89 protein-coding genes and 1 rRNA gene are annotated in these 91,623 nt (G+C 73.2%); 24 read left to right on the forward strand and 66 right to left on the reverse strand.

Annotated elements, in window-relative coordinates:
* From V2J52_RS15415 to V2J52_RS15485, 15 genes are all read right to left on the reverse strand, one after another.
* Positions 1-65 (reverse strand): 16S ribosomal RNA (locus tag V2J52_RS15415); the annotation flags it as partial.
* Positions 66-819: 754 nt separating this feature from the next.
* Positions 820-2,088, reverse strand: a complete 1,269-nt coding sequence (gene tyrS, locus V2J52_RS15420) for a tyrosine--tRNA ligase (protein ID WP_331228620.1) — start codon at positions 2,086-2,088, stop codon at positions 820-822.
* 154 nt (positions 2,089-2,242) lie between these two features.
* Entirely contained in the window at positions 2,243-2,848 is a 606-nt protein-coding gene (locus V2J52_RS15425; protein WP_331228621.1) for a DNA-3-methyladenine glycosylase, read from the reverse strand.
* Between the two features lie 249 nt (positions 2,849-3,097).
* Positions 3,098-4,558, reverse strand: a complete 1,461-nt coding sequence (gene argH / locus V2J52_RS15430; RefSeq protein WP_331228622.1) for an argininosuccinate lyase — start codon at positions 4,556-4,558, stop codon at positions 3,098-3,100.
* Positions 4,551-5,858: an argininosuccinate synthase gene (locus V2J52_RS15435; RefSeq protein WP_331228623.1), complete on the reverse strand. Its 1,308-nt coding sequence runs from the start codon at positions 5,856-5,858 to the stop codon at positions 4,551-4,553. Before V2J52_RS15435 ends, argH begins: the two co-directional genes overlap by 8 nt.
* Positions 5,855-6,442 (reverse strand): arginine repressor, encoded by a 588-nt coding sequence (locus tag V2J52_RS15440; RefSeq protein WP_331228624.1) that lies wholly within the window; start codon positions 6,440-6,442, stop codon positions 5,855-5,857. The genes V2J52_RS15435 and V2J52_RS15440 overlap by 4 nt, the downstream gene beginning before the upstream one ends.
* Positions 6,439-7,383, reverse strand: coding sequence for an ornithine carbamoyltransferase (gene argF / locus V2J52_RS15445; RefSeq protein WP_331228625.1), 945 nt, complete (start codon positions 7,381-7,383; stop codon positions 6,439-6,441). Before argF ends, V2J52_RS15440 begins: the two co-directional genes overlap by 4 nt.
* Positions 7,380-8,642: an acetylornithine transaminase gene (locus tag V2J52_RS15450; RefSeq protein WP_434056437.1), complete on the reverse strand. Its 1,263-nt coding sequence runs from the start codon at positions 8,640-8,642 to the stop codon at positions 7,380-7,382. The genes argF and V2J52_RS15450 overlap by 4 nt, the downstream gene beginning before the upstream one ends.
* Positions 8,639-9,613: an acetylglutamate kinase gene (argB, locus tag V2J52_RS15455; protein ID WP_331228626.1), complete on the reverse strand. Its 975-nt coding sequence runs from the start codon at positions 9,611-9,613 to the stop codon at positions 8,639-8,641. The genes V2J52_RS15450 and argB overlap by 4 nt, the downstream gene beginning before the upstream one ends.
* The gene (gene argJ / locus V2J52_RS15460; protein WP_331228627.1) at positions 9,610-10,821 is read right to left on the reverse strand and encodes a bifunctional glutamate N-acetyltransferase/amino-acid acetyltransferase ArgJ; all 1,212 of its coding nucleotides are present in this window, start codon (positions 10,819-10,821) and stop codon (positions 9,610-9,612) included. The genes argB and argJ overlap by 4 nt, the downstream gene beginning before the upstream one ends.
* Positions 10,818-11,891: an N-acetyl-gamma-glutamyl-phosphate reductase gene (gene argC / locus V2J52_RS15465; RefSeq protein WP_491062194.1), complete on the reverse strand. Its 1,074-nt coding sequence runs from the start codon at positions 11,889-11,891 to the stop codon at positions 10,818-10,820. The genes argJ and argC overlap by 4 nt, the downstream gene beginning before the upstream one ends.
* A gap of 78 nt (positions 11,892-11,969) precedes the next feature.
* Positions 11,970-12,461, reverse strand: coding sequence for a flavodoxin domain-containing protein (locus V2J52_RS15470; RefSeq protein WP_331228628.1), 492 nt, complete (start codon positions 12,459-12,461; stop codon positions 11,970-11,972).
* A 76-nt stretch (positions 12,462-12,537) separates the two neighbouring features.
* The gene (locus V2J52_RS15475) at positions 12,538-13,182 is read right to left on the reverse strand and encodes a response regulator transcription factor (protein WP_331228629.1); all 645 of its coding nucleotides are present in this window, start codon (positions 13,180-13,182) and stop codon (positions 12,538-12,540) included.
* 9 nt (positions 13,183-13,191) lie between these two features.
* The gene (locus V2J52_RS15480; RefSeq protein ID WP_331228630.1) at positions 13,192-14,472 is read right to left on the reverse strand and encodes a sensor histidine kinase; all 1,281 of its coding nucleotides are present in this window, start codon (positions 14,470-14,472) and stop codon (positions 13,192-13,194) included.
* Position 14,473: 1 nt separating this feature from the next.
* Positions 14,474-16,141, reverse strand: a complete 1,668-nt coding sequence (locus V2J52_RS15485; RefSeq protein ID WP_434056438.1) for an acyltransferase family protein — start codon at positions 16,139-16,141, stop codon at positions 14,474-14,476.
* Between V2J52_RS15485 and V2J52_RS15490 the strand changes: the two genes are divergently transcribed.
* From V2J52_RS15490 to V2J52_RS15500, 3 genes are all read left to right on the forward strand, one after another.
* Positions 16,068-16,583 carry a hypothetical protein gene (locus V2J52_RS15490; RefSeq protein ID WP_331228632.1) on the forward strand — a complete coding sequence of 172 codons (516 nt, stop codon included), beginning with the start codon at positions 16,068-16,070 and terminating at the stop codon, positions 16,581-16,583. The two genes, V2J52_RS15485 and V2J52_RS15490, sit on opposite strands and share 74 nt — an antisense overlap.
* Positions 16,584-16,720: 137 nt before the next feature.
* On the forward strand, positions 16,721-17,755 hold the full coding sequence (locus tag V2J52_RS15495; protein WP_331228633.1) for a DNA polymerase III subunit beta family protein: 1,035 nt from the start codon (positions 16,721-16,723) through the stop codon (positions 17,753-17,755).
* Positions 17,752-19,083: an MFS transporter gene (locus V2J52_RS15500; protein ID WP_331228634.1), complete on the forward strand. Its 1,332-nt coding sequence runs from the start codon at positions 17,752-17,754 to the stop codon at positions 19,081-19,083. Before V2J52_RS15495 ends, V2J52_RS15500 begins: the two co-directional genes overlap by 4 nt.
* Before the next feature lie 105 nt (positions 19,084-19,188).
* Here the strand turns inward: V2J52_RS15500 and V2J52_RS15505 are convergent, their stop codons facing one another.
* Genes V2J52_RS15505 through pheS form a run of 3 tightly spaced genes read right to left on the reverse strand, consistent with a single transcriptional unit; the run spans position 19,189 to position 23,756 of the window.
* Complete coding sequence (locus V2J52_RS15505; RefSeq protein ID WP_331228635.1) at positions 19,189-20,103, reverse strand: SDR family oxidoreductase; 915 nt, start codon at positions 20,101-20,103, stop codon at positions 19,189-19,191.
* Positions 20,096-22,678, reverse strand: a complete 2,583-nt coding sequence (gene pheT / locus V2J52_RS15510; RefSeq protein ID WP_331228636.1) for a phenylalanine--tRNA ligase subunit beta — start codon at positions 22,676-22,678, stop codon at positions 20,096-20,098. The genes V2J52_RS15505 and pheT overlap by 8 nt, the downstream gene beginning before the upstream one ends.
* A 1-nt stretch (position 22,679) precedes the next feature.
* On the reverse strand, positions 22,680-23,756 hold the full coding sequence (gene pheS, locus V2J52_RS15515) for a phenylalanine--tRNA ligase subunit alpha (RefSeq protein WP_331228637.1): 1,077 nt from the start codon (positions 23,754-23,756) through the stop codon (positions 22,680-22,682).
* 369 nt (positions 23,757-24,125) lie between these two features.
* On the opposite strand from pheS, the gene V2J52_RS15520 reads away from it, so the two are divergent.
* The gene (locus tag V2J52_RS15520) at positions 24,126-24,716 is read left to right on the forward strand and encodes an HdeD family acid-resistance protein (RefSeq protein WP_331228638.1); all 591 of its coding nucleotides are present in this window, start codon (positions 24,126-24,128) and stop codon (positions 24,714-24,716) included.
* 21 nt (positions 24,717-24,737) lie between these two features.
* On the opposite strand, the gene V2J52_RS15525 is transcribed toward V2J52_RS15520, so the two are convergent.
* Positions 24,738-25,547 carry a 2'-5' RNA ligase family protein gene (locus V2J52_RS15525; RefSeq protein WP_331228639.1) on the reverse strand — a complete coding sequence of 270 codons (810 nt, stop codon included), beginning with the start codon at positions 25,545-25,547 and terminating at the stop codon, positions 24,738-24,740.
* A gap of 63 nt (positions 25,548-25,610) precedes the next feature.
* Between V2J52_RS15525 and V2J52_RS15530 the strand changes: the two genes are divergently transcribed.
* On the forward strand, positions 25,611-26,042 hold the full coding sequence (locus tag V2J52_RS15530; RefSeq protein ID WP_331228640.1) for a CBS domain-containing protein: 432 nt from the start codon (positions 25,611-25,613) through the stop codon (positions 26,040-26,042).
* 357 nt (positions 26,043-26,399) lie between these two features.
* Here V2J52_RS15530 and V2J52_RS15535 read toward each other — a convergent pair whose 3' ends face one another.
* From V2J52_RS15535 to infC, 4 genes are all read right to left on the reverse strand, one after another.
* Positions 26,400-27,191, reverse strand: a complete 792-nt coding sequence (locus V2J52_RS15535) for a TrmH family RNA methyltransferase (protein ID WP_434056439.1) — start codon at positions 27,189-27,191, stop codon at positions 26,400-26,402.
* Positions 27,192-27,267: 76 nt separating this feature from the next.
* Complete coding sequence (gene rplT / locus V2J52_RS15540; protein WP_331228642.1) at positions 27,268-27,648, reverse strand: 50S ribosomal protein L20; 381 nt, start codon at positions 27,646-27,648, stop codon at positions 27,268-27,270.
* A gap of 24 nt (positions 27,649-27,672) precedes the next feature.
* Positions 27,673-27,867: a 50S ribosomal protein L35 gene (gene rpmI, locus V2J52_RS15545; protein WP_331228643.1), complete on the reverse strand. Its 195-nt coding sequence runs from the start codon at positions 27,865-27,867 to the stop codon at positions 27,673-27,675.
* Positions 27,868-27,951: 84 nt separating this feature from the next.
* Positions 27,952-28,635, reverse strand: coding sequence for a translation initiation factor IF-3 (gene infC / locus V2J52_RS15550; RefSeq protein WP_491062195.1), 684 nt, complete (start codon positions 28,633-28,635; stop codon positions 27,952-27,954).
* A gap of 326 nt (positions 28,636-28,961) precedes the next feature.
* On the opposite strand from infC, the gene V2J52_RS15555 reads away from it, so the two are divergent.
* On the forward strand, positions 28,962-29,621 hold the full coding sequence (locus tag V2J52_RS15555; RefSeq protein ID WP_331228645.1) for a hypothetical protein: 660 nt from the start codon (positions 28,962-28,964) through the stop codon (positions 29,619-29,621).
* Positions 29,618-30,379, forward strand: coding sequence for a trypsin-like peptidase domain-containing protein (locus tag V2J52_RS15560; RefSeq protein WP_331228646.1), 762 nt, complete (start codon positions 29,618-29,620; stop codon positions 30,377-30,379). The genes V2J52_RS15555 and V2J52_RS15560 overlap by 4 nt, the downstream gene beginning before the upstream one ends.
* Before the next feature lie 22 nt (positions 30,380-30,401).
* On the opposite strand, the gene V2J52_RS15565 is transcribed toward V2J52_RS15560, so the two are convergent.
* The 6 genes from V2J52_RS15565 to V2J52_RS15590 all read right to left on the reverse strand — a co-directional run bounded on the left by V2J52_RS15565 (position 30,402) and on the right by V2J52_RS15590 (position 35,330).
* Positions 30,402-31,262 carry an SseB family protein gene (locus tag V2J52_RS15565; protein WP_331228647.1) on the reverse strand — a complete coding sequence of 287 codons (861 nt, stop codon included), beginning with the start codon at positions 31,260-31,262 and terminating at the stop codon, positions 30,402-30,404.
* Complete coding sequence (priA, locus tag V2J52_RS15570) at positions 31,259-31,987, reverse strand: bifunctional 1-(5-phosphoribosyl)-5-((5-phosphoribosylamino)methylideneamino)imidazole-4-carboxamide isomerase/phosphoribosylanthranilate isomerase PriA (RefSeq protein WP_331228648.1); 729 nt, start codon at positions 31,985-31,987, stop codon at positions 31,259-31,261. The genes V2J52_RS15565 and priA overlap by 4 nt, the downstream gene beginning before the upstream one ends.
* Before the next feature lie 41 nt (positions 31,988-32,028).
* A complete protein-coding gene (gene hisH / locus V2J52_RS15575) occupies positions 32,029-32,676 on the reverse strand; it encodes an imidazole glycerol phosphate synthase subunit HisH (RefSeq protein ID WP_331228649.1) in 648 nt (215 codons plus the stop codon).
* 187 nt (positions 32,677-32,863) lie between these two features.
* The gene (locus V2J52_RS15580; RefSeq protein ID WP_331228650.1) at positions 32,864-33,526 is read right to left on the reverse strand and encodes a hypothetical protein; all 663 of its coding nucleotides are present in this window, start codon (positions 33,524-33,526) and stop codon (positions 32,864-32,866) included.
* Positions 33,527-33,558: 32 nt separating this feature from the next.
* Positions 33,559-34,191, reverse strand: a complete 633-nt coding sequence (gene hisB / locus V2J52_RS15585) for an imidazoleglycerol-phosphate dehydratase HisB (protein WP_331228651.1) — start codon at positions 34,189-34,191, stop codon at positions 33,559-33,561.
* A complete protein-coding gene (locus V2J52_RS15590) occupies positions 34,188-35,330 on the reverse strand; it encodes a histidinol-phosphate transaminase (RefSeq protein ID WP_331228652.1) in 1,143 nt (380 codons plus the stop codon). Before V2J52_RS15590 ends, hisB begins: the two co-directional genes overlap by 4 nt.
* A 116-nt stretch (positions 35,331-35,446) precedes the next feature.
* On the opposite strand from V2J52_RS15590, the gene V2J52_RS15595 reads away from it, so the two are divergent.
* Complete coding sequence (locus V2J52_RS15595) at positions 35,447-36,973, forward strand: HNH endonuclease (protein ID WP_331228653.1); 1,527 nt, start codon at positions 35,447-35,449, stop codon at positions 36,971-36,973.
* Positions 36,974-36,992: 19 nt separating this feature from the next.
* Here the strand turns inward: V2J52_RS15595 and V2J52_RS15600 are convergent, their stop codons facing one another.
* The 14 genes from V2J52_RS15600 to V2J52_RS15665 all read right to left on the reverse strand — a co-directional run bounded on the left by V2J52_RS15600 (position 36,993) and on the right by V2J52_RS15665 (position 48,262).
* Entirely contained in the window at positions 36,993-38,360 is a 1,368-nt protein-coding gene (locus V2J52_RS15600; RefSeq protein ID WP_331228654.1) for a type III PLP-dependent enzyme domain-containing protein, read from the reverse strand.
* On the reverse strand, positions 38,357-39,103 hold the full coding sequence (locus tag V2J52_RS15605) for a 2,3,4,5-tetrahydropyridine-2,6-dicarboxylate N-succinyltransferase (RefSeq protein ID WP_331228655.1): 747 nt from the start codon (positions 39,101-39,103) through the stop codon (positions 38,357-38,359). Before V2J52_RS15605 ends, V2J52_RS15600 begins: the two co-directional genes overlap by 4 nt.
* Positions 39,100-39,234 (reverse strand): hypothetical protein, encoded by a 135-nt coding sequence (locus V2J52_RS15610; protein WP_331228656.1) that lies wholly within the window; start codon positions 39,232-39,234, stop codon positions 39,100-39,102. Before V2J52_RS15610 ends, V2J52_RS15605 begins: the two co-directional genes overlap by 4 nt.
* A 46-nt stretch (positions 39,235-39,280) precedes the next feature.
* Positions 39,281-41,161: a DNA helicase RecQ gene (gene recQ / locus V2J52_RS15615; RefSeq protein WP_331228706.1), complete on the reverse strand. Its 1,881-nt coding sequence runs from the start codon at positions 41,159-41,161 to the stop codon at positions 39,281-39,283.
* Between the two features lie 167 nt (positions 41,162-41,328).
* Entirely contained in the window at positions 41,329-41,880 is a 552-nt protein-coding gene (locus tag V2J52_RS15620; protein WP_331228657.1) for a hypothetical protein, read from the reverse strand.
* Between the two features lie 226 nt (positions 41,881-42,106).
* Positions 42,107-42,751: a DUF6318 family protein gene (locus tag V2J52_RS15625; RefSeq protein WP_331228658.1), complete on the reverse strand. Its 645-nt coding sequence runs from the start codon at positions 42,749-42,751 to the stop codon at positions 42,107-42,109.
* Positions 42,748-43,224 (reverse strand): hypothetical protein, encoded by a 477-nt coding sequence (locus tag V2J52_RS15630; RefSeq protein WP_331228659.1) that lies wholly within the window; start codon positions 43,222-43,224, stop codon positions 42,748-42,750. The genes V2J52_RS15625 and V2J52_RS15630 overlap by 4 nt, the downstream gene beginning before the upstream one ends.
* A complete protein-coding gene (locus V2J52_RS15635) occupies positions 43,221-43,691 on the reverse strand; it encodes a pilus assembly protein (protein WP_331228660.1) in 471 nt (156 codons plus the stop codon). Before V2J52_RS15635 ends, V2J52_RS15630 begins: the two co-directional genes overlap by 4 nt.
* The gene (locus V2J52_RS15640; protein ID WP_331228661.1) at positions 43,688-44,029 is read right to left on the reverse strand and encodes a TadE/TadG family type IV pilus assembly protein; all 342 of its coding nucleotides are present in this window, start codon (positions 44,027-44,029) and stop codon (positions 43,688-43,690) included. The genes V2J52_RS15635 and V2J52_RS15640 overlap by 4 nt, the downstream gene beginning before the upstream one ends.
* A 38-nt stretch (positions 44,030-44,067) precedes the next feature.
* Positions 44,068-44,265 carry a hypothetical protein gene (locus V2J52_RS15645; RefSeq protein ID WP_331228662.1) on the reverse strand — a complete coding sequence of 66 codons (198 nt, stop codon included), beginning with the start codon at positions 44,263-44,265 and terminating at the stop codon, positions 44,068-44,070.
* Positions 44,266-44,295: 30 nt separating this feature from the next.
* Positions 44,296-45,228 carry a type II secretion system F family protein gene (locus V2J52_RS15650; protein WP_331228663.1) on the reverse strand — a complete coding sequence of 311 codons (933 nt, stop codon included), beginning with the start codon at positions 45,226-45,228 and terminating at the stop codon, positions 44,296-44,298.
* Entirely contained in the window at positions 45,225-46,076 is an 852-nt protein-coding gene (locus V2J52_RS15655; protein ID WP_331228664.1) for a type II secretion system F family protein, read from the reverse strand. Before V2J52_RS15655 ends, V2J52_RS15650 begins: the two co-directional genes overlap by 4 nt.
* An 11-nt stretch (positions 46,077-46,087) precedes the next feature.
* Complete coding sequence (locus V2J52_RS15660; protein ID WP_331228665.1) at positions 46,088-47,335, reverse strand: TadA family conjugal transfer-associated ATPase; 1,248 nt, start codon at positions 47,333-47,335, stop codon at positions 46,088-46,090.
* A 219-nt stretch (positions 47,336-47,554) separates the two neighbouring features.
* Positions 47,555-48,262: a TetR/AcrR family transcriptional regulator gene (locus V2J52_RS15665; RefSeq protein ID WP_331228666.1), complete on the reverse strand. Its 708-nt coding sequence runs from the start codon at positions 48,260-48,262 to the stop codon at positions 47,555-47,557.
* 94 nt (positions 48,263-48,356) lie between these two features.
* Between V2J52_RS15665 and V2J52_RS15670 the strand changes: the two genes are divergently transcribed.
* From V2J52_RS15670 to V2J52_RS15680, 3 genes are all read left to right on the forward strand, one after another.
* Positions 48,357-49,352, forward strand: coding sequence for an ABC transporter ATP-binding protein (locus V2J52_RS15670; RefSeq protein ID WP_331228667.1), 996 nt, complete (start codon positions 48,357-48,359; stop codon positions 49,350-49,352).
* Positions 49,345-50,127: an ABC transporter permease gene (locus tag V2J52_RS15675; RefSeq protein ID WP_331228668.1), complete on the forward strand. Its 783-nt coding sequence runs from the start codon at positions 49,345-49,347 to the stop codon at positions 50,125-50,127. The genes V2J52_RS15670 and V2J52_RS15675 overlap by 8 nt, the downstream gene beginning before the upstream one ends.
* Before the next feature lie 215 nt (positions 50,128-50,342).
* Entirely contained in the window at positions 50,343-51,824 is a 1,482-nt protein-coding gene (locus V2J52_RS15680) for an MDR family MFS transporter (RefSeq protein WP_331228669.1), read from the forward strand.
* Here the strand turns inward: V2J52_RS15680 and V2J52_RS15685 are convergent.
* From V2J52_RS15685 to V2J52_RS15715, 7 genes are all read right to left on the reverse strand, one after another.
* A complete protein-coding gene (locus V2J52_RS15685; protein WP_331228670.1) occupies positions 51,808-53,043 on the reverse strand; it encodes a saccharopine dehydrogenase family protein in 1,236 nt (411 codons plus the stop codon). The genes V2J52_RS15680 and V2J52_RS15685 overlap by 17 nt on opposite strands.
* Positions 53,044-53,118: 75 nt before the next feature.
* A complete protein-coding gene (locus V2J52_RS15690; protein WP_331228671.1) occupies positions 53,119-53,328 on the reverse strand; it encodes a hypothetical protein in 210 nt (69 codons plus the stop codon).
* Between the two features lie 88 nt (positions 53,329-53,416).
* Positions 53,417-55,012: a glycoside hydrolase family 43 protein gene (locus V2J52_RS15695; RefSeq protein WP_331228672.1), complete on the reverse strand. Its 1,596-nt coding sequence runs from the start codon at positions 55,010-55,012 to the stop codon at positions 53,417-53,419.
* Entirely contained in the window at positions 55,009-57,426 is a 2,418-nt protein-coding gene (locus V2J52_RS15700) for a beta-xylosidase/alpha-l-arabinosidase (protein ID WP_331228707.1), read from the reverse strand. The genes V2J52_RS15695 and V2J52_RS15700 overlap by 4 nt, the downstream gene beginning before the upstream one ends.
* Before the next feature lie 93 nt (positions 57,427-57,519).
* Complete coding sequence (locus tag V2J52_RS15705) at positions 57,520-58,392, reverse strand: carbohydrate ABC transporter permease (RefSeq protein ID WP_331228673.1); 873 nt, start codon at positions 58,390-58,392, stop codon at positions 57,520-57,522.
* The gene (locus V2J52_RS15710; RefSeq protein ID WP_331228674.1) at positions 58,392-59,423 is read right to left on the reverse strand and encodes a carbohydrate ABC transporter permease; all 1,032 of its coding nucleotides are present in this window, start codon (positions 59,421-59,423) and stop codon (positions 58,392-58,394) included. The genes V2J52_RS15705 and V2J52_RS15710 overlap by 1 nt, the downstream gene beginning before the upstream one ends.
* An 8-nt stretch (positions 59,424-59,431) precedes the next feature.
* The gene (locus V2J52_RS15715) at positions 59,432-60,730 is read right to left on the reverse strand and encodes an extracellular solute-binding protein (RefSeq protein WP_331228675.1); all 1,299 of its coding nucleotides are present in this window, start codon (positions 60,728-60,730) and stop codon (positions 59,432-59,434) included.
* 205 nt (positions 60,731-60,935) lie between these two features.
* On the opposite strand from V2J52_RS15715, the gene V2J52_RS15720 reads away from it, so the two are divergent.
* On the forward strand, positions 60,936-61,967 hold the full coding sequence (locus tag V2J52_RS15720) for a LacI family DNA-binding transcriptional regulator (RefSeq protein WP_331228676.1): 1,032 nt from the start codon (positions 60,936-60,938) through the stop codon (positions 61,965-61,967).
* On the opposite strand, the gene V2J52_RS15725 is transcribed toward V2J52_RS15720, so the two are convergent.
* Positions 61,940-62,908 carry a zinc-binding dehydrogenase gene (locus V2J52_RS15725; protein ID WP_331228677.1) on the reverse strand — a complete coding sequence of 323 codons (969 nt, stop codon included), beginning with the start codon at positions 62,906-62,908 and terminating at the stop codon, positions 61,940-61,942. The genes V2J52_RS15720 and V2J52_RS15725 overlap by 28 nt on opposite strands.
* 134 nt (positions 62,909-63,042) lie before the next feature.
* Here V2J52_RS15725 and V2J52_RS17095 point away from each other — a divergent pair, with 134 nt between their 5' ends.
* Positions 63,043-63,117: a 50S ribosomal protein bL37 gene (locus tag V2J52_RS17095; protein ID WP_434056440.1), complete on the forward strand. Its 75-nt coding sequence runs from the start codon at positions 63,043-63,045 to the stop codon at positions 63,115-63,117.
* Between the two features lie 105 nt (positions 63,118-63,222).
* Here V2J52_RS17095 and rsrA read toward each other — a convergent pair whose 3' ends face one another.
* Both rsrA and V2J52_RS15735 read right to left on the reverse strand, forming a co-directional pair.
* Positions 63,223-63,504 carry a mycothiol system anti-sigma-R factor gene (gene rsrA, locus V2J52_RS15730; protein ID WP_331228678.1) on the reverse strand — a complete coding sequence of 94 codons (282 nt, stop codon included), beginning with the start codon at positions 63,502-63,504 and terminating at the stop codon, positions 63,223-63,225.
* The gene (locus V2J52_RS15735) at positions 63,501-64,286 is read right to left on the reverse strand and encodes a sigma-70 family RNA polymerase sigma factor (protein WP_331228679.1); all 786 of its coding nucleotides are present in this window, start codon (positions 64,284-64,286) and stop codon (positions 63,501-63,503) included. The genes rsrA and V2J52_RS15735 overlap by 4 nt, the downstream gene beginning before the upstream one ends.
* A gap of 93 nt (positions 64,287-64,379) precedes the next feature.
* Between V2J52_RS15735 and V2J52_RS15740 the strand changes: the two genes are divergently transcribed.
* From V2J52_RS15740 to hisN, 4 genes are all read left to right on the forward strand, one after another.
* A complete protein-coding gene (locus V2J52_RS15740; protein WP_331228680.1) occupies positions 64,380-64,898 on the forward strand; it encodes a DoxX family membrane protein in 519 nt (172 codons plus the stop codon).
* A 96-nt stretch (positions 64,899-64,994) separates the two neighbouring features.
* On the forward strand, positions 64,995-66,347 hold the full coding sequence (gene aroA, locus V2J52_RS15745) for a 3-phosphoshikimate 1-carboxyvinyltransferase (protein ID WP_331228681.1): 1,353 nt from the start codon (positions 64,995-64,997) through the stop codon (positions 66,345-66,347).
* 15 nt (positions 66,348-66,362) lie between these two features.
* Positions 66,363-67,403, forward strand: a complete 1,041-nt coding sequence (rsgA, locus tag V2J52_RS15750) for a ribosome small subunit-dependent GTPase A (RefSeq protein WP_331228682.1) — start codon at positions 66,363-66,365, stop codon at positions 67,401-67,403.
* Between the two features lie 210 nt (positions 67,404-67,613).
* Positions 67,614-68,417 carry a histidinol-phosphatase gene (gene hisN / locus V2J52_RS15755; protein ID WP_331228683.1) on the forward strand — a complete coding sequence of 268 codons (804 nt, stop codon included), beginning with the start codon at positions 67,614-67,616 and terminating at the stop codon, positions 68,415-68,417.
* Positions 68,418-68,435: 18 nt separating this feature from the next.
* Here hisN and V2J52_RS15760 read toward each other — a convergent pair whose 3' ends face one another.
* Positions 68,436-69,005: a mycothiol transferase gene (locus tag V2J52_RS15760; RefSeq protein WP_331228684.1), complete on the reverse strand. Its 570-nt coding sequence runs from the start codon at positions 69,003-69,005 to the stop codon at positions 68,436-68,438.
* Positions 69,006-69,052: 47 nt separating this feature from the next.
* Between V2J52_RS15760 and V2J52_RS15765 the strand changes: the two genes are divergently transcribed.
* The gene (locus tag V2J52_RS15765) at positions 69,053-69,769 is read left to right on the forward strand and encodes an alpha/beta fold hydrolase (RefSeq protein WP_331228685.1); all 717 of its coding nucleotides are present in this window, start codon (positions 69,053-69,055) and stop codon (positions 69,767-69,769) included.
* Between the two features lie 10 nt (positions 69,770-69,779).
* Here V2J52_RS15765 and V2J52_RS15770 read toward each other — a convergent pair whose 3' ends face one another.
* Positions 69,780-71,804: a zinc ribbon domain-containing protein gene (locus V2J52_RS15770; protein ID WP_331228686.1), complete on the reverse strand. Its 2,025-nt coding sequence runs from the start codon at positions 71,802-71,804 to the stop codon at positions 69,780-69,782.
* Between the two features lie 167 nt (positions 71,805-71,971).
* Here V2J52_RS15770 and V2J52_RS15775 point away from each other — a divergent pair, with 167 nt between their 5' ends.
* Both V2J52_RS15775 and V2J52_RS15780 read left to right on the forward strand, forming a co-directional pair.
* The gene (locus tag V2J52_RS15775) at positions 71,972-73,204 is read left to right on the forward strand and encodes an exonuclease SbcCD subunit D (protein ID WP_331228687.1); all 1,233 of its coding nucleotides are present in this window, start codon (positions 71,972-71,974) and stop codon (positions 73,202-73,204) included.
* Positions 73,204-76,203 carry an SMC family ATPase gene (locus tag V2J52_RS15780; protein WP_331228688.1) on the forward strand — a complete coding sequence of 1,000 codons (3,000 nt, stop codon included), beginning with the start codon at positions 73,204-73,206 and terminating at the stop codon, positions 76,201-76,203. The genes V2J52_RS15775 and V2J52_RS15780 overlap by 1 nt, the downstream gene beginning before the upstream one ends.
* 43 nt (positions 76,204-76,246) lie before the next feature.
* On the opposite strand, the gene V2J52_RS15785 is transcribed toward V2J52_RS15780, so the two are convergent.
* From V2J52_RS15785 to V2J52_RS15805, 5 genes are all read right to left on the reverse strand, one after another.
* The gene (locus V2J52_RS15785) at positions 76,247-76,702 is read right to left on the reverse strand and encodes a thioredoxin domain-containing protein (protein ID WP_331228689.1); all 456 of its coding nucleotides are present in this window, start codon (positions 76,700-76,702) and stop codon (positions 76,247-76,249) included.
* A gap of 66 nt (positions 76,703-76,768) precedes the next feature.
* The gene (locus V2J52_RS15790) at positions 76,769-77,971 is read right to left on the reverse strand and encodes an NAD(P)/FAD-dependent oxidoreductase (protein WP_331228690.1); all 1,203 of its coding nucleotides are present in this window, start codon (positions 77,969-77,971) and stop codon (positions 76,769-76,771) included.
* A 23-nt stretch (positions 77,972-77,994) separates the two neighbouring features.
* On the reverse strand, positions 77,995-78,504 hold the full coding sequence (locus tag V2J52_RS15795) for a DUF6912 family protein (RefSeq protein ID WP_331228691.1): 510 nt from the start codon (positions 78,502-78,504) through the stop codon (positions 77,995-77,997).
* Positions 78,505-78,547: 43 nt separating this feature from the next.
* The gene (locus tag V2J52_RS15800) at positions 78,548-79,870 is read right to left on the reverse strand and encodes a CpaE/TadZ family protein (protein WP_331228692.1); all 1,323 of its coding nucleotides are present in this window, start codon (positions 79,868-79,870) and stop codon (positions 78,548-78,550) included.
* Complete coding sequence (locus V2J52_RS15805) at positions 79,867-80,511, reverse strand: hypothetical protein (RefSeq protein ID WP_331228693.1); 645 nt, start codon at positions 80,509-80,511, stop codon at positions 79,867-79,869. The genes V2J52_RS15800 and V2J52_RS15805 overlap by 4 nt, the downstream gene beginning before the upstream one ends.
* 134 nt (positions 80,512-80,645) lie before the next feature.
* On the opposite strand from V2J52_RS15805, the gene V2J52_RS15810 reads away from it, so the two are divergent.
* Positions 80,646-80,852 (forward strand): helix-turn-helix domain-containing protein, encoded by a 207-nt coding sequence (locus V2J52_RS15810; RefSeq protein WP_331228694.1) that lies wholly within the window; start codon positions 80,646-80,648, stop codon positions 80,850-80,852.
* Between the two features lie 281 nt (positions 80,853-81,133).
* Here the strand turns inward: V2J52_RS15810 and V2J52_RS15815 are convergent, their stop codons facing one another.
* Positions 81,134-81,697, reverse strand: coding sequence for a hypothetical protein (locus tag V2J52_RS15815; RefSeq protein WP_331228695.1), 564 nt, complete (start codon positions 81,695-81,697; stop codon positions 81,134-81,136).
* A gap of 153 nt (positions 81,698-81,850) precedes the next feature.
* Between V2J52_RS15815 and V2J52_RS15820 the strand changes: the two genes are divergently transcribed.
* Both V2J52_RS15820 and V2J52_RS15825 read left to right on the forward strand, forming a co-directional pair.
* Positions 81,851-82,588: a LysM peptidoglycan-binding domain-containing protein gene (locus tag V2J52_RS15820; protein ID WP_331228696.1), complete on the forward strand. Its 738-nt coding sequence runs from the start codon at positions 81,851-81,853 to the stop codon at positions 82,586-82,588.
* Positions 82,585-83,028 carry an Rv3235 family protein gene (locus tag V2J52_RS15825; protein WP_331228697.1) on the forward strand — a complete coding sequence of 148 codons (444 nt, stop codon included), beginning with the start codon at positions 82,585-82,587 and terminating at the stop codon, positions 83,026-83,028. The genes V2J52_RS15820 and V2J52_RS15825 overlap by 4 nt, the downstream gene beginning before the upstream one ends.
* 126 nt (positions 83,029-83,154) lie before the next feature.
* Here V2J52_RS15825 and V2J52_RS15830 read toward each other — a convergent pair whose 3' ends face one another.
* Both V2J52_RS15830 and V2J52_RS15835 read right to left on the reverse strand, forming a co-directional pair.
* On the reverse strand, positions 83,155-83,769 hold the full coding sequence (locus V2J52_RS15830) for an FMN reductase (protein WP_331228698.1): 615 nt from the start codon (positions 83,767-83,769) through the stop codon (positions 83,155-83,157).
* 45 nt (positions 83,770-83,814) lie between these two features.
* On the reverse strand, positions 83,815-85,005 hold the full coding sequence (locus V2J52_RS15835) for an LLM class flavin-dependent oxidoreductase (RefSeq protein WP_331228699.1): 1,191 nt from the start codon (positions 85,003-85,005) through the stop codon (positions 83,815-83,817).
* A gap of 173 nt (positions 85,006-85,178) precedes the next feature.
* On the opposite strand from V2J52_RS15835, the gene V2J52_RS15840 reads away from it, so the two are divergent.
* Positions 85,179-86,078, forward strand: coding sequence for a phosphatase PAP2 family protein (locus V2J52_RS15840; RefSeq protein WP_331228700.1), 900 nt, complete (start codon positions 85,179-85,181; stop codon positions 86,076-86,078).
* 42 nt (positions 86,079-86,120) lie between these two features.
* Here V2J52_RS15840 and secA read toward each other — a convergent pair whose 3' ends face one another.
* The 3 genes from secA to hpf all read right to left on the reverse strand — a co-directional run bounded on the left by secA (position 86,121) and on the right by hpf (position 91,230).
* Positions 86,121-89,207, reverse strand: a complete 3,087-nt coding sequence (gene secA / locus V2J52_RS15845) for a preprotein translocase subunit SecA (protein ID WP_331228701.1) — start codon at positions 89,205-89,207, stop codon at positions 86,121-86,123.
* Between the two features lie 89 nt (positions 89,208-89,296).
* The gene (locus V2J52_RS15850; protein ID WP_331228702.1) at positions 89,297-90,544 is read right to left on the reverse strand and encodes a winged helix-turn-helix domain-containing protein; all 1,248 of its coding nucleotides are present in this window, start codon (positions 90,542-90,544) and stop codon (positions 89,297-89,299) included.
* A gap of 35 nt (positions 90,545-90,579) precedes the next feature.
* On the reverse strand, positions 90,580-91,230 hold the full coding sequence (gene hpf, locus V2J52_RS15855; protein WP_331228703.1) for a ribosome hibernation-promoting factor, HPF/YfiA family: 651 nt from the start codon (positions 91,228-91,230) through the stop codon (positions 90,580-90,582).
* Between the last annotated feature and the right edge of the window lie 393 nt (positions 91,231-91,623).

Genomic DNA, 91,623 nt, shown 5'->3' on the forward strand with positions numbered 1-91,623 from the left:
TCGACTTGCATGTGTTAAGCACGCCGCCAGCGTTCGTCCTGAGCCAGGATCAAACTCTCCGTAGAAAAACTTAGCCACCCACACCCCGAAAGGCACAGGTAACAACCATACGAAGACAACCCACAACCCCGAAGAGCCATGAGCCAATCCAGGCAACACCCACCCATAACAGGCAGATGATAACCAAAACAAAACAATAGATCCTAAACACCACCAAACCACCCACCAAGACTGGCAGGAAGCTCAATGACACCCAGAATCATATGGCATCAAAAAACTTGGCACACTGTTGAGTTCTCAAGAAACAGACACACACCGTCCGAACCGACCTATCAAGACCAGATCCGGACCGGGGCAACCTCTTAACCTTACCTGAGCGATCCGCCTTGTGCAACTCCGGGGAGCTGCACCTGGCTGGCTGCTCAGGCCCCCGCCACGAGCGCATGACGCTGTCATGCTCTCTGCTTTGGGGTGTCGCTCCTGGTGCCGGCCTTCGTGCTGTCCTAGCCACGTTGTCCGCGTCCTCCTGGGCAACGAGGTGAAACATTACGGGGGTCCGGCGGCTTCGTCAAACCGCCCCGGGCCCTCCCCTCAACTGCCTAGATTGACCTTCTGACCTGCAGCTTTAGAGGCTCTGACCGGCACGAGGCGCGGTCTGCGGCACGATTCGGGCCTTGAGACGTCGTTCACACGGCGCGGCGCGCGGCCGGCTGCCCGTGCTGGGTTACGCGCGTATGAGGAGCGAGAACGCCGGCTGTGCCCCGGCCCGGGAGGGGCACGTGGAGCACAGCCGGCGTCAGTCCGCGGCGGCGGGTCGGTTCAGGAGGGGTCGACCTCGGCGACGGCGAGCACCCGCTTGCCGCGCCGCAGGAGCACCCACTGCCCGGCGAGCACGTCGTCGGCGGCGACGACGTATTCCTCGTCGGTGACCTTGATGTTGTTGAGGTACGCCCCGCCCTCGCCGATCGTCCGCCGGGCCGCGCCCCTGCCGGCTGACAGCCCGCTGTCGACCAGCAGGTCAACGATGGTCGTCGTCCCCACCTGCAGCGGTGCCCGCGGCAGCTCGGCGACGGCGTGGCGCAGGGTGTCGGCGTCGAGGTCACCCAGCTCGCCGCGCCCGAAGAGTGCGCGAGAGGCCCGCTCGACACGGTCGGTCGCTTCGGCGCCGTGCACCAGGGTGGTGACGTCCTGGGCGAGGGTGCGCTGCGCCTCCCGTGCGAACGGCCGCTCGGCGACAGCCTGCTCGAGCTCGGCGATCTCCTCGCGGGTACGGAAGGTGAACACCTTGAGGTACCGCACCGCATCGGCGTCGTCGGTGTTGAGCCAGAACTGGTAGAACGCGTACGGGCTCATCATGTCCGGCGCCAGCCAGACCGCGCCGCCCTCGGTCTTGCCGAACTTGGTGCCGTCGGCCTTGGTGATGAGCGGCGTGGTGAGCGCGTGCACCGTGCGCCCCTCGGACTTGCGCACGAGCTCGACGCCGGAGAGCAGGTTGCCCCACTGGTCGTTGCCGCCGGTCTGCAGCGAGCAGTCGTAGCGGCGGGCGAGCTCGAGGAAGTCCATGCCCTGGAGGATCTGGTAGCTGAACTCGGTGAACGAGATGCCCTCGTCGCTGTTCAGCCGGCGAGCCACGGTGTCCTTGGCGAGCATGGTGCCGAGCCGGTAGTGCTTGCCGACCTCACGCAGGAAGTCGAGCGTCGACAGCTCCGCCGTCCACTCGAGGTTGTTCACCATCCGAGCCGGGTTCTCGCCCTCGAAGTCGAGGAAGCGCGAGATCTGGTCGTGCAACCGGTCGGTCCAGCCGACGACGACCTCGCGGTCGTTGAGGGTCCGCTCCCCGGACATCCGGGGATCACCGATAAGCCCGGTCGCACCGCCGACGAGTGCGATCGCTCGGTGGCCGGCGAGCTGCAGATGACGCAGCAGCACCAGCTGGACGAGGTGGCCGTGGTGCAGGCTCGGCGCCGTCGGGTCGAAGCCGCAGTAGTACGTGACCGGCCCGGCGGCGAGTGCGTCGCGGATCGCGTCGCGGTCGGTGGACTGGGCGATGAGCCCTCGCCACTCCAGCTCGTCCAGGATGTCGTTCACGTCAGTTGCCTTCCCTCGCTCGTCCGTGATCGGTGCTGCAGTGCAGCGGGGTCAGTCTGCCCTGATCGACCGCCCGGCGGCATATCCGTCCGTGCCAGTCCCGCCCGACGGCGATTGGCTGGCCGCACGCAGCGGCGGCGGCGCCGACCACGACTTAGCGCTTGCGACGCTGGGCGGGGCGGAACTGGGAGACGGTGGGCTCGTCGGGCAGCCAGAAGCGCCACGGGAACACCTGGCCGTCACCACCGGCGCCGGCGACGCCCACCCGGGGACCGGTTCGGACCTGCGTTGCCGCCACCGGCGGCGGGGTCAGCGACACCCGCCCGTCGGGGGCGAGGACGAGGTCGTTGTCTTTACCGTCGAGGCCGAGCGCCTGGGCCATCCGCGCCGGACCGCGGGCGAGGTCGACGTCGCGCTTGGCGGCCACGCGGCGCGACCGCGCCAGCTCGATCCCCTCGATGACCTCGCCGCCGCGCAGCAGCACCGCGCTCGCCCGGCCCTCGGGGCCGCACACGACGTTGCAGCACCAGTGCATGCCGTAGGTGAAGTAGACGTACAACCGTCCCGCGGCGTGGAACATCGCCTCGGTCCGCGGGGTACGGCCGCGGAAAGCGTGGGAGCCGGGGTCACGGCCGCCCTCGTAGGCCTCGACCTCGGTGAGTCGCACGCTCACCGCCCCTTCGGGGCCGCGGACCGTCAGCCGGCCGCCGAGCAGCAACGGGGCGACCTCGAGGGCATCGCGGGAGTAGTCGACGCTCATCTCGCGGCCGCACCGTCCGCGCGAACGATCGCGCTCCCGCGGACAATCCCGCTCTCGGCGACAACCCTGCTCTCGGCGACAACCCTGCTCTCGCAGACAATCCCGCTCTCACGCACTATCCCGCGACCGCGGACAATCCTGCTCTCGGCGACAATCCTGCTCTCGCGGACAATCCTGCTCTCGGGGAGGATCCTGCTCTCGCGGAGGAGTGGCGAGGTTTGCGGGGGCGGGGTGGCGTGGGAGGGCATGTCAGGCGCTGGCCCCGGCAGTCCAGGCGCGCAGGCCGGCGGCAGCCGACGCGGCGGCCTCGAGCTGCTCGGCGACCCGGACCGGTGCGGTGCCGCCGCGGCCGTCGCGGGAAGCGATCGAGCCCTCGACGGTCAGCACGGTGCGCACCGCGGGTGTCAGGTGCGGCGAGATGCCGGCGAGCTCGTCGTCGGTGAGGTCCCACAGCTCCTTGCCGGCGGCCTCGCAGACCTGCACGCAGGAGCCGGCGATCTCGTGGGCATCGCGGAACGCCACGCCTTCACGCACCAGCCACTCAGCGATGTCGGTCGCCAGCGAGAAGCCCTGCGGCGCCAGCTCGGCCATCCGCTCGGTGTCGAAGCCGAGCGTGGCGACCATCCCGGACACCGCCGGCAGCAGCACCGCGAGGGTGTCGACGCCGTCGAACACCGGCTCCTTGTCCTCCTGCAGGTCGCGGTTGTACGCCAGCGGCAGGCCCTTGAGGGTGGCGAGCAGCCCGGTGAGGTTGCCGATGAGCCGGCCGGACTTGCCGCGCGCCAGCTCGGCGACGTCGGGGTTCTTCTTCTGCGGCATGATCGACGACCCGGTGGAGAACGAGTCATGGAGCCGGACGAAGCCGAACTCCTTCGTCGCCCAGATGATGACCTCCTCGCTCAGCCGCGACAGGTCCACCCCCACCATGGCGACGACGAACGCGAACTCGGCGACGACGTCGCGCGCGGCGGTGCCGTCGATGGAGTTCTCCACCGAGTCGGTGAACCCGAGGTCCGCCGCGACGGCACGCGGGTCGAGGCCGAGCGAGGACCCGGCCAGCGCGCCGGAACCGTAGGGCGAAACTCCGGCCCGCCGGTCCCAGTCGCGCCACCGCTCGACGTCGCGCAGCAGCGGCCACGCGTGGGCGAGCAGGTGGTGGGCGAGCAGCACCGGCTGCGCGTGCTGCAGGTGGGTGCGGCCCGGCATCACGGCGTCGCCGTGCTCGCGGGCCTGGCCGACGAGCGAGTCGACGACGTCGAGGACCCCGCCGGCAAGCTCGCGCGCCTGCTCGCGCAGGTAGGCGCGCACCAGCGTGGCGATCTGGTCGTTGCGGGAACGCCCGGCGCGCAGCTTCCCTCCCAAGGAAGCCCCGGCACGCTCGATGAGGCCGCGCTCCAGCGCGGTGTGGACGTCCTCGTCATCGGGCTGCGGGGCGAACGCGCCGGAGACGACGTCGGCCTCGAGCCGGTCGAGGGCGTCGATCATGCCGCTGAGCTCGGCGTCGTCGAGCAGCCCCGCCGCCGCCAACGCCCGGGCGTGCGCCCGGGAGCCGGCGATGTCGTGGCGGGCCAGCCGCCAGTCGAAGTGGGTCGAGCGGGACAGCTCGGCGAGCGCGTCGGCGGGGCCGCCGGCGAACCGGCCGCCCCACAGGCTCAGCCGCGATCCGCCGCCGGCGGCCCCATCGGCCCGCCCGCCGTCGTGCTCACTCATTCCCGGCGCCCTCGAGCTCCCCGGCGCCGAGGTCCTCGCCGTTGCCGAAGGCGACGTCGCGGGCTGCCGACAGCTTGGCGGTCATCCCGAAGATCTCGATGAAGCCCTTGGCGTTGGACTGGTCGAAGGTGTCGCCCGCGTCGTAGGTGGCGAGGTTGAAGTCGTACAGGCTGGTGTCGCTGCGGCGGCCGGTGACGACGGCGCGCCCGCCGTGCATGTGCAGCCGGATGTCGCCGGACACGTAGCGCTGGGTGTCGTTGATGAACACGTCGAGCGAGTTCTTCAGCGGGGAGAACCACTGGCCGTCGTAGACCAGCTCGCCCCAGCGCTGCTCGACGGTCTTCTTGAACCGCGCCTGCTCGCGCTCGATGGTGACGTTCTCCAGCTCCTGGTGGGCGGTGATGAGCGCGATCGCGCCCGGCGCCTCGTACACCTCGCGGGACTTGATGCCCACGAGGCGGTCCTCGACGATGTCGATGCGGCCCACGCCCTGCGCGCCGGCGCGGCGGTTGAGCTCCTGGATCGCCTGCAGCGGGGTGACGGCGACGCCGTCGAGCGCCACCGGGATGCCCTGCTCGAAGGTGATGACGACCTCGTCCGGCACCGGCGGGAAGGCCGGGTCGTCGGTGTAGCTGTAGACGTCCTTCGTCGGCGCGTTCCAGATGTCCTCGAGGAAGCCGGTCTCGACGGCGCGGCCCCAGACGTTCTGGTCGACGGAGAACGGGTTGTTCTTGGTGGTCTCGATCGGCAGGTTGTGCTTCTCGGCGTACTCGATGGCGACGTCGCGGGTGAGCGCGAGGTCGCGGACCGGCGCGAGGCACTTGAGGTCCGGCGCCAGGGACGTGATGCCGACCTCGAAGCGGACCTGGTCGTTGCCCTTGCCGGTGCAGCCGTGGGCGACCGTGGTGGCGCCGAACTGGCGGGCGGCGCGCACGAGGTGCTTGACGATCACCGGGCGGGAGATCGCCGAGACCACCGGGTAGCGGTCCTGGTAGAGCGCGTTGGCCTTGAGCGCGGCCATGCAGTACTCGGTGGCGAACTCGTCGCGGGCGTCGGCGACGTAGGCGGCAACCGCGCCGCAGTCGAGCGCGCGCTGGCGGATGACCTCGAGGTCCTCCCCGCCCTGGCCGACGTCGACGGCGACGGCGATGACCTCCATGCCGGTCTGCTCCGCGATCCAGCCGATCGCCACCGAGGTGTCGAGCCCGCCGGAGTAGGCGAGGACGACGCGCTCCTTGGCGGGCGCGGACCCCTCGGACACGGGTACGGCGGTGGTGGCGGGCGTGGTCTGGTCGGTCATGCGGAGTCTCTTTCCTTGGCTGGTGCGGTGATCGGAATGGTGGTGAGCCCGTCCTCGCCGGGTGCGGCGGGCCGTGATCGTGGCGCGGCGAGGTCGAGCAGGAGGGTCGCGGTGGCCGTCGCGGAGCTCTCGTCGCGGGCGACGACGAGCACCGTGTCGTCCCCGGCGAGCGTACCCATGACTCCGGGCAGCACGGCGGCGTCGACCGCGGAGGCCAGCAGCTGCGCGGCGCCGGCCGGGGTACGGAGCACGACGAGCTGGCCGGAGGACTCGGTGGAGACGAGCAGCTCGCTGCACCAGCGCGCCAGCCGGGCGACCTGGCCGTCGTCCGGCGGGACGGGCGGGCCCATCGCGGCGGCCGCGCCCGCGCCGGGGATCGCGTAGACCTGGTCCCCGTCGGGCAGCGTGATCTTGCTGGCCCGCAGCTCGACGAGGTCGCGCGAGAGGGTCGCCTGGGTGACCTGGACGCCCTGCTCGGCGAGCTGGGCGCTGAGCTCGGACTGCGAGGCGATGCGGCGCTGGGTCAGCAGCCGCGCCACGAGGGCGTGGCGGGCCGCCTTGGTCACCGGGATGCCGGGCGTCACGGCTGCTGCCCGAGGAGGTGGACGAGGACGGCCTTCTGCACGTGGCGCCGGTTCTCCGCCTCGTCCCACACCACCGAGCGGGGGCCGTCGATGACCTCACCGGTCACCTCGGTGCCGCGGTAGGCGGGCAGGCAGTGGAGGAAGATCGCGTCGTCGCCGCGGGCCATGAGCTCCTCGGTGACCCGGTAGGGCACGAACGGTGCCTCGCGGTCGGCCGCCTCGCCCTCCTGGCCCATGGAGATCCACGTGTCGGTGGCCACCGCGGTGACGCCGTCGACCGCCTCGGCGGGGTCGCTCGTCACGGTGATCCGCGCGCCGGTCTCGGCGGCGATCCGGCCGGCCCACTCGACGATCTGCGGGTCGGGCAGGTAGCCCTCCGGCCCGGCGATGCGGACGTCCATGCCGGCGGTCGCGCCGCCGAGCAGGTAGGAGTGGGCCATGTTGTTCGCGCCGTCGCCGAGGTAGGCCAGCGAGCGGCCGGCGAGCGCCGGGCCCTGCGGGGCCAGCCCGCCGCGGTGCTCGGCGATGGTCTGCAGGTCGGCGAGGATCTGGCAGGGGTGGAGCAGGTCGGTCAGCGCGTTGACGACCGGCACCCGCGACACGGCGGCGGCGATCTCCAGGTTCTCCTGGGCGAAGGTCCGCCACACGATGGCCGCGACCTGCCGGTCGAGCACCCGCACGGTGTCGGCGATCGGCTCGCCGCGCCCGGCGTGGGTCGCTGCGGAGTCCAGCACGAGCGGGAAGCCGCCGAGCTCGTGGATGCCGACCGAGAACGACACCCGGGTGCGGGTCGACGCCTTGTCGAAGATGACCGCGACGGACTTGCCGTCCAGCGGCCGCGGCGCAGCGGTGCCGGCCTTGAGGCGCATCGCGAGGTCGAGGACGTCGCGCTGGGCCTGCGGGTCGAGGTCGTCGTCGGTGAGGAAGTGGGCGAGGGTCATGCGGTCTCCACCGAGTCGAGAATGCCGGGCAGGTCGGCGAGGAACTGGTCCGCCTGCTCCTGGCTGAGGACGTAGGGCGGCGCGAGCCGGATGGTCGACTCGGCTACCGCGTTGATGATGTAGCCGGCGTCGAGCGCCGCGGCGAGGACGTCCTTGGCCACCGGCCGGGTGAGCTCGACGGCGTCGAGCAGGCCCTCGCCGCGGGCGGCGGCGATGAGCGGGTGGCCCAGCGCGAGCGCGCCGTCGCGCAGCTGGGCGCCGCGGGCGGTGACGGCGTCGAGCAGCCCGTCGCGCTCGATGACGTGGATGGTCGCCAGCGCGGCGGCCGAGGCCACCGGGTTGCCACCGAAGGTGGTGCCGTGCTGGCCGGGGCCGAGCAGGGTCGCCGGGCCCTCGCCGACGGCGACGACGGCGCCGATCGGCATCCCGCCGGCAAGACCCTTGGCGAGCACGACGACGTCGGGTACCACGCCGCCGCCAATGTGGTCGTGGTGGTGGGCCATCCAGCGCCCGGTGCGGCCCATGCCGGTCTGCACCTCGTCGAGGATGAGCAGCGCGCCGTGCCTCGTCGTCAGCTCGCGGGCGGCGGCGAGGTAGCCGGGCGGCAGCGGCCGGACCCCGACCTCCCCCTGGATCGGCTCGAGGACGAGCGCGGCGACGTCGTCGCCCATCGCGGCCTCCAGCGCGGCGAGGTCACCGAACGGCAGGTGCTCGACCCCGCCGGGCAGCGGCTCGAACGGCTCGCGGTAGGCGTGCTTGTGGGTGAGCGCCAGCGCGCCCATGGTGCGGCCGTGGAACGCGCCCTCGAGGGCGAGGATCCGCGGCCGGCCGGTGCCGCCGTGGCGGCGGGCCAGCTTGAAGGCGGCCTCCATGCCCTCGGTGCCGGAGTTCGCGAAGAACACCCGCGAGCCCTCCGGCGCCCCGCCGACGACAGTGATCTCCAGCAGCCGCTCGGCGAGGTGGATCTGGGTCGGGGTGGCGAAGAAGTTCGAGACGTGGCCGAGCGTGCCGAGCTGCGCGGAGACCGCGGAGACCAGCGTCGGGTGGGCGTGGCCGAGGGAGTTGACCGCGATCCCGGCGAGCAGGTCGAGGTAGCGCTTGCCGTCGGCGTCCCACACCCAGGCGCCCTCGCCGCGCACGAGCACGCGCTGCGGCGGGCCGAAGGTGTTCATCAGGGCATGGCCGTAGCGCTCGGCCCACGCCGCGGCGCTGCCGTCACCGGCGATGAGGCCGGTTGCCTCGGGGGCGATGTCGGTCACGGTTCCTCCACGGGGGTCGGGGTGTCGGTGCTGCGGCGGGCCCAGTCGGGCAGCACGAGGGTGCCCACGCCCCGGTCGGTGAAGATCTCCAGCAGCATCGAGTGCGGCTGGCGGCCGTCGATGATGTGCGCCTGCGGCACGCCGCCGCGTACCGCCCGCAGGCAGGCCTCCATCTTGGGCACCATGCCGGACTCGAGGTCGGGCAGCATGCGGCTGAGGTCCGCGGCGGCGATCTCCCGGATGATCGAGGAGCGGTCCGGCCAGGCGGCGTAGAGGCCCTCGACGTCGGTGAGCACGACGAGCTTGCGCGCGCCGAGCGCCACCGCGAGCGCCGACGCAGCGGTGTCGGCGTTGACGTTGAGCACCTGGGTCGGGTCGGCGATGTCCGGCGCGATGGTGGAGACCACCGGGATCCGCCCGGCGGCGAGCAGGTCCTCGACGGCGCCGGGGTTGACCTCGACGACGTCGCCCACGAGCCCGACGTCCACCGCCTCGCCGTCGACCATCGCGACGCGGCGCTCGGCCCGGAACAGGCCGCCGTCCTCGCCGGACAGGCCGACGGCGTTGGACGTGCGCACGTTGAGCTGGGAGACGAGGTCGCGCTGCACCTGGCCGGTGAGCACCATCCGCACGACGTCCATCGTCTCGGGGGTGGTCACCCGCAGCCCGCCGCGGAACTCGGACTCGATCGCGAGGCGCTCGAGCATCGCGGAGATCTGCGGGCCGCCGCCGTGGACGACGATCGGCTGCATGCCGACCTGGTGGAGGAACTGCACGTCGGCGGCGAACGCCCGCTTGAGGCGGTCGTCGACCATCGCGTTGCCGCCGTACTTGATGACCACGCGGGTGCCGGCGAAGCGCTCGAGCCACGGCAGCGCGGCGATGAGCACCTCGGCTTTCTGGTCGGGGCGCAGCTCGTCGGCCAGCTCGAGGTCGAGGGGCGGCGACGACGGGGAGTGGATGTCGGTCATGTCGAGTAGGCGCTGTTCTCGTGGACGTAGTCGTGGGTGAGGTCGTTGGTCCACACCGTTGCCTCGGCGTCGCCCGCGTGGAGGTCGATGTCGATGTGGACCTCGCGGTGGGCGGCGAGGTCGACGCCGGCGGGGTCCTCGGCGGCCGCGCTCGCCCGGCACACCTGGACGCCGTTGATCGTCACGTCGAGCAGGGTCGGGTCGAAGGGGGCGACGTCCTCGGGAACGGTGCCCACCTGGGCGATGATCCGGCCCCAGTTCGGGTCGTTGCCGAAGAGCGCTGCCTTGACGAGGTTGGACCGGGTGACGGCCCGGGCCACGGCGACCGCGGCGTCCTCGCTGCTGGCACCGAGCACGCGCACCGCGACGTCGTGGCTGGCGCCCTCGGCGTCGGCGATGAGCGCGCGGGCGAGCCGGGCGCACACCTCGGTGACGGCGGCGGCGAAGGCGGCGGGGTCGGGGGTGACGCCGCTGGCCCCGGAGGCGAGGAGGGTGACGGTGTCCGAGGTGGACATCGCGCCGTCGGAGTCGATCCGGTCGAAGGTGGTGCGGGTCGCGGCCCGGAGCGCGGCGTCGGCCTGCGCGGCGTCGACGACGGCGTCGGTGGTGACCACGGCGAGCATGGTCGCCAGTGCGGGGGCGAGCATCCCGGCACCCTTGGCCATCCCACCGACCGTCCAGCTGCCGGACTCGTCGTGCACCGTGACGTGCGCCGTCTTGGGGACGGTGTCCGTCGTCATGATCGCGGTCGCGGCGTCGGGGCCGCCGTCGGTGGAGAGCGCATCGATCGCGGGGGCGATCCCGGCGAAGAGCGTCTCGTGCGCGAGCCGGACGCCGATGAGGCCGGTGGAGCAGACGACGACGTCACCGGCGGAGATGCCCAGCCCGGCGGCGACCATCTCGGCGGTGTGGTGGGAGTCGGCGAAGCCCTCGGGACCGGTGAAGACGTTCGCGCCGCCGGAGTTGAGCACGATGGCGCTGATGACGCCGTCGGCGACGACCTGGCGCGACCAGATCACCGGTGCGCCGACCACCCGGTTGGCGGTGAAGACGGCGGCGCCGGCCTGCAGCGGCCCGTCGTTGACGACGATGGCCAGGTCCGGCTTGCCGGAGGCCTTGAGGCCCGCGGTGATGCCCGAGGCCCGGAACCCGCCCGGCGCGGTGACGCCGGCGGAGGTGATGGTCTCGGAGACGCTGCTCTCGGTCACGGTGCGACTCCCACGGTGCTCAGGCCGCGCTGCTCGGGCAGTCCGAGCGCGAGGTTCATCGACTGGACGGCGGCGCCGGCGGTGCCCTTGACGAGGTTGTCGATCGCGCAGATCGCCACGACGCGGCCGGCGCGCTCGTCGACGGTCACCTGGACGTGCGCGCTGTTGGAGCCGAGCGTGGCGGCGGTGGTGGGCCACTGCCCCTCGGGAAGCAGGTGGAGGAAGGGCTCGTCGGCGCAGGCCTGCTGCCAGGCGGCACGCACCTGGTCCGCCGTCGCCCCGGGGGCGAGCGGCGCGGTGACGGTGGCGAGGATGCCGCGGGCCATCGGGACGAGGGTGGGCGTGAACGAGATCCGCACCGAGCCGGCCCCAGCGCGCTGCAGGTTCTGCTCGATCTCCGGGACGTGCCGGTGGCTGCCGCCGACGGCGTAAGGCACCGCGGTGCCCAGGCCCTCGCTGGCGAGCAGGTGGGGCTTGAGGGACTTCCCGGCGCCGGAGTATCCGTTGGCCAGCACCGCGACGATGTCGCCGGAGTCGACGACGCCGGCGCTGACGCCGGGCTGCATGGCGAGCGTGACGGCGGTGACGTTGCAGCCGGGGACGGCGATGGCGCGGGCGTCGCGCAGCAGCGCGCGCTGGGCCGCGGCGGGGCCGGTGGTCTCCCCGGCGTGGCGCAGCTCGGGCATGCCGTAGGGCCAGGCGCCGGCGAACTGCCCGCCGTAGAACGCGTCCCAGGCGGCGGCGTCGGTGAGCCGGTGGTCGGCGCCGAGGTCGAGGAGCAGCGGGGTGGGCCCGGGCAGCGCCTCGATGGCGGCGGTCACCTCGCCCGAGGCGCCGTGGGGCAGGCCGAGGACGACGACGTCGTGCTCGGCGAGCCGCGCCGCGTCGGTGGGCTCGAGCACCCGGCCGGCGAGCGGCACGAGGTGCGGCTGGTGCCGTCCGAGGAGGTCACCGGCGCTGGAGTGCGCGGTCAGCGCGCCGATCTCGACGTCGGGATGGTTGAGGAGCAGGCGCAGGACCTCGCCACCCGCATACCCACTCGCTCCGGCAACAGCCACAGATACAGTCACCCGTATAACTATACACACCGGTGGATGGTTGCCAAGTGGTGCGTCGCTCCGCTCGGCCGCTCAGTGACGTCCACCCGGCTACTCGGTGACGTCCGCCCGCAGCGCCGCGTCGATCCCGCCGGCCCACGAGCGCACGGCGTCCCAGTCGCGCAGGTCGCCCTTCGGAGCGCGGGTGAGGCGGACGACCGACCGCTCCCGCAGCCCGAGCACGGCCTCGTCGAGCCGTCCGGCGAACGCGGCGGCACCGACCGGCGCGATGTCGGCGACGAGGCTCGACTCGACGGTGGCCGGGTCGTCGGCCTCGATGCCGGCGAGCCCGACGGAGAACATCCACACCGGCAGCTGCGCCAGCTGCTCGGCGTGCTGCGAGGCGAACACCCGGGCGTCGGCCATCCACCGGCTCATGTAGACGGCGGAGCCGAGCACGACGGCCTGCGCGTCCCCGATGGTCGCCTCGGTGATCGGTTCGCGCCGGACGTCGTGGCCGCGCGAGCCGAGCTCGACGGCGATGGCGTCGGCGATCTCACCGGTGGACTCATGCTTCGTGGCTGCTACGACGAGGATGCGCATGCCTCTACTGTCCTGGGCCGGGCGGCGCTGCACGAGGGACCTTCGTCCGGCCCTACCTCTGCGCCGCTCGCCCGGCTCACCTACCGCGCTGCAGCCACTCCAGCACCGCGAGGACGCGACGGTGGTCGTCCTGCGACGGCGGGAGGTCGAGCTTGTCGAAGATCGCCGAGACGTGCTTCTCCACCGCCTTGAGGCTGACGACGAGCGCCCTGGCGACGGCACCGTTCGTCAGTCCCTCCGCCATCAGGCCGAGGACCTCGCGCTCCCGCGGCGTGAGTCGCTGGAGCGGTGTCGCGCGCCGGGCGGCGAACAGCTGGGAGACGACGGTCGGGTCGAGCACGGTGCCGCCGGCGACGACCCGCTCGAGCGCCTCGGACAGCTCGTCGAGCGCCGAGACCCGGTCCTTGAGCAGGTAGCCGACGCCCCCGCCGGTGGCGAGCAGGTCCCCGGCGTAGGACTCCTCGACGTACTGGGACAGCACCAGCACCGCCGTCCCGGGCAGCTCGGCGCGGACCGCGAGCGCCGCGCGCAGCCCCTCGTCGGTGAACGACGGCGGCATCCGGACGTCGACGACGGCGACGTCGGGCCGGTGCTCACGGACCGACGCGAGCAGCGCGTCCCCGTCCCCGACGGCGTCGACCACCTCGCAGCCGGCCTCGCCGAGCAGCAGCACGAGTCCTTCTCGCAGGAGCACCGAGTCCTCGGCCAGCACGACGCGCACGCCGTGACCCTACGGGATCAGCGCCCGCACCAGGGTGCCCCCGCCGTCGGGGCTGGTGACCTCCAGCCGGCCGTCGACGCCGGCGAGCCGGTCAGCGAGTCCGGCGAGCCCGTGGCCCTTGCCGACGTGGGCGCCACCGACGCCGTCGTCGTGCACGACCACCTGCAGCACGCCGTCGTCGAGGTCGATCCGGACTGTCACCCGGCCGGCGCCGGAGTGCTTGGCCGCGTTCGCCAGTGCCTCGGTGACGACGAAGTAGGCGGCCGTCTCCCGGGCTGGTGCGAGGCGCTGGTCTGGTTCGAGGTCGCCGACCACCTCGACCGGGATCGGGCACTGCCCGGCGGCCGAGACCACCGCGGCGCGCAGCCCTCGGTCGACGAGGATCGGCGGGGCGATGCCGCGGGAGAGGGTGCGCAGCTCGGCCAGGCTGCCCTGGACGTGGCCGATGCTGGCGGTCACCAGCTGCTCGGCGGCCTTCTGGTCGCCGGCGGCCAGGCGGCGCTGGGCGGTCTGCAGGTCCATCGAGATGCGGACCAGCCGCTGCTGCGGGCCGTCGTGCAGGTCGCGCTCGATCCGGCGCAGCGTCTCGGCCTCGGCTCCGACGACGGCGGCCCGGCTCTGCGTCAGCGCGTCGACCCGTTCCCGCAGGTGTGCGTCGCTTCGGGCGCCGAGTGTGATCCGGGCCCAGCCCGCGTGGAGCAGTACGAGGCCGCGCATCACCCACGGCAGCGCGAGCAGCATGAGGATGCCGACGATCATGTAGCCGACGGTCTCCAGCCACGGGTCGATCGACAGGAGGTAGGCCAGGCCCTGGTTACCTGCCGGCAGCGCCCACTCGAAGAGCGGGTAGAGCGCGGCGGCGACGCCGACCGACCACCAGGTGACGGTGAGGACGAAGGTGACCAGCGAGATCGGGAAGTTGAGCAGCTGGTGGAGCAGGTCGAGCCAGCCCTGGCCGTGCCTGAGCCGCGCCACCACCCACGGCACCCGGCCGCCGGGGCTGCGGAAGCGTGGCACGTCGGTCATCGGGTGCCCGACCGCCGCCAGCCGCCGCCGCTCGAGGTTCCCCAGGGCGTTGGCGGCCGCGAGGCCCACCGCGAGCACGGCGAAGCCGATGAGCAGGATGACGAGCAGGGGCGCCGACGTCGAGATCGTCGTGATCATGAGCACGAAGCCGACGATCGCCAGCGGCAGGCTCAGCAGGAGGTAGCCGCTGTCCTGGGCCGCGCGGCGGTAGCGGCCGGTCGGGCTGGCCGGGTGGCGGGAGCGGGTGTTGGCTGTGGTGGTCATGTCAGGCTCCGGTCCGTGCAGTGAGGGGCCCCAGCGGGGTGGTCGTGGGGGCGGTGGTCGACCGGCGGGGAAGCCATCGGTCGATGGTAGGGCGCCGCGGTGCCAGCACGACGAGCCCACCGGCGACGGCGAGGCTCGCCGCGACCGGGCCGAGCGGTCCGAGCGTGCCGAGCACCGCCGTCGGCGCGAATCCGCCGAGCGTCAGCCCGAGCATCCCGCCGCCGACGAGGACCGTCGCCAGGGCCAGCCGCCCAGGGCCCGCGGTGCTGGCCGGCGCCGGCCACCGCTCGGCCGGGCCGAACAGCCGCACCGCGGCGACGAGGACGACGCCGAGCACGCCGAGCCACAGCGGCAGACCGAGATACCACGCCGCGGAGAACGGCTCGGGCGTGGCCTGGCCGAGGCCGAGCAGCGCGGCACCACCGACGAGCACGAGCGCCGGGGTGTGCCAGACGTAGGCGGTCATGACGAGCCCGGACAGCCGGTCGACGACCCGCGCGACCCGGACGTCCGCGACCCACCGGAGCACGGCGGGACGCAGCGCGAACGCCACCCCGAGCTGGCCGGCCGCGAGCGCGAGCAGCACCGCCGTGGGCGGACCCATGTTGGAGATCGCGTCGCCCGGCATCCCGATCATGCTCGGCGGGTACGGGCCGAGCACCACCGCGCCGGCGACGACGGCGAACCCGCCCGCCGTCACCGCCAGTGCCCAGGTGCCGCGCAGCCACCACAGCCGGCCGGCGGCGTAGTGGACGCCGACCTGGTGGACGGCGCCCCACACGAGCAGGACGTTGACGTAGGCGAGTGCGACCGGCATCCCGAGCTCGAAGCGAGCAAGATCGACGACGACGGCGGCCAGCACCATCGCCACGACCTCTCCTCCCCGTGCCCGGGCCGCCAGCCGCACGAGCAGCGGCGCCAGCACCGTGATGAGGCTGTAGAGGGCGAGGAACCACAGCAGCGCCCCGACGAACCGCGCGGCGGTGTGCACCGGCTGCGCCGGCAGCCCGGCGGCGGTGAGCAGCGGCACGAGCGGCAGCCAGACGGCAGCGAGCACGAGGACCGGCACGGCGAGCCGGTACAGCCGGCGCCCCGCCCAGACGACCGCGCCAGTGCGTCGTCGTGCCCGGCTGATCCCGGCGGCTGCCCCGCCGGCGAAGAACACCAGCGGCATCACCTGGCTGAGCCACGTCACCGGCCACACCCAGTCGGTGGCGAACGCGTTGCCGGTCCGCAGCACGCCGTCGTCGAGGCTGAGCACCGGCATCAACCAGTGCTGGAGGATCACCAGCGCCATCGCGGCCAGCCGCAGGACGTCGATGAAGCGGTCGCGGCCGGCTGCTGCCGCTCCGGTGGCCGCCGGCGCGCTCGGCGCAGGGCGGGATGTCACGGCTGGAATGGTCATGTCACCAGCCTCCTGGGCCAGCCGCGCCGGGTCAGTGGTGGCTCCCGGTGTCCTCATGGTGGGGCGTGCCCTACCTCGCCCCGAGGGTGGGCGTCCGGCTCCCCGGGCCCCTGGGTGCGCGCCGCTCAGGTCGCGGCGACCCGCCGCCTCCAGTTGAGTGGGGGTCCCCCCGACGAACAGGAGTAGACCGATGGACACCTGGATCTGGATCGTCATCGGCGTCGTCGTACTGGCGATCGTCATCGCCGTCGTCGTCGCAGCCATGAGGAGTGGTCAGCGCAAGCGCGCCGAAGAGGAGGAAGCCCAGCGGCGGCGCGAGCGCGAGCGTCAGGAGAAGGACCGCGCCCACGCTGCCGACCTCCGCACCCACGCCGAGGACCAAGACCTGGCCGCCCGTGAGCGTGAAGCGGCCGCCATGCAGGCGCAGGCCGAGGCCGAGCGGGCCAAGGTGGACGCGGCGCGGCTGGAGCAGGAGGCCCGGCAGCGCACCTCGGCGGCCGACGACGCGCGCGGCCAGGTGGAGCGTGAGCGCGCCGACGCCGACGCCATCGACCCCGACCTCGACCCCGAGCGGCAGCAGGCTGCCGAGCCGCGGCCGGCGGACGAGGAGCAGCCCGTCGTGGACCGGCCGGACGACGACGTGACCCCCGGCCGGCACGCCGCCTCCGGCCCCGACGCCCCGCCGCCCGCCCCGCCGGTGCGGTGAGCCTCGCGGGAGGCTGAGCCCGGCGGTGCGCTGAGCCGGCCCGCAGCGACCCGTCGTCGCTGCGGGCCGGTCGGCCGCCGCCTTGACCCCGGCCACCGCCTTGACCCTCGACCTGGTTGAGGGACCAGGCTGTGGCCATGGACAACCTGCTGAGCATCGGCGAGGTGGCGCGCGGCAGCGGGCTGTCACTGAGCGCGCTGCGCTTCTACGACCGCGCCGGCCTGCTGCCGCCGTCGCACGTCGATGCCACCACCGGCTACCGCTGGTACTCCCCCGGCCAGCTCGATGCCGCCCGGCTGGTCGCCAGCCTGCGGCGGGTCGGGCTGCCAGTGGCGGAGATCAGCACGATCCTCGCGCACGACGACGCCGCGACGGCGAGCTCTGTGCTTGACGCCCATGTCCGGCGCCTCGAGGACGGGCTGGCCGCGGCGCGCGGCGCGATCGCCGCCGTGCAGCACCGCTGGCAGGCGAGCAGCACGCTGGCGGTGCCGGCCACCGACCTCGCCGCCGCGCTCGACCGGGTGCGCTACGCCGCCGGCGACGAGCACTCGCTGCCCGAGCTGCGGGCGGTCCTCCTCGAGTCCGACGGTGAGCGGCTGCGGCTGTGGGCGACCGACCGCTACCGGCTGGCGACCGAGACGCTGACGTTGGGCTCGCCGTCGTCCCCGGTGCGGCTGTCGCTGAGCACCGACGTCCTCGACGACCTGCGGCCACGGCTGACCGCCGGGACCTTGACGCTCCACCGGACCGGCGACGAGGTCGTGGTCGACCTCGACGGCCGGCGCCTGGGCACGACGACGGTCGGCCGGGACTTCCCCGACGTCACCCACGTGATCCGGCAGCCGGGCGGCCGGGGCGCCGTCGTCGACCACGTCGCCCTCGCGGGTCGGCTGCAGGACGCGCCCGCCGTCGAGCACTGGTTGCTGACCATCGCCGACGACGGCGCCGTCGAGCTCCTCGCGGCCACCGACCCGCTGGTCGCTGCGGCGGGCGAGGACGACGACACCACGCTGCTGCTGAGCGCGGAGTTCCTCCAGCAGGCGCTCGGCGCGACCGGCCCCGGCCAGCTGCGTCTCTCGGCCGACGGCCCGATTGCCCCGCTGGCCATCAGCCGGGCCGACGCCGGCGAGCCGTTCTCGGTCATCATGCCGATCCGTCCCGACGCCCGGTGAGCGCGCCCGGCGCCGCCTCAGCAACCGCCCGGCCGACGACGGCCGGCATCCCGGCGCGGTTCTGGTGGTGGCTCACCGGCGCCGGGCTGTCGATGTTCGGCGTCCAGCTGCTCGGCTTCGCGATGGCGTGGGTCGCCGCCGGGCAGAGCGCGACGCTGGCCGGGCTCGTCCTGGTGTCGGTCAACCTGCCGCGGACCCTGCTGCTGCTCGTCGGCGGCGCGGTCGCCGACCGGCGCGGCGCGTGGCGGGTGATGATCTACGGCGACGGCGCGATGGTGCTCGTCACCGGCGGCTTCGCACTGGCGACCTGGGCCTGGGGCCCGCGGCCGGCGCTGCTGGTCGGCGCCGCGCTCCTCATCGGCACCGTCGACGCCTTCTACCTGCCGGCCGCCGGGTCGATGCCGCGCCAGCTGCTGGCGCCCGAGCAGCTCACCCGCGACATGTCGGCCCGCCAGGTGACCGCGCAGCTCGGCGGGGTGCTCGGCGCGCCGCTCGGCGGGGTGGTGGTCACCGCCCTCGGCCTGGCGACGGCCGCCGCGCTCAACTCCGCCACCTTCGCCGTGATGCTCGTGCTGCTGCTGGTCATCCGTCCCCGCACCGGCGACGACGTCGAGCGGCCCTCGCCGGCGGGCCGCGTGCCGGCCGACGGGCCAGTCCCCGCCGCGGGTCGAGCGCCGGCCGCAGGCTGCGTGCCGGCCGACGGGCGAGCGACGGCCGGCAGCGGCGTGGTGGCCGCCGCCGTCGACGGGCTGCGGCTCGCGGTGGGCGACCGCCTGCTGCGGGCGGCCCTCGTGCTGCTCGCCGGCACGGCCGCGCTGCTGCTGCCCGTCGTGCCGCTGCTGCTGCCCGTGCTGGCGCGCCAGCACGGGTGGGACGCCACCGGGACCGGCGTCGTGGCGGGCACCGCCGGCGGCACGGTCGCGGCCGTCGCGGTGCTCGTCATGGTCCGCGGCGGGTTCCGGCTGCCAGGCGTGGCGGCCTGCGCGGGGCTGATGGTCAGCGCGGCCGGCACCGCGCTGCTAGCCGTTGGCGCCGCCGGCGGGCCGGTGGCCGTCCTCGCGGCGGTGCTCGTCGGCGCCGGGACCGGGCTGTTCAGCACTAACCTCGGGCCGCTCGTGCTGGGCTCGACGCCGCCGGCCTACCTGGCCCGGCTGCAGTCGGTGGTGACGCTGGCGCAGAGCCTGCCGCTCGTCATCGCCAACGGCGCGCTGGGCGCGGCCGCGGACGCCGTCGGCGCCGCTGCCGCGCTGCTCGGCTGCGCCGTCGGCCTCGTCGTGATCGCCGGGTGGGCGCTGCTGGCCACCCCGCTGCGCAGCGTGAGCCGGTAGCCGCGCTCCCGCTCAGGCCACCCCAGCCGGGTACTGACCTCATGGGCCAGGGGGTGACTCAGCACCTGGGTGGTGACCCGAGCGGAGGTGTGCGTTGCGGGCCGGTCAGGTGACCCGCAACCGGCGCGCCCCGCCGGGGCCGCCACCGACGATCTCCTCGCGCAGCGACGCCGGGGTGTCCGCGCCGGCCCGCACGTAGCAGCCGGAGAGTGCGTCGAGCTCGCCGCCCGCGAGCGCGAGGAGCAGGTCGACGACGTCCGCCGGGTCGGTCCACTCGGTGCGGCCCTCGTGGAGGCGCATCGAGGTGCTCATGTCGGTGCGGACCACGCCGGGCGCGAGCTCGAAGGCGCGCAGCCCGCGGTCGAAGCCCGCCTCGTGCAGCGCGCCGCCGATCCGCAGCAGCGCCGTCTTGGAGACGTTGTAGGCGGTGGCGACCGCGTTGTCGCGGGTACCGGCGCCGGAGTTCAGGTCGACGATGCGCCCGCCGCCGCGCGCGAGCATGCCCGGCACGACGGCGTGGCTCACGAGGAACGGACCTCGCACGTTGGTCTCCACGACCCGCCACCACTGCTCGGGGTCGGCCTCCCACAGCGGAACCTCGGCGTCGAGCAGACCGGCGTTGTTGACGAGCAGGTCGATCGAGCCGAGCTCGTCCTCCGCCCGGGCCACCGCGCCGCGCACGGCGGCGGCGTCGGTGACGTCGGCGGCCACCACCACCGCTCGGCGGCCGGCGGCGCGGACCGCGGCGGCCCCCTCGGCGAGGCGGGCCTCGTCCCGTGCCAGCAGCGCGACGTCCAGGCCAGCCTCGGCCAGCCCGACCGCGATGGCCCGTCCGATGCCCCGGGAGGCGCCGGTGACCAGCGCGGTGCGAGCGGGCGGCACCCCGTCGACAATCCCGCTCTCGGCGACAAGTCGGCTGTCGGCGACAAGTCGGCTGTCGGTGACAAGTCGGCTGTCGGTGACAATCCCGCTGTCGGCGACAAGTCGGCTCTCGGCGGGCGGGACCTCGGGGTCAGGCACGCAGCACGGCTCCGAAACGCTCGCCGGTGAGGGCGACGATCCGCTCGCGGACGGCGGCGGTCTCCTCGGCGGTCAGCGTGCGGTCGGCGGCGCGCAGCCGCAGCCCGAAGGCGAGCGACTTCTTGCCCTCGCCCAGCTGCTCACCGGTGTAGACGTCGAACAGCCGCACCTCCTCGCCGAGCTCCCCCGCCCCCTCACGGACCAGTGCGAGAACGTCGGCCGAGGGCACCGCGGCGTCGACGACGAGCGCGATGTCCTCCTTGCCCGGCGGGTAGGTGGACACCGGCTCGGGCTGCACCGGCTCGACCGGGGCAACCGCGAGCAGCGCGTCGAGGTCGATCTCGAAGGCGGACGCCCCGGCCGGCAGGCCCAGCGTCTGCGCCACCCGCGGGTGCAGCTGGCCGGCGTGGCCGATGACCTCGCCACCGGCGAGCACCGCGGCGCAGCGTCCGGGGTGCCACGGCGCCTGCTCGGCCGCGCGCACCTCGACCGTCGCCCCCACGGCGCCGGCGACGACCCGGACCGCCTCGACGGCGTCGGCCCAGTCGACCGGCCGGCCGGGGCCCCACACGCCGTCGGGCACCAGCTGGCCCGTGAGCACGCCGGCGACGTGGCGCGGCTGGGCCGGCACCGCAGCGCGCAGCGCGGCGATCTCGTCGTCGGAGGGGCGGCCGTCGATCCCCGGCGCGGCCGCGGTGACGATGCCGGCCGGGTGGGTGACGAGGCCGAGCTCGTAGACGTGGGTGTCGCTCAGCCCACGGCTGACGTTGCGCCGGGCGACGTCGAGCAGCGAGTCGAGGATCGAGGTGCGCAGCGCCGGGGCGTCGTCGGCCATCGGGTTGGCGAGGCGCAGCGTGTGGCGGCGCGCGTCGTCGCCCGGGATCTCGAGGCGGTCGTGGATGTCCCCGATGAACGGGTACGACAGCACTTCGATCAGGCCGTGGTCGGCCAGCGCGCGGGCGACGTCGCGGCGCTGCTGCTGGCCCCGGGTGAGCCCCCGGCCGGCGGGGGCGGTCGGCAGCACCGAGGGGATCTCGTCGTAGCCGGCGAGCCGGGCGACCTCCTCGACCAGGTGCGCGGAGCCGACGAGGTCCGGCCGCCAGGTCGGCGGCGTCACCGAGACGACGCCGTCGCCGGGCACGTCGGCGACGGTGGCACCGAGCTGCTCGAGCAGGCCGACGATCCGCTCCCGCGGGTGCTCGACGCCGGTGAGGCGCGCGACCTCGCCGAGCGGGAAGCGCAGCGGGGCGGGCGCCGTCGTCTCGTCGAGGTCGCTCACCGCCGGGTCCGCGGTGCCGCCGCCGTGCTCGACGAGCAGGTCGACGACGCGCTGGGCGGCGACGTCCTGGATGCGGGTGTCGACGCCGCGCTCGAAGCGCTTGGCCGCCTCGCTGGGCAGCTTGTGCCGGCGGGCGGTGCGGGCCACGGAGACCGGGTCGAAGTGCGCCGCCTCGATGAGCACGTCGGTGGTGCCCGGACTCACCTCGGTCGCGGCCCCGCCCATGACGCCGGCGAGGCCGAGGACGCGGGCGCCGCGGTCGCCGTCGGGCGAATCGGTGATGAGGAGGTCCTCGGGGTCGAGGGCGCGATCGGCGTCGTCAAGGGTGGTGAGCCGCTCCCCTGTCCGCGCGCGGCGCACGACGATCGGCGCGGCGACGAGGGCGAGGTCGTAGGCGTGCAGCGGCTGGCCGAGGTCGAGCATGACGTAGTTCGTCACGTCGACGGCGAGCGAGATCGGCCGCATGCCGGCCTGGCGGAGCCGCTCGGTGAGCCACGACGGCGAGGGCGCGGCCGGGTCGATGCCGCGCACGACGCGGGTGACGAAGCGGTCGCAGCCGACGTTGCCGTTGATCGGGGCGGCGTCGTCGACCTCGACGCCGAACCCGTCGGCGGTGGCGGCGGGCGGCGGGCCGGCCGGCAGGTTCGCGGGCAGCGCCGGGTCGGTGAAGGCCGCGCCGGTGGCGTGGGAGTACTCGCGGGCGACGCCGCGCATCGAGAAGCAGTAGCCGCGGTCGGGCGTCACGTTGATCTCGAGCACCTCGGTGCCGAGGCCGAGCAGCGCGACCGCGTCGGCGCCAGGCGCCGGGACCGGCTCGTCGAGGTAGTCGCCGAGCACGATGATGCCGTCGTGGTCGTCGCCCAGGCCGAGCTCGCTCACCGAGCAGATCATGCCGTCGGAGGTGTGGCCGTAGGTCTTGCGGGCGGCGATGTGGAAGTCGCCGGGAAGGGTGGTGCCGGGCAGCGCGACGACGACGTCGTCTCCGACGGCGAAGTTGTGCGCGCCGCAGACGATCCCGCGTGACGGGACGTCAGCGGGCTCCTTGCCGGTGCCGGGGGCGTCGTTGTGCTCCGGCCCGACGTCGACGCGGCAGTAGTTGATCGCCTTGCCGTTCTTGTGCTCCTCGGTCTCGATCGACAGCACCCGGCCGACGACGAGCGGTCCGGTGACCGCGGCGGGCACGATCTCCTCCTCCTCGAGGCCGACCCGGACGAGGTCGGCGGCGAGGTCGGCGGCGGTGGTGCCGGCGGGGACGGCGGCGTGCTCGGCGAGCCAGCTCAGCGGGACGTAAGGCATGTCAGTTCCCCTTTCCGGTGGTGCCGAACTGGGCGGAGAAGCGCATGTCGCCCTCGACGATGTCGTGCATGTCAGCGATGCCGTGGCGGAACATCAGGGTGCGCTCGATGCCCATGCCGAAGGCGAAGCCGGTGTACTCCTCCGGGTCGATCCCGGCGGCGATGAGCACCTGGGGGTTGACCATCCCGCAGCCGCCCCACTCGACCCAGCCGGGGCCGCCCTTCTTCTGCGGGAACCAGACGTCCATCTCGGCGCTGGGCTCGGTGAACGGGAAGAACGCCGGGCGCAGGCGCGTGCGGGACTCCGGGCCGAACATCGCGCGGGCGAAGTGGTCGAGGGTGCCCTTGAGGTGCGCCATCGTCAGGCCCTTGTCCACCGCCAGCCCCTCGACCTGGTGGAACACCGGGGTGTGGGTGGCGTCGAGCGCGTCGTTGCGGAACACCTTGCCGGGGCAGGCGATGTAGATCGGCACGTCCCTGCTGAGCATGGTGCGCGCCTGCACCGGGGAGGTGTGGGTGCGCAGCACGAGGCCCTCGGTGGGCTGCTCGGCGGTGCCGGCGACGTAGAAGGTGTCGGCCATCTGCCGGGCCGGGTGGTCGGGGCCGTGGTTGAGGGCGTCGAAGTTCAGCCACTCGTGCTCGACCTCGGGGCCCTCGGCGATCTCCCAGCCCATCGCGACGAAGAAGTCGCCGACCTCCTCCTGGAGCGTCTCCAGCGGGTGGCGGGCGCCGCGTGGCCGGCGGTCGGTGGGCAGCGTGACGTCGACGGTCTCTTCTCGCAGCCGGCGCACCTCCTCCTCGGCCTCGAGCTGCTGCTGGCGCGCGGCGATGGCCTGCTGGATGCGCCCGCGGGCCTGGCCGAGGTTCTTGCCGGCAGCGGCCTTGTCCTTGGCCTCGAGCCGGCCGATCTCGCGGTTGGCGAGAGTGAGCGGGCTGCGGTCACCGGTGTGGGCCAGGCGCGCCGACTTCAGCTCCTCGAGCGTGCCGGCCGTCTCGAACGCGGCGAGCGCCTGCTCGACGGCGGTGGCCAGGCCCGCGGCGTCGAGCGGGGACAGCGGGGGGTGGGCGGGGGTGGTCATGCGTACCTTCCGAGCGTCGTCGTGCCTGTCGGCATCCAGCAAGGGACTGTAGTCGTCATGCCCGCTCGGGAGCGGCGGTGTCCGCCGCGTACGTCAGCTGCCGTGCTCGTCCCGGGCCACCTCACGTGGGGCGGCACCGCCGGGGCGCGTCAGCGCGAGGCCCGAACGGGCCCGCTAAATCGACGGCTGCGCATGGGGATCATGGTGCCACACGAGGCGCTCGGCGGCTGCGCGCAGCTGCGTCGAGAGCGTCCGGGTGGGCCGCCGGGGACCGCGCACCGCGTCAGGGCGGGGCGACACCCTTGCCCGATCGGGCGCTCCGCGACCGAGGTGGTTGCCACCGGCGCCGCCCGGCGCTAGGAACGTCCCATGACCAGCACCAGCGATGCCCGTTCACCGCTCCCGACGTTCTCCGCCCTGGCGAGGCAGCTGTGGTACCTCCCGGTCATCCGTGGGGTCCTCGGCGTCGTGCTCGGGATCGTCGTCCTCGTCTGGCCGTCGATCGCCGTCCTGACGATCGTCACGCTCCTCGGCGTCTACTGGCTGATCGACGGCGTGCTCTCGGTCGTCGACGGCATCCGGCGGCGCGGGACGCCCGGCGCGGGCTGGGAGATCCTCTTCGGCGTCGTCGGCGCCGTCGCCGGCCTCGTGCTCATCATCCGGCCGGGCATGTCGGCGGCGCTGCTCATCATGCTCGCCGGGGTCTGGGCGATCGCCGGCGGCGTCGTGCTGGCGATCACCGCGGTGGCGGCCCGCAAGGCCGTCGGCGCCGGCTGGGGCTGGGGAGTGTTCCTCGGGCTGGCGACCGTAGCGTTCGGCGTCGTGCTCGTCGCCGTTCCGGACCTCACCGCCACCGTGCTGGGGATCGTCCTCGGCATCTACGCGATCGTGGCCGGCGTGCTGTTCATCGCCCTCGGGTTCGCGATCCGCACCCTGGGCAAGCGGGCCGCACCCGCCTGACCGGCAGCGAGCCCGGCGCGGTCACCCAGCTCGCCCCGCTCCCAGCGGGAGCGTCGCCAGCACCTCGTGCCGCGCCCCGCCGCCGCGCCCCTCCCCCAGGACGGACGAGACCAGGTCTAGCTGCGTCGCCTGCCACACCGGGCCGCGGTAGACGGAGAGGGCATGGACGACGGCGTCGAGGTCGACCTCGCCCGGGCGCGCCGGGCCGCCGGGTTCGCGCGACCGGCCGGTGCGCGCGGGACCGGCCTGCCGCCCCGTGCTGCCGCGGTGCCAGTCGCTGCCCCGCGCCGCTGCCCCGTCGTCCGCCCAGCCGCCGCGCCGCCCGGACCACTCACCCCCGCGGGAGCTGCGAGGGGGCCCGCCCGCCCACTCGGGTCTGCCGCGATCACGCTCGCCGCGCCGGCCACCACGCCCCTGCCTCCCGCGCCGGCCGAGCCGGGCGACGGTCAGGTGAGCGCGGCGGCGGTCACGGGCGTCGAGCCGCGAGATGCCCTCGCCGGCCGCCTCGCACTCGGCCATGAACGGCACGATGTCGACGTCGGTCTGCAACCCCACCCACAGCGCCGATCCGGAGAACACCCCGGCGCCGGCGAGCTCGGCCTCGAACGGGTCCCACCGGGCGGCGACGGCGGCGAGCTCGGCAGTGAGCTCGTCGGCGGCACCACCTGGCACCTCGCCGAAGAACGCCAGCGTCACGTGCCGCTGCTCGGGGTCGGTCCACCGCAGCGGTGACGGTCCGCCGCCGCGCCACGGGGGCACGACGGCGTCGACGGCCACCTGCAGGTGGTCCAACGCCTCTGACGGGGGCCGGAGCGCGGCAAAGAGTCGCATCGAGCCATCGTGCCACCACCGGCTGCCCATGTGGTGCAGGTCACACCCGGGTATGGTTGGCGGATGCGTATCTCAGAGATTCTCCGGCGCAAGGGCGATGCCGTCGTCACGATCCGAAGTGATGCGACGCTCGCTGACCTCCTCGACCTGCTCGACGAGCACCGCATCGGTGCCTGCGTCGTCAGCGACGCCGATCGGACGGTGCTCGGGATCGTCAGCGAGCGCGACGTCGTCGTGCACCTCCATCGCGCCCCGGAGCAGCGCACCGTCCTCGTCCGCGACCTCATGTCGTCCGACGTCGTCACCTGCGCGCCGGAGGACGATGTCGAGAACCTCGCACGCACGATGACCGACCGCCGGATCCGGCACCTGCCGGTCGTCGTCGACGGGAGGCTGGCGGGGATCGTGAGCATCGGCGACGTGGTCAAGCAGCGGCTCGACCACCTGCAGCACGAGCGGGACGAGCTCGTCAGCTACGTCCAGCAGGGCGGCTGACCCGCCCCGCCCCACCACCCCTCGTCGCTGACAGCGGGATTGTCAACGGCGTGGACAAGTCTGCTCTCGCAGACAATCCCGCTCTCGCAGACAATCCCGCTCTCGCAGACAATCCCGCTCTCGCAGACAATCCCGCTCTCGCAGACAAGTCTGCTGTCGCGGACAATCCCGCTCTCGCGGACAATCCCGCTCTCGCAGACAAGTCTGCTGTCGCGGACAATCCCGCTCTCGCGGACAAGTCTGCTGTCGCGGACAATCCCGCTGTCGCGGACAATCCCGCTGTCGCGGACAATCCCGCTGTCGCGGACAAGTGTGCTGTCGGCGCATGTGTGGATGTGTGCGTGGGTGGGGTGTGGGTCAGGGGTGGCGCTGGGCGCGGGCGGAGGCGTAGAGACACAGCGTCGCGGCGGTGGCGACGTTGAGTGACTCGGCCAGGCCGTGGATCGGGACCCCGACGACGGCGTCCGCCAGTGCCACCTCGGCCTCGCTCAGGCCGTGGGCCTCGTGCCCGAAGATCCAGGCCGCCGGCCGGCGCAGGTCCGGCCCGCCACCGGCGGCGGTGCCCCGGGCGGCGTGGTCGGCGAGGTCGTCGAGGTCCCACTCGGCGCCGGCGTCCGCGGCGAGCAGCTGGAGCCCGCCGGCGCGCAGCCGCTCGAGCGAGCCGGCGAGATCATCGGTCTCGACGACGGGCAGGTGGAACAGCGAGCCTGCGGTAGCGCGCACCACCTTGGGGTTGTGCAGCTCGACGGAGCCGGGGCCGAGCAGCACCCCGCCGGCGCCGGCAGCGTCCGCGGCCCGGATGATGGTGCCGACGTTGCCCGGGTCGGTGCCGCGGGCGAGCACCGCGACCAGGGCCGCGCCGTCGAGCGCGTCGAGCGGGTGCGGCTCGGCGCGGACGACGGCGAGCAGCCCCTGCGCGTCCCCGCTCATCGCGGCGACCACGTCGGGGGCGGTGAGGTGGATGTGGGAGACCGAGCCCCGCGCGGCGGTGGCGATCTCGGGGTAGCGCTCGACGGCGTCGGGCGTCAGGTAGAGGTCCCGGACCAGTCCAGGGGCGTGGGCGACGGCCTCTCGGACGCCCTGCGGGCCCTCGACGAGGAACTGGCCGTGGCGTTCACGCGCCGAACGCCCGGACAACCGCTTGACCATCCGCACCCGATCAGATCGGGGGTTGGTCAGCAGGTCGTCCGGGCGTTCGGTCACGGCGTGATCGTCGAGCCGGCGATCAGGCCGCTGGTGCGTTGACGTCCTCGGGGAGGTTGGCCTTGGCCACCTCGACGAGCTTGGCGAACGCAGCCGGGTCGCTGACCGCCAGCTCGGCGAGCATGCGGCGGTCGACCTCGACCTCGGCGGCCTTGAGGCCCTGGATGAAGCGGTTGTACGTCATGCCCTCGGCGCGCACCGCGGCGTTGATGCGCTGGATCCACAACCGGCGGAAGTCACCCTTGCGGGCCTTCCGGTCACGGTAGTTGTAGGTCATCGAGTGCGTGACCTGCTCCTTGGCCTTGCGGTACAGCCGCGAACGCTGCCCGCGGTAACCGCTGGCGCGCTCGAGTGTCGTCCGGCGCTTCTTGTGGGCGTTGACCGCCCGCTTGACGCGTGCCACGTCGTTCTCCTTTAGTCGGGCGGCTTAGAGGCCGAGCATCTTCTTGATTGCGGGGGTGTCGGCCGGGGAGACCGCCTTGTCCTGGGCGAGCCGGCGCGTACGCGTGGACGGCTTGCTCTCGAGGAGGTGCCGGCGGTTGGCCTGCTCGCGCATGAGCTTCCCGCTACCGGTGACCTTGAAACGCTTCTTTGCACCGGAGTGCGTCTTGTTCTTCGGCATCGTCTTCCTCTGTCGAACCGTGCCCGGGGGCACGGGTAGGGTGCCGGCTCTCGCCGGCGTCGGACATCAGGCGCAGCCCTGGGGCTACTCCTCCACTGGGGTCTGGACCGCCGCTGCGGACTCAGTCGCTGCTGCGGGCTCAGTCGCCGCTGCGGTCTCGGCCGCTGCTGCAGTCTCGGCCGCCGCTGCGGTCTCGGCCGCTGCGGTGTCGGCCGCCTTCTGCTCGCGGGCCCGGCGCTGCTCGCTCCGGGCTTCGGTCTTCTTCTTGTGCGGACCGATGACCATCGTCATGTTGCGTCCGTCAAGCCGCGGGGTGCTCTCGATGAAACCGAGCTCGGAGACCTCTTCCGCCAGCTTCTGCAGCAACCGCATGCCCATCTCCGGGCGGGACTGCTCACGGCCGCGGAACATGATCATGACCTTGACCTTGTCGCCGCCCTTGAGGAACCGCTCGACGTGCCCCTTCTTGGTGGCGTAGTCGTGCGGGTCGATCTTCAGGCGGAACCGGATCTCCTTGAGGATGGTGTTGACCTGGTTACGACGGGCGTCGCGCGCCTTGACGGCTGCTTCGTACTTGAACTTGCCGTAGTCCATGAGCTTGCACACGGGCGGCCGCGCGTCGGGTGCGACCTCGACGAGGTCGAGGTCGGCCTCCTGGGCCAGTCGTAGTGCGTCCTCAACCCGAACGACACCCACCTGCTCACCGGCGGGTCCGACGAGCCGGACCTCGGGAACGCGGATGCGATCGTTGATACGGGGCTCGCTGATGTGCTGCTCCTCTTCCTTGTCGATAACTGCTAACGAAGAAGGCCTCCGTTCGCAGTTGCGCACGGAGGCCTCAAGGTCGCGGCACCAACTTCGTGCCAGAGGGTCGCCCCTCGGTGACCGTGAACCCAGCCTCTGTCACCCGTGAGGGCCGTCGAGACAAGGTGGGAGGAACTCCGCTTGCACGCCGGAGTAACAATCCGGCGGGTCAGTCTGAGAGACTACCACGCATGACGGACGAATGGCAGGGCGCAGGCGCGCACCCCTCCTCACCGTCCCCTGCCGACATACTGCCACCCGAGCACACTCCGCCGCGGACCCGCGCGGCCGTGCGCGCCGCGGCCGACCCCGCTCCCGGGCACCCTCCGGCAGGTGATGAGCAACCTCACAGCCGTCCCCGTCGACGCCGGTGGGTCGCCGTCGTCCTCACCGTCCTCCTGCTGCTCGCGCTCGGCGGCGGGGCGTACCTGCTGGTGCTGTCCCAACGGTGGGAGGACCGGGCCGACGCGCTCGACGGCACCGCTCGCGACCTCGGCGCCGAGCTGGCGCAGACGCGGGCGGAGCTGGAGGAGTCCGCCAGCACCCTCGCGCTGGTCGAGAGCCAGCTCGACGGCGCGCAGGACCAGATCCACGAGCTCGCCGACGCCGTCGCGCAGACCGGCGACGACCGCGAGGTGCAGCGGCAGGTCGCCAATTACCAGGAAGAGGTGTCGGCGGCCGCGACCGCCGTCGCCGACGCGATGGACCAGTGCATCGCCGCCCAGGAGGAGCTCATCGGCGTCCTCGAGGAGGCTGCGACCACGCTGTCGGAGCAGGCGGCGGCGCCGGAGCCGGAGCCTACCGAGACGCCCTCGAGCGACGAGTCCCCCCCACCGCGGATGACGCTCAACCAGGAGATGCTCGACGAGTACCGCGGCGAGGTGACCGAGTTCTGCCAGGCCGCCACGGACGCCAACGACAACCTGCAGAGCCGGCTGGAGGACTCATGACCCGGCGCCGCCTGCTGGTCCCCGGCCTCGCTGCGGCCGCGCTGGGCGCGACGATGCTCGCCGGCTGTGGCGTCGTGCCGCCGATGCCCGGGCCGATGCCTGCCGACCATGTCCCCGACGTCGAGGCGCCCCACGTCGGCGACCCGGGAGCGCTCTCGCCCGACGGCGTCGACGCGGCCGAGCGGATGGCGGTGCGGATCCGCAACGTCGGCTGCGGGAAGCTGTCGACCGGCTCCGGCTTCGCGCTGGACGAGCGCACCATCGTCACCAACCGGCACGTCGTCGCCGACACCGACCGGATCCAGGTCACCACCTACGACGGCCTGGAGATCGACGCCGTGTCGGTCGGTGTCACCGACGTCGCGGACCTCGCGCTGCTGCGGACCTCCGAGCCGGTGACCACCGTGCCGGGGCTGGCCGAGGTGGACGCGGCGGTGGGCGACGAGATCACCGTGGTCGGTTATCCGCAGGGCGGCCAGCTGACGACGACGACCGGCACCGTGCTCGGTTACGAGCAGGACCCGATCGGCTCGGACCTCGGCGTGGTCGGGCGGACCAACGCGCAGGTCGACCACGGGTCCTCGGGCAGCGCGGTGCTCGGCGTCGACGGGCAGGTGGTCGGGGTGGTCTACGCGATGGACGTGTGGAACAACAGCTACGTGGTGCCGGTGAGCACCCTGCACGACCTCCTCACCGAGGATGCCTTCGAGCCGCTGGGGTCCTGCCGGGACAGCGAGAGCACCGACAGCTCGGACTGACCTCGCGCTGCTGGACCGCGCCCTACTGGACCGCCATCGGGTACAGCTCGAGGGAGTCGACCCGGTCGGTGAGGGTGGGGTCGGAGCTGAGCGCCTGCTGCGCCCGGGTGATGACGTCCATCACCTGGTCGCGGGTGAGGTCGTGGGCGACGGCGAGCACGGCGCGCAGCTCGCTGCTGCTGCCGCGCTCGAGGCGCACCGCGGTGAGCTCGGTGATGCCGCGCAGCGCGTTGGCCGCCACGGCCGGCAGCTCGGGGTCCTGCCACGAGGGCACCCACGGCTCGTTGTGGACGATCGACCACACCGCGGGCCGGCCGAGCAGCGCGGTCACCGGACCGGCGGCGTCGAGCACGAGCATCGAGTCGGCGTCGGCGACCGCGGCCAGCGCGGCCCGCACGCCCTCGACGGGGACCGGCCGGGCGGTGGCGTCCCACGCCTGCATCGCCTCGACCGAGCTGAACACCGGCAGCGCGGCGCGGCCGTCGGGGGTGCGCACCGAGACCATCGCGGCCGAGGCGCAGGCGTCGGCCTGCGGGTCGCCGGAGCCGTGCTTGGTGTGGCTGACGACCTCGCCGTCCTCGCCGCGCCCGGGGTGCTCGTGGGCGACGACCGGCACGATCACCCGGGCGTCGCGCAGCGCGTCGGCGAGGGCGACGAGACGCTCGGTCTCGTCGTCGAGCGCCAGCGCCGCGACGATCGCCGCGGGCGCCGAGCCGTCGTCACCGGAGAACGGGTTGGGCTTGAGGGTACGGCCCGACCAGGGCTGGCCGGCCGAGTCCGCGGCGCCACCGGGCTGCCGGCCGCCGAGCTTGGCGGCGAGCGAGGGGTCGACGGCGGGGCCGCCCTGCGCGCCGGGCATCATCTCCGGTGGCAGCGGTGTCACGGACGGCCTGCCACGTCCAGCGCCTCGGGCAGCGTGAAGGCCTCGGCGTACAGCGCCTTGCCGACGATCGCGCCCTCGACGCCGACGTCCACGAGGGTGCGCAGCACGGCGATGTCGTCGAGCGAGGAGACCCCGCCGGAGGCGACGACCGGCGCCGTCGTCCGCTCGCAGACCTCGCGGAGCAGGTCGACGTTCGGGCCGCGCAGCGTGCCGTCCTTGTCGACGTCGGTGACGACGTAGCGGGCGCAGCCGTCGCCGTCGAGCCGGGTGAGGACTTCCCACAGGTCCCCGCCCTCACGGGTCCAGCCGCGGGCGGCCAGCGTGGTGCCGCGGACGTCGAGGCCGACGGCGATGCGGTCGCCGTGCTTGGCGATGACCTTGGCGGTCCACTCCGGGTCCTCCAGCGCGGCGGTGCCGAGGTTGATGCGCTTGGCGCCGGTGTCGAGCGCGCGGGCCAGGCTCTCGTCGTCGCGGATGCCGCCGGACAGCTCGACGGCGACGTCGAGGCCGGCGACCAGCCCGGCGAGCAGCTCGGCGTTGGAGCCGCGGCCGAAGGCGGCGTCGAGGTCGACGAGGTGGATCCACTCGGCGCCCTGCTCGGCCCAGGTGCGGGCGGCCTCGACGGGGTCGCCGTAAGAGGTCTCGGACCCGGCCTCCCCCTGGACCAGACGGACGGCCTGCCCATCGACGACGTCGACGGCGGGCAGCAGCTCGAGGCGGGTCATGTTCTCTCCTTGGTGGTGGGCGCGACGGCGCCGGGGTGAGATCAGCGGAGGGCGCTGATCCAGTTGCGCAGCAGCTGCGCGCCGGCGTCGCCGGACTTCTCGGGGTGGAACTGGGTAGCGGACAGCGCGCCGTTCTCGACCGCGGCGACGAACCGCCCGCCGTGCTCGGCCCAGGTGACCAGCGGCGGGGCCAGCGGTGAGCTCGGCATCACGTCGGCGGCCGGGTCCTGCTGGGCGGCGTAGGAGTGGACGAAGTAGAAGCGCTCGGCCGCGATGTCGGCGAACAGCCGGCTGCCCGCGGGGGCGTCGACGGTGGCCCAGCCCATGTGCGGCACGATCGGTGCCGGCAGCCGGGTGATCTCACCGGACCACTGGTCGAGCCCGTCAGTGCGGGTGCCGTGCTCGTCCCCGCCGGCGAACATCACCTGCATGCCGACGCAGATGCCGAGCACCGGGCGGCCGCCGGCCAGCCGTCGCTCGATCATCCGGGGGGCACCGACGGCGACCAGCTGGCGCATGACGGCGGCGAACGCGCCGACGCCGGGGACGACGAGACCGTCCGCCGCGGCAACCGCGTCCCGGTCGGCGGTGAGGGTGACGTCAGCTCCGGCTCGCTCGAGGGCACGCACCGCGGAGCGGACGTTGCCCGAGCCGTAGTCGAGCACGACGACGGAGGGTTGGCTGGTCACCGGACGATTCTAGGTCACCCGCGCAGGCCTGGCTGGCGCGGGTCCGGCTGCGTGCGCCCGGCTGGCCCGGGCCCGGCTGACCGGGGCTTCAGATCATCGCCCGGGCCTTCCCAGAGCCGCGACTGAGGCGAACCCCCGTTTCACCGTCCGCGCCCCGCACCGCTGCGGCGGCGGCTTGCAGCAGCCACTACGGCTTGCGGCGGCGCAGGCCCTTGCCGAACATCCGGGCTGCCTTCCACCGCGGGATGCTGCCCGAGCGCTGGTGGCCCGAGACTTCAGCCACGCGCACCCGGCGCAGGATGAGGTCCTCGACCATGTCGTCCGCGCCGGCGAGGATGAGGCCGACGGCGACCTTCTCCCCCGCCTCGCCACCGGAGTAGTGCCGCCCGGTCAGCTGGCCCGACAGGCCCCGCTCGAAGCCGCCGCCCTCGGTAAGCGCGGCGGTGATGAGCACGACGCCGGTCTTCGATAGCCGCGACAGGTTCTTGGCGAGCTCGTCGGCCTGCGGCGGGATGTCCTCCGGCGAGCCGCCGAGCAGCTCGCTGATGTCCCAGTCGCGCACGTGGAGATCGTCGTCGGCGTCGCCGTCGGCCGCGGCAGGTGCGTCGTCGGCCCTGGCTGGTGCGTCGTCGTCGTCCGCTGCTGGGACGTCCGCGGCGGCCAGGGCCGCTGCGTCACCGGTCTGCGCCTTCGCGGCGGTCGGGTCGTCGACGGCGCGGCCCTTGTCGTCGAGCTCGATCACCGCGACGGCGCCGGAGCTCGACGGGACGACGTGGCAGTCGATCCCGGTCATCGAGCACAGCCCCGCCAGTGCCTGCGCGGAGGCCACCGGCGTGAGGACCATGGCCACCGCCGGGGGCGTACTGCCGACCGGGTCGGACGTCACAATGCGCCCTTGGTCGACGGGATGCCGCGCACGCGGGCGTCGGGCTCGATGGCGGCGCGCAGCGCCCGGGCGAAGGCCTTGAACTGGGCCTCGACGATGTGGTGCGGGTCGCGCCCGCCGAGCACCCGCACGTGCAGCGCGATGGCGGCGTGGTGCGCGATCGACTCGAAGACGTGGCGGGTGAGCGAGCCGGTGAAGTGCCCGCCGATGAGGTGGTACTCCTGGCCCGCGGGCTCGCCGCTGTGCACGAGGTAGGGGCGCCCGGAGACGTCGACGACGGCCTGCGCCAGCGCCTCGTCCAGCGGCACGAGGGCGTCGCCGAACCGGGCGATGCCGCTCTTGTCGCCCAGTGCCTCGCGCAGCGCCTCGCCGAGGGTGATGGCGACGTCCTCGACGGTGTGGTGGGCGTCGATGTGGGTGTCACCGGTGGCCTCGACGGTGAGGTCGATGAGCGAGTGCTTGCCGAGTGCGGTGAGCATGTGGTCGTAGAACGGCACCGTGGTGGAGATGTTCGTTGCGCCGGTGCCGTCGAGGTCGATCTCGACGACGACGCTCGACTCCGAGGTCACCCGTTCCTTGCGTGCCGTTCGCGCGCGACCCACGTTCGTCTGCTTGTCCTGTGCCGTCACAGCCCGACCACCTCCGTCAGTGCCGCCCGGAAGGCGGCCATCTCTGCAGCGGTACCGATCGATACCCGCAACCATCCTGGCGGTCCGACGACGCGGATGAGAACTCCGCGGTCGACCAGCCCCTGCCATACCTTCTCACGGTCCTCGAACGGGCCGAAAAGGGCGAAGTTGGCGTCGGTGTCCGCGACGGTGAAGCCCTGCCCGCGCAGCCACTGGACGCACCGGTCGCGCTCGGCGCGCAGCTCGGCGATCTGCCCCATGAGCTCCTCGCGGTGGCTCAGCGCGGCGCGGGCCACCGCCTGGGTGACCGCCGACAGGTGGTAGGGAAGCCGGACGATCCGCAGCTGGTCGACGAGCTCGGGCGCCGCGGCGAGGTAGCCCAGGCGAGCGCCGGCGAGCCCGAAGGCCTTGGACATGGTGCGGCTGACCGCCAGGTGGGGGTAGCGCTCGAGCACGCTGAGCGCGCTGGGGGTGCCCTCGCGACGGAACTCGGCGTAGGCCTCGTCGACGACGACGACGCTCGCGGTGGTCGCGCCGTCGGTCCCGGTGGGTCCGGTGGTCGCGGCGGCCTGCGCGATGGCCTCGATGGTCGCGAGCGGCAGCGCGGTGCCGGTGGGGTTGTTCGGGCTGGCGAGGAGGACGACGGCGGGGCGGACCTGCGCGAGCAGCGCGAGCGCGCGGTCGACGTCGATGGTGAAGTCGCCCTCGCGGTTGCCGGCGTGCCAGTCGGTGAGGGTGTCGCGGGCGTACTCGGGGTACATCGAGTAGGTCGGGGCGAAGGAGAGCACGGTGCGGCCGGGCCCGCCGAACGCCTGGAGCAGGTGGAGCATGACCTCGTTGGAGCCGTTGGCGGCCCACATGTGCTGGGCGGTGAGGTGGCGGGTGCCGGACTCGACGCGCAGGTAGTCGGCGAGCTCGGCGCGCAGGTCGAGGAATTCGCGGTCCGGGTAGCGGTTGAGGCCGGGGCCGACGGCGGCGACCGCGGCGGCGAGGTCGGCGACGACCGCGTCCGACGGCGGGTACGGGTTCTCGTTGACGTTGAGCAGCACCGGCAGGTCGAGCTGCGGCGCCCCGTAGGGGGTCAGCCCCTCGAGACCGGGACGGACCGGCAGAGTGACGGAGGCAGGAGTTTCAGGCACGGCGCCAAGTCTACGGCTGGGGCGCCGGAGGCAGTGTCCCGGCCGGATGTCAGTGGCCAGGTTTAGCGTGTGAAGCAGACCGAAGAGGGTCGTAGCGGAGCGAGGAGGTGGTCGCGGTGACCGTCGTCGAGGACCACCTGCCGTCCTACGAGGCTCCGCTGATGGGGCTCGACGCGATGTTCGCCTCGATGGACGACGCCGACGAGGAGCTGTTCTGGGCCGAGATGCTCGGCGCCCCCTCCCCCACGCCGGCGGAGGCCGCCGAGGTCAGGGAGATGGAGGAGGCCGCCGCTCGGTCGGCGCCGGGGCGTGCCGGGCGGCTGGCCGCGGTGATCGCCGAGCTTCGCGAGGTGCTGAGGCACGTGACGGTCGACCGGGACGGCGTCGTCGTGGGCGTGGCGGAGGCCGAGCACGTCGACGTCATCCGGGCGCTGGAAGACCTCAAGGCGACGACCGCGGCGACCCAGACGGTGCTGACGGCGAGCTTCGACCGGTCCCGCCGCGAGCGCGAGGAGCGCGACGGCGTTCCGGCGGCGCGGCGTGGCCGGGGTGTAGGCATCGAGGTAGGGCTGGCGCGGCGGCTCTCGCCGTACCAGGGCCGGCGGCAGCTGGGCCTGGCGCGCTCGCTCGTGGCGGACATGCCGCACACGCTGACTGCCCTGCGCGATGGCGACCTCAACGAGCGGCGGGCCGGTCTGGTGGCGGGCGAGACCCGGGAGATGACGCCCACCGACCGCGCCGCGCTGGACGAGGACCTCTGCGCCGACCCGGAGACCTTCGGCTCCTGGGGCGACACCCGGTTGGTGGCCGAGGCCCGGCGGACGGCCTACGCCCTCGCGCCCGACGCGATGGCCCAGCGGGTGCGTCAGGCCGAGACCGACCGTCGGGTGACGCTGCGGCCGGCGCCGGACGGCATGGCCTACCTCAGTGCCCTGCTGCCGGCCGCCCAGGCGATGGCCTGCTACGCGTCGCTGCGCAAGGCCGCCGACCAGGGCCGGTCTGCCGGCGATCCGCGCGGCCGGGGGCAGCTGATGGCCGACACGCTCGTCGGGCGGGTCACCGGCAACGAGGTCTCGGACGCCGTGCCCGTCGAGGTGCAGCTTGTGATGAGCGAGCACACCCTGTTCGGCGACAGCGACGACGCCGCCGTGGTGCCCGGCTACGGCACGATGCCCGCCCAGTGGGCGCGCGACCTCGTCGCCCGGGCGCTGGACACTCCCGAGCACGCCGCGGTGGGGGTCTTCCTACGACGGGTCTTCACCCACCCGACCACCGGACAGCTGGTGGCGATGGACTCGCGCGCCCGCACCGCGCCCGCCGGGCTGCGGGCCTTCATCGCGCTCCGCGACGGCGCCCGGTGCCGGACCCCGTGGTGCGACGCGCCGGTGCGCCACACCGACCACGTCCGGCCGCACGCCGAGGGCGGCCCCACCTCAGCGCCGAACCTGCAAGACCTGTGCGAGGCCTGCAACTACGCCAAGTCACTGCCCGAGTGGCAGGTCAGGCTCGAGGCGGTGCTCGGCCGTCGCCCCGGGACCGACCCGCCGTCGCACCACCGCGCCGACCCGTGGCCGTCGGTGACGACCACGACGCCCACCGGTCATAGCTACACCAGCCGGCCGCCACCCCCGATCGGCCGGTAGCCGGTCAGATGGTTCCCGCTCATTCCCCCAGCCAGTGCTGGGCCGGCACCGGGTGGGACAGGAAGCTGGTCATCGCCTGGGTGAAGCCGTAGGCGCCGGCCTGGCCGAACATCAGCAGGTCCCCCGGCCGCAGCGGCCCCAGCTCAGCGGTGCCGATCCGGTCGAGGGAGGTACACAGCGGGCCGGCCAGGGTGTACGCGGTGAGCAGCCTGGGCGGCTGGGTGGCGGCAGTGTCGGGGCCGGTGTCAGCGTCGGCGGCGCCTGCGCCGGCCGGCTGGGAGGTGGCGGGGTCGTCACCGGTGGCGGCGACGACCCCGCCGTCGTCACCGGTGTCAGCGGCGGCGTCATCGTCGCTGGCCACGACGCGCACCGGGAACGACTGCCCGGTGAGCAGCGGCCGCAGCAGGTGGTTGATGCCGCCCTCGAGCACCGCGAAGGTCGCGCCACGGCTCTCCTTCACCCGCACCACCCGGCTGAGGTACACCCCGGTCGGCCCGGCCAGCCAGCGGCCCGGCTCCAGCAGCAGCCGGCCGGTGCACCACGGGTGCTCGGCCAGCAGCTCGCTGAGGCCAGCGCCGAGCGCGGCGATGTCGAGCTCGCCGGCGCCTGCGACGTACGGGATGCCGAGCCCGCCGCCGAGGTCGATGAGCTCCAGCTCGACCCCGTGCTCGCGGTGCAGCCGTTCACCGATCTCCAGCGCGGTGCGGTGGTTGGCCAGCAGTGCGGCGGCGTCGAGTTCGTTGCTGGCGGAGAACACCTGCAGACCGGCGAGCCGGACCTGCGGGTAGCGCGCGACGGCGGCGAGGAAGTCGGGCAGGTCCTCCTCGTCCACCCCGAACGCCGACGGCCCGGCTCCGCCGATGATCGACGCCGTCTCGCTGACCCCAGTCGCCGGGTGGACCCGGACGTTGACCGCCAGCGGCGCGCCGCCGTCGTCGTTGTCGTCGTTGTTGTTGTTGCTGTTGTGGTCAGCGTCGAGCAGTGCGGCGATCCGCGCGACGTCCTCGATGCCGTCGACCTGGACCCGGGCACCGACGGCGAGCCCGGCACGCAGGTCAGCCTCGCTCTTGGCGGGCCCGGCGAGCACGGTGCCACCAGTCCCGGCACCAGTCGAGGCAGCGGCGGCGGCTCGGCGGGCCGCCGCGACGGCCTCGACCTCCCCGGCCGAGGCGCAGTCGAACCAGGCCCCGAGGCCGGCAAACGCGCGTAGTAGCGGCGCGCCAGGATTCGCCTTGACCGCGTAGGCGAGCAGCACCCGCTCGGGCAGCGCCGCGCGCAGGGCGGTGAACCGCTCGCGGGCGACGTCGAGGGAGTAACCGAAGCACGGCGTGCCGTGCCCGGCGAGCTCGCGCGCCTGGGCGTCGGTGAGCGCGTACAGGTCGGTCATCGCAACGCTCCCTCGAGCACGGTGGCGGCGTCGGTCGAGTCGTCGCGGTACTTGACGATGACCGGCGCGTACAGTGACAGGCCCAGTCGCTGGGCATAGTCGCCGCGGGCCGGCCGCGAACCGGGGACGACGACGGCGCCCTCGGGCACCTCGCCGCGCACCTCATGCTCGTGGACCAGGTCGTAGACGACGGTGCGCGAGGTGAGGATGGTGCCCGGGGCGAGCACCGCGCCGGCGCGGACGATGACGCCCTCGTACAGGCCGCACTGCGCGCCGATGAACGCGTCGTCCTCGACGACGACCGGCCGCGCGCCGACCGGCTCGAGCACCCCGCCGAGCTGCACCGCGGCGGACAGGTGCACGCGGGCACCGACCTGCGCGCACGACCCGACGAGCACGTGGCTGTCCACCATCGTGCCCTCACCGACGTAGGCACCGATGTTGACGTAGCTCGGCGGCATGACGACGACCCCGGGGCGCAGTGCGGCGCCGCGCCGGACAGAGCTGCCGCCGGGCACCAACCGGACCCGGTCCGCCGGACCGATCTGCCGGGCAGGGACCTTGTCGACCGCGCCGCCGGGCCAGCCGGGCAGCTCGACGGCGTCGCTGGCGGCGAGCAGCGCGAGGATGCCCTGCTTGACCGAGGTGTCGACCTGCCAGCTGCCGTCGTCGGCGCGCCGGGCCGCCCGCAGCTCGCCGGACTCGAGCCGGTCGAGGAACCGGGCCGCCTCCTGCGGGGTCACGAGGCGAGGACGACGACGGCGGGACCGGGCCGCCGTGCTCCCTTCCCGAGCGGGTCGAGCGAGGCCATGACGGCAGCGGTCGCCACGGAGGCGAGCCGGTCGCGGTCGGGGGTGCCTGCGCTCGGTGTCATGGAAAAAGTATGGCAACCCATTGTTACCGCCATGAAACGTGCCTGCTCAGCCGGTGGCGCCGACCACCTCGAGCACCGCGGCGCCGTACCGCTCGAGCTTCGCGTCGCCGACGCCGGAGATCGCGCGCAGCTCGGTCGTGGAACCGGGCCGGGCCTGCGCGATGCCGGCGAGGGTGGCGTCGTTGAAGACGACGTAGGCGGGCACGCCCTGCTCCTTGGCGACGCCGGCCCGCCAGGTGCGCAGCTGCTGGAAGAGGTCCTGCTGCGGCGCGTCGAGGTCGACCGGCGCGGCCTTGCTGCTGCGCGGCTTGCGGGCGGCGCGCACGCGCTCCGGCTCGCGGCGCAGCCGCACCTCCTGCTCGCCGCGGAGCACGGCGCCGGCGGCGTCGGTGAGCGCGAGCACGCCGTACTCCCCCTGCACCTCGAGCAGCCCCTGGGCCAGCAGCTGGCGCACGACGCCGCGCCACTCCTGGTCCCCCAGCTCGGTGCCGATGCCGAAGGTGCTGAGCTCGGTGTGCTGGGACCGCAGCGTCCGCTCGGTCTCCCGGCCGAGGAGGATGTCGACGAGGTGGCCGGCGCCGAACTGCTGGTTGCGCTCGCGCTTGAGCCGCAGGATCGTCGACATCAGCTTCTGCGCCGGGACGGTGCCGTCGAAGCCCTCGGGCGGGTTGAGGCAGGTGTCGCAGTTGCCGCAAGGCTCGCTGCCCTCGCCGAAGTAGCGCAGCAGCTGCTGCCGCCGGCACTGCACCGTCTCGCACAGCGCGAGCATCGCCTCGAGGTGGAGGGACTGGGCGCGCTTGCGCTGCCCGTCGCCGTCGCCGCCGGCGATCATCCGCCGCTGCTGGACGACGTCCTGCAGCCCGTAGGCGAGCCACGCCGTCGAGGGCAGCCCGTCACGGCCGGCGCGGCCGGTCTCCTGGTAGTAGCCCTCGACGCTCTTGGGCAGGTCGAGGTGGGCGACGAACCGGACGTCGGGCTTGTCGATGCCCATCCCGAACGCGATGGTGGCGACCATGACCACGCCGTCCTCGCGCAGGAACCGGGCCTGGTTGCGCGACCGCGTCTGGGCCGGCAGGCCCGCGTGGTACGGCAGCGCGGTGACGCCCTTGCCGGCGAGCCACTCGGCGGTCTTCTCCACTGACGCGCGGCTGAGGCAGTAGACGATGCCGGCCTCGCCGGGGTGCTCGTTCTCGATGATCTGCAGCAGCTGGCCCTTGGCGTCCTGCTTAGGGGCGATCCGGTACTGGATGTTGGGCCGGTCGAAGCTGGAGACGAAGACCCGGGCGTCGTCGAGCTGGAGGTTACGGACGATCTCCTCGCGGGTCTCCGCCGTGGCGGTCGCGGTGAGGGCGACCCGCGGGACCTCGGGCCAGCGCTCGTGGAGGATCGTCAGATTGAGATAGTCGGGCCGGAAGTCGTGACCCCACTGCGCCACGCAGTGCGCCTCGTCGATGGCGAACAGCGCGATGTGCGCGCGGTCGAAGAGGTCCGCGGCCACCGACAGCCGCTCGGGGGCGAGGTAGAGCAGGTCGAGCTCGCCGGCGAGCAGCCGACGCTCGACGTCGCGACGCTCGTCGATCTGCTGGGTCGAGTTGAGGAACGCGGCGCGGACGCCGAGCTGCTCGAGGGCGTCGACCTGATCGTGCATGAGCGCGATGAGGGGGCTGATGACGACGCCGGTGCCCTCGCGGACGAGCGACGGGATCTGGTAGCACAGGCTCTTGCCGCCGCCGGTGGGCATGAGGACGAGGGCGTCCTTGCCGCTGGTGACGGTCTCGATGATCTCGGCCTGCTCGCCGCGGAACGCGTCGTAGCCCCAGATGCTGGTGAGTGCCTCGAGCGGGGACGACGACGATGCCCGGGCGGCCTGCACCGCCGCGGCGATCGGTGCCGCGGCGCCGGGGTCACCGGCGAAGGCGGCGGCCATCTCGGCGTCGTGGAAGTCCCACTCGCTCAGCCCCTCGGGAGGCGGCTCGTCCCAGTCGGGCTCCGGCCCGGTCCACGTATCAACCACCCTGCCAGGGTAGGCCGTGTGGGCGACACGTTGCGGAGCCGTGTGGGTAACGCCGGTCTCCGATCAGGCTGCTGTGAGGCCTAGCTTCCGGCGACGAGCCTGGGCGTCGCGGTGACGACGTCGAACGGCTCGCTAGTCTCGGTCGTGACGACCGTCCCCGTCACCGGCAGCCAGGTGGTCATTCCCTGGATGCGGAACACCGCGTCCCACTCTGTCTGGACGGAGATCGCCGCGGCTGGCTGTGCTGATCCGTAGGCGTGGGCGACGGTGTGGTCGGGCCATGCCGCGCCCGGGTCGGTGGTGACCAGCGGGGCGCTGCCGTCGCCGAAGTCCCAGGTGAACTGCTCAGGGGTCACCATGACTTCGATCGGTGCGTCGAGGACGGTCGTGGTGAGCACCTGCTGCTCGGCGCCGGTGAAGGCGATGGTCTCCGTGTGCACGAGAACCCATGACCGGTCGGGCTGGACGTCCAGGCCGCCGGCGTCGACGAGGAGGGACTGGACCTCTTCGCGGGTGACGACGATTGGGGTGGGCTGGTCAGCGGCGGGAGTGTCGGCGTCCTCCTCTTCCTCCATCTCGAACCAAGGGGTGAGCTCGGTGCCGCCAAGTTCCCCGTTACAATTCTTCGCCATCACAGTATACTTGCCGAAGGTATACGGGATCGGTTTGCAGTAGGGCTCAGCCTGGACTGCACCACTGCCAGAAGGCGGGCTATCAGTCGAGATCGGATTAGCAGTATCTTGCGTAAGACTACCCACAACATTGACCTCATCAGCACCTTCCGCGCCAGCCCGGTAATCAGGCCCGCCGGACGAAAGAGCAAAACTGCTAATTACGAATAAGACGATCCATTGCCCGCTAGGCCACATCGTTCTCAACCGCCACACCTCTAATAATCCAACCAAGTTCCGCCGACGGAAGAACAGCTACGACATAGTCGACCTCTCCACCATTCATCTGTCGGCCAATCTGGCCGCCTGCCGAATACTCGACCGACGCCGCCTCTGAACCTGAGACACCAACGCGATAGTGGGCATAGTCTGAATCTGGGGGAAGAGCGGTGACGCTTTCCACCGTGAACTTGCCACCCTCGGCGCGTCCACCGTTACCATAGAGTTCCGTTAGATGGGTTGTCGCACCGCTACAGAACTGACACTCTGGGTGCGACATCTCCAGCCACTTTTCGATGTCGCCAGTTGCGTACACATACTGATGCAACTCGATGAAGAAGACCGCCGCCGCCTTGGCCCCTTCGATGTCATCACGCTCCATCTCCGGTGGTGGGCTCGGCTCCGGCCAGGGCGTCGGAACCGTCGTCGGCTCGTCAGTCGCCGGCTCGGTGGGTGCGTCGGTCGTGGGACTGGGCGCACTCGTCGGAGCAGGATCGTCGCCCTCGTCCGTCGCGCAGCCGGAGCCACCCACGGCGAGCCCGACCATCACTGCAAACGCGACCAACCAACGCCGTCGTCCACGACCTCTACTCCTGCTCACCATCCCGCTCATCCCTCCGCCTCGGCCGACGACGTCACTTGGATCCGGAAGCCGTCCGACCACGGGGCCAGCACCCACGGCACCAGCGGCGGCCGTGCGACGGCAGTCAGCGTCACGCGCGCGGTACGCCCGTCAGACGTACCTGTCGACCCACCGATCCTCAGCCCCTCGAACCGCGAGGTCGCCAAGGCCGCATCGAGGTGGGCCGCGACCGCGTCCCTCACCGACTCGTCGGACAGTGGCACGCCCGCGCTCGCCAGGTCGCCCTGGTAGTACCGTTCGAGGTCGATGGCGTCTGCCGCGTCCGCAGCAGCCCCGTCCGCCAGCGCGAGCAGCTGCTTGCGCTCGAGATGAATCGCCGTCGCGCTCGCCACGACGAGGATGAGCGCGAGTGCCACCACCGCGAATCCCAATGACAACAACGTGATCTGGCCGTCCTCGGCATCAGCTCCCGCCGGCCGCAGCCGTCCACCGATGCCCCTCATGGCGCCACTCCGAACTCCGGCACCACGGCCAGGTGCTCCGCCCGCACCGGGACCTCCATCGGCATCGTGCCGGCGAGGAAGTCCGGGACGAGCGGCAGCCGGACCGCAGCGTCGACCTGCACGTGGATGCGCGCACCTCGAGACAGGCAGGGGTCTTCGTCACAGGTGAGCCGCAGGACGTCGTCGGCGTCCACGACGATCCCCTGGTCCGCGAACGCCAGCTCGACCGCGCTGCGGGCTCGTCCGGCTGCGGCTTCCGGGTCCTCCGCCTGGCTGATGATCCGTCCACTCTCGCGGGCGGCCGCCTCGGCGGCGAACATCGCCGCCTGCACCCTGCCGAGCGTGAGGACGAGGTAGACGAGCGGGATGAGCAGCACGACGGTCACGCCGATGAACTCGACGACGGCGCTGCCCTCGTCCTCCCGCAGCCGAGCTGCCAGCCGCCGGACCGCGCTCCCCCACCTCATTCGACGACCGCCCGTCCGACGACGGTCATGCTGCCGCTCGGCCCGAGCAGCCCGAGCACCGGTATCGGCGCGCGCACGGTCACCTCGACGAGATCGAGTCCGCCCGCGGACGTCCGCCGCGCCGAGACGTCGCTACCGAAGCGAGCATGCACCGCCGTCGTGATCAACTCTCTCGTCCGCTCGACTCCCGCCGTCGCCGAGCTGCCCGCGAGCGCAGCCACGCGCGCGCCCTCGCCGGCAGAGTCGATGAGCGTGTTCCGCACGTGCAGGGCGAGGGTCAGCTGGAGCACACCGAGGAGCAGGACGACGACGAGGATCGAGACGAGCACGAACTCCACGATCGCCGAGCCGTCCTCGTCGCCGGCCAGGCGATTCCTCAGACGTCGAGCACCCGCTGCATGGCCGTCTCGAACACGTTGACGAGCGCCGGTCCGGCGATGAGCCAGATGGCGACGACGAGTCCTGCCGTCATCAAGGTCACCAGGACCCACCCGGGCACGTCGCCCCGCTCGGGCTCGAGCTCCCGGTAGCGACGGCTTAGCGCCGCCCAGTAGATGGCGAGGTGCGTCCGCATAGTTGTCTCCTTGGTCGTTTCGGGGTGTGTTCACAGGCCCACCTGCAGCAGGACGAGCCCGGGGAAGAGTGCGAACATCACGGTCACTGGCAGCACGAGGAAGACGACCGGCACCATCATCGCGATTTCCTTTTTTCCACCGAGCTCCATCAGCTCGCGGCGCGCCACCTCCCGGGCGTCCACCGCCTGGGCACGAAGGACCTCGGCGAGCGGGGTGCCCCGGTCGATGGCGACGGCGATCCCCTCGGCAAATCGGCTCACCGCCGACTGTGAGCTCCGGGCACTGAGCCGCTCCAGCGCGACCACCATCGGCGTGCCGGACCTGATCTCACCGAGCGCGATCCGGATCTGACGGGTCAGCGCACCATGGGTCGTGCGCGCCACCCGCTCCAGCGCTGCCATCGGTCCCTCGCCGGCACTGACCGCGAGCGCCAGCAGCTCGGCCACCGCCGGCAGCTCCGCCAGCATCTCGTGCTGGTGCCGTTCTGCGGCACGGGTCAGCCACCGGTCGCGGGCGATCGCGGCGCCGAGCCCGGCGACGACGAGCGCCAGCAGCCCCGCGGGCACGCTGAGACCTCGGGTGATCCCCGCGAGGAGGAGGACGACCAGCGTGACGGCGAGCGCCAGCGCGGCCCACATGACCTGCTCGAGGCGGAACTGCTCGACGGACTGCGGCCGCCCGGCGAGCTCGGTGCGACGTCGCACGCTCTGCGAGGTGCTGCCAAGGCGCTCAAGCATCCGGCCGGCATCGGCCATCACCGGCGCGAGGAGGCTCTCGAGCGTCGGGAACGGCGTGTGGTGCCGAGGCTCGACCAGCAGGCCCGACGTCGTCGGGCGCTCCCGCAGGTAGGGCGCGATGCGATCCGGCAGCCTGATCCGAGCGGCACGCAGCCGCCAGATGACGAGCCACAGGCCCAGGCCGCCGAGCAGCCCTGCGAGCCCGCCGACCACCGTGACGTTCACCGGAGCACCCGTGTCTCTTCCGGCAGCCGACTTAGGCGCACCATCAACCCGTACGCGACACCCGAGACGACGGCGCCCGTGGCGAGCACGAGGACGCCGAGCGCGGAGTTGAACGCGGCCGCCGTCTCCGCCCGCCCGCTGAGGAGGATGAGCACCACCCAGGGGGCCGCCGTCGCGAGGCGCGCCCCGTTGACCGTCCAGCTCTGCCGCGCCTCGAGCTCGCCGCGGGTGCGGAGGTCCTCACGCAGCAGCTGGGCGAGGGTCCGCAGCAGCCGGACGAGATCAGAGCCACCGACCTCACGGGTGATCCGCAGCGCCTCGATAATCCGGTCGGCCACCGGGTCCGCCAACCGTGCCTTGAGCCGGTCGAGCGCCTCCGCGAACCGGCCGGTGACCCGGTAGTCGTCGGCGAAGCGCTGGAAGTCGGCCCGGACCTCGGCCGGCCCGCGCTCGCTGAGGCTGATGACTGCCTCGGGCAGTGACATCCCGGCGCGGATCGCGGAAACGAGGTCGTCGACGACCTCCGGCCACACCGCCCGCAGCTCGCCCTGCCGCCGGCGCGCCCGTGCCCGCGCGAGCGTCGTCGGCACGATGCCGCCCATGATCGCGAAGCACACCGCGATCGGCGGGGAGCCGGAGCTTCCCAGCGTCGCGAGGAACACCAGCAGTGCGAGCACGCTGGAGGTGAAGGCGAGCGCAGCGGGAGTCACCGAGGGTGCCCCAGCCCGGATCAGCAGGTCCTGGGTCCGCTCACGCCACCCGGGTGATGTCCGGGCCGGCCGAGGCGGGGCAGGCCACATCGAGAACCAGACGAGGAGCAGCCCGACGCCGAGGACGAGTCCGGCCACCGCTCCCACGGTCACTCACCCGGCTCGCCGGCGAGCAGCCGCGCGAGGTCGACCCCCGCCTGGTCGAACCGTTCCGCGGAGCCCGGGAAGCCGGCACCTCGCACCAGCCGGCCCTCACGGCGCAGGAAGAGCTCAGCGGTCTCGACCACGCCCTCCTCCGCGCGCCCGGTGACCGCGACGATCTCGCGGACGAACCGCCGACCGTCACGATCGAGCTCGACGTGGACGACGAGATCGATGGCCGCGGCGACCGTCGGCACCACGAACGAGCTCGACACGTTCTCACCGGCGAGCAGCGGCAGCGTGCAGATCTTGGTGACCGCCTCCCGGGCGGAGTTCGCATGGATGGTGCACATCCCGGGGATCCCCGAGTTCAGCGCGATGAGCATGTCGAAGCTCTCGGCCTCGCGGACCTCGCCGATGATGATCCGGTCCGGCCGCATCCGCAGCGCCTCCTTCACCAGGCGCCGGAGCTGGACCTCGCCGTGCCCCTCGAGGTTCGGCTGGCGGCACTGCATGGCGACGACGTCCCGGTTCGCCGGCCGTAGCTCGAAGACCTCCTCGCAGGTGATCACCCGCTCACCCGAGGGAATGGCACCTGCCAAGGCGTTGACCATCGTGGTCTTGCCCGCCTGGGTGGCTCCCGAGACCAGCACGTTCAGCCCGACCAGCACCGCGGCGTCGAGGAACGCGGCCGCCTGCGGGGTCATCGAGCCGAGGGCGACAAGGTCGCTCAGCCTGGTGGCCCTCGCGATGTACTTGCGGATGTTCACCGCCCACGCCGACCGGGTGATGTCCGGGATGACGACGTGCACCCGCTCCCCCGTAGCGAGCGACGCGTCGACGAACGGTGAGGACAGGTCGAGCCGCCGCCCGGAGATCCGCAGCATCCGCTCGACGAGGTCGTGCACCTGGGTCTCGGTGAGGATCGTCGTCGTCAGCTCCGACCGGCCGGCGCGGGCGATGAACACCTTGCCCGGTTCGTTGATCCAGATCTCCTCGACCGTCGGGTCATCGAGATACCGCTGCAACGGGCCGAGACCGGCGACGGCGTCGACGATGTCCTTGGTCGTCTGCGCCGCATCCGCCACCGGCGGCACCAGCCCGGCGACCGAGCGACCGTCGTAGTCCGCGATCGCGTCGGCGACCAGCGCGCGGATGCCGTCGACATCGCGGGCAGGATCGAGCCCGCGACGTCGGATGAGCTCGCGCACCTCGTCCTCGAGAAGCGCCGTTGCCTGGTTCACGCCGGTGGTCACCCCCGTGCTCCGTGACTGGTCAAACTAGCGGGAATCCGGGGCCGTGTCAGTAGTGCAGGAGAGATCTGTGGACAACCGACAAGGCGCTGCGGGTCGTCGTCGCCGCCCTCTCCCGAAGCTCCGTCGACCAACTGGGCCATGGGTCGATCATTTGAACCCGGTGTTTCGACCCAAAAGATCGACCAAAGCCGGCGGGGCGGAGGGCGAGGGGCGGGCGGGCTACGCCTCGCGCCCCTCGCCCAGCGCCGCCGCGATCCGCCGCCGCACCACCTCGTCGTGCAGCGCCGGCGGGCCGGCGCCGTCGTCGTCCCCCTCGGCACCAGCAGGACTTCGCGTCCCCGCAGGGTCCAGCAGCCGCTGCATGCCGGCCCGCAGCACCCGCTGGTCGATCGCGACGCTGCCGGCGAGCATGAGCAGCGCTGAGCCCTGGTCCAGCGCCGTCAGCAGCGCGCCGAGGTCGGCGTCGGACAGCGGGTCACCCCCCACCCGTGACTCCGCGGCGATGCTCGTGTAGACGTCGGTCAGCTTCTCCATCCGCTTGGCAAGCTCGCCGGCGAGCTGCTCGTCGCGGGCAGCGGTGGCGACAAACTCCAGGGTGGCCAGCGCGACGCCCGTCATCGCCGCTGCCAGCGCCGGGTCCTGCCCCTCCGGCATCGCGTCCTGCGCGGTCCGCTCGAAGACGTCCCAGCCACCCTCGGCGAGCGCGGTCTCGATGTTGAGATCCATCACGGCGAGGAACAACCCGGCCTTGCCGTCGAAGTTCGAGTAGACGGCCCCCTTGGAGAAGCCGGCCTCGCGCGCGATGAGCTCGAGGTTCGCGCCGCTGTAGCCGTCCCGGGCGAACACCGCCCGCGCCGCGAACACCAGCGCCTCACGGGTCTGCCGCTGCCGGTCCCGGCGCGAGATGGGGTCGGGGAGCCGGGTCATCGCCCCATCCTAGGACTCCGAAAACTGTATTGACGTACCGAAGGTATCCAAATACTCTCAGTATCTACATACCGCGAGTATCTGAGGAGTCCTCATGACCGATGACGTTCTGCACGTCGCTGGCCTCACCCGCCGCTTTGGCGACACGGTGGCCAACGACGACATCTCGCTGCGTGTCCGGCCTGGCGAAGTGGTCGGGCTGCTCGGCCACAACGGCGCCGGCAAGACCACGCTGGTCTCCCAGGTCGTCGGCCTGCTGCGCCCCGACTCGGGGAGCATCCGCGTCGGTGAGGTCGATGCCGTCGCCGACCCCGCCGCCGCCCGCCGCCACGTCTCGCTGCAGGCCCAGGCGCAGGCACCGATCGACGGGCTCACCCCACGCATCGCGATCGAGATCGCCGGCCGGATCCGCGGACTCTCGACGCGACGCTCCCGCGCCGTCGCCCAAGAGCTCGCCGAGGAGCTGGACATCACCGCCTGGCTCGATCAGCGCGCACTGCCCGAGGGCCGCGGCCTGTCCGGCGGCATCCGGCGCCTCGTCGCGTTCGCGATGACCGTCGCCGCCCCCACCCCGCTGCTCGTCCTCGACGAGCCGACCAACGACATCGACGCCTCCCGCCGCCGGCTGCTCTGGACCGCGGTACGCCGCCGCGGCGACGACGGCGCCGGCGTCCTGCTCGTCACCCACAACGTCACCGAGGCCGAGCGGATCGTCGACGAGCTCGTCGTCCTCGACCACGGCAAGGTGGTCGCCAGCGGCTCCCCGGCGCGGCTGCGCGGCACCCAGGACAGCGACCTGCGGCTCGAGCTGCAGCTACCACCCGACGGCGCCGACCCAGCCGACCCCACCGACCAGCCGCACCAGCTGCCGGTCACCGCGCTGCGCCACGTCCGCGCCGGCCGGCGGGTGCTGCTCACCGTGCCCGCCGACGAGGCCGCCGCCGCCGTCACCTGGGCCACCGCGCTGCGCGGCAAGGACCTCATCGACGGCTACGTCCTCGCCCCCGCCACCCTCGAGGACGCCTACCTCGGCCTCACCTCCGCCGCCCCCGACGCCGCACTCGCCACCACGGAGCCCAGCCATGCCTGAAACACTCACCGCACCCGCGCTCCCCCGCCCGGTCGACGCCGGCCTGTGGACCGGCTACCGCACCCTGCTGCGCTGGCAGGTCGCCCAGATCGGCCCGCTGCTGCCGCTCGTCGTCGTCATCCAGGCGCTGCTGGCCGCCGGCATCATCATTGGCTTCGGCTTCCTCATCCCCGACATCGACCACGCCACCGCGCTGTTCCTGTCCACCGGCGCGCCGACCGTGCTGCTGCTGACCATCGGGCTGGTGATCGTGCCGCAGGGCGTGGCCCGGGCCCGCACCGACGGCACCTTCAACTACATGCGCTCGCTGCCGCTGGCCCGGCCGCTGCTGCTGGCGGCCGACATGACCGTGTGGCTGTTCATCGCGCTGCCGAGCGTCGCCGTTGGCGTGCTGGTCGCCTGGCTGCGCTACGACCTCACCTTCAGCTTCGACTGGCCGGTGCTCATCGCCGCCGCGCTGCTCGTCACGGTGATGGCCACCGCCGTCGGCTACGCGATCGCGGTCACCCTGCAGCCGATGCTCGCCCAGCTCGTCAGCCAGGTGCTGGTGTTCTTCGTGCTGCTGTTCTCGCCGATCACCTTCCCGGCGACCCAGCTGCCGCAGTGGTTCCAGACCGTCCACGACGTGCTGCCGGTCCGCCCCGGCGCCGACCTGCTGCGCGCCGGCCTCGCCTCGGACACCTTCACCGCCGACGGCCGCGACCTCGCCGTGCTGGTCGCCTGGACGGTCGTCGGGATCGCGGTGACGCTCCGGGCGCTGGTGCGGCGGCAGTGACGGCCGACCGGAATACGCCGCCACCACCCTCAGTTGCACCGTCGCAGAGGACGAGGGACGCGTCATAGCGGCGTTCGTCACCCGACGCTAATTCAGGTGCACGACCCCCGTACCGGCCGCATACACTCCGATGCGGTGTGCGAGGTCGCCCGTCACGGGTACGACCAGTAGCCGCGGCACGACCCGGCACTCGATACCACCACCCGAGGAGCCCCATGAGCGTCGACCAGCGCGCTGACACCGTCGCGCCCAGCCCGACCACACCCACCACCGCCGACGCCTCGCTCTCACCGCAGGTGAAGCTGGTCATCGGCGTGCTCCTCGTCGCCTCGTTCGTGATGATCCTCAACGAGACCGTCATGAGCGTGGCGATCCCGCGGCTGATGACGGAGTTCTCGGTGACCGCCGCGACCGCCCAGTGGCTGACGACCGCGTTCATGCTCACGATGGCCGTGGTCATCCCGACCACCGGGCTGATCCTCACCCGGTACTCGACCCGCTCGGTGTTCATCGGCGCGATGTCGCTGTTCAGCGCCGGCACCCTGCTGGCGGCGGTGGCGCCGGTCTTCCCGGTGCTCGTCGCGGCCCGGGTGATCCAGGCGAGCGGCACCGCGATCATGCTGCCGCTGCTCATCACCACGGTGCTGACCTTCGTGCCGGTGTCCCGCCGCGGCCGCACCATGGGGCTGATCTCGATCGTCATCGCCGTTGCCCCGGCGGTGGGCCCGACCTTCTCCGGGTTCATCCTCGCCAACCTCAGCTGGCGCTGGATGTTCCTCGCCGTGCTGCCGATCGCGCTGGTGGCGCTGGCCGTCGGTGCCGCACTCGTCAAGAACATCACCACCCCGCGGGCGGTGCCGGTCGACGTCGTCTCCATCGTGCTGTCCGCGGTGACCTTCGGCGGCCTCATCTACGGGCTCAGCAGCATCGGCGAGGCGACCCAGGGCAACGCGCTCGTCTCGCCGGCCATCCCGCTCGGGATCGGCACCGTGACGCTCGTGCTCTTCGTGTGGCGCCAGCTGCGGCTGCAGCGTGACGACGCCGCGCTGCTCGACCTGCGCCCGTTCCGGTCACGGACCTTCACGGTCGGCATCACGATGATGCTCATCTCGATGGGCGCGATGTTCGGCACCCTCATCCTGCTGCCGATGTACCTGCAGAACATCATGGGCCTCACCACGCTGGAGACCGGCCTCGTGCTCTTCCCCGGCGGCCTGACCATGGGGCTCATCGCCCCGTTCGTCGGCCGGCTGTTCGACAAGGTCGGGCCGCGGCCGCTGGTCATCCCCGGCTCCATCGTGCTCGCCACCGCCCTCGGCCTGATGACCCTGCTGACCGCCGACAGCCCGACGTGGCACGCGGTGGCCATCCACGTCACGCTGAGCATCGGGCTCGGCTTCCTCATGACGCCGCTGATGACGTCGGCGCTCGGCTCGGTCGAGCCGGCGCTCTACTCCCACGGCAGCGCCATCATGAACACCCTGCAGCAGCTCGCCGGCGCCGCCGGCACCGCGCTGTTCATCACCATCATGAGCACGCGCACCGCCGCGGGCCTGGACGACGGCCTCGACCCCGTCGCGGCGCAGGCGGCCGGGATCCACGACGCGTTCCTCTGGGGTGCCGGGGTCGCGCTGGCGGCCGTGGCGATCTCGTTCCTCGTCCGGCGTCCGGCGGCGCCGGCTACCGAGGAGCGCTGACCCGCTCGGTCGCGATCCGGAAGCCGGCGGCGACCAGCCGGTCCGCCAGCACCGCGCCGAGCGCGGTCGCCGGTGTGAGGACGCCGCCCCCGCCGGGCAGCCCGGTGCCGGCGGCGAGGGCCACCGCGGTCTGCCCGAGCATGACGGCGGTAGCCGCGTAGCCCGGGTCGCCGTCGGCCTCGACGGTGGTGCCGTACTGCTGCCCGCTGGCGGTACGGGCGAGCACCTCCATCCGGAAGTGCCCGGTGCGGCGGGTCTCCTCGTCCGGCCCCTCGCCCGGGGACGGCAGCAGCCGGTCGGCGAGCTGGCGTGCGCCGGGCAGCGCGAGCGCCACGACGGCGGCGTCCAGGCCCAGCGCCAGGGCTTGTGCCCGACGACGGGCCCGGCTCCCCCGCCCGAGCGCGACGACCTCGCGGTAGCGGAAGGACCGGCCGTAGCGCCAGCCGAGCAGCGCGTTGCTGCGGTGCACGACCCGCGTGTTGATGCCGGCCATCGGGAACGGCGCCACCCAGGTGCCGGTCGCGGCGTCCTGGAACGCTCGGGAGGGAGCCTGCTGGTCGAGGTCCGGCTCGGCATCACGGTCGGGGCTGAGGGCGTACGGGTCGGCGAGGACGCGACGGGCGCCCGGGTCGCGTGCCGCCATCAGCTGCAGCCGCATCGAGTCCACCGTCCCGCCGCTCAGCCCACCGGCGAGGTCCCGCACGGTCAGCGTCGTCTCCCGCAGCTGCCCCGCGCCGTCGGCGCGGGCACGCTCCGCGGTGAGCAGCACGCCGAGGTCCGACGGGACGGAGTCGAAGCCGGCGGCGTGGACGATCCGCGCCCCGGTCCGGCGGGCGACCTCGTGGTACCGCAGGCTGCTCTCCCGGATGAACAGCACCTCACCGGAGAGATCGGCATAGTGCGTGCCGTGCTCCGCGCAGGCGCGGACGAGGGGCAGCCCGTGCCGTGCGTACGGGCCGACGGTGCTCACCACCACCCGGGCGCGGTCCGCGAGCGCTGCCAGCCCGACGTCGTCGGCAGCGTCGACCACGTGCAGCTCCCATCCGGCGGCCGCCGGGCCCAGCCCGTCCCGCACCGCCTCGAGGCGCTGCAGCGACCGGCCGGACAGCCCGATCCGCAGCTGCGAGGCGTGGTGGGCGAGGTGCTCGGCCACCAGCCGGCCGACGAAGCCGGTGGCGCCGTGCACGACGACGTCGAGCGGGCGGTCCGGTTGCTCCATCTACCGAGCGTAGGTCGGTCCGGCCGGTCGCGCCCGGTGCGGCGGTCGATGGGTGAGGCGGGCGCGGCGCCGAGGTCACCGTGGCGGCTTGCCGGCCCGGATGAGCGCGACCAACCCGATCCCGCCGAAGACCACGGCGCCGAGCACGCCGAGAACGACCTTAACCGCCGGTGTCACACGAGGGACCGCCGACTCCGGCAGCGCCGTCGGGTCCAGCACCGTCACGACCGTCGCGACCAGCCGTGACTCCGGCTCGATCACGACGAGGGCGATGGTCGCCGCCATGAGGGGCACCCCACGACGACTCGCGCCAGCCCCGGTCGCTTCGTTCTGCTCACGCCGCCCCCCCCTCGCACGTCCCGGAGATCACGCGTCAGCCGGCCGGCAGGTACTCGAAGCGGCGCACCTCCACGGTGGTGTCGGTCGGCTGGCCGTTGCTCGACGCGTAGACCCCGATCCACAGCCCGAGGAAGCCGCCGGTGGCGACGCTGTCGAGGGTCCGCCCGTCGGCCACCGCGACCGTCACCGGCGCACTCCCCGCCGCCCCCGCCAGCCCAGCCACCCCCGCCAGCAAGGCGTAGTCCTGCCCGCGGGCGCTGACGGTCAGCGTCACCTCGCCCGCCGGCAGCACCACCTCACCGAGCGTCACCTCGGTGCCGTCGCGACGGTGGACGACGACGGCGCGTCGCACCGGCCCGCCCACGTCCGGCCCGGGTCCGGTGATGACGCCGGTGACGAACAGCCGGACGTGGTCCTGCTCGGACTGCCGCACCACCAGGCCCGCCTCCTCCCCCGGGCCGAGATCCGCTCGGATCACTGCACGCACGTCGACGTCGCGGTGCTGCTGGCGGACACCGAGGAACGCCGGGGTGCCGGCCTCGGCGAGCGTCGTCGTGCGCACCCGCAGCGACCATCCCTCGCCGGCCGGCGTGGCGACCTCGACGACCGGCCGGCGCAGCGCCGTCCACCGGAGGTCGTCGGGGAGCACCACGCCGGCCGCCTCGCCCTGGGCGGCGCCGGGCTGCCACGGCTGCCCGCCCGGCACCTCGACCGTCGCCGGCAGCCGCCCCTCGCCCGGCGCGAAGACCGGCCACCCGCCCTGCCACTCCACCGGGACGAGGAACGTCTCGCGGCCGAGCGGGTAGTGGTAGCCGCCGTAGGGCCGCATACCGAGCAGCAGCGCCCACCAACCGCCGTCGCCGTCGGCCACGAGGTCCGCATGACCGACGCCGACGACGTCGACGTCGCGCCCGAGGTGCCGGTGGGTGAGCACCGGGTTGCCCCGGTTGCCGGTGTACGGCCCGGTGACCGACTCGGCCCGCGCGACGGACACCGCGTGGTGGAACTCGGTGCCGCCCTCCGCGGTGAGCAGGTAGTACGTGCCCTCGACCTTGTACAGGTGCGGCGCCTCGGACCACACGACGTCGCGCAGTGCGCCGGTCCACAGCACGTGCTCCGGGCCGATCAGCTCGAGCCGCTGCCGGTCGAGCTCGCGGAGCCAGATCTCGGTCTGGTCGTGCCACTGCGGGGCGCGGGCCGGGCGGGTGCCGTGCAGCCACACCCGGCCGTCGTCGTCGAAGAAGATCGACGGGTCGATGCCGTCGGCGTCCAGCCACACCGGCGCCGACCACGGGCCAGCCGGGTCGGTCGCGGTCATGAGGAAGTTCCCGCCGCGCGCCGCGTCACGTTGGTCCACCAGCGTGCAGACCAGCCAGAACACGCCGTCGTCGTGGCGGATGGTCGGGGCGTACAGCCCGCCGGAGGAGGCGATGCCGTCGAGGTCGAGCTGGTCCGCCCGGTCGACGACGTGGCCGAGCTGCTCCCAGCTGACCAGGTCGCGGCTGTGGAACACCGGCAGGCCCGGGAAGTACTCGAAGGTCGAGGTCACCAGGTAGTAGTCCTCGCCCACCCGGCACACCGACGGGTCCGGGTAGCAGCCGGGCAGCACCGGGTTGGGCGCGGTGGTCATCGGACCGCCACTGCCGCCGGCGCGACCGCCACGGTCACCTGCCGGGGGTCGGCCGTCGTTACCTCGTGCACGTCGCCGGTGATTGCGAGCGTTGCGCGGGGGGTGGCCGTACCGGGGATGGTCCGCCGGGCGGCCTGGCGGTCGTTGGTGATGACGCCGCCGGTCTCGTGGCCCACGTCGGCTCCGCGCGCCGACGCCGCCGCGTGCGAGGCGACCCACACCTCAACGTCGCCCGGCTCCACCACTCGCACCAGGCGCCGGTCGGCGAACGCGAACCGGCTCGTCGGGACGGTCAACGTCAACCGGAGGGCCTCGCCCGGCTGCAGGGTCACCCGGCCGTAGCCGAGCAGCTGCGCGACCGGTCGGGCCACCGAAGCCCGCACGTCGTGCCCATAGAGCTGCACCGTCTCGGTGCCTGCGACGTCCCCGGTGTTGGTCACCGTGACCGCGACGGTGAAGCTTCCACCGGCCGTCACCTCGGCGTCGGTGACGAGGTCGTCGTAGCCGAAGCCGGTGTAGGACAGCCCGAAGCCGAACGGCCGGGTCGGGGTGGAGTCGGCGGTCGTGACGTCCGACGGGCCACCGAGCGCCGGGTGGAGGTAGGTGTAGGGCTGCGCCCCGGCCGACCGGGGCAGCGACACCGGCAGCCGGCCGGAAGGGTTGACCGCCCCGGTGAGCACGCCGGCAATGGCGGTGGCGCCCTCCTCGCCGGGGAAGAACGCCTGCAGCACCGCGGCCGGCCGGGGGCCGGGGCCGTCCAGCGCCCAGCCGACGACGTACGGCCGGCCGGTAACGAGCACCATGACCACCGGCGTCCCGGCGGCCACCACCGCCTCGACGAGCTCGCGCTGCACCCCGGGCAGCTCGAGCGACTCGACGTCGTTGCCCTCCCCCACGGTGCCCCGGCCGAACAGGCCGGCCTGGTCCCCGACCACCACCACCGCGACGTCCGCTGCCTCGGCAGCCGTGACGGCGTCGGCGAACCCGGCGGTGTCGGTGCCCTCGACGGTGCAGCCCTCGGCGAGCAGCAGCTCCGGTGGCGTCCCGCCGGCCTCACCGAACGCGGTGCGCAGCGCCTGTGCCACCGTGGGCAGCTCGATCCCGGTCACGCTCTGCGGGTGGTGCGGCAGCACGTGGTTGACGAAGGAGTAGCAGCCCAGCAGGGCCTCGCCGCGGTCGGCATTGGGGCCGATGACCGCGACCCGGGCCGGCGCCGCGGACCGGCCGACAAGCGGCAGCACGCCGTCGTTGGTCAGCAGCACCACCGACTCCTCGGCGATCCGGCGGGCCAGCGCGCGGTGTCGCGGTGAGTCGAGATCGACCGTCGTCGGCGGCTCATCCTCGAAGGCCCCCGGATCGAGCAGCCCGAGCTCCTCCTTCTGCCCGAGCACCCGCAGCACCGCCCGGTCGACGTAGCGCTCGTCGAACCGACCGTCGCGGATGCGCTCGGCGAGCGGCTCCAGGTAGGCGTCCCCCGAAGGCAGCTCGACGTCGATGCCCGCCTCCACCGCGAGCGCCGCCGCCTCACCGCGGTCGGCGGCGACCCGGTGCATCACCTCGAGGAAGCCCACCGAGAAGTAGTCGGCGACGACGGTGCCATCGAAGCCCCAGGTCTCGCGCAGCAAGGTGGTGAGCAGCTCGGGGCTAGCGCCGGCCGGCACGCCGTCGACGTCGTTGTAGGCGTTCATCACCGACCGGGCGCCGCCGTCGAGCACCGCCATCTCGAACGGCGGCAGGTAGACGTCGGCGATCTCCCGCGGGCCGGCGCTCACCGGGCCGTGGTTGCGCCCCGCCGCCGAGCCGGAGTAGCCGACGAGGTGCTTGAGGGTGGCGTGCACCCCGGCCGCCTGCAACCCGCGGACATAGGCAGTGCCGACGGTGGCGACGAGGTACGGGTCCTCCCCGATGGCTTCCTCCACCCGGCCCCAGCGCGGGTCGCGGACGACGTCGAGCACCGGCGCCAGCCCCTGATGGACACCCAGCTCACGCATCGAGTCGCCGATCGCCCGGGCAGCCTCCTCGATGAGCGCTGGGTTGAAGGTGGCCCCCCACGCCAGCGGCGTCGGGTAGCTCGCCGCCCGCCAGGCGGCCAGCCCGGTGAGGCACTCCTCGTGGACCAGCGCCGGGATCCCCAGCCGAGTCTCCCGCTTGAGCCGGCGCTGCTCGGCCCACAGCCAGCCGGCGCGCTCCACCGGGTCCACCGGCCGGGTGCCGTAGACCCGGGTGTAGTGCCCGATGCCGTCCCGGGTGATCTCCGCGAGGCGGGTGGTGGGCGCCTGCCCGGCGGTCATCTCGGACTGCAGCGGGGCCACCGAACCGCTCTGGTCGAGCCAGTAGCCGACGAGCTGGGCAAGCTTCTCCGCCAGGCTCATCCGGGCATGGATCCGGCGGACACGCTGCGAGACCGCCGGCATGGCGGGGACGAGGTCGGACACGTGACGCTCTCTTTCGGTTGTGCCAGTGGTGGTGCGAGGTGCGGGCCGGACGGCGGGGTGGTGCAGGCGGCTTCAGCCCTTGACGGCGCCGGTGAGTCCGCCCACGATGCGTTTCTGGAAGAACGAGAAGAAGATGAGCGCCGGGATCATCGACAGCGAGGTGAACGCCAGGACGCGGGCGGTGTCGACCGAGTACTGCGAGGCAAAGGCCTGCACCCCCAGCGGCAGGGTGTAGGACGCCTCGTTGCCCAGGATGAACAACGGCAGCAGGTAGCTGTTCCAGCTCGCGATGAACGCCAGGATCCCCACGGTCACCACACCCGGGACCGACAGCGGCACCACCATCCGGAAGAAGAAGCTGAGCCGGCTCGCGCCGTCGATCGCCGCCGCCTCCTCCAGCTCCTTGGGGATCGCCCGCAGGAACGGAACGAGGATGATGATCGTCACCGGCAGCGCGAAGGCGATCTGCGGGACGATGATGCCGGTGAGGCTGTTCATCATCCCCAGGTCCCGGATGAGGATGTACAGCGGGGTGATCGCCACCGTGATGGGGAACATCAGGCCCGCGGCGAACAGCGAGTACATCGCCCCGCGGCCGCGGAACTCGTAGCGGGCGATGACGTAGCTGGCCATCACGCCCAGCACCACGACGCCGGTGGTGGTCCCCACGGCCGCGATCGTGGAGTTGCCGATCTGCCGCCAGAACACCGAGCTCACCAGGACGTCGACGTAGTTGCCGACCACCCAGGGGCCCGGCAGCCCGGAAGGGTCGGTGGTGATCTGGGAGTTCGTCCGGAAGCCGCCCAGCACGATGAACAGGACGGGCGCGACGCAGATACCGACGAAGAAGAACGCGACCAGGTAGGTGAGCGGGCCGCCGCGGCCCAGTCGGGTGCCCTTGCCTCGCGCCGCGGTCGTCTGCCGTGGCGCGGTGATGGCCGCCATCACTTCTTCCTTTCGGTGAGGGCGCCGGCGGTGTCCCGCCGAAGCACGTAGCGCTGGTAGATCAGGGCGATGGTCAGCGAGATGAGGAACAGCACCACGGCGGCGGCGTTGCCGAAGCCGTAGCTCGCGGCATTGCGCCCGTACATGACCATGTAGATGGCCATCGTCGAGGTGCCCGCGGTGGCCGAGACGTACTGGCCCCAGATGATGTAGACGAGGTCGAAGAGCTGCAACGAGCCGATGATCGACAAGAACGCCCAGATCCGGATGGTGGGGCCGAGCAGCGGCAGCGTGATGCGCCGCTGGGTCTGCCAGTAGGACGCGCCGTCGATGGCCGCGGCCTCGAACAGTTCCTCGGGGATGCTCTGCAACCCGGCGAGGAAGAGGATGACTGCGAAGCCGATGTACTTCCACGAGATGATCATCATCAGCGACCAGATCGCGACGTCCGGGTCCGACAGCCAGTCCACCGTCCAGTCCGGCAGCCCCATCTTGGTGAGGAAGTCGTTGACCGCCCCGGTGGTCTGGAGCATGAGGCTCCAGCCGACCCCGACGATGACCTCGGAGATGACGTAGGGCATGAAGATGAGGACCCGGACGATCGACCGTCCGCGGATCCGCTGGTTGAGCAGCAGGGCGATGGCCACCGCCGCCGGCCCCTGGATGATGAGAGACATGACCACGATGAACCCGTTGTGCTGCAGCGCGTCGTGGAAGACCGGGTCCTGCAGGATGATGCGGTAGTTGTCGAGGCCGACGAAGTCCGTCGCCGGCCCGTAGCCGTTCCACCGGAAGAAGCCGTAGTAGGCCGCCATCAGCACCGGGAAGATGACGAACCCGAGGAAGACGATGATGGCCGGCCCGGACAGCAGCGCGATCTCCGCGCGCTTGCGCCAGTCGGCCCGGCCCCGTCGCGGCGACCGGCGGGCGGAGGACGACGCCGTGACGGCGCCGCCCCCCGCCCCGGTCGAGGAGCCCCCGGGCGAGGACGACTTCAGGGCCAGCGCGTTCTCGCCCGAGGAGTCACTCATGGTGCCTGCTAGCCCCGAGCGGCGGAGTCGTTGACTGCGGCGACGATGCCGGCCGGGTCACCCTGGCCCGCGAGCAGCTCGACGACACCGGCGTTGAGTGCGTTACCGACGTTCTGACCGAACAGGGTGTCGAGCCAGACCATGACGTACGGGGCGTTGTTGTAGTACTCGAGGATGTCCTGCAGGGCACCCTCCTCGACAACTCCCTGAGCCTCCTGGCTGGCGGGCACCGTGTGGAACGCCTGGGCGTAGCCCTCCTGGTACTCCTGCTGCATGAAGAAGTTGAGGAACGCGGTGCACTCCTCCTGCGGGGCGTCCACGGAGCACGAGTACCCATCGACGCCACCCATCATCGCGGCCGGGTCACCCGCGCCGCCCTCGACGGCCGGGAACGGGAACCAGCCGAGGTCTGCCAGCGGCTGCTCGTCGGGGGTCAGCGAGGCGATGACGCCGGGGTTCCAGGCCCCCATGAGCTCCATGGCTGCCTCGTGGTTGGCCAGCAGCCCCGCCGAGGAACCGGCGCCCTGCTGAGCAGCCGTGGTGAGGAAGCCGTTGTTGAAGGGCTCGGTGTCGGCCAGCGCCTGCAGCTCCTCGCCGGCCTGCAGCCAGCACTGGTCCTCGAAGGTGCCGGACTCTGCGGCGGCCTCCATCGTGTCCTGGGAGCAGGCACGCAGCGCGAAGAAGTAGTACCAGTGCGCGGCGGGCCAGGCATCCTTCGCGCCGAGGGCGATCGGTGCGATACCGGCGTCCTTGAGGGCGGTGACGGCGTCGTCCAGCTCCGCCATCGTCGTCGGGGGGCTGTCGATGCCGGCCTCGGCGAAGAGGTCCTGGCTGTAGAAGATGCCACCGGGCAGGACCGCGGTCGGCATGCCGTAGACGTCGCCGTTCACCGTGAACGCACTGAATGCGCCCTCACCGACGGCCGTCCTCGTCGCGTCGTCGATGTGGTCGCTGATGTCCATCACCTGGCCGGCGTTGACGACGTCGGCGAGCTTGCCACCGCCGCGAGCCATGAAGATGTCCGGCGCGTCGCCGGAGTTGAGGGCGGTCTGCAGCTTGCCGTCCATGTCCTCGTTCTGGATGGACTGGATGTCGATGGTGACGCCCGGGTTGGCGTCCTCGAAGGCAGCGACCGTGTCTTCCCAGTAGGCCTTGCCCTCTCCGGTGGTGGAGTTGTGCCAGAAGGTCATCGCGACGTCGCCGTCGCCCGAGCCTGTGTCATCACCGTCACTGCCGCCGCAGGCGGTGAGCCCGAGGGCACCGATCACCGCCGCAGCGGCGATCGCGAGAGTCTTCCTAGCCATCATGAGAATCCGTCCTCTGGTCGGGGCGAGCGGGTGGAGAGGTCGTCGTCACTGACGTCGCGGCGGTAGGTGTCACGCCTGGTGTGCGGCTCGCCATCGAAGCACTTCCCCGTCGTCGTCAGCGGTGGATGTGACAGGACTATGGCAGCGCCGACACGATGGTGTCAATCGTTATCGATAACGTTTTACTAACGTAGGCTCTCGGCTCATGAGGCAGCGGGTCACCATCAGGGATGTCGCCGTGGCGGCAGGCGTGTCGGTGGCGACCGTGTCGAAGGTGATCAACGCGCGTTACGGCGTCGCGACGTCGACCTCCTCGCGGGTGCAGGCGGTCATCGACGACCTCGGCTACGAGTCGAGCCTCGTCGCGCGGGGCATGCGGTCGCGCCGGACGAACGTCATTGGCGTCGTCGTCGCCGAGTTCGAGCCGTTCAGCGCCGAGATCCTCAAGGGGGCGGCGATCGCGCTGGAGGACACCGACTACGCCTTGCTCGCCTACACCGGCGCCCGCCAGAGCCGGGGCGCCGGCTGGGAGCGCCGTTACCTCTCCCAGCTGAGCGGCACCCTCATCGACGGCGCGCTCATGGTCACTCCCACCGTGGTCGACGCCGACCCTGGCGTACCGGTGGTCTCCATCGACCCGCACGCCGGGCCGGCCGGGCTGCCCACCGTCGAGGCCGACAGCCTCACCGGGTCGGTGCTCGCGGTCCGTCACCTCGTCGCCCTGGGGCACACCCGGATCGGCTTCATCGCCGGACGGCCCGACCTGCAGTCCTCGGCGCTGCGCGAGGCAGGTTACCGCCAGGCGCTCACCGAGGCCGGGCTGCCGGTCGACGCGGACCTCGTGCGGGTGGGTGACTACCGGCGCGACTCCGCGCACGACCTCAGTGCCGAGCTGCTCTCCCTCCCCCAGCCACCGACGGCGATCTTCGCCGCCAACGACCTCTCCGCCCTCGGGGTGATCGCGCTCGCCCACGAGCGCGGGCTGGACGTGCCGGGCGACCTGTCCGTCGTCGGCTTCGACGACATCCCCGACGCGGCGTCCGCGGTGCCGCCGCTGACCACGGTGCGCCAGCCGATCCAAGCGATGGGCTCGGCCGGCATCCGGATGCTCCTCGAGCTGATGGCCGACCGCCCGGTGGCGCAGACCCACCTGCGGCTGCCGGTCTCACTGGTGCCGCGGTCGAGCACCGCCCCGCCGCGCGCCGCCGGTCAGGGCTCGAGCACGAGCTTGCCGTAGACCTCGCCGTGCTCGAGCCGGGCGAGAGCGGCGGCCGCCTCGCTCAGCGGCAGCACGTCGTCGATGTGCGGCCGGGCGCCGGTGGCGACGAGGAACGCGGTGAGCAGCCGCAGCTCCTCGAGCGTGCCCATCGTCGAGCCGACGACGCTCACGCTGCGGAAGAACACCCGGGACAGCTCCGCCGGCGGCATCGCGCCCGAGGTCGCGCCGGCCACCGCGATGGTCCCGCCGGGTCGCACCACCCGCAGCGAGTGCGCCCAGGTGGCCTCGCCCACCGTCTCCACGACCGCGTCGACCTGGTCCGGCAGCCGGGCGCCGGACTCGAACACCTCGTGGGCGCCCAGCGCACGGGCGCGATCGTTGCGCTCCGGGTCCCGGCCGCACACCCACACCTCCAGGCCGGCGGCCCGCGCGAGCAGGATCGACGCCGTCGCCACCCCGCCCCCGGCGCCCTGCACCAGCACCCGCTGCCCCGGCCGCAGCGCGGCGGCATGGAACAGCAGCCGGTAGGCGGTGAGGTAGGCGGTCGGCAGGCAGGCCGCCTCGGCCCAGCTGAGCTCGGCCGGCTTGGCGACGACGTTGCCGGCCGGCACCCAGACCCGTTCGGCCAGCGTGCCGGGGTAGACCTCGGACAGCAGGCTGCGCCGCGGGTCGAGGGTCTCGTCGCCGCGCCAGTGCGCGCCTGCGACCACCGCGTGGACGATCACCTCGTTGCCGTCCTCGTCGGTGCCGGCGGCGTCGCAGCCGAGCACCATCGGCAGCCGATCGGCGGGCAGCCCGACGCCCCGCAGCGACCAGAGGTCGTGATGGTTGAGCGCGGCCGCGCGCACCGTCACCGGCACCCAGCCCGGCCGCGGTGGCCCCGGGTCCTCGAGCTCCCCGACGACCAAGCCCCGCAGCGGGTTCTCGGCGTCCTGGCTGTCGACGTAGACGGCGCGCATCACCCCAGCGTGCCACGCCCGGCGCCGCCGTGGCGGCCGGGCGACCGGTCTCGTGCAGCGCGCAGTGCCGTCGGTGTGGGACGATGGACGGCGGAAACCGCCCGCGGGGCGGGCCGGAGACTCAGGAGGATGCCATGAGCAAGCGTGGACGGAAGCGCAAGGCGCGTCGCAACACCAAGGCGAACAGCGGCAAGCGCCCCAACAGCTGACACCAGCCGACACCGCGAGAGGCCGACCCGCCACGGGTCGGCCTCTTGCCGTTCTCCCCAGCGACCCTGGCGGTGGTGCTGGTCAGCCGCTGACGGCGGTGCTGGTCAGTCCCGCGCCCGCAGCATGCTGATCTGCGCGACGACGCGCAGCCGCAGCCCGGTCGGCGCCGTCTCGGCGCAGGAGCGCCGCAGCAGCAGCCGCAGGTGCGTCTCGGCGTCGGTCGCCTCGCGGCACGTCGGGCACAGCCGCACGTGCTCACGCAGCCGGGCGCACTGCGCCTCGCTGATCTCGGAGTCGACGAACTCGTAGAGCTGCTCGAGCAGCTCCTCGCAGTTGCACGGACCGGGCGGGACGGTGCCCGGCTCGGGGGCGGTGTCATAGGTCATGAGCGGGCCTCAGTGGTCATGCCGAGCTCGCGGGCGTGGTCGGCGAGCCGTTCGCGCAGCTGGCGCCGTCCTCGGTGCAGCCGCGACATCACGGTGCCGATCGGCGTCTCCATGATCTCGGCGATCTCCTTGTACGCGAAGCCCTCGACGTCGGCCAGGTACACCGCGATCCGGAAGTCCTCCGGCAGCGCGTTCAGCGCGTCCTTGATCTCCGAGTCGGGCAGCTTGTCCATCGCGTCCATCTCCGCCGAGCGCAGTCCCCTGGAGGTGTGCGAGGCGGCCCGGTGGATCTGCCAGTCCTCGACGTTGTCGGCGTCGGACTGCAGCGGTTCGCGCTGCTTCTTGCGGTAGGTGTTGATGAAGGTGTTGGTGAGGATCCGGTACAGCCAGGCCTTGAGGTTGGTCCCGGGCTTGTACTGGTGGAAGGCGGCGTAGGCCTTGGTGAAGGTCTCCTGGACGAGGTCCTCGGCGTCGGCCGGGTTGCGCGTCATCCGCATCGCGGCGCCGTAGAGCTGGTCGAGGAAGGGCAGCGCATCGGCCTCGAAGCGCAGCGCGCGCTGCGCGTCACTCTCCTCGACGGGTGCGCGATCCTGGTCCTCACCAATGGTCTCGGTCATCACTCCCGAGCCTAGCCCGCCCACCCGGGAGCGCGCGCCGACCGGCCGCTCCTCGGCTGGCTGCACCTCGGCCGGCCACGCGTCGGCCGACGGCCAGCCGCCGGGCCGGGCTGCGCCGTCGCCGGCGGTGAGGTCCGCGACGGGCGCGGTCGTCGTACAGGTCATGATCGGTCTAACCCCCGCGGGCGCCCCGACATTCCCGACCGCACTCACGGGCCACCACTCGCCACGTCGGCTCTCATGAGGTAGCAATGGTGTATGAGCCTCTCCCGCCGCCTTGCCCGCCCCCTGCTGGCCTCGTCGTTCCTCGCGAGCGGCCTGGACGCGCTCCTTCGGCCCGACGCGCACGTCGTGAAGTTCCGCGAGGTCGAGTCCCTGCTCGAGAAGGCCGGGGTACCGCCCGCCGTCACCGGCGACACCAAGCTCCTCGTGCGCGTCAGCGGCGCGGTCACGCTCGTCGCCGCAGGCATGCTCGCGACCAACCGCAACCCGCGGTCCGCCGCGCTCGCGCTGGCGGCGCTGACCGTCCCGATCACCATCGCCAACAACCCGGTGTGGAGCACCCGGGACAAGTCCGAGCGCAAGCGGATGCGTGACGGCCTGCTCCAGGGCGCCAGCCTCGTCGGCGGGCTCGCGCTCGCCGGGCTCGACCGCGACGGGAAGCCCTCGCTGGTCTGGCGCGCCGCCAACACCCGCGAGCACAAGGCGCTCATCCGCGAGATCAAGGCCGCCGCCAAGGAGACGAAGGCCGACCTCAAGTCGTCGCTCAAGGGCTGACCGGGGCCGCGGCTCATCGGCGCCGGCCGGGCCCGGTCGGGGCCGATCGGTGGGCAGAATGACCTGTCGGCGGCAGGCTTGGCTACTCTCGTACCCATGGCACCTGAGATCACATCCGCCGAACTTGCCTGGCCCGCGCCCGTGGCCGAGGGCCCGCTCGACGCCGTCGTGCCGGTTCCTGGCTCCAAGTCACTGACCAACCGCTACCTGCTGCTCGCGGCGCTCGCCGCCGAACCCACCCAGCTCCACCGTCCGCTGCACTCGCGCGACTCCGTGCTCATGATCGAGGCGCTGCGCGCGCTCGGCACCCGCATCGAGAACGTCGACGCCGAGGGCCGGCCCGACCCGGCCGGCACCGATCTGCTCATCGACCCCGCCCCGCTCGTCGGTCCCGCCACCGTCGACTGCGGGCTCGCCGGCACCGTGATGCGTTTCGTCCCGGCACTGGCGAGCATCGCCGACGGCGAGATCACCTTCGACGGCGACGAGCGCGCCCGGGAACGTCCCATGGGCGCGCTCATCGACGTGCTGCGCGACCTCGGCGCGCAGGTCGACGACGACGGCCGCGGCACGCTGCCGTTCACCGTCCACGGCACCGGCTCGCTGCCCGGCGGCGAGGTCGAGGTCGACGCCAGTGCCTCGAGCCAGTTCGCCTCCGCGCCGCTGCTCGTCGCACCGGCGCTGGCCAACGGCATCACCCTGGTGCGCCGCGGTCCGATGCCCAGCCAGCCGCACGTGACGATGACCATCGACGCGCTGCGGGAGCGGGGGGTGCGCGTCGACGTCGAGAACGGCGAGGACGGCGCCCCGGCACGCTGGCGGGTGCACCCCGGCCCGGTCGCCGGCGGGATGGTGACCATCGAGCCGGACCTGTCCAACGCCGGCCCGTTCCTCGCCGCCGCCCTCGTCTCCGGTGGCCGCGTGAGCGTCCCGGACTGGCCGGCGAGCACCTCGCAGGCCGGTGACGGGCTGCGCAAGCTCCTCGTCCGGCTCGGCGCCACCGTCGAGCTCGGCCCCGGCGGGCTCACCGTCACGGGCTCCGGCACCATCACCGCGATCGATGCCGACCTCCACGACGTCGGCGAGCTCACCCCCACGATCGCGGCGCTGTGCGCGTTCGCCGACGGCCCCAGCCGGCTGCGCGGCGTCGGGCACCTGCGCGGCCACGAGACCGACCGGCTGGCGGCGCTGGCCACCGAGCTCGGCCGGATCGGCGTCCACGCCGAGGAGACCGCCGACGGCCTGATCATCACGCCCGGGCCGCTGCGTCCGGCGCGGCTGGAGAGCTACCACGACCACCGGATGGCGACCTTCGCCGCCATCATCGGGCTCCGCCTGCCGGGCGTGGAGATCGTCGACGTCGGCACCACCGCCAAGACGATGCCCGACTTCACCGGCATGTGGTCGCAGATGGTGGCCACCGCCGGCCGCAGCCAGGCCCGCCTGTGAGCGGACGGGCTCGCGGTGAGTAGGCGCGACATCGGCACGGACGACGACCGCGTCCGGGTCCGTCCCCCCAAAAGGGGGACCCGCCCGCGCACCAAGGTGCGCCCGCGGCACAAGGACGCGGTCCCGGCCCGGGTGCTGGTCGTCGACCGGGGGCGCTACACGCTGGTCACCGAGGACGACACCCGTGTCGTAGCGATGAAGGCCCGCGAGCTGGGCCGCGGCGCGAAGAACGCCGTCGTCGTCGGGGACGTCGTCGACGTCGTCGGGGACGTCAGCGGGCAGCCTGACTCCCTCGCCCGGATCGTGCGGGTGCGGGAGCGGACCACCGCGCTGCGCCGCTCCGGGGAGGACGGTGAGAGCCTCGGCGTCGAGCGGGTCATTGTCGCCAACGCCGACCAGCTGCTCATCGTCACCGCGCTGGCCGACCCGCCGCCGCGGCCGGCGATGGTCGACCGCTGCCTCGTCGCGGCCTACGACGCCGGTATGCAGCCGGTCCTCGTGCTCACCAAGGCCGACCTCGCCGACCCGGGCCCGTTCCTCGCCCAGTACGCGGCGCTCAACGTCCCGGCGATCATCACCGCGGTCGACGACGACGGCGTGCACGGGCTGACGGAGCTGCGCGAGCTCGTCACCGGGCACGACTCGGTGATGGTGGGCCACTCCGGTGTCGGGAAGTCCACGCTCATCAACGCTCTCGTGCCCGGCGCGCGGCGCGCGATCGGCGTGGTCAACGTCGTCACCGGCCGGGGCCGGCACACGTCGAGCTCGGCGGTGGCGCTCGAGCTGCCCGAGGGCGGCTGGGTGATCGACACCCCCGGGGTGCGGTCCTTCGGGCTGTCGCACGTGGAGCCGGACGACCTGCTGCCGGCCTTCGGCGACCTGTCCGCCGCCGCCGAGGACTGCCCCCGCGACTGCAGCCACAGCGCCGACGCCCCGGACTGCGCGCTCGACGCGTGGGCCGCCGCCGGCACCGACGCGGAAGCACGCCAGGACCGCCTCGACTCTTTCCGTCGCCTGCTCGCCTCCCGCATCGCCAGCGCCGCCGACCACAGCTGACCTGGCGCGCGGCTCCCAGCGCGCGGGCTCCCGGCTCCCGGCTCCCGCGCCCCGCGGCAGCTTAGGTCGCTCTTCCGGTCGCTGGGGGCGTCAGCATGGTCGATCTCGCGTCCAGATGGTCGACCTAAGCTAGAGGTGGGGGCGGCGCCGACCATGCCCGCCACGGCGCGGCCTCGCCGCCGTACGGGTCGTGACCGATAGCGTGGCGAGATGCCTACCCAGCGGCCGCGCTACGACGACGACCTGCGTCTTGCCCACGTCATCGCCGACCAGGTCGACGCCCAGACGATGGCCCGGTTCCAGGCCCTCGACCTCGTCGTGGAGACCAAGCCCGACCTCAGCCCGGTGAGCGACGCCGACCGCAGCGCCGAGGAGATCGTGCGCGCCCAGCTCGGCCGCACGCGGCCGCGCGACTCGATCCTCGGCGAGGAGTTCGGCACCACCGGGCGCTCCGCGCGGCAGTGGATCATCGACCCGATCGACGGCACCAAGAACTTCATCCGGGGCGTGCCGGTGTGGGCCACCCTCATCGGGCTGGTGGAGAACGACGAGGTCGTGCTCGGCGTCGTCTCCGCACCGGCGCTGGGACGGCGCTGGTGGGCCACTCTCGGGTCCGGCGCGTGGACCGGCCGGTCGCTGTCAGCAGCCCGCCGGATCCACGTCTCGGGGGTCAGCGAGCTCGCCGACGCCTCGCTCAGCTACTCCTCGCTGGACGGCTGGGCCGAGATGGGCCGGCTGCGGGCATTCATGGGTATGGCGCAGTCGGTGTGGCGCACCCGGGCCTACGGCGACTTCTGGTCCTACATGCTCGTCGCGGAGGGCGCGGTCGACATCGCCTGCGAGCCCGAGCTGGAGGTCTACGACATGGCCGCCCTCGTGCCCATCATCACCGAGGCCGGGGGAACGTTCACCAGCCTCTTCGGTGCACCCGGCCCGTTCGGCGGCAACGCGGTGGCCACCAACGGCGCCCTGCACGACGCCGTCCTCGAGCAGCTGACCTCGCAGCAGGACTGAGTGAAGCAGGGCTGAGGGCTACCGCCCGTCGGCGGCCGGCACTGGCCAGTCGCCCGGCGGGTCCTCCCCCACCCGGCCGTCGATCGCCTCCCGGAGGAGGTCGAGGTGCCCGGTGTGACGGCCGTACTCCTCGATGAGGTCGAGCAGCAACCGGCGCAGCGAGACGTGCTGCCCGTCGAGCTCGAGGTGCGCGCTCTGGTCGAGGCCACCGTCGGCGACCGCCACCCGCAGCCGCTGCCGGGACCGGCGAACGGCGTCGTCCCACAACGCATAGAGGTCGGTCGCGGTCTCCTGGGGACCGACGGTGAGCTGCCAGCGGCTCGGGTCCTCGCCGTCGGGCGCGAGCAACCAGGTCTCCGGCGGGCGGCCGGCGAGCCGGCAGGCGAAGACGTCGTCCTCGTCCACCGCCAGGTGCTTGAGCAGCCCGCCGACGGTGAGCTCCGACGTCGGGACCGCCCGCGCCCGGAGCTGGTCGATGTCGAGCCCGTCGGCCTTCCAGCGGAAGGTCGCGCGCAGCCGCTCGAGCGACCCGACGAGGTGCTCGACCTCCGACCCCGCCAGCGGCGGTTCCCATACCGGCATGTCCATCACCGCACGGTAGACCCGCCCGGCCCGGCACCGCTAGGTTCGACGCCATGACATCTGCACCGGTGATCCTCGTGCCCGGGTTCTGGCTGGGGGCATGGGCCTGGGACGAGGTGCTCGCGCAGCTGGGCGACGCCGATGTCCCCGCGACGGCCCTCACCCTGCCGGGGCTGGAGTCGGTCGACGCCGACCGCTCGGGCGTCACGACGGCCGACCACGTCGCGGCCATCTGCGCCGCCGTCGAGGCCGCCGCGGCGCCCCCGGTGCTCGTCGTCCACAGCGCGGCCGGCTTCTCCGGCTACGCGGCCAGCGACCGGCTCGCCGGCCGGATCGCGGCGATGGTGTACGTCGATACCGCACCCGGCGTCGGCGCCCTCGACCCGGGATTCGACGGCGTCGAGCTGCCGCTGGACTGGGCGGCGGTGAGCGCCGAGGAGAACCTCGACGGGCTCACCGAGGAGCAGCTCGCGACCTTCCGGCGCCGGGCCGTGCCGGAGCCGGGCGGCGTCCTGCGGCAAGGCGTCACGCTGTCCGGCGACGCCCGCCGGGACCTGCCGACGACGATCATCTGCACCGGGTTCAGCTCGGCGCAGTACCAGTCCTACGCCGCGGCGTCCGACGAGCCGTGGCTCGCCGGCATCCGCGAGCTGCGCGACATCACCTGGCTCGACCTGCCGACCAGCCACTGGCCGATGTGGTCCCGGCCGGCCGAGCTGGCCACGATCATCGCCGAGGTCGCAGCGGCGCACCCGCCGACCACCGGCTGACCGCCCACGCTCACCGCTGCCGGGCGAGCACCCCGCCGACATAGGCCAGCACGGCGCCGAGCCAGACCGCCGCGAGCCCCGCGCTGAGCCGGAACTCCTGGCCGAGGGACACCGCGGCGACGACGTAGCCCACCGAGAGCAGCACGGCCAGGATCGCGGACTTGCGGGTGAGGCTGCCGGCCTGCCCGGTGAGCCCGAACACCATGAGCAGCGCCGCGAGGCCCAGCAGCACCCGGACCCCCGCGGCAGCAGCGAGCATCTCACCGGTGGTGATGTCGGTGATCTGGGTGGCGGCGCGCACCAGCGTGAGCCCGTCCTCGTCGAACGGCAGGAACCACGGCAGCATCGCGCCGAGCACGACGAGCAGCGCCCCGCACAGCACGAGCAGCGTCCGCAGCAGCGGACGGCGGTCGGAGGAGACCTGGGTGAAGGTGGCCGCCGCAGCCAGCCGGCCCTCGCCGTCGCTCGCGACCACCTCCAGCTCGCGGGCCACCGTCTCGCCGCTCGGCGGCCGGGGGCAGTCGACGGTCATCCGCGAGCGCGTGACGCCGCCCGCCGGCACCGTGAACGAGGCGGGCTCGAAGGTGAACCGGGCCATCCCGTGCTCGTCCGCCCCGGACAGCCACACCGGCAGCGGCTCGCGGCCGCGGCGGTTGGCGACGGCGACGGCGAAGGTGCCGCGACGGTCGTCGGCCCGGGTGAGGCTGCGGGGCGTGACCGCCAGCTCGGCGGTGGTCAGCGGCGCCGGCGTGGTCGTCACCTCGAGCACGCCCGGCGCCTCGACGTCGGTGACGCCGTCAGTGGCGACGACGGTGAACGTCCGTGTCACCGTCTGGCCGCGCGGCACCGGCGCAGTGCGCAACCGGCCGCGGACGACGGTCACCTGGCCGGCCGGCGCGAGCACCCGCTGCGGCACCAGGGAGAAGGTCATCAGCCGGGCGGGGTCGCGGCCGTCGAGGCTGAGCGTGGCGTCGCGGTGGCCGGCCCGGTTGTCGACGTGGACCTCGAAGTCGGCGGTGTCGGTGTTCGTCACCCGTAGCTGGCCGGGTGAGAGCCGCACCGCGACCGGCGCATCCTCCGGCTCCGGGGAGGTGAGCTGGACGACGGTGAGGACGGTCGAGACCTGTCCCTCGTCGTTGCTGCCGGTGATGCTCAGCTGACGGGTGGCCTCGCGGCCGGCCGGCGGCGGCGGGGCCACGAAGTGACCGCGGACCTCGACCACCTGGCCGGCCGGCGCCTGCACCACCGACGGTAGGAAGCCGAACTGCACCACCCCCTCGGGGTCGCTGCCGGCGAGGTGGAAGGTCTGCGGGAAGTTTGCCGCCCGATTGTCGACGAGCACCGAGAACTTCGCCCGGGAGGAGTCGGTCAGCCGCAGCAGGCGGGGCTCGACGTCGAGGGTCGCGGGCGGGCCGACGGCGGGCACGGTGACCGCCAGCCGCACCTGCGTCCGCTGCGCCGGGTCGGCCTCGGAAGAGACGACGAGGCGCAGCGGGAACCGCTGGGCGAACACGAGGACGTCGCCGCGCATCTGCAGGGTGAGCTCGAGCGTGCCCTCCTGGCCGGGCATCAGCCGGACCGGCTCGTGGCCGACGACGAGCCAGCCCGGTGCCTCGGTCGGCTCGACGACGAACCCGTCGACCACCGACGACGCGTTGAACAGCTCGATCGCCGCCGTCACCGGCGCGGCGCCGTCGAGCGTGACCTCGGTGGTGGTGAGCCGGGCGCGGGGCGCCTCGACGACCCCGGGCCCGGCCGTCACGGGCGCCTCGCCGGCCCCGGCCGGACCGGTGGACCCGGCCACGGTGGCCACTGCCGGACCGGTGGCCCCGGCCGGACCTCCGGCCGCGCGCAGCGGCGGCAGCGACACCTCGGTGGTGACCGCCTCGACCATGCGGGGCACGGTGCCGGTGAACGGCAGCCCGCCGATCGTCGTCGCGCCCTTGTCCCAGCCGAGGTAGGCATCGCAGGCCTGGCAGAACTGGGCCGCGGGCGTGTTCGGGGCGCCGCACTGCTCGCACACGTGCTGGGCCATCGCGCACCACCAGCAATCCTCGGCGGGAACACCCCGATGCTACCGCCGGCGGTGCCCGGATCGGCCGTCGGTGCCCGATGGGGCACCGACACTGCCCCCGGCGGCGATGTCCACCGTCACGGCCGAGGTTCTGCGGGGATGTCGGTGGGCCCGGCTACCGTCGGGGTATGCGGATCCTGCACACCTCCGACTGGCACCTCGGGCGCACCTTGCACGGGGTGGACATGGTCGAGCACCAGGCCGCCTACCTCGACCACCTCGTCGAGGTCGTGCGCAGCGAGCGGGTGGACGCCGTCGTCGTCGCCGGGGACGTGTACGACCGCGCGATCCCGCCGGTGGTCGTCGTCGACCTGCTCACCCAGACGCTGCTGCGGCTGGGCGAGCACACCCGGGTGGTGCTCACCCCCGGCAACCACGACTCCGCGATCCGGCTCGGATTCGCGGCACCGCTGTTCCGTGACGGCCTGGTCATCCGGGCCCGCGTCGAGGACCTCGCCGTGCCGGTCGAGCTGCCGGCCGCCGACGGCGAGGGCTCGGCCCTCGTCTACGCCGTTCCGTACCTCGACCCGGACCTCAGCCGTCACCGCCTCACCGGCCCCGACCTCGACGACGACGGCGCCCCGGTGGCGCCCGCCCGGTCCCACGAGGCGGTGATGTCGGCCGCGATGCGCCGGGTGCGCGCCGACCTCGCCGCCCGGCGGGCCGCGGGTTCCCGGGCGCCCGCAGTGCTGATGGCGCACGCGTTCGTCGTCGGCGGCGAGCCCTCGGAGTCCGAGCGCGACATCCGGGTCGGCGGGGTGGACTCCGTGCCGCTCGGGGTACTCACCGGCAACCACGCCGCCGGGCCGGCTCCGGACTACGTCGCGCTCGGCCACCTCCACGGCCCGCAGCGCGTGGGACCGGCCGCTCCCGAGGGCAGCCGCGCGCCGGTGGCGCGGTATGCCGGGTCGCCGTTGGCGTACTCGTTCTCGGAGATGCATCACCGCAAGTCCAGCGCGATCGTCGACCTCGACGCCGGCGGGGTCCGGCGGGTCGAGCTCGTCGAAGCGCCGCGCCCGCGCCCGCTCTCCGAGGCCAGCGGCACGCTCACCGAGCTGCTCTCGGGGGCGTTCGACCCGCAGGCCGACCACTGGCTGCGGGTGTCGGTCACCGACACCGTCCGCCCGCCCGAGCTCTACGCCCGGGTCCGGGAGCGGTTCCCGCACGCCCTCATCGTCCAGCACCAGCCGGCCGCGGCCCCGGGCCGGTCCGCCGCGCGAACCGTCACCACCGCGCACGACCCGCTCGAGGTAGCCGCGGAGTTCGTCACCGCGGTAACCGGGGGCGCCCCGACCGAGGCGGAGTCGGTGGCGCTGCGCCGTGCCTACGAGGCCGCGCTGGCCACGGAGCGGAGCGCCTGATGCGGATCCACCGACTGGGCATCGAGGCCATCGGCCCCTTCCCCGACCGCCACGACGTCGACCTCGACGAGCTCTCCGCGGGCGGGCTGTTCCTCCTCGAGGGACCCACCGGCGCCGGCAAGTCCACCCTCATCGACGCCATCACCTATGGCCTCTACGGGACCCTGGGCAGCCCGCAGGTCGACGAGCGGCTGCCCTCGGCGCACGCGCCGGACCGCGAGCCGGTCATCGAGGTGGTGTTCTCCACCGGCGCCGGCATCTTCCGGGTGCGCCGCACCCCGCCGTACGACCGGCCCAAACGCCGCGGCGAGGGCACCACCAGGCAGAACGCCACCGCCCGGCTGTGGCGGCTCGCCGACCTCGACGACGCCGCGGGCGAGCCACTGTCCGGCGGCGCCCAGGAGGTCGGCACCGAGGTCCGGCAGATCCTCGGGATCGACCGGGTGCAGTTCAGCCAGACCGTCGTGCTGCCGCAGGGCCGGTTCGCCACCTTCTTGCGGGCCAAGCCCGAGGAGCGCGCCCAGGTGCTGCAGGACGTCTTCGGCACCGCCGTCTACCAGCGGCTGCAGGCCCAGCTGGCGGAGATGGCGCGCGCGGCCAAGGGCACGCTGGAGTCGGCGCGGCAGGACATCACCTCGGCGGTCGCCACCTTCCGGGGGCTGCTCGCCGAGGACGACGACGCCGTCGCGGGGCTGACCGAGGCGGCGCAGGCCCTCGACCACGAGACCCTGGAGCAGGTCACCGCGAACATCGTCACCGGACTGGGCACCGCCAGCACCGCGGCGGAAGCGGCGCAGCTGCGCGCAGCAACCGCCGAGCGCGACGCCCAGCACGCCTGGGACGCCCAGCGCGAGCTCGACCAGCTGCTCGTGCGCCGGCGCGCGCTCCTCGTCCGGCAGGCAGAGCTCGCCGAGCGGGAACCGGCGGTGAGCGCGCAACGGGCCCGGCTGGCCGCCGGCCGGCGAGCAGCAGGTGCCGCGGGGTCGCTGCGCAGCCACGTCGCGACCACGGGCACCGCGACGAGCACCGAGGAGACCCTCGCCCGGCTCTGCGCCGAGATCGAGGACGGCCCCGACGCCGACCTCGCCGGCACCGACCTCGGCGCCCTCACCACTCTCGCCACCGAGCTCACCGGCGAGAAGGGCGCACTGAGCGACCCGCTACGGCTGGAGGCGGGCCTCGCCGCGCGGGCGGCGGCGCTCGCTGCGGACGAGGCCGCCGTGGCGGCGGACCGCGTCGCGCTCACCGGCCAGGACGAGGCCATCGCCGCCCGGCCGGCGCAGCGCGAGGTCCTCGAGGCCGCGCTCGCCGAGCTGCGGCGCACCTCGACGCCGGTCGCGGCCGCGGAGCTGCTGGCCGCCGAGCGCCGCAAGGTGCTCGAGGCCGCCCGGCGCGCCGAGGCCCACGCGGCCGAGCTGGCGACGGCCGAGCACGATGTCGCCCAGGCCCAGCTCGCCGTGACCGGCGCGTGGGCGCACGAGCAGGCGGTCCGGCGGCGGTGGATCAACGGCATGGCCGGCAACCTCGCGGCCGAGCTCACCGCCGACGAGCCGTGCCCGGTGTGCGGCAGCACCGAGCACCCCGACCCGACCACCGAGTCACCCGACCACGCCGCGATCGAGGACGTCGAGGCCGCCACCGGCGCCCGGCAGCGGGCCGACACCCGGCTCGTCGAGGCCGACGGCGCACGGATCCGGGCCGCCGAGCGGCTCACCGCCCAGCGGCAGGCCGCCGGCCACGTCACGCTGCCCGACGCCGAGGCCACGGTCGCGGCGGCCGACGCAGACGTCACGGCTGCCCGAGAAACCGCCACCCGCCTCACCCGCGACGAGGCCGCGCTGACCGCCTTCGACGCCGAGACCGCGGCGCTGAAGGAGCAGCGGGCGCTGGCCGAGCAGGCGGTCGCCACCGCGGCCGAACGGCTCCGCGGCGCGACCGAGCAGCTGGACGCCGACCGTGGGCGGTGCCGCGAGGCCGCCGGCGGGGCGGAGTCGGTGGCGGCCCGCGTCACGCGGCTCGAGGCACGGGTCGCCGTCGTCGACGCGCTCGCCGGTGCCCGTCGCCACCACGACGACGCCGTCCGGCGGCTCACCGAGGCCACCGCGGCGCTCGACGAGGCACTGGCGGAGGCCGGCTTCGCGGACGCGGCGAGCGCCCGTGCGGCGCAGCTTGCCGCGTCCGAGCTCGCTGCGCTGGAGAGCGAGCTCGAGGCGTACGACGCCGAGGTCGCCGGCGTGCGCAGCGGCCTCGCCGATGCCGCGCTGGCCGCGCTCACCGGCGACGAGGTCGCTGACGTCGCGGCGGCCCAGCAGCGCCACGCCGAGCACCGCAGTGCGCTCGCCGCCGCCAACCGGACGGCCGCCACCGCGGCGACCAGCCTCGACCGGTGCGAGCGTGCCCGGCAGGCGCTGCTCGCGGTCCTCACCCAGCACCGTCAGGCGGCCGCCGCCGCCGCCCCGGTGCTACGGATGGCCGAGCTCGCCACCGGCGGCGAGGGCAACACCCGGGCGACCACGCTGGCCACCTTCGTGCTGCTGCGCCGGTTCGAGGACGTCGTCGCTGCCGCCAACGACCGGCTCGCGGTGATCTCCGGCGGGCGCTTCGCGCTGCTGCGCAAGGACAGCCGCGAGGGGCGGGCCCGGCGCACCGGCCTCGGGCTCGAGGTCCGCGACCACCGCACCGAGACCAACCGTGACCCCCACACGCTCTCCGGCGGCGAGACCTTCTACGTCTCGCTGTGCCTGGCGCTCGGCCTCGCCGACGTCGTCACCAGCGAGGCCGGCGGCATCACGCTCGACACGCTGTTCATCGACGAGGGCTTCGGCTCGCTCGACCCGCACACCCTCGACGGGGTGCTCGGCGAGCTGAGCCGGCTGCAGGCCGGCGGCAGGTCGGTGGGCATCGTCAGCCACGTGAGCGAGCTCAAGGACCGCATCGCCGAACGGATCGAGGTCTCCCGGCTGCCGTCGGGCGCCTCGACCCTCACCGTGCGGGCCTGACCGTGCCGGACCGAACGTACGGCCCCCTAGAGCGCCGGTGCGGCTAGCGGGTGGGAGCCGTGCGCAACGCGGCGCGCACCTTCTCGGTGCCGGGCGCCGGCCACACCGCGGCGCCCGCGATGACGGTGGGCACGACCTCGTACCCGTCGTTCATCTCACGGACGAACGTCGCCGCTGCCGGGTCCTGCCAGATGTCGACCCACAGCACCCCGGACTCCCCCCGCAGCCCCGACCGCAGCCGTTCACAGCTCTCGCAGCCGGGCCGCCAGTAGGCGACGAGCAGGCCTTCCGCGCGGGCCCGCTGCTGCGCATCGGCGTGGCTGATGCTCCGCGGCGCCCTCAGCGGGGCCAGGAACACCCCCGCTCCGAGAAGGCCGGCGCCGGCGAGGACACCGGCGAACGCGTAGCCGTCCGGCGCCAACCACCCCACCACGGCAGCTGCTGCGCCAGCGAGGACGAGGGTGCGCCACCACCGCGAAAACCACTCGACCGCCCCCATAGCGAATGATCATTGCGCAGCGCTGCCGCTATGTCTACGTCTGGCGCGTCCCGATGACGTCGCGCGCTACAGGCCGGTGAGCGCGATGTCCTCGTCGGCCAGCCTGGTCGGCGGGATCCGGCGCCCGAGGAGCGTCCGCAGGTCGTCGTTGACGTCCCAAATGTTGACATTCATCGCGGCGGTCAACGTCCCCTCCCGGTGCCAGAACGCGAGGAACTCCCCGCTGCTGAGCGAGCCGCGCAGCGTGACGTCGTCCTGCCCGCCGCCGTGGCCGACGTACTCCATGCCGAGCTCGTACTGGTCGGTGAAGAAGTACGGCTGCCAGTCGTAGCCGGCGTCCTCGCCGAGGATGACCCGCGCGGCGAGGGCACCCTGGCGGATCGCGTTGTCCCAGTGCTCCACCCGCAACCGGCGACCGAGCGCGAGGTTGTGGGCCTCGGCGATGTCGCCGACGGCGAGCACCGCCGGGTCGCTGCTGCGCAGGTGCTCGTCGACGAGCACGCCGGTACCCACCGCCAGCCCGGCGTCCCGCGCCAGCGCGACGTTCGGCGCCGCGCCGATCCCCACGACGACGACGTCGGCCGGGATCGTGCCGCCAGCGGCGACGACGCCGGTCACCCGGCCGCCGGCGCCCTCGAGCGCGGTCACCGTGGTCGAGGTCCGCAGGTCGACCCCGTGGTCGCGGTGCAGCTGCGCGAAGTGGCCGGCGACGACCGGGCCGAGGATCCGCTGCAGCGGCAGCTCGTCCGTCTCGAGCACCGTGACGTCCAGGCCCGCGAGCCGCGCCGCCGCCGCCACCTCGAGCCCGATCCAGCCGCCACCGACGAGCACCATCCGGCCTCCGGCGGCGATCGCCGTCCTGATCGCGTCGCTGTCGGGCAGCCGCCGCAGCGTGAGCACGCCGTCGAGGTCGGCGCCGGGGACCGGCAGCGCCCGCGGCTCGGAGCCGGTGGCGAGCACGAGGTGGGTGTAGCCGAGCCGCGCGCCGCTGGTGAGCACCACCTCGTGGGCCTCGCGGTCGATCACCCGGGCGGCGTCGTCGAGGTGCGTGGTGATGTCGTGCTCGTCGTACCAGGCGACCGGGTGGACGACGGCGAACGGGGCGTTGCCCTGGAGGTAGTCCTTCGACAACTGCGGGCGCTCGTAGGGGGCGATGCCCTCGTCACCGACGAGAGTGACGGGCGCGTCGTAACCCCCCGCCCGCAGCTGCTCGACGACCTTCGCGCCGGCCAGCCCCGCGCCGACGACAACCGTGCCTTGGTGGCTCATGACGGTCCTCAGCTCTGTCGTGGCTACGACCCGGTGGGTGACGCCGCGGCGGCTGCCGCGAGGTCGGTGACGAGTGACTCACGCTCGGTGACGTCGTGCCACAGCAGGTCGCGTTCGGCGGCACGGTCGAGAGCGTGGTCGGAGGCGATCGCGGCGGCAACGTCGGCGGCGGCGTCGTCCTCGTCGACGTGGATGCTGGCGACGTCGCGCCACGGCACGGTGGCACGGACGTCGACCGCGCTGGGCAGCCGGTCGTCACCGGGCTGCCACGGGCGCCGCAACCGTGGGACGTCGACGTCCTCCTCGGCGACGTCGACGGCGACGACCACCCGGCGGGCCGCCGCGCCGGGTGCCGACCGCAGCAGCACGACGCTCTCGTCGGCCGCGGCGAGCAGGGCTGAGTCGGCCAGGCCGTCGTCGTCCTCCTCGGGCAGCGCCCGGCGCAGCGCCGGCGTGACGGTGTGCCCGGCACGTGGCGCGAGCCCCTCGGGGTGGCGCAGGTCCTCGCTGGTGGCCGGCAGGTAGATCCGCATGTGCCCAGTGTCGCCCACCATCACCCGCCGGTCACGCCTTTGCTCAGGCCCGGCCGGCGCGGCCGAGCCGGGCGAGCCGTCGGGTGCGGCGCGCCACCGGCCGGTCGGCCACCCGGGCGGCGAGCTCACGCACGGCGTCGCGGGCCGGTGACGCCGGCGCGGCGACCGCCAGGGTGACCCCACGAAGCACCGCGCGGTCGAAGGCGGGACGGTCGTCGGGGACGAGGACGGCGTCGGTCACCCCGGCGAACCGGGCGAGGGACTCGACCACCGCCTGCTCCGCGCCGGCGCCGGCCGCTGAGCTGCGCACCCGGTTGACGACCACCAGCCGGCGCGCGGTGGCGCCGGTGACGCCGGCATCCGCGAGCTCCTGCAGCGCCAGCACCAGCCGGTGCATCCCCACCGGCTCCCCCGCGCCGACGACGAGCACGACGTCGGCCGCCGCGAGCGCGGCCAACGTCGCCTGGTGGCGCCGCGGCGCGAACGCGGACTCGAAGCCGCCCGGGGCGTCCTCGATCCCCGCCGCGACGTCGACCACCGTCCATGCCGCCGCCTCCCGGGCCCGTTCCCACACCACGTCGAGCGCGGCGGTGGGCAGCTCGCGCCAGCGGTCAGCGCGGGTGAGGCCGGTGAGCAGCCGGACGCCGTCGGCCACCGTCACGCACAGCCCCGCGAACGCGGTGGCGTCCAGCCGTCCGCTGCCGGCCAGCCGCGCCGCCGCGGCGATCCCGGCGGTCTCGTCGAGCAGCCCGAGCACCTGGGCCACGCTCGGTGCCTCAGTGTCGGCGTCGATGAGCAGCGCCGGGCCGGTCGTCGCGAGCTCGTGCACCAGGTCCACCGCGACGGAGGTGCGCCCCGGGGACCCGCGCGGCCCCCACACCACGACCAACCGGCCTGGTGACGCGGCGGCGGAGACTGCTGGCGCGGCGCCGGCGTCCGGTTCACCCGCCGCCGTCACCTCGGGCGCCGGGCGCGCACCGGGCGACGGTACGATCGGCGCGCCGTCGGCGTGCTCGACCGTCGCGGCGACGTCCCGGACTGCGGCAGCCCACTGCGCCGGGTCGCCGGCGGCGTCGAGCACCGCCGCTGCCCCCAGCCCCAGGCACCTGGGCTCGTCCTCGGCCGCCGCGACGAGCACGGTCCGGACGCCGGCGCCGGCGAGCCGGGTAACCACCGTGCGGTCGAGGCCCGCATGGTCCGCCGAGACCACCGCAACGCCGCCGAGCCCCGCGAGCCCGGCGGCGAGCACCTCGGCGACGTCCGCGCACCGCCTCACGACCCGTGTCCCGGTCCCCGCGGCGTCGAGGTGCCCGACGAGCTCTGCCTCCGCGGCGCCGCGGACGGCGACGAGCACCCCGGTGGTCACGGCCCGCCGCCCGGGACCGGCACGACGACGATCGTGCCGGTCCCGCTGACGGCGGCCAGCACTGCGGGCAGGTCTTCCTGCGGCACGAGCACCTGCGCGGCCGAGCCGCCGGAGCCGGCGAAGATCGAGTCGGCCTCGGCGAGGCCAGCGACGACGAGACCGCCGGCGAGCAGGTGCGGCTCGGTCGGTGCGGCGACCTCCCCGCTGACCGCGGAGGGCGGCGGCGGGGTCAGCCACAGGTCGACGACCGCGCCCTTGACGACGCCACCGGTGGCCCGTCCCAGCTCGACGACGACCGGGCGCACGTCGACGTCCTGGGGCCGGCCGAGCGCGGCCGCCGGGAGGAGCTCACCGGGGCCGACGACCCGGGTGACGACGGCGCCGTCGGGCAGCCCCGCCTCGACCGGCAGGTAGCTCTCGAGCCCGTCGGGACGGACCGCGGCCGCCCGCAGGTCGGCGGCCGACACGACGTCGCCCGGGGTCAGCGCGGTGTCGGTGATGTAGACGTCCACCGTCTGCGCGGCGCGGGACACCGTCCAGCTGCCGAGCACGACGGCGGCGGCGACCAGCAGCACACCTACTCCCAGTCGCGGGTCGCGCCAGCTCGGGCGCCCGATCCGCGGGACCTCGTCGTCGGCCATCGGCCTCCCCCGTCCTCACCTGCGCCCATGGTGCCGTGTCCGAGCCGCGCGCGGGTAGGTTTTCCCCAACCGGCGTCATCCACAGGGCGGCGGTGTCCCTGTGCGGACCCGAGGTCGGGTGAGAGACTGTGGACATGTCGCGCTTCCTCACCCTCGCCGATGTCGCCGAGGAGCTGGCCGTGTCGGTCACCCAGGCGCGGTCGCTGGTGCGCTCCGGCGAGCTGCCCGCCATCCAGGTCGGTGGCCGAGGCGTGTGGCGTGTCGAGACGGCGGTGCTGGAGGAGTACATCCAGCGGCAGTACGAGCGCACCCGCGCCGGAATCTCCCGCGACTCCCCCTGACCCACCCCCACCAGCCCCGTCACCCCCACCAGCCTCGTCACCCACAGCAGACTTGTCACCCACAGCACACTTGTCACCCACAGCCGGGTTGTCACCGACAGCAGACTTGTCACCGACAGCAGACTTGTCACCGACAGCAGACTTGTCAGCGACAGCAGGATTGTCAGCGACAGCAGGGTTGTCAGCAGCCGCGGCCGTTGACAATCCCGCTCTCGCGGACTGGCGCGGCGGGGCGCGGTCTGGTGGGCGGGGCGCGGTCGGCTGGGGGGCGTGGTTTCGGCTCACAGGGTCTGGACGGCGACCACGTGGCCCAGCACCACGGAGAGCACGGCCGCGTCCCGCCCCGGTGACCGCACCGCGTCACCCCTGACCGGCAGCACGCCGCCGGCGTCGTCCACCCGCAGGTCGATGTGGTCAGCGGCGACCCGCACGAGCCAGCCCCGGTAGTCGCCGTGCTCGGTCCGCACGAGCACCGCCGTCCCCTCGCGCGCGACCGCCCGCAGCACGTGGGTCAGGCGCAACCGACGCTCCGCGACCGATGCTGCCGGCGCCACCTCGCCCAGCGGCCACGCGGCCACCACCGAGTGGAGCGGGACGAGGGCCCGCCGCCCGCCGTCAGCCAGGAGCAGCCACTGCGGGGCTGCGTCGAGGACCTCGCCCTGGACCAACGAGCCGCCGACGAGCCGCACCGACAGCGCCCGGCCCAGCCGCGCGCGCAGCCGGTCGGCGATGCCGGAGGTCGCCATCTCGGCCTCCGTGAGGTCGATCAGCTCATCCTCGAGGCCGGCGCGGGCGGCCGCGTCGAACTGGCCCGCCAGGTCTGAGAAGAGCGCCTCCCACCGCACCCCGCCACGGTACTGCTCCCTCGCTCCGCAGCGCGGCGGTTCGTCCACAGTCCTCACACCACCGCTCGACACAGCGTCGCAGCTGCCGTAGACAAGAGCATCAAGAGTCATCTAACGTCATCAAACCGCATCTAACGCGATGAAGGAGTCGCTATGAGGATGTCCCGCTCCCTCCTGGCGCTGGCGCTGAGCGCCGCGGCGGTCCTGCTGCTCGTCCCGCAGGCGGTCGCGGCGTTGCAGGCCCCGGCGCCGCCCCGGGTGGAGGACGCGGTCAGCGCGGCCGCCTCGGTCGTCGCGGCGCTGCTCGCCGGCTGGTACCTGATGACCGCGCTGGTGGCGCTGACCGCGGCGCTGCTCCGCGGCCTCGCTGGCAGCCACGTCGGCCGCGGTGGCGCGGCACACCGGGCGGCGGTGGCGCTGGACGTAGCGGTACGCAGGTTCGGCGCCCCGGTGCTACGACGCGGGCTGACGCTCGGCGTCGGGGTCGGCCTGGCCGTCGCGGCACCGCCGGCCCTGGCATCGACCGGCACCACCGTCGAGGACATCCCCGCCGACCTCCGCCCGGGCGCCTCGGTCACCGAGCCGGCGGTGGTGGCGACGCCGGCGATCGCCGCGGTGGGCGACGAGCCACCGGCCGCTGTCGGCGGCACCCCGGCACCCCCGGCAGCGGGGCCGGCGGCCGAGCCTGACCGTGCGACGCGCACCGTGGTCGCCGGCGACAGCCTGTGGCAGATCGCCGCCGCCCACCTCGGCCCCGGCACCGACGACGACGCGATCGCGCGGGAGTGGCCCCGCTGGTACGCGGCCAACGCCGCGACGATCGGCCCCGACCCTCACCTCATCCATCCCGGCCAGGTTCTCCTGGCCCCGTCGAAGGAGGCACGTCCATGACCACCCTGGCACCGGCACCACCGAGCACCACGTGGGACCCGCTGAGCTTTCGGGCGGCCGTCACCGATGTCGAGGACATCGATCCCGCACCGCCCGACATGCTCGCGGCACTGCCCGCGCCCGGCCCGTGGGCCGGCGCGCTCGTGCGGGCGGCGGTGGAGGTGCTCACCGGCAGCCGGCCACCGGCCCAGCTGGCGCGCTGGCTCAGCCTCGACCTCTACGAGTCGATCGTGCGACGTGCCGGGCTGGCGGTGCGCATCCTCGGCCGGCCGCAGCCGGCGCGGGTCGCCCAGCTGCGACGGGTGCACTGCCACACCGTGCGTCCCGGGGTCCACGAGGTTGCCGTCGTCGTGCACGACGGCGTGCGGGTACGCGCCGCCGCGGTGCGCATCGAGGCGTGGCGCGGCCGGTGGCGCGCGACCGCCCTGGAGATCGGGTGATCGAGCGCCACCGTGAACCAGCCACCGTGGGCCAGGCGCCGTCAGCCAGCCAGCGTGGGCCAGGCACCGTGGACCACGGCACCGTCAGCCCGGCACCGTACGCCAGCCGCTACGACGCGTGGTCGCTCAGCCGCCGAGCATCTGCGCGAAGGAAGGCACCGCGGCGAACTCATCGCGTGCCCCGCCGCGCGGCTCCCGGGAGGCGATCTTCGCCGCGAGCTCGGCCCCTGCGCGGCGGATACGGCTGGGCAGCGGGTTGACGTCGTCCTGCCCGGCCCAGTCCTCGGTCGCGGCGAACACCGCGGTGGTGACGACGTCGGCGCGCAGGTAGGTGAAGACCGGGCGGATCGAGTGCTCGGTCGCCAGCGAGTGCCGCGGGGTGCCGCCGGTCGCGCCGACGAGGACCGGGACGTCGGTGAGCGCGTCCTTGTCGATGATGTCCACGAAGGACTTGAAGAGCCCGGAGTAGCTCGTGGTGAAGATCGGGGTGACGGCGATGACGCCGTCGGCGCCGGTCACCGTCTCGAGCATGCCGCGAAGGTCACCGGTGGGGAAGCCGGTGAGCATCGCGTTGGTGATGTCGTGGGCGACGTCCCGCAGCTCGAACGGCACGACCTCGGCCCGGATCCCCCGGTCGGCGAGGTCGGCGACGGTCGCCTCGGCGAGCCGGTCGGCGAGCAGCCGGGTCGAGGAGGGCTGACCGAGCCCGGCTGAGACGAGGGCGATGGTGCGAGTGGTCATCGTGGTGCTCCTTGGTGGCTGGTGAAAGTGGCAGGTGGCGGTGGCTCAGAGGCCGAAGGCGGCGCCGGCCCTGGCGGCGCCGGCGGCGTCGTCCTCGGCGGTCTTGCCGGTCCACTTGTCCTCGGCGGCGGGTGCCTGCTGGTCGGCGAGCGTGCCGGCGGCGCGGGCTGCCGCGACGCGGGAGGCGTGGCTGGGCGGGTTGGAGGGGACGTGGGACGGGCGCTTGGCCTCGTTGATCTCGCGCAGCGCCGGGACGATGTCCTCGGCGAGGATGTCGATCTGCTCGAGGACGGTCTTCAGCGGCAGGCCGGCGTGGTCGATGAGGAACAGCTGGCGCTGGTAGTCCCCGACGTGCTCGCGCATCGTGGCGTACCGGTCGATGATCTGCTGCGGCGAGCCCACAGTCAGCGGCGTCTGCTGGGTGAAGTCCTCCATCGACGGGCCGTGGCCGTAGACCGGAGCGTTGTCGAAGTAGGGCCGGAACTCCCGCTGGGCGTCCTGCGAGTTCTTCCGGGCGAAGAACTGTCCGCCGAGGCCGACGATCGCCTGCGACGCCTGGCCGTGGCCGTAGTGCTCGTAGCGCTGGCGGTAGTACTGCACCATCCGCTTGGTGTGCTCGATCGGCCAGAAGATGTTGTTGTGGAGGAAGCCGTCACCGTAGTAGGCGGCCTGCTCGGCGATCTCGGGGGTGCGGATGGAGCCGTGCCAGACGAACGGCGCCACGCCGTCGAGCGGGCGCGGGGTGGCGGTGAACCCCTGCAGCGGCGTGCGGAACTTGCCCTGCCAGTCCACCACCTCTTCCTCCCACAGCCGGCGCAGCAGCGCGTAGTTCTCGATGGCGAGGTTGACGCCCTGGCGGATGTCCTTGCCGAACCACGGGTAGACCGGCCCGGTGTTGCCCCGGCCCATGGTCAGGTCCATCCGGCCGTTGCTGATGACCTGGAGCATCGCGTAGTCCTCGGCGATCTTCACCGGGTCGTTGGTCGTGATGAGGGTGGTCGCGGTGGAGAGCGTGATGTTCTTCGTCGTGCCGGCGAGGTAGCCCAGCATCGTCGTCGGCGACGACGCGACGAAAGGCGGGTTGTGGTGCTCGCCGGTGGCGAAGACGTCGAGGCCCGCCTCGTCGGCGTGCTGGGCGATGGTGAGGATGGCGCGGACCCGCTCGGTGTCGTCCGGGGTCTGCCCGGTCGTGGGGTCGGTCGTCACATCACTGACCGTGAAGATTCCGAACTGCATGAGGGCCACTCCCGATGTTTCGATGCGTTTGCATGTACGCCGGGTGTAACAGGGCTAGGCACCGTCATATTCCGCCGGCGGTGTGTGCTACCTCATGGCGCGTCGCGCCACTCGCCCGATCCACCGCACACAACCCTTTCCAGCCCGTCACATCCCTCGTCTACCGTTGACCCGTGACCGACCGCAGACCAGTGCCACCGCCCCGGCTGATCGCGCTGATCGTCGCGCTCCTCGGCGTCGGCGGGCTCGTCGTCACCTGGCACGCGTTCGTGCTGTCACCTGACGGCCAGCGGCTGGACGCCGCCGCGTTCACCGGTGCCGCCTACGGGCAAGGCACCCTGTGGCGGCTGGCGGAGCCGGTGCTCGACGTCGTGTCCCTCGGTTTCGTCGTGGTCGCGCTCGGCGCCACGATGCTGCTGGCGGTGCTGCGCAGCCGCTGGGGGTTGGCGCTGCAGGTCGCCGTCCTCGTCGTCGGCGCCAACATCACCACCCAGCTCCTCAAGCACCTCGTCCTCGAGCGCCCCGAGCTGGGGCCCTACCCGGGGACCAACACGCTGCCGTCCGGGCACACGACGGTGGCCGCATCGGTGTCGATGGCGATCCTGCTCGTGGTGCCGCGTCGCAGCCGGCCTTTTGTCGCCATCCTCGGGGCCGGCTACACCGCCGCTACCGGTGTCGCCACGATGGTCGGTCAGTGGCACCGTCCCAGCGACGTCATGGCCGCGATCCTCGTCGTGCTCGCCTGGACCGGCCTGGTCTGCGCGCTGACACCGCGCTCCGAGCTCGACGCCGGCGGCTCGACGGCGACGCCGACGGCGGTCGCGAGCCTCACCCTCGCGGTGGCCGCGGTGCTGGCAGCGGTCAGCGGGTACGCCGTCCTGTCCGGGGCCGACCTGCCGGTCGTGGGCACCGCCACCGCGAGCGACCCGGACGTCCGGGCCTATGTCGCCACCGCGGCCGTCGTGGTCGCGGTCACCGCCGCCTCGTTCGCCGCCGCGCTGCCCTTACGGCAGGCGACCGCCACGGTCACGCAGCGGACGCCGGCGACGCCGGCACCGGCACCGGTCCGGTAGCAGCTGCGACCGGGCGGGCCTGTCCGCCCACCCGGTCCTCGATCAGCCGCGCTTCTTGGCGGACTTGGCCGCGCGCCGGCGCGCCTCGCGGTTGCCACCGGCGGACGACGCCCCCTGCGCAGCGGCCTGGCCGCTGCCGGCGGCCTTGCCCTTGGCGCCCTCGGTGCGTACCTGCGGGGCGGCGTCGCCGTCGGCCGACGGCGCCGAGTAGGTCAGCGCTGCCGGTCGCTGCGGCTCCTCGAGCCCGACGACCTGCGGCAGCCGGTTCGCGGTGACCGACTTGGCCCCCACCCGCTTGCCACCAGCGGCGGCCGGCGGGGTGCCGTTGCTGCCGGCCGACGGCGTCGCCGCCACAGCACCAGCACCAGCACCAGTCGCAGCAGCACCGGCGCNCTCGAGCCCGACGACCTGCGGCAGCCGGTTCGCGGTGACCGACTTGGCCCCCACCCGCTTGCCACCAGCGGCGGCCGGCGGGGTGCCGTTGCTGCCGGCCGACGGCGTCGCCGCCACAGCACCAGCACCAGCACCAGTCGCAGCAGCACCGGCGCCGAAGGGCGCTGCGGCGGCGGCCTTCGCGGCGGCGTCGACGGTGAGCGTCGGCTGCTGCCCGGTCGCGGCGGCCTGCTCATCCGGGGTCTTGACCTCGAGGGTGAACAGGTGACGGACGGTCTCTTCCTTGATGGCGTCGTTCATCGCCTGGAAGAGCTGGTACCCCTCGCGCTGGTACTCCACGAGCGGATCGCGCTGCCCCATGGCGCGCAGCCCGATGCCCTCCTTGAGGTAGTCCATCTCGTAGAGGTGCTCGCGCCACTTGCGGTCGAGCACCGAGAGCAGCACCCGCCGCTCGAGCTGGCGCATGACGTCCCCGCCGAGCTCCGCCTCGCGGCGCTCGTAGGCGAGGTGGATGTCCGACCCGAGCTCGTCGAGCAGCATCGCGGAGGTCACCCGGGCGGCGTTGCCGGCCTCCTCGACGATGTCCTCCGGCGTGATCGACACCGGGTAGACGAGCCGCAGCTCTCGCCACAGCCCCTCGAGGTCCCAATTCTCCGGCTGCGGCGCGACCGTGAACTCGCTCACGAGGTTCTTCAGGACGTCGTCGACGAAGCTGACGATCCGGTCCTGCTGGTCCTCGCCCTCGAGCACCGTGCGGCGCTCCTCGTAGACGGTGGTGCGCTGGCGGGAGAGGACGTCGTCGTACTTGAGGACGTTCTTGCGGATCTCAAAGTTACGGCCCTCGACCTGCGCCTGCGCGCTGGCGATGCCACGGGAGACCATCTTGTGCTCGAGCGGCATGTCGTCGGGGTAGGCGGCGCCGTCCATCACCCGCATCGCGAGCCCGGAGTTGAACATCCGCATGAGGTCGTCCTCCATCGACAGGTAGAACCGGGACTCCCCCGGGTCGCCCTGCCGGCCGGAGCGGCCCCGCAGCTGGTTGTCGATCCGCCGTGACTCGTGGCGCTCGGTGCCGAGCACGTACAGGCCGCCGAGCTCGACGACCTCCTCGTGCTCTGCGGCCACCGAGTCCCGGGCCGCGGCGACCGCCTCGGGCCAGGCCGCCTCGTACTCCTCCGGGGTCTCCTCGGGGCTGAGGTCACGGGCGCGCAGCACGTCGATGGCGAGGTGCTCGGCGTTGCCACCGAGCATGATGTCGGTGCCTCGACCGGCCATGTTCGTCGCCACCGTCACGGCACCCTTGCGGCCGGCCATCGCGACGACGGAGGCCTCCCGCGCGTGCTGCTTGGCGTTGAGGACCTCGTGCGGCACGCCGCGCTTCTTCAGCAGCGCCGAGACCACCTCGGACTTCTCCACGCTCGTCGTCCCGACGAGGACCGGCTGGCCGGCGGCGTGCCGCTCGACGATCTCGTCGGCGATCGCGGCGTACTTGACCTTGACGTTCTTGAAGATGAGGTCGGCCTGGTCGATGCGCTGCATCGACCGGTTGGTGGGGATGGGCACGACGCCGATCTTGTACGTGCTCTGGAACTCCGCGGCCTCGGTGTCGGCGGTGCCGGTCATGCCGCCGAGCTTGTCGTAGAGCCGGAAGTAGTTCTGCAGCGTGATGGTCGCCAGGGTCTGGTTCTCGGCCTTGATCGAGACGCCCTCCTTGGCCTCGATCGCCTGGTGCATGCCCTCGGAGTAGCGACGCCCGGCGAGCACCCGGCCGGTGTGCTCGTCCACGATGAGGACCTCACCGTCGGTGACGATGTAGTCCTTGTCCCGCTTGAACAGCTCCTTGACCTTCAACGAGTTGTTGAGGAAGCCGATGAGAGGGGTGTTGGCCGCCTCGTAGAGGTTGTCGATGCCGAGATGGTCCTCGACCTTCTCGATCCCGGGCTCGAGGACACCGACGGTGCGCTTCTTCTCGTCGACCTCGTAGTCGACGTCGAGCTTGAGCCGCAGCGCCAGCCGGGCGAACTCGGTGTACCACTGGTTGGCGTCACCGGAGGCGGGGCCGGAGATGATGAGCGGCGTCCGTGCCTCGTCGATGAGGATCGAGTCGACCTCGTCGACGATGGCGAAGCCGTGGCCGCGCTGGACCAGCTCGGCGGTCGACCATGCCATGTTGTCGCGCAGGTAGTCGAAGCCGAACTCGTTGTTGGTGCCGTAGGTGATGTCGGCGGCGTACTGCTCGCGCCGCTCGTCCGGGCGCTGGCCGGCGAGCACGACGCCGGTGGTCAGGCCGAGGAACCGGAACACCCGGCCCATGAGCTCGCTCTGGTAGCGCGCGAGGTAGTCGTTGACGGTGACGACGTGGACGCCCTTGCCGGTCAGCGCGTTGAGGTACGCCGGCAGCGTGGCGACGAGGGTCTTGCCCTCACCGGTCTTCATCTCGGCGATGTTGCCCTGGTGGAGCGCCGCCCCACCCATGAGCTGGACGTCGAAGTGACGCTGGCCCAGGGTGCGCTGAGCTGCCTCGCGGACCACCGCGAACGCCTCGGGCAGCAGGTCGTCCAGGCTGACGCCGTCGGCGACCTGCTCCTTGAGCCGGTCGGTCTCGGCGCGCAGCTCGTCGTCGGACAGCCCGCTGACGGTGTCCTCGAGCGCGTTGACCTGCTCGGCGATGGCGGTGAGCTGCTTGAGAACCCGGCCCTCGCCCATCCGAAGGATCTTGCTGAGGATCGAAGCCACGCGAACTACTCCCGGGTCGGCAGGCGGCGCCGTCGCTCGACGCCGGGTGTCTTACGGCACACCATCTCCCATGGTAAACGCCTAACCGGTCAGGCCGAACCCAGTTGCGCTCGGAGCGGATTCGCCAGCTCGCCCGGTGCGTCCGGATCGACGACGACGGCGTCGGCGCCCAGCCAGTGCGCCATCGTCACCAGCTCGGCCACGAGCTCGGCGACGACGGCGGAGCGCGCGGGCCACCGGTCGTCGTCGTCGTGGGCCGGCTCGGCGAAGGCGGTGCGCACCCGCAGCGTGCCGGCGTCACGGTCGTGCTTGAGGTCGACCCGGGCGACGAGGTGCTCACCGAGCAGGAACGGCAGCACGTAGTAGCCGTGCACGCGCTGGGCGGCCGGCGTGTAGATGCCGATCCGGTACTCCATGCCGAACAGCTCGGCCAGCCGTCGGCGCTCGAAGACGAGCGGGTCGAAGGGGACGAGCAGCGCCCGGGCGCTGGTGCGCCGCGGCAGGCGTGCCCCGGCGTGCAGCCACGCCGGACGCGGCCAGCCGGCCACCCGCACCGGCACCAGCTCCCCGGCCGCGACCAGCTGCTCGACGGCGGTACCGGTCACCGCCTGGCCGAGCCGGAAGTAGTCCGCGAGGCCGCGCAACGTGGCCACCCCGTGCGCCCGGGCAGCGATGCGCACGAGCTCGAGCACGGCGTCGTCCCCCTCGTGGCGCCGCGGCACTCCCGGCGGCAGCACCCGCTCGGCGACGTCGTAAGCACGCTCGAACTGCCGCGTCCGGTGGGCGACGGCGAGCTCGCCGTCGTCGAGCAGGAGCTCGAGGGTGCGCTTGACGGCGGTCCACCGCCAGCCCCAGCCGTCCAGGCGGTCCGGCGGGTGGTGCGCGAGGACCCGCTCGACCTCCCGGGCGGTGACCGGACCGTGCTCGACGACGACGTGGCGGACCGCGTCGAGCGTGCCGGCCAGCTGCGCGCCAGGGAGGAACTCCGGGCCGAAGTTCCGCCGGCGTCCGTGCAGCAACGGGTAGGTCCTCACCGGCACCAGGCAGGCCTCGTGGCCCCACGTCTCCACCAGGCGGCGCGGGGCAGCGCTCGTCGCACGGCGCAGCAGGTCGGTGTCGTAGGACCCGAGCCGGGAGTACAGCGGCAGCAGGTGGGCGCGGGCGAGGACGTTGACCGAGTCGATCTGCAGCAGACCGATGCGCTCGACGGCGCGGGTGACGTGCCCGAGATCGGCACGCCAGGGGGCCGGCCGGGCGCGGTCGAGCCCCTGCGCCGCGATCGCGACGCGCCGCGCCTGGCCCGGCGTCAGCGTGCGCGCGACGGCGGGCCGCAGCACCGGGCTGCGACCCGCCGTCGGCGAGCTCCGGGAGGTCAGCCGACCTCGACCGGTCCAGCGGCGCCCGGCACCACGTGGTGGTTGAGCCGGATGATGCCGTAGGTCCAGCCGTGCCGGTGGTAGACCGCACAGGGCTGGCCGGTGTCGGCGTCGACGAACAGGAAGAACGGGTGGCCGACGAGCTCCATCTCGTACATCGCCTGGTCCACCGTCATCGGCTCGGTGTCGTGGAGCTTCTGCCGCACGATGACCGGCGAGTCCCCGAGCTGCGCCTCGACGACCTCGCCCGGTTCGGTGGGCGGGGTGGGCGCACTGGCAGGTTCTTCCGCCTCGACGACGGCCGGCACCTCCGGCATCTCCACCGGGGCCTTGCCGCCGCGACGGTGGTCCTTGCGTCGGTCACGCGCCCGGCGCAACCGCTCCATGAGCTTGGCGGTCGCGAGATCGAGGGCGGCGTAGCGGTCTCCGGCGGCGGCCTCGGCGCGGACCGTGGGGCCGCGGTCCAGGACGGTCAACTCCACGCGCTCAGCCCGGTCCGCGAGCCGAGGGTTCGACTCACGGGTGATCTCCACGTCGATGCGGCGGGCACGTGGGGCGAGCAGCTCGACCTTGGCGAGCTTTTCCTCCAAGTGCTGACGAAATCGTTCCGGCACCTCGGTGTTGCGGGCGACGACAGCGATGTCCATGCTGACCTCCGTACAGGGTTGGCCGAACCTCAACGGTTCACAGGGAAGGCCCACCGCTCAGCGGTGGGAGAGATCGACGGCTGCCACCTCCTTCATGCCGGGCTCGCTGCCACCAGGACTCGGTGGCCGGGGCGAGAGGGGCTCCATACCGGAACGTTAGTCGAGTATCGCGCCGGTCACACCCCTGACGGACGTCCAGCGAGCCACGATCCGGGCATACCGCCTCCCCCGGGGGCCGCAGAGGCCCGCCCTGCCGCCGGATCAGGACCTTCGGCCCGGGGGTGGCGTCGCCGCGACGACGAGGGCGCCGGCGACCCGCGCCCCGCTGGTCACCAGACTGCGGGCGCACGAGGCGAGGGTCGCGCCCGTGGTGAGGACGTCGTCGACGAGGAC

It is taken from the genome of Georgenia sunbinii (genome assembly GCF_036421875.1).
GTDB lineage: Bacteria > Actinomycetota > Actinomycetes > Actinomycetales > Actinomycetaceae > Georgenia_B > Georgenia_B sunbinii.

Excerpts from the sequence above, each read along its gene's own strand:
- V2J52_RS15425 (WP_331228621.1), bottom strand. The coding sequence starts at position 2,848 with ATGAGCGTCGACTACTCCCGCGATGCCCTCGAGGTCGCCCCGTTGCTG.
- argH (WP_331228622.1), bottom strand. The coding sequence starts at position 4,558 with ATGAGTGAGCACGACGGCGGGCGGGCCGATGGGGCCGCCGGCGGCGGA.
- V2J52_RS15435 (WP_331228623.1), bottom strand. The coding sequence starts at position 5,858 with ATGACCGACCAGACCACGCCCGCCACCACCGCCGTACCCGTGTCCGAG.
- argF (WP_331228625.1), bottom strand. The coding sequence starts at position 7,383 with ATGACCCTCGCCCACTTCCTCACCGACGACGACCTCGACCCGCAGGCC.
- argB (WP_331228626.1), bottom strand. The coding sequence starts at position 9,613 with ATGACCGACATCCACTCCCCGTCGTCGCCGCCCCTCGACCTCGAGCTG.
- V2J52_RS15470 (WP_331228628.1), bottom strand. The coding sequence starts at position 12,461 with ATGCGCATCCTCGTCGTAGCAGCCACGAAGCATGAGTCCACCGGTGAG.
- V2J52_RS15480 (WP_331228630.1), bottom strand. The coding sequence starts at position 14,472 with ATGACCACCACAGCCAACACCCGCTCCCGCCACCCGGCCAGCCCGACC.
- V2J52_RS15490 (WP_331228632.1), top strand. The coding sequence starts at position 16,068 with ATGGACACCTGGATCTGGATCGTCATCGGCGTCGTCGTACTGGCGATC.
- V2J52_RS15485 (WP_434056438.1), bottom strand. The coding sequence starts at position 16,141 with ATGGCTGCGACGACGACGGCGATGACGATCGCCAGTACGACGACGCCG.
- V2J52_RS15495 (WP_331228633.1), top strand. The coding sequence starts at position 16,721 with ATGGACAACCTGCTGAGCATCGGCGAGGTGGCGCGCGGCAGCGGGCTG.
- pheT (WP_331228636.1), bottom strand. The coding sequence starts at position 22,678 with ATGCCTTACGTCCCGCTGAGCTGGCTCGCCGAGCACGCCGCCGTCCCC.
- pheS (WP_331228637.1), bottom strand. The coding sequence starts at position 23,756 with ATGACCACCCCCGCCCACCCCCCGCTGTCCCCGCTCGACGCCGCGGGC.
- V2J52_RS15520 (WP_331228638.1), top strand. The coding sequence starts at position 24,126 with ATGACCAGCACCAGCGATGCCCGTTCACCGCTCCCGACGTTCTCCGCC.
- V2J52_RS15525 (WP_331228639.1), bottom strand. The coding sequence starts at position 25,547 with ATGCGACTCTTTGCCGCGCTCCGGCCCCCGTCAGAGGCGTTGGACCAC.
- V2J52_RS15530 (WP_331228640.1), top strand. The coding sequence starts at position 25,611 with ATGCGTATCTCAGAGATTCTCCGGCGCAAGGGCGATGCCGTCGTCACG.
- V2J52_RS15535 (WP_434056439.1), bottom strand. The coding sequence starts at position 27,191 with ATGGTCAAGCGGTTGTCCGGGCGTTCGGCGCGTGAACGCCACGGCCAG.
- rpmI (WP_331228643.1), bottom strand. The coding sequence starts at position 27,867 with ATGCCGAAGAACAAGACGCACTCCGGTGCAAAGAAGCGTTTCAAGGTC.
- V2J52_RS15560 (WP_331228646.1), top strand. The coding sequence starts at position 29,618 with ATGACCCGGCGCCGCCTGCTGGTCCCCGGCCTCGCTGCGGCCGCGCTG.
- priA (WP_331228648.1), bottom strand. The coding sequence starts at position 31,987 with ATGACCCGCCTCGAGCTGCTGCCCGCCGTCGACGTCGTCGATGGGCAG.
- V2J52_RS15600 (WP_331228654.1), bottom strand. The coding sequence starts at position 38,360 with ATGACCGACCTGTACGCGCTCACCGACGCCCAGGCGCGCGAGCTCGCC.
- V2J52_RS15610 (WP_331228656.1), bottom strand. The coding sequence starts at position 39,234 with ATGACACCGAGCGCAGGCACCCCCGACCGCGACCGGCTCGCCTCCGTG.
- recQ (WP_331228706.1), bottom strand. The coding sequence starts at position 41,161 with ATGGCCGCCGCCTTCGCCGGTGACCCCGGCGCCGCGGCACCGATCGCC.
- V2J52_RS15620 (WP_331228657.1), bottom strand. The coding sequence starts at position 41,880 with ATGGCGAAGAATTGTAACGGGGAACTTGGCGGCACCGAGCTCACCCCT.
- V2J52_RS15625 (WP_331228658.1), bottom strand. The coding sequence starts at position 42,751 with ATGAGCGGGATGGTGAGCAGGAGTAGAGGTCGTGGACGACGGCGTTGG.
- V2J52_RS15630 (WP_331228659.1), bottom strand. The coding sequence starts at position 43,224 with ATGAGGGGCATCGGTGGACGGCTGCGGCCGGCGGGAGCTGATGCCGAG.
- V2J52_RS15635 (WP_331228660.1), bottom strand. The coding sequence starts at position 43,691 with ATGAGGTGGGGGAGCGCGGTCCGGCGGCTGGCAGCTCGGCTGCGGGAG.
- V2J52_RS15645 (WP_331228662.1), bottom strand. The coding sequence starts at position 44,265 with ATGCGGACGCACCTCGCCATCTACTGGGCGGCGCTAAGCCGTCGCTAC.
- V2J52_RS15665 (WP_331228666.1), bottom strand. The coding sequence starts at position 48,262 with ATGACCCGGCTCCCCGACCCCATCTCGCGCCGGGACCGGCAGCGGCAG.
- V2J52_RS15670 (WP_331228667.1), top strand. The coding sequence starts at position 48,357 with ATGACCGATGACGTTCTGCACGTCGCTGGCCTCACCCGCCGCTTTGGC.
- V2J52_RS15675 (WP_331228668.1), top strand. The coding sequence starts at position 49,345 with ATGCCTGAAACACTCACCGCACCCGCGCTCCCCCGCCCGGTCGACGCC.
- V2J52_RS15680 (WP_331228669.1), top strand. The coding sequence starts at position 50,343 with ATGAGCGTCGACCAGCGCGCTGACACCGTCGCGCCCAGCCCGACCACA.
- V2J52_RS15685 (WP_331228670.1), bottom strand. The coding sequence starts at position 53,043 with ATGGAGCAACCGGACCGCCCGCTCGACGTCGTCGTGCACGGCGCCACC.
- V2J52_RS15690 (WP_331228671.1), bottom strand. The coding sequence starts at position 53,328 with ATGGCGGCGACCATCGCCCTCGTCGTGATCGAGCCGGAGTCACGGCTG.
- V2J52_RS15695 (WP_331228672.1), bottom strand. The coding sequence starts at position 55,012 with ATGACCACCGCGCCCAACCCGGTGCTGCCCGGCTGCTACCCGGACCCG.
- V2J52_RS15700 (WP_331228707.1), bottom strand. The coding sequence starts at position 57,426 with ATGCCGGCGGTCTCGCAGCGTGTCCGCCGGATCCATGCCCGGATGAGC.
- V2J52_RS15705 (WP_331228673.1), bottom strand. The coding sequence starts at position 58,392 with ATGGCGGCCATCACCGCGCCACGGCAGACGACCGCGGCGCGAGGCAAG.
- V2J52_RS15710 (WP_331228674.1), bottom strand. The coding sequence starts at position 59,423 with ATGAGTGACTCCTCGGGCGAGAACGCGCTGGCCCTGAAGTCGTCCTCG.
- V2J52_RS15715 (WP_331228675.1), bottom strand. The coding sequence starts at position 60,730 with ATGATGGCTAGGAAGACTCTCGCGATCGCCGCTGCGGCGGTGATCGGT.
- V2J52_RS15720 (WP_331228676.1), top strand. The coding sequence starts at position 60,936 with ATGAGGCAGCGGGTCACCATCAGGGATGTCGCCGTGGCGGCAGGCGTG.
- V2J52_RS15725 (WP_331228677.1), bottom strand. The coding sequence starts at position 62,908 with ATGCGCGCCGTCTACGTCGACAGCCAGGACGCCGAGAACCCGCTGCGG.
- rsrA (WP_331228678.1), bottom strand. The coding sequence starts at position 63,504 with ATGACCTATGACACCGCCCCCGAGCCGGGCACCGTCCCGCCCGGTCCG.
- V2J52_RS15735 (WP_331228679.1), bottom strand. The coding sequence starts at position 64,286 with ATGACCTGTACGACGACCGCGCCCGTCGCGGACCTCACCGCCGGCGAC.
- V2J52_RS15740 (WP_331228680.1), top strand. The coding sequence starts at position 64,380 with ATGAGCCTCTCCCGCCGCCTTGCCCGCCCCCTGCTGGCCTCGTCGTTC.
- aroA (WP_331228681.1), top strand. The coding sequence starts at position 64,995 with ATGGCACCTGAGATCACATCCGCCGAACTTGCCTGGCCCGCGCCCGTG.
- hisN (WP_331228683.1), top strand. The coding sequence starts at position 67,614 with ATGCCTACCCAGCGGCCGCGCTACGACGACGACCTGCGTCTTGCCCAC.
- V2J52_RS15760 (WP_331228684.1), bottom strand. The coding sequence starts at position 69,005 with ATGGACATGCCGGTATGGGAACCGCCGCTGGCGGGGTCGGAGGTCGAG.
- V2J52_RS15765 (WP_331228685.1), top strand. The coding sequence starts at position 69,053 with ATGACATCTGCACCGGTGATCCTCGTGCCCGGGTTCTGGCTGGGGGCA.
- V2J52_RS15770 (WP_331228686.1), bottom strand. The coding sequence starts at position 71,804 with ATGGCCCAGCACGTGTGCGAGCAGTGCGGCGCCCCGAACACGCCCGCG.
- V2J52_RS15775 (WP_331228687.1), top strand. The coding sequence starts at position 71,972 with ATGCGGATCCTGCACACCTCCGACTGGCACCTCGGGCGCACCTTGCAC.
- V2J52_RS15780 (WP_331228688.1), top strand. The coding sequence starts at position 73,204 with ATGCGGATCCACCGACTGGGCATCGAGGCCATCGGCCCCTTCCCCGAC.
- V2J52_RS15785 (WP_331228689.1), bottom strand. The coding sequence starts at position 76,702 with ATGGGGGCGGTCGAGTGGTTTTCGCGGTGGTGGCGCACCCTCGTCCTC.
- V2J52_RS15790 (WP_331228690.1), bottom strand. The coding sequence starts at position 77,971 with ATGAGCCACCAAGGCACGGTTGTCGTCGGCGCGGGGCTGGCCGGCGCG.
- V2J52_RS15795 (WP_331228691.1), bottom strand. The coding sequence starts at position 78,504 with ATGCGGATCTACCTGCCGGCCACCAGCGAGGACCTGCGCCACCCCGAG.
- V2J52_RS15805 (WP_331228693.1), bottom strand. The coding sequence starts at position 80,511 with ATGGCCGACGACGAGGTCCCGCGGATCGGGCGCCCGAGCTGGCGCGAC.
- V2J52_RS15810 (WP_331228694.1), top strand. The coding sequence starts at position 80,646 with ATGTCGCGCTTCCTCACCCTCGCCGATGTCGCCGAGGAGCTGGCCGTG.
- V2J52_RS15820 (WP_331228696.1), top strand. The coding sequence starts at position 81,851 with ATGAGGATGTCCCGCTCCCTCCTGGCGCTGGCGCTGAGCGCCGCGGCG.
- V2J52_RS15825 (WP_331228697.1), top strand. The coding sequence starts at position 82,585 with ATGACCACCCTGGCACCGGCACCACCGAGCACCACGTGGGACCCGCTG.
- V2J52_RS15830 (WP_331228698.1), bottom strand. The coding sequence starts at position 83,769 with ATGACCACTCGCACCATCGCCCTCGTCTCAGCCGGGCTCGGTCAGCCC.
- V2J52_RS15835 (WP_331228699.1), bottom strand. The coding sequence starts at position 85,005 with ATGCAGTTCGGAATCTTCACGGTCAGTGATGTGACGACCGACCCCACG.
- hpf (WP_331228703.1), bottom strand. The coding sequence starts at position 91,230 with ATGGACATCGCTGTCGTCGCCCGCAACACCGAGGTGCCGGAACGATTT.